The sequence below is a fragment of the Thiofractor thiocamini genome, assembly GCF_055384375.1.
On sequence record NZ_AP042389.1, the window covers coordinates 1,787,818 to 1,903,160 of the forward strand.

99 protein-coding genes, 8 tRNA genes, 3 rRNA genes and 3 pseudogenes (2 of these 113 only partly in view) are annotated in these 115,343 nt (G+C 36.4%); 62 read left to right on the top strand and 51 right to left on the bottom strand.

Annotation, left to right across the window (positions count from 1 at the left end):
* The 10 genes from ACZ47B_RS09095 to ACZ47B_RS09140 all read left to right on the top strand — a co-directional run.
* Positions 1–659, top strand: a 16S ribosomal RNA gene (locus ACZ47B_RS09095) (it extends 852 nt beyond the left edge of the window).
* Between the two features lie 96 nt (positions 660–755).
* Positions 756–832, top strand: a tRNA-Ile gene (locus ACZ47B_RS09100).
* Positions 833–1,009: 177 nt separating this feature from the next.
* Positions 1,010–1,085, top strand: a tRNA-Ala gene (locus ACZ47B_RS09105).
* 252 nt (positions 1,086–1,337) lie between these two features.
* Positions 1,338–4,220, top strand: a 23S ribosomal RNA gene (locus tag ACZ47B_RS09110).
* Between the two features lie 233 nt (positions 4,221–4,453).
* A 5S ribosomal RNA gene (gene rrf / locus ACZ47B_RS09115) occupies positions 4,454–4,570 on the top strand.
* The 16S, 23S and 5S rRNA genes sit together here with 2 tRNA genes alongside, the layout of an rRNA operon.
* 152 nt (positions 4,571–4,722) lie before the next feature.
* Positions 4,723–7,059 carry a molybdopterin-containing oxidoreductase family protein gene (locus tag ACZ47B_RS09120; RefSeq protein ID WP_464894229.1) on the top strand — a complete coding sequence of 779 codons (2,337 nt, stop codon included), beginning with the start codon at positions 4,723–4,725 and terminating at the stop codon, positions 7,057–7,059.
* Entirely contained in the window at positions 7,059–7,637 is a 579-nt protein-coding gene (locus ACZ47B_RS09125; protein ID WP_464894230.1) for a 4Fe-4S dicluster domain-containing protein, read from the top strand. The genes ACZ47B_RS09120 and ACZ47B_RS09125 overlap by 1 nt, the downstream gene beginning before the upstream one ends.
* Positions 7,634–7,993 (top strand): rhodanese-like domain-containing protein, encoded by a 360-nt coding sequence (locus tag ACZ47B_RS09130; protein ID WP_464894231.1) that lies wholly within the window; start codon positions 7,634–7,636, stop codon positions 7,991–7,993. The genes ACZ47B_RS09125 and ACZ47B_RS09130 overlap by 4 nt, the downstream gene beginning before the upstream one ends.
* The gene (locus ACZ47B_RS09135) at positions 7,983–8,198 is read left to right on the top strand and encodes a hypothetical protein (protein WP_464894232.1); all 216 of its coding nucleotides are present in this window, start codon (positions 7,983–7,985) and stop codon (positions 8,196–8,198) included. The genes ACZ47B_RS09130 and ACZ47B_RS09135 overlap by 11 nt, the downstream gene beginning before the upstream one ends.
* Positions 8,194–8,961: an ATP-binding protein gene (locus ACZ47B_RS09140; RefSeq protein ID WP_464895721.1), complete on the top strand. Its 768-nt coding sequence runs from the start codon at positions 8,194–8,196 to the stop codon at positions 8,959–8,961. Before ACZ47B_RS09135 ends, ACZ47B_RS09140 begins: the two co-directional genes overlap by 5 nt.
* Here ACZ47B_RS09140 and miaA read toward each other — a convergent pair.
* Positions 8,936–9,850: a tRNA (adenosine(37)-N6)-dimethylallyltransferase MiaA gene (miaA, locus tag ACZ47B_RS09145; protein WP_464894233.1), complete on the bottom strand. Its 915-nt coding sequence runs from the start codon at positions 9,848–9,850 to the stop codon at positions 8,936–8,938. The two genes, ACZ47B_RS09140 and miaA, sit on opposite strands and share 26 nt — an antisense overlap.
* 71 nt (positions 9,851–9,921) lie before the next feature.
* On the opposite strand from miaA, the gene mqnP reads away from it, so the two are divergent.
* The 4 genes from mqnP to ACZ47B_RS09165 are packed head-to-tail and all read left to right on the top strand — an operon-like array spanning position 9,922 to position 12,532.
* Positions 9,922–10,776 carry a menaquinone biosynthesis prenyltransferase MqnP gene (gene mqnP, locus ACZ47B_RS09150; RefSeq protein WP_464894234.1) on the top strand — a complete coding sequence of 285 codons (855 nt, stop codon included), beginning with the start codon at positions 9,922–9,924 and terminating at the stop codon, positions 10,774–10,776.
* A 23-nt stretch (positions 10,777–10,799) separates the two neighbouring features.
* The gene (locus tag ACZ47B_RS09155) at positions 10,800–11,333 is read left to right on the top strand and encodes a hypothetical protein (protein ID WP_464894235.1); all 534 of its coding nucleotides are present in this window, start codon (positions 10,800–10,802) and stop codon (positions 11,331–11,333) included.
* Entirely contained in the window at positions 11,326–11,820 is a 495-nt protein-coding gene (locus ACZ47B_RS09160; RefSeq protein WP_464894236.1) for a DUF6115 domain-containing protein, read from the top strand. Before ACZ47B_RS09155 ends, ACZ47B_RS09160 begins: the two co-directional genes overlap by 8 nt.
* Positions 11,804–12,532, top strand: coding sequence for a uracil-DNA glycosylase family protein (locus tag ACZ47B_RS09165; protein ID WP_464894237.1), 729 nt, complete (start codon positions 11,804–11,806; stop codon positions 12,530–12,532). Before ACZ47B_RS09160 ends, ACZ47B_RS09165 begins: the two co-directional genes overlap by 17 nt.
* Before the next feature lie 2 nt (positions 12,533–12,534).
* Here ACZ47B_RS09165 and ACZ47B_RS09170 read toward each other — a convergent pair whose 3' ends face one another.
* From ACZ47B_RS09170 to ACZ47B_RS09180, 3 genes and pseudogenes are all read right to left on the bottom strand, one after another.
* Positions 12,535–12,942 carry a CZB domain-containing protein gene (locus ACZ47B_RS09170; protein WP_464895722.1) on the bottom strand — a complete coding sequence of 136 codons (408 nt, stop codon included), beginning with the start codon at positions 12,940–12,942 and terminating at the stop codon, positions 12,535–12,537.
* A 3-nt stretch (positions 12,943–12,945) separates the two neighbouring features.
* Positions 12,946–13,230: pseudogene (locus ACZ47B_RS09175) on the bottom strand (methyl-accepting chemotaxis protein); the annotation flags it as partial.
* 682 nt (positions 13,231–13,912) lie between these two features.
* Entirely contained in the window at positions 13,913–14,416 is a 504-nt protein-coding gene (locus ACZ47B_RS09180) for a PAS domain-containing protein (RefSeq protein ID WP_464894238.1), read from the bottom strand.
* Positions 14,417–14,517: 101 nt separating this feature from the next.
* Here ACZ47B_RS09180 and moaA point away from each other — a divergent pair, with 101 nt between their 5' ends.
* Positions 14,518–15,489, top strand: coding sequence for a GTP 3',8-cyclase MoaA (moaA, locus tag ACZ47B_RS09185; protein WP_464894239.1), 972 nt, complete (start codon positions 14,518–14,520; stop codon positions 15,487–15,489).
* Positions 15,490–15,524: 35 nt separating this feature from the next.
* On the opposite strand, the gene ACZ47B_RS09190 is transcribed toward moaA, so the two are convergent.
* Entirely contained in the window at positions 15,525–16,550 is a 1,026-nt protein-coding gene (locus tag ACZ47B_RS09190) for a cytochrome-c peroxidase (protein ID WP_464894240.1), read from the bottom strand.
* A gap of 210 nt (positions 16,551–16,760) precedes the next feature.
* Between ACZ47B_RS09190 and ACZ47B_RS09195 the strand changes: the two genes are divergently transcribed.
* Together ACZ47B_RS09195 and ACZ47B_RS09200 are read left to right on the top strand one after the other, a co-directional pair.
* Positions 16,761–17,384 (top strand): c-type cytochrome, encoded by a 624-nt coding sequence (locus ACZ47B_RS09195; RefSeq protein ID WP_464894241.1) that lies wholly within the window; start codon positions 16,761–16,763, stop codon positions 17,382–17,384.
* Between the two features lie 15 nt (positions 17,385–17,399).
* Positions 17,400–18,344, top strand: coding sequence for a phospholipase A (locus ACZ47B_RS09200; RefSeq protein WP_464894242.1), 945 nt, complete (start codon positions 17,400–17,402; stop codon positions 18,342–18,344).
* Here the strand turns inward: ACZ47B_RS09200 and ACZ47B_RS09205 are convergent.
* The 17 genes from ACZ47B_RS09205 to ACZ47B_RS09285 all read right to left on the bottom strand — a co-directional run bounded on the left by ACZ47B_RS09205 (position 18,336) and on the right by ACZ47B_RS09285 (position 39,954).
* The gene (locus ACZ47B_RS09205) at positions 18,336–20,735 is read right to left on the bottom strand and encodes a tetratricopeptide repeat protein (RefSeq protein ID WP_464894243.1); all 2,400 of its coding nucleotides are present in this window, start codon (positions 20,733–20,735) and stop codon (positions 18,336–18,338) included. The two genes, ACZ47B_RS09200 and ACZ47B_RS09205, sit on opposite strands and share 9 nt — an antisense overlap.
* Before the next feature lie 46 nt (positions 20,736–20,781).
* Positions 20,782–22,269, bottom strand: coding sequence for an NADH-quinone oxidoreductase subunit NuoN (gene nuoN, locus ACZ47B_RS09210; protein ID WP_464894244.1), 1,488 nt, complete (start codon positions 22,267–22,269; stop codon positions 20,782–20,784).
* Positions 22,269–23,795, bottom strand: a complete 1,527-nt coding sequence (locus ACZ47B_RS09215; protein ID WP_464894245.1) for an NADH-quinone oxidoreductase subunit M — start codon at positions 23,793–23,795, stop codon at positions 22,269–22,271. Before ACZ47B_RS09215 ends, nuoN begins: the two co-directional genes overlap by 1 nt.
* Before the next feature lie 11 nt (positions 23,796–23,806).
* Complete coding sequence (nuoL, locus tag ACZ47B_RS09220) at positions 23,807–25,666, bottom strand: NADH-quinone oxidoreductase subunit L (protein ID WP_464894246.1); 1,860 nt, start codon at positions 25,664–25,666, stop codon at positions 23,807–23,809.
* A 2-nt stretch (positions 25,667–25,668) separates the two neighbouring features.
* Complete coding sequence (nuoK, locus tag ACZ47B_RS09225; RefSeq protein ID WP_464894247.1) at positions 25,669–25,971, bottom strand: NADH-quinone oxidoreductase subunit NuoK; 303 nt, start codon at positions 25,969–25,971, stop codon at positions 25,669–25,671.
* Entirely contained in the window at positions 25,968–26,534 is a 567-nt protein-coding gene (locus ACZ47B_RS09230; protein ID WP_464894248.1) for an NADH-quinone oxidoreductase subunit J, read from the bottom strand. Before ACZ47B_RS09230 ends, nuoK begins: the two co-directional genes overlap by 4 nt.
* Before the next feature lie 9 nt (positions 26,535–26,543).
* A complete protein-coding gene (gene nuoI, locus ACZ47B_RS09235) occupies positions 26,544–27,155 on the bottom strand; it encodes an NADH-quinone oxidoreductase subunit NuoI (protein WP_464894249.1) in 612 nt (203 codons plus the stop codon).
* 10 nt (positions 27,156–27,165) lie between these two features.
* Positions 27,166–28,158 carry an NADH-quinone oxidoreductase subunit NuoH gene (gene nuoH, locus ACZ47B_RS09240; protein WP_464894250.1) on the bottom strand — a complete coding sequence of 331 codons (993 nt, stop codon included), beginning with the start codon at positions 28,156–28,158 and terminating at the stop codon, positions 27,166–27,168.
* 3 nt (positions 28,159–28,161) lie between these two features.
* Entirely contained in the window at positions 28,162–30,594 is a 2,433-nt protein-coding gene (locus ACZ47B_RS09245; protein ID WP_464894251.1) for an NADH-quinone oxidoreductase subunit G, read from the bottom strand.
* Positions 30,591–32,843: a 2Fe-2S iron-sulfur cluster-binding protein gene (locus ACZ47B_RS09250; RefSeq protein ID WP_464894252.1), complete on the bottom strand. Its 2,253-nt coding sequence runs from the start codon at positions 32,841–32,843 to the stop codon at positions 30,591–30,593. Before ACZ47B_RS09250 ends, ACZ47B_RS09245 begins: the two co-directional genes overlap by 4 nt.
* Positions 32,840–34,873, bottom strand: a complete 2,034-nt coding sequence (locus ACZ47B_RS09255; RefSeq protein ID WP_464894253.1) for an FAD-dependent oxidoreductase — start codon at positions 34,871–34,873, stop codon at positions 32,840–32,842. Before ACZ47B_RS09255 ends, ACZ47B_RS09250 begins: the two co-directional genes overlap by 4 nt.
* Positions 34,870–35,103 (bottom strand): NADH-ubiquinone oxidoreductase subunit E family protein, encoded by a 234-nt coding sequence (locus ACZ47B_RS09260; protein ID WP_464894254.1) that lies wholly within the window; start codon positions 35,101–35,103, stop codon positions 34,870–34,872. The genes ACZ47B_RS09255 and ACZ47B_RS09260 overlap by 4 nt, the downstream gene beginning before the upstream one ends.
* 13 nt (positions 35,104–35,116) lie before the next feature.
* Positions 35,117–36,343 (bottom strand): NADH dehydrogenase (quinone) subunit D, encoded by a 1,227-nt coding sequence (gene nuoD, locus ACZ47B_RS09265; protein WP_464894255.1) that lies wholly within the window; start codon positions 36,341–36,343, stop codon positions 35,117–35,119.
* 3 nt (positions 36,344–36,346) lie between these two features.
* The gene (locus ACZ47B_RS09270) at positions 36,347–37,144 is read right to left on the bottom strand and encodes an NADH-quinone oxidoreductase subunit C (RefSeq protein ID WP_464894256.1); all 798 of its coding nucleotides are present in this window, start codon (positions 37,142–37,144) and stop codon (positions 36,347–36,349) included.
* On the bottom strand, positions 37,144–37,653 hold the full coding sequence (locus tag ACZ47B_RS09275; RefSeq protein ID WP_464894257.1) for a NuoB/complex I 20 kDa subunit family protein: 510 nt from the start codon (positions 37,651–37,653) through the stop codon (positions 37,144–37,146). The genes ACZ47B_RS09270 and ACZ47B_RS09275 overlap by 1 nt, the downstream gene beginning before the upstream one ends.
* Complete coding sequence (locus ACZ47B_RS09280; protein WP_464894258.1) at positions 37,635–38,024, bottom strand: NAD(P)H-quinone oxidoreductase subunit 3; 390 nt, start codon at positions 38,022–38,024, stop codon at positions 37,635–37,637. Before ACZ47B_RS09280 ends, ACZ47B_RS09275 begins: the two co-directional genes overlap by 19 nt.
* Before the next feature lie 196 nt (positions 38,025–38,220).
* Complete coding sequence (locus ACZ47B_RS09285; RefSeq protein WP_464894259.1) at positions 38,221–39,954, bottom strand: ATP-binding protein; 1,734 nt, start codon at positions 39,952–39,954, stop codon at positions 38,221–38,223.
* A gap of 96 nt (positions 39,955–40,050) precedes the next feature.
* Between ACZ47B_RS09285 and ACZ47B_RS09290 the strand changes: the two genes are divergently transcribed.
* Both ACZ47B_RS09290 and ACZ47B_RS09295 read left to right on the top strand, forming a co-directional pair.
* Positions 40,051–40,788: an amino acid ABC transporter ATP-binding protein gene (locus tag ACZ47B_RS09290; protein WP_464894260.1), complete on the top strand. Its 738-nt coding sequence runs from the start codon at positions 40,051–40,053 to the stop codon at positions 40,786–40,788.
* A 5-nt stretch (positions 40,789–40,793) separates the two neighbouring features.
* Positions 40,794–41,300, top strand: a complete 507-nt coding sequence (locus tag ACZ47B_RS09295) for a thioredoxin family protein (protein WP_464894261.1) — start codon at positions 40,794–40,796, stop codon at positions 41,298–41,300.
* Between the two features lie 30 nt (positions 41,301–41,330).
* On the opposite strand, the gene soxB is transcribed toward ACZ47B_RS09295, so the two are convergent.
* The 10 genes from soxB to ACZ47B_RS09345 all read right to left on the bottom strand — a co-directional run bounded on the left by soxB (position 41,331) and on the right by ACZ47B_RS09345 (position 49,852).
* A complete protein-coding gene (gene soxB / locus ACZ47B_RS09300; protein WP_464894262.1) occupies positions 41,331–43,106 on the bottom strand; it encodes a thiosulfohydrolase SoxB in 1,776 nt (591 codons plus the stop codon).
* Between the two features lie 8 nt (positions 43,107–43,114).
* Entirely contained in the window at positions 43,115–43,564 is a 450-nt protein-coding gene (locus ACZ47B_RS09305) for a hypothetical protein (RefSeq protein WP_464894263.1), read from the bottom strand.
* 10 nt (positions 43,565–43,574) lie between these two features.
* Positions 43,575–44,477 (bottom strand): sulfur oxidation c-type cytochrome SoxA, encoded by a 903-nt coding sequence (gene soxA / locus ACZ47B_RS09310; RefSeq protein ID WP_464894264.1) that lies wholly within the window; start codon positions 44,475–44,477, stop codon positions 43,575–43,577.
* A 30-nt stretch (positions 44,478–44,507) separates the two neighbouring features.
* Positions 44,508–44,810: a thiosulfate oxidation carrier complex protein SoxZ gene (gene soxZ / locus ACZ47B_RS09315; RefSeq protein ID WP_464894265.1), complete on the bottom strand. Its 303-nt coding sequence runs from the start codon at positions 44,808–44,810 to the stop codon at positions 44,508–44,510.
* Positions 44,811–44,872: 62 nt separating this feature from the next.
* Positions 44,873–45,358 carry a thiosulfate oxidation carrier protein SoxY gene (soxY, locus tag ACZ47B_RS09320; protein WP_464894266.1) on the bottom strand — a complete coding sequence of 162 codons (486 nt, stop codon included), beginning with the start codon at positions 45,356–45,358 and terminating at the stop codon, positions 44,873–44,875.
* 17 nt (positions 45,359–45,375) lie between these two features.
* The gene (gene soxX / locus ACZ47B_RS09325) at positions 45,376–45,729 is read right to left on the bottom strand and encodes a sulfur oxidation c-type cytochrome SoxX (RefSeq protein WP_464894267.1); all 354 of its coding nucleotides are present in this window, start codon (positions 45,727–45,729) and stop codon (positions 45,376–45,378) included.
* Between the two features lie 15 nt (positions 45,730–45,744).
* Positions 45,745–46,836, bottom strand: a complete 1,092-nt coding sequence (locus ACZ47B_RS09330) for a c-type cytochrome (protein ID WP_464894268.1) — start codon at positions 46,834–46,836, stop codon at positions 45,745–45,747.
* Complete coding sequence (gene soxC / locus ACZ47B_RS09335; protein ID WP_464895723.1) at positions 46,817–48,112, bottom strand: sulfite dehydrogenase; 1,296 nt, start codon at positions 48,110–48,112, stop codon at positions 46,817–46,819. The genes ACZ47B_RS09330 and soxC overlap by 20 nt, the downstream gene beginning before the upstream one ends.
* A 501-nt stretch (positions 48,113–48,613) precedes the next feature.
* Positions 48,614–48,688, bottom strand: a tRNA-Glu gene (locus tag ACZ47B_RS09340).
* A 57-nt stretch (positions 48,689–48,745) separates the two neighbouring features.
* Entirely contained in the window at positions 48,746–49,852 is a 1,107-nt protein-coding gene (locus ACZ47B_RS09345; protein WP_464894269.1) for an aminotransferase class I/II-fold pyridoxal phosphate-dependent enzyme, read from the bottom strand.
* Between the two features lie 208 nt (positions 49,853–50,060).
* Here ACZ47B_RS09345 and ACZ47B_RS09350 point away from each other — a divergent pair, with 208 nt between their 5' ends.
* The 10 genes from ACZ47B_RS09350 to ACZ47B_RS09395 all read left to right on the top strand — a co-directional run bounded on the left by ACZ47B_RS09350 (position 50,061) and on the right by ACZ47B_RS09395 (position 63,892).
* Entirely contained in the window at positions 50,061–50,531 is a 471-nt protein-coding gene (locus ACZ47B_RS09350) for a hypothetical protein (protein ID WP_464894270.1), read from the top strand.
* Between the two features lie 5 nt (positions 50,532–50,536).
* Positions 50,537–51,382, top strand: coding sequence for a deoxyribonuclease IV (gene nfo, locus ACZ47B_RS09355; protein ID WP_464894271.1), 846 nt, complete (start codon positions 50,537–50,539; stop codon positions 51,380–51,382).
* Positions 51,383–51,398: 16 nt separating this feature from the next.
* Positions 51,399–52,652 carry an OmpP1/FadL family transporter gene (locus ACZ47B_RS09360; protein WP_464894272.1) on the top strand — a complete coding sequence of 418 codons (1,254 nt, stop codon included), beginning with the start codon at positions 51,399–51,401 and terminating at the stop codon, positions 52,650–52,652.
* Between the two features lie 2 nt (positions 52,653–52,654).
* Complete coding sequence (locus tag ACZ47B_RS09365; RefSeq protein ID WP_464894273.1) at positions 52,655–54,217, top strand: fatty acid--CoA ligase; 1,563 nt, start codon at positions 52,655–52,657, stop codon at positions 54,215–54,217.
* A gap of 146 nt (positions 54,218–54,363) precedes the next feature.
* On the top strand, positions 54,364–57,792 hold the full coding sequence (gene metH / locus ACZ47B_RS09370) for a methionine synthase (RefSeq protein WP_464895724.1): 3,429 nt from the start codon (positions 54,364–54,366) through the stop codon (positions 57,790–57,792).
* A 20-nt stretch (positions 57,793–57,812) separates the two neighbouring features.
* Positions 57,813–59,843: a TonB-dependent receptor gene (locus ACZ47B_RS09375; RefSeq protein ID WP_464894274.1), complete on the top strand. Its 2,031-nt coding sequence runs from the start codon at positions 57,813–57,815 to the stop codon at positions 59,841–59,843.
* On the top strand, positions 59,840–60,430 hold the full coding sequence (locus ACZ47B_RS09380; RefSeq protein ID WP_464894275.1) for a hypothetical protein: 591 nt from the start codon (positions 59,840–59,842) through the stop codon (positions 60,428–60,430). The genes ACZ47B_RS09375 and ACZ47B_RS09380 overlap by 4 nt, the downstream gene beginning before the upstream one ends.
* Complete coding sequence (locus ACZ47B_RS09385; RefSeq protein ID WP_464894276.1) at positions 60,408–60,827, top strand: hypothetical protein; 420 nt, start codon at positions 60,408–60,410, stop codon at positions 60,825–60,827. The genes ACZ47B_RS09380 and ACZ47B_RS09385 overlap by 23 nt, the downstream gene beginning before the upstream one ends.
* Complete coding sequence (locus ACZ47B_RS09390) at positions 60,828–61,550, top strand: DUF445 domain-containing protein (protein WP_464894277.1); 723 nt, start codon at positions 60,828–60,830, stop codon at positions 61,548–61,550. It begins immediately after the preceding gene.
* A complete protein-coding gene (locus tag ACZ47B_RS09395) occupies positions 61,547–63,892 on the top strand; it encodes an HD domain-containing phosphohydrolase (RefSeq protein ID WP_464894278.1) in 2,346 nt (781 codons plus the stop codon). The genes ACZ47B_RS09390 and ACZ47B_RS09395 overlap by 4 nt, the downstream gene beginning before the upstream one ends.
* Before the next feature lie 38 nt (positions 63,893–63,930).
* Here the strand turns inward: ACZ47B_RS09395 and ACZ47B_RS09400 are convergent, their stop codons facing one another.
* The 4 genes from ACZ47B_RS09400 to ACZ47B_RS09415 form a co-directional block, all read right to left on the bottom strand.
* Positions 63,931–64,497, bottom strand: a complete 567-nt coding sequence (locus ACZ47B_RS09400) for a Tll0287-like domain-containing protein (RefSeq protein ID WP_464894279.1) — start codon at positions 64,495–64,497, stop codon at positions 63,931–63,933.
* Positions 64,498–64,603: 106 nt separating this feature from the next.
* Positions 64,604–65,356: a sulfite exporter TauE/SafE family protein gene (locus ACZ47B_RS09405; protein ID WP_464894280.1), complete on the bottom strand. Its 753-nt coding sequence runs from the start codon at positions 65,354–65,356 to the stop codon at positions 64,604–64,606.
* Positions 65,353–65,814 carry a YaiI/YqxD family protein gene (locus ACZ47B_RS09410; protein WP_464894281.1) on the bottom strand — a complete coding sequence of 154 codons (462 nt, stop codon included), beginning with the start codon at positions 65,812–65,814 and terminating at the stop codon, positions 65,353–65,355. Before ACZ47B_RS09410 ends, ACZ47B_RS09405 begins: the two co-directional genes overlap by 4 nt.
* Positions 65,814–66,008, bottom strand: a complete 195-nt coding sequence (locus ACZ47B_RS09415) for a YwbE family protein (protein ID WP_464894282.1) — start codon at positions 66,006–66,008, stop codon at positions 65,814–65,816. Before ACZ47B_RS09415 ends, ACZ47B_RS09410 begins: the two co-directional genes overlap by 1 nt.
* Positions 66,009–66,075: 67 nt before the next feature.
* Between ACZ47B_RS09415 and ACZ47B_RS09420 the strand changes: the two genes are divergently transcribed.
* A complete protein-coding gene (locus ACZ47B_RS09420; protein WP_464894283.1) occupies positions 66,076–67,350 on the top strand; it encodes an NAD(P)/FAD-dependent oxidoreductase in 1,275 nt (424 codons plus the stop codon).
* Here the strand turns inward: ACZ47B_RS09420 and ACZ47B_RS09425 are convergent.
* The 5 genes from ACZ47B_RS09425 to ACZ47B_RS09445 all read right to left on the bottom strand — a co-directional run bounded on the left by ACZ47B_RS09425 (position 67,347) and on the right by ACZ47B_RS09445 (position 68,409).
* Positions 67,347–67,784, bottom strand: coding sequence for a methyltransferase family protein (locus tag ACZ47B_RS09425; RefSeq protein WP_464894284.1), 438 nt, complete (start codon positions 67,782–67,784; stop codon positions 67,347–67,349). The genes ACZ47B_RS09420 and ACZ47B_RS09425 overlap by 4 nt on opposite strands.
* Positions 67,785–67,803: 19 nt before the next feature.
* Positions 67,804–67,891, bottom strand: a tRNA-Ser gene (locus ACZ47B_RS09430).
* 11 nt (positions 67,892–67,902) lie between these two features.
* Positions 67,903–67,977, bottom strand: a tRNA-Cys gene (locus tag ACZ47B_RS09435).
* Positions 67,978–67,992: 15 nt separating this feature from the next.
* Positions 67,993–68,080, bottom strand: a tRNA-Leu gene (locus ACZ47B_RS09440).
* Positions 68,081–68,334: 254 nt separating this feature from the next.
* Positions 68,335–68,409 (bottom strand) — tRNA-Gly (locus ACZ47B_RS09445).
* Between the two features lie 91 nt (positions 68,410–68,500).
* Here ACZ47B_RS09445 and ilvD point away from each other — a divergent pair.
* The 12 genes from ilvD to ACZ47B_RS09505 all read left to right on the top strand — a co-directional run bounded on the left by ilvD (position 68,501) and on the right by ACZ47B_RS09505 (position 83,976).
* The gene (gene ilvD, locus ACZ47B_RS09450) at positions 68,501–70,195 is read left to right on the top strand and encodes a dihydroxy-acid dehydratase (RefSeq protein WP_464894285.1); all 1,695 of its coding nucleotides are present in this window, start codon (positions 68,501–68,503) and stop codon (positions 70,193–70,195) included.
* Positions 70,196–70,837 carry a MarC family protein gene (locus tag ACZ47B_RS09455; protein WP_464894286.1) on the top strand — a complete coding sequence of 214 codons (642 nt, stop codon included), beginning with the start codon at positions 70,196–70,198 and terminating at the stop codon, positions 70,835–70,837.
* Positions 70,834–71,247 (top strand): acyl-CoA thioesterase, encoded by a 414-nt coding sequence (locus tag ACZ47B_RS09460; RefSeq protein WP_464894287.1) that lies wholly within the window; start codon positions 70,834–70,836, stop codon positions 71,245–71,247. Before ACZ47B_RS09455 ends, ACZ47B_RS09460 begins: the two co-directional genes overlap by 4 nt.
* A gap of 45 nt (positions 71,248–71,292) precedes the next feature.
* A complete protein-coding gene (locus ACZ47B_RS09465; RefSeq protein ID WP_464894288.1) occupies positions 71,293–72,924 on the top strand; it encodes a CTP synthase in 1,632 nt (543 codons plus the stop codon).
* Complete coding sequence (gene recJ / locus ACZ47B_RS09470; RefSeq protein WP_464894289.1) at positions 72,917–74,491, top strand: single-stranded-DNA-specific exonuclease RecJ; 1,575 nt, start codon at positions 72,917–72,919, stop codon at positions 74,489–74,491. The genes ACZ47B_RS09465 and recJ overlap by 8 nt, the downstream gene beginning before the upstream one ends.
* 488 nt (positions 74,492–74,979) lie before the next feature.
* On the top strand, positions 74,980–77,379 hold the full coding sequence (locus ACZ47B_RS09475) for a molybdopterin-containing oxidoreductase family protein (RefSeq protein WP_464894290.1): 2,400 nt from the start codon (positions 74,980–74,982) through the stop codon (positions 77,377–77,379).
* Positions 77,380–77,381: 2 nt separating this feature from the next.
* Positions 77,382–77,945, top strand: coding sequence for a 4Fe-4S dicluster domain-containing protein (locus tag ACZ47B_RS09480; RefSeq protein ID WP_464894291.1), 564 nt, complete (start codon positions 77,382–77,384; stop codon positions 77,943–77,945).
* A gap of 10 nt (positions 77,946–77,955) precedes the next feature.
* The gene (gene nrfD, locus ACZ47B_RS09485) at positions 77,956–79,167 is read left to right on the top strand and encodes an NrfD/PsrC family molybdoenzyme membrane anchor subunit (protein WP_464894292.1); all 1,212 of its coding nucleotides are present in this window, start codon (positions 77,956–77,958) and stop codon (positions 79,165–79,167) included.
* Between the two features lie 124 nt (positions 79,168–79,291).
* Positions 79,292–81,658, top strand: coding sequence for a molybdopterin-containing oxidoreductase family protein (locus tag ACZ47B_RS09490; protein WP_464894293.1), 2,367 nt, complete (start codon positions 79,292–79,294; stop codon positions 81,656–81,658).
* Position 81,659: 1 nt separating this feature from the next.
* A complete protein-coding gene (locus ACZ47B_RS09495) occupies positions 81,660–82,319 on the top strand; it encodes a 4Fe-4S dicluster domain-containing protein (RefSeq protein WP_464894294.1) in 660 nt (219 codons plus the stop codon).
* Positions 82,319–83,587, top strand: a complete 1,269-nt coding sequence (locus ACZ47B_RS09500) for a polysulfide reductase NrfD family protein (RefSeq protein ID WP_464894295.1) — start codon at positions 82,319–82,321, stop codon at positions 83,585–83,587. Before ACZ47B_RS09495 ends, ACZ47B_RS09500 begins: the two co-directional genes overlap by 1 nt.
* A gap of 59 nt (positions 83,588–83,646) precedes the next feature.
* A complete protein-coding gene (locus ACZ47B_RS09505) occupies positions 83,647–83,976 on the top strand; it encodes a cytochrome C (protein WP_464894296.1) in 330 nt (109 codons plus the stop codon).
* A gap of 33 nt (positions 83,977–84,009) precedes the next feature.
* On the opposite strand, the gene selB is transcribed toward ACZ47B_RS09505, so the two are convergent.
* The 5 genes from selB to ACZ47B_RS09530 are packed head-to-tail and all read right to left on the bottom strand — an operon-like array spanning position 84,010 to position 90,582.
* Positions 84,010–85,845 (bottom strand): selenocysteine-specific translation elongation factor, encoded by a 1,836-nt coding sequence (selB, locus tag ACZ47B_RS09510; RefSeq protein ID WP_464894297.1) that lies wholly within the window; start codon positions 85,843–85,845, stop codon positions 84,010–84,012.
* A complete protein-coding gene (gene selA / locus ACZ47B_RS09515) occupies positions 85,842–87,182 on the bottom strand; it encodes an L-seryl-tRNA(Sec) selenium transferase (protein WP_464894298.1) in 1,341 nt (446 codons plus the stop codon). Before selA ends, selB begins: the two co-directional genes overlap by 4 nt.
* Positions 87,175–87,873, bottom strand: coding sequence for a response regulator (locus ACZ47B_RS09520; RefSeq protein ID WP_464894299.1), 699 nt, complete (start codon positions 87,871–87,873; stop codon positions 87,175–87,177). The genes selA and ACZ47B_RS09520 overlap by 8 nt, the downstream gene beginning before the upstream one ends.
* A complete protein-coding gene (locus tag ACZ47B_RS09525) occupies positions 87,863–89,473 on the bottom strand; it encodes a sensor histidine kinase (protein ID WP_464894300.1) in 1,611 nt (536 codons plus the stop codon). Before ACZ47B_RS09525 ends, ACZ47B_RS09520 begins: the two co-directional genes overlap by 11 nt.
* Positions 89,470–90,582, bottom strand: coding sequence for an ABC transporter substrate-binding protein (locus tag ACZ47B_RS09530; protein WP_464894301.1), 1,113 nt, complete (start codon positions 90,580–90,582; stop codon positions 89,470–89,472). Before ACZ47B_RS09530 ends, ACZ47B_RS09525 begins: the two co-directional genes overlap by 4 nt.
* Positions 90,583–90,770: 188 nt before the next feature.
* Here ACZ47B_RS09530 and ACZ47B_RS09535 point away from each other — a divergent pair, with 188 nt between their 5' ends.
* From ACZ47B_RS09535 to ACZ47B_RS09630, 20 genes and pseudogenes are all read left to right on the top strand, one after another.
* Positions 90,771–92,453 carry a 4Fe-4S dicluster domain-containing protein gene (locus ACZ47B_RS09535; protein ID WP_464894302.1) on the top strand — a complete coding sequence of 561 codons (1,683 nt, stop codon included), beginning with the start codon at positions 90,771–90,773 and terminating at the stop codon, positions 92,451–92,453.
* Positions 92,453–93,217, top strand: a complete 765-nt coding sequence (locus ACZ47B_RS09540; RefSeq protein WP_464894303.1) for a TorD/DmsD family molecular chaperone — start codon at positions 92,453–92,455, stop codon at positions 93,215–93,217. The genes ACZ47B_RS09535 and ACZ47B_RS09540 overlap by 1 nt, the downstream gene beginning before the upstream one ends.
* Positions 93,218–93,329: 112 nt before the next feature.
* On the top strand, positions 93,330–93,530 hold the full coding sequence (locus ACZ47B_RS09545) for a twin-arginine translocation signal domain-containing protein (RefSeq protein ID WP_464894304.1): 201 nt from the start codon (positions 93,330–93,332) through the stop codon (positions 93,528–93,530).
* A gap of 12 nt (positions 93,531–93,542) precedes the next feature.
* Positions 93,543–96,380 (top strand): molybdopterin-dependent oxidoreductase, encoded by a 2,838-nt coding sequence (locus ACZ47B_RS09550; RefSeq protein WP_464894305.1) that lies wholly within the window; start codon positions 93,543–93,545, stop codon positions 96,378–96,380.
* Between the two features lie 10 nt (positions 96,381–96,390).
* Entirely contained in the window at positions 96,391–96,984 is a 594-nt protein-coding gene (gene fdh3B / locus ACZ47B_RS09555; RefSeq protein ID WP_464894306.1) for a formate dehydrogenase FDH3 subunit beta, read from the top strand.
* Between the two features lie 10 nt (positions 96,985–96,994).
* Complete coding sequence (locus tag ACZ47B_RS09560) at positions 96,995–97,918, top strand: formate dehydrogenase subunit gamma (RefSeq protein ID WP_464894307.1); 924 nt, start codon at positions 96,995–96,997, stop codon at positions 97,916–97,918.
* A gap of 138 nt (positions 97,919–98,056) precedes the next feature.
* Complete coding sequence (gene fdhD / locus ACZ47B_RS09565; protein ID WP_464894308.1) at positions 98,057–98,848, top strand: formate dehydrogenase accessory sulfurtransferase FdhD; 792 nt, start codon at positions 98,057–98,059, stop codon at positions 98,846–98,848.
* The gene (locus tag ACZ47B_RS09570) at positions 98,845–99,570 is read left to right on the top strand and encodes a winged helix-turn-helix domain-containing protein (protein WP_464894309.1); all 726 of its coding nucleotides are present in this window, start codon (positions 98,845–98,847) and stop codon (positions 99,568–99,570) included. The genes fdhD and ACZ47B_RS09570 overlap by 4 nt, the downstream gene beginning before the upstream one ends.
* Complete coding sequence (locus ACZ47B_RS09575; protein WP_464894310.1) at positions 99,567–100,769, top strand: molybdopterin molybdotransferase MoeA; 1,203 nt, start codon at positions 99,567–99,569, stop codon at positions 100,767–100,769. The genes ACZ47B_RS09570 and ACZ47B_RS09575 overlap by 4 nt, the downstream gene beginning before the upstream one ends.
* A gap of 29 nt (positions 100,770–100,798) precedes the next feature.
* Positions 100,799–101,749 carry a tungstate ABC transporter substrate-binding protein WtpA gene (wtpA, locus tag ACZ47B_RS09580; RefSeq protein ID WP_464894311.1) on the top strand — a complete coding sequence of 317 codons (951 nt, stop codon included), beginning with the start codon at positions 100,799–100,801 and terminating at the stop codon, positions 101,747–101,749.
* Positions 101,749–102,735, top strand: a complete 987-nt coding sequence (locus ACZ47B_RS09585) for an ATP-binding cassette domain-containing protein (protein WP_464894312.1) — start codon at positions 101,749–101,751, stop codon at positions 102,733–102,735. Before wtpA ends, ACZ47B_RS09585 begins: the two co-directional genes overlap by 1 nt.
* On the top strand, positions 102,736–103,536 hold the full coding sequence (locus tag ACZ47B_RS09590; RefSeq protein WP_464894313.1) for an ABC transporter permease: 801 nt from the start codon (positions 102,736–102,738) through the stop codon (positions 103,534–103,536).
* A 40-nt stretch (positions 103,537–103,576) separates the two neighbouring features.
* Positions 103,577–103,676: transfer RNA gene (locus ACZ47B_RS09595), tRNA-Sec, on the top strand.
* A gap of 168 nt (positions 103,677–103,844) precedes the next feature.
* Positions 103,845–104,651, top strand: a pseudogene (locus ACZ47B_RS09600) (cache domain-containing protein); the annotation flags it as partial.
* A gap of 768 nt (positions 104,652–105,419) precedes the next feature.
* Positions 105,420–105,866 (top strand): methyl-accepting chemotaxis protein, encoded by a 447-nt coding sequence (locus ACZ47B_RS09605; RefSeq protein WP_464895725.1) that lies wholly within the window; start codon positions 105,420–105,422, stop codon positions 105,864–105,866.
* A 260-nt stretch (positions 105,867–106,126) separates the two neighbouring features.
* Positions 106,127–107,449 carry a double-cubane-cluster-containing anaerobic reductase gene (locus ACZ47B_RS09610; RefSeq protein WP_464894314.1) on the top strand — a complete coding sequence of 441 codons (1,323 nt, stop codon included), beginning with the start codon at positions 106,127–106,129 and terminating at the stop codon, positions 107,447–107,449.
* Between the two features lie 2 nt (positions 107,450–107,451).
* Positions 107,452–108,213, top strand: a complete 762-nt coding sequence (locus ACZ47B_RS09615) for an acyl-CoA dehydratase activase (RefSeq protein WP_464894315.1) — start codon at positions 107,452–107,454, stop codon at positions 108,211–108,213.
* A gap of 12 nt (positions 108,214–108,225) precedes the next feature.
* The gene (gene yedF, locus ACZ47B_RS09620) at positions 108,226–108,816 is read left to right on the top strand and encodes a sulfurtransferase-like selenium metabolism protein YedF (RefSeq protein ID WP_464894316.1); all 591 of its coding nucleotides are present in this window, start codon (positions 108,226–108,228) and stop codon (positions 108,814–108,816) included.
* Between the two features lie 24 nt (positions 108,817–108,840).
* Positions 108,841–109,872 (top strand): selenide, water dikinase SelD, encoded by a 1,032-nt coding sequence (gene selD / locus ACZ47B_RS09625; protein WP_464895726.1) that lies wholly within the window; start codon positions 108,841–108,843, stop codon positions 109,870–109,872.
* Positions 109,872–110,339 (top strand): HAD family hydrolase, encoded by a 468-nt coding sequence (locus ACZ47B_RS09630; protein WP_464894317.1) that lies wholly within the window; start codon positions 109,872–109,874, stop codon positions 110,337–110,339. Before selD ends, ACZ47B_RS09630 begins: the two co-directional genes overlap by 1 nt.
* Positions 110,340–110,359: 20 nt before the next feature.
* On the opposite strand, the gene ACZ47B_RS09635 is transcribed toward ACZ47B_RS09630, so the two are convergent.
* The 5 genes and pseudogenes from ACZ47B_RS09635 to ACZ47B_RS09655 all read right to left on the bottom strand — a co-directional run.
* Positions 110,360–112,834 (bottom strand): EAL domain-containing protein, encoded by a 2,475-nt coding sequence (locus ACZ47B_RS09635; RefSeq protein WP_464894318.1) that lies wholly within the window; start codon positions 112,832–112,834, stop codon positions 110,360–110,362.
* 14 nt (positions 112,835–112,848) lie between these two features.
* Positions 112,849–113,753: pseudogene (locus tag ACZ47B_RS09640) on the bottom strand (cytochrome-c peroxidase).
* Positions 113,754–113,807: 54 nt separating this feature from the next.
* Positions 113,808–114,080: a heavy-metal-associated domain-containing protein gene (locus tag ACZ47B_RS09645; protein ID WP_464894319.1), complete on the bottom strand. Its 273-nt coding sequence runs from the start codon at positions 114,078–114,080 to the stop codon at positions 113,808–113,810.
* Between the two features lie 2 nt (positions 114,081–114,082).
* Complete coding sequence (locus ACZ47B_RS09650) at positions 114,083–114,661, bottom strand: mercuric transporter MerT family protein (protein WP_464894320.1); 579 nt, start codon at positions 114,659–114,661, stop codon at positions 114,083–114,085.
* Positions 114,658–115,343, bottom strand: partial view of a transglutaminase-like domain-containing protein gene (locus ACZ47B_RS09655; protein WP_464894321.1) — the 3' portion only. Its footprint extends 403 nt past the window's final position; the window shows 686 of its 1,089 coding nt (coding positions 404–1,089); its start codon lies off the right edge, out of view; its stop codon occupies positions 114,658–114,660. Before ACZ47B_RS09655 ends, ACZ47B_RS09650 begins: the two co-directional genes overlap by 4 nt.

Sequence of the window (115,343 nt, forward strand, 5' to 3'; positions counted from 1 at the left end):
GCCTGGGGAGTACGGTCGCAAGATTAAAACTCAAAGGAATAGACGGGGACCCGCACAAGCGGTGGAGCATGTGGTTTAATTCGAAGATACGCGAAGAACCTTACCTGGGCTTGACATCCCGAGAATCTCTTGGAAACAAGAGAGTGCTAGTTTACTAGAACTCGGTGACAGGTGCTGCACGGCTGTCGTCAGCTCGTGTCGTGAGATGTTGGGTTAAGTCCCGCAACGAGCGCAACCCTCGTCCTTAGTTACTAACGGTTCGGCCGAGGACTCTAAGGAGACTGCCCTCGCAAGGGGGAGGAAGGTGAGGACGACGTCAAGTCATCATGGCCCTTATGCCCAGGGCGACACACGTGCTACAATGGGGAGGACAAAAAGACGCAATACCGCGAGGTGGAGCAAATCTTTAAACCTTCTCTCAGTTCGGATTGGAGTCTGCAACCCGACTCCATGAAGCTGGAATCGCTAGTAATCGTGAATCAGCCATGTCACGGTGAATACGTTCCCGGGTCTTGTACTCACCGCCCGTCACACCATGGGAGTTGAATTCACCCGAAGCGGGGAAGCCAAACCGGCTACCCTCCACGGTGGGTTTAGCAACTGGGGTGAAGTCGTAACAAGGTAACCGTAGGAGAACCTGCGGTTGGATCACCTCCTTTCTAGAGTATAGGCCGAGTCATTCACTTGACTCGGCGGAAAACCTAAGAAGTCTAAGTTCGCTTGATTGGTTCTCAAAGGTCGACATTTATAAAGAGGGGCGTATAGCTCAGCTGGTTAGAGTGCACCCCTGATAAGGGTGAGGTCCCAGGTTCAAGTCCTGGTACGCCCACCACTTTTCGGTGATATTGCACAAAGCTTGAAAATTTAGTTCAATCACTTACTAATATGTAAGCTCAATCACTAAATTTTAAACCTTTGCACAATCTAACCGAAAATAGCACCAAGCTAACAGCTGAAAGCATAAAGTCAAATAAAAACTTTTTACTTTGAGCTTTTAGCTTTATTATCTGGGGAATTAGCTCAGCTGGGAGAGCGCCTGCCTTGCACGCAGGAGGTCAGCGGTTCGATCCCGCTATTCTCCACCAGTGCATCACTGAAGTCTGATTTAAGTACTTTTATCTAAGTATTTAAATTAGACTTTTTAGTCTAAAGTTATTTAATTTAATATTGTTAATAGTCTAAAAACTTGCTAATTTAGTTTTTTATTTTATTATAAAGAACTAATTATCAAAAGGTATTTTATTGAAACAATTCCGTTTTTAATAAATACTACAATTAAAGCAAAAACAACCAATAATTTTCTTGTTATTTATTTAGCAAGAGAGTTGCGTCTTAGAAGGTAAGTTACTAAGAGCAAATGGTGGATGCCTTGACTGTAAGAGGCGATGAAGGACGTACTAGGCTGCGATAAGCTTCGTGGAGCCGCCAAGAGGCTTTGATACGGAGATTTCCGAATGGGGCAACCCGGCATGGCGCGAGTCATGTCACCCTTTTAGGGAGCGAACCCGGTGAAGTGAAACATCTCAGTAGCCGGAGGAAAAGAAATCAATTGAGATTCCCAAAGTAGCGGCGAGCGAAATGGGATTAGGGCAGTTAGTTTTAGCACATTGGTTAGTAGAACAATCTGGAAAGGTTGGCCATAGAGGGTGATAGTCCCGTATACGAAAACTTTTGTGTGGAACTAAGCTAACGAACGAGTAGGTCGGAACACGTGATATTCTGACTGAACATGGGAGGACCACCTTCCAACCCTAAATACTACTTACAGATCGATAGCGAACAAGTACCGTGAGGGAAAGGTGAAAAGAACCGCAGTGAGCGGAGTGAAATAGAACCTGAAACCATTTGCTTACAATCATTCGGAGCCCTATGATTTATCAGGGTGACGGACTGCCTTTTGCATAATGAGCCTGCGAGTTGTGGTATCTGGCGAGGTTAAGGAAACCCGAAGCCGTAGTGAAAGCGAGCCTTAATAGGGCGTTAAGTCAGATGCTGCAGACCCGAAGCGAAGTGATCTATCCATGGCCAGGTTGAAGCCGGTGTAAGAACCGGTGGAGGACCGAACCGATTGAGGTTGAAAACTCACCGGATGAGCTGTGGATAGGGGTGAAAGGCCAATCAAACTTCGTGATAGCTGGTTCTCTCCGAAATATATTTAGGTATAGCGTCAAGTCGTAGCATAGGGGGGTAGAGCACTGATTGGGCTAGGGCATACACCAATGTACCAAACCCTGTCAAACTCCGAATACCCTATGTGTAATCTTGGCAGTCAGGCGGCGGGTGATAAAATGCGTCGTCGAAAGGGAAACAGCCCAGACTATCAGCTAAGGTCCCAAAGTCTTACTTAAGTGGAAAACGAGGTGAGATTGCTTAGACAACCAGGAGGTTGGCTTAGAAGCAGCCATCCTTTAAAGAAAGCGTAATAGCTCACTGGTCTAGCGATCTTGCACGGAAAATATAACGGGGCTAAAGTAAGCACCGAAGCTATAGGTTTGATATTTATATCAAGCGGTAGGAGAGCGTTCTATTCAGCGTTGAAGGTGTACCGTAAGGAGCGCTGGAGCGGATAGAAGTGAGCATGCAGGCATGAGTAGCGATAAAAGGGGTGAGAATCCCCTTCGCCGAAAACCCAAGGTTTCCTACGCTATGCTCGTCATCGTAGGGTTAGTCGGGTCCTAAGCCGAGTCCGAAAGGGGTAGGCGATGGAAAATCGGTTAATATTCCGATACCGACATATGAGCGCGATGGAGTGACGCTTAGGGCTAAACGAGCCAACTGATGGAATAGTTGGTCGAAGGGTGTAGGATGATACACAGGCAAATCCGTGTATCACAAGTCCGAGACCCGACAGGCACCCGACGCTCTTCGGAGTTGAAGGTGAATCGTTGATGCCGTCGAGCCAAGAAAAACTTCTAAGTTTATCATATGTCGCCCGTACCGTAAACCAACACAGGTGGGTGAGATGAGTATTCTAAGGCGCGTGGAAGAACTCTGGTTAAGGAACTCTGCAAAATAGCACCGTATCTTCGGTATAAGGTGTGCCTTACGGGTGAAGGAGCTTGCCTCCCGAGCCTTATGAGGTTACAACAAAGAGTCCCTCCCGACTGTTTACCAAAAACACAGCACTCTGCTAACTCGTAAGAGGATGTATAGGGTGTGACGCCTGCCCGGTGCCGGAAGGTTAAATGATGGGGTTAGCCGCAAGGCGAAGCTCTTGATTGAAGCCCCGGTAAACGGCGGCCGTAACTATAACGGTCCTAAGGTAGCGAAATTCCTTGTCGGTTAAATACCGACCTGCATGAATGGCGTAACGAGATGGGAGCTGTCTCGACCAGAGATCCAGTGAAATTGTAGTGGAGGTGAAAATTCCTCCTACCCGCGGCAAGACGGAAAGACCCCGTGGACCTTTACTACAGCTTGACACTGCTGTCGGGATAAAGATGTGCAGGATAGGTGGGAGGCTTTGATCACGTGACGCCAGTTGCGTGTGAGCCGTCCTTGAGATACCACTCTTCTTTATTCTGATAGCTAACTCCGTATAGTTATCCTATACGAGGACAATGTCTGGTGGGTAGTTTGACTGGGGCGGTCGCCTCCTAAAAAGTAACGGAGGCTTGCAAAGGTTGGCTCATACCGGTTGGAAATCGGTAGTAGAGTATAAAGGCATAAGCCAGCCTGACTGTGAGACATACACGTCGAGCAGAGACGAAAGTCGGTCTTAGTGATCCGGTGGTTCTGTGTGGAAGGGCCATCGCTCAAAGGATAAAAGGTACCCCGGGGATAACAGGCTGATCTCCCCCAAGAGCTCACATCGACGGGGAGGTTTGGCACCTCGATGTCGGCTCATCGCATCCTGGGGCTGGAGCAGGTCCCAAGGGTATGGCTGTTCGCCATTTAAAGCGGTACGCGAGCTGGGTTCAGAACGTCGTGAGACAGTTCGGTCCCTATCTGCCGTGGGCGCAGGAAGAGTGAGGAGAGTTACCCCTAGTACGAGAGGACCGGGGTGAACGAACCACTGGTGTACCAGTTGTCCTGCCAAGGGCACCGCTGGGTAGCTATGTTCGGATGTGATAACCGCTGAAAGCATCTAAGCGGGAAGCCAACTCCAAGATTACTCTTCCCTGAAGATCCCATGAAGACTACATGGTTGATAGGCTAGGTGTGTAAGCGCAGTAATGCGTTTAGCTGACTAGTACTAATAGATCGTTCGACTTATCTAATAATAAGACGCAACTCTCTTGTTAAGTAAATTAACAAGCAACTGTATAGCTTTAAATGATTTCTTGCCAAGTGGCAAAGCTTTAGTGAGATGAATTTTCATTGTAGCTTGCTTCAAGGAAAAGAAAGATAAAATGATTAGTAAGAAAAAGACTATTGACAATATAAATAACTCAAAAATATAACTCCAATTGAGTTAAAGAAGTGCTTTAAACAAACATTTCTTTAACTCAATTCCGGTGGCTATAGAGAGAGGGAAACGCCCTGTTCCATTTCGAACCAGGAAGCTAAGACTCTCATCGCCGATAATACTGCCCCTTACTGGGGTTGGGAATGTAGGTCGCTGCCGGTTTGAGTTAGAATGCTTAACTTACTTTTTAAACATATTCTTATAAAATTATCAAAAATTTTTCCTATCTAATGTATTAATTGAAATAGTATTGATTATATAGTATAATCTCCACTTAATATGGCTGTAAACCACTGAACAATTGGAGTATATAAATGATCTTAGAAGTTTCTAGAAGAAAATTTTTGCAAGGTAGTATTGCCTTGATGGTTTACGGTTCTGCTTCCAATCTTTTTGCACATAAAAAAAATGGTTTTAAACTCCCGGGGTTTACTACTAAGACTTCTACAAACAAAGCTAAACATATACCATATCTTTGTAATGTCTGCAGAAACAAATGTGCAGGTTTTGCCAGAGTAGAAGATGGTATAGTTACCAAATTAGATCCAAATCCGTACTTCCCAAAAAGCAGAAATATGCTTTGCCCCAAAGGAAACGCAGGCATACAGGCACTTTACGACCCTGACAGGTTAAAATATCCTCTTGTAAGAATCGGCAAAAGAGGTGATGGCAAATATAAAAGAGTAACCTGGGATGAAGCTTTTGAGTTTATAGCCAATAAATTGACAAAAATCATAGATGAAGAAAAAGACAATCGCTCGACCATAGCTTTTTGCAATGGAGAAGGATTTGAAAAAGATGAAATAATCAGATTTTTCAAAGGAAAGATCGGTAGTAGTAACTTTTTGGATGAAGGTTCTATCTGTCTAAATACAAGGCTGGGAGCTTACATACTTACTGTCGGAACAGTTGGAGAGCCTGATGTTGAGGGAAGTGATTACGTTATATTTGCGGCTGCAAATAGACTTGAATCTTTGATCACGCCAGACAGTGTGGAACTTGCAAGAAAAAGAGATGGTAAAATCATTGTTTTAGATCCAAGATATACGGTAAGTGCGGCCAAAGCAGACAAATGGATGCCGATATATCCAGGCAGTGACCTTGCTTTTGTACTGGCTTTAACATACATAGCCATCAAAGAGAAACTTTACAAAGAAGATATCGTTAAAAAACATTTTAAGGATTTCGATGAGTATAAAAAGTTGATACTTGATGAGGGATATACCCCAAAATGGGCTGAAGAAAAAACCGGTATCAAAGCCAATGAGATAGAAAAAATAGCAAAAGAGTTTTTTAGTGCAAAATACCCTCTTTTTTATCCGGGACGTAGAAGCGTGGGAAGCAGGTGCGATTTTCAATATAGAAGAGCCATGGCAATACTAAATGCACTTGCGGGAAGTTTGGATAGGAAAGGCGGGATAATATACGGTAAACATTTAAAAGCACCCTTGGTTGAGATAAATGGACCGCTTTACGATAACGCAAAAGACAGGTTCGATTTAAAAGGAATCGCTTACGGATCTGCAAAAGCCGGTAGCTGGCTTAATTTTAGAGAAATGGTTTTAAATGGTTCGGCTCCTTATCCTGTTAGAGCTATGTTTGTTAGAAAGCACAATATCATGCAAGGTATCCCAAATATCAAAAAAACCAAAAAATTACTTCAAAAGATGGATCTTGTCGTTGTTATAGATACTATGCCAAGTGATACGGCTATGATGGCTGATGTGATACTGCCGGAGTGTACATATCTTGAAAGAGAAGATTTGGTTGTCAGTTTCAATAGACTTGAACCTTCACTTGCTCTTAGGAATCAAGTTGTAAAGCCGTTATATGAGAGTAAACCGCTTCAAGAGATATTAAAAGGACTTGGTAACAAACTAACAAAGCCGCTCTTTGAAGTTAGTAAAAAGTATGATAGCGATCTTCAAGATAGTATAAAAGAATTGGGTGAAAAAAGAGCTTTTAAAGAGGGCGGATATGATCTTAGCGAGGCATATAAAAAGAGTATAGCTCAGAGAAACAGAGAGTTTGTTGTTAGCACTTATGGAGAAAAAGCTTATGAATCTTTAAAGAAAAGAGGGGTATGGTATCCTGAAATGGATAAATATCACAAAGAGATGGAAAACAACTTTTATCAATATTATCCTGAAGAGAAAAAATATCACCATACAGGAGTGGATTATAAAGTAAACTGCAAACTTTCAAAGATGAAAAAATATGGATTGGATGAATTTCCAAGATGGAGGGATGAGTATGATTTTAAAGTTGAAAAAGGAAAATTCAGACTAATAACTGGAAGAACTATCTACAATACTCAAAGTGCCACCGCAAACAATGAAATGCTTAGAGAGATATTTTACTCAAATCATATATGGATAAATGATAAAATCGCAAAAGCGAAAAGTATAAAAACAGGTGATGTTGTTGAAGTCAAAAGCAAAGTAGGCTCCATAAAAATCAAAAGCTATGTAACCAATAAAATCGCTCCCGATGTTGTATTTTTTGCTCATGGATTTGGTATAACTTCACCTGAAATGCATGTAGGTCATGATATCGGTGCAAGTGATAATGAAATCATAGAGGATAAGATGGAAAGAAGTTATGGAGATGCCATAATGAATGAAACAGATGTAGAGATAAGGAAAGCTTGATGCAACTTGCTATGGCGTTTGATTATGAATTGTGTATAAACTGTAGAGCATGTGAAGTAGCATGCAAAGAAGAGAATGGCATCATCAAGGGGGCTGATAAACACAGACTTTGGATAGAGGTACAAAAAACAGGAGGTGATTTTTATACGCTTAGTCAAAACAAAGATGAGTTTCTGCCAAGGCAGTGCAATGAGTGCACCAACGCTTTTTGTGAAGCAGTATGCCCGGTAGATGCCATATACCATGATAAACATGGGGTTGTTATAACTGAAGCGGATAAGTGTATACTCTGTATGAGATGTATCGAAGCATGTCCTTATCATGCCAGATATGTCGACGACAAGAGGAAATTTGCCGACAAGTGTATATTTTGCAGTGATACAAGACTTGCAAGAGGCGAAACCACTACTGCTTGTCAAATTACATGTCCTGCAAAACTTAGATATTTTGGTGATATAGATGATGAAAACAGTGAGATAAGCAAAATTTTAAGAACAAGAGAGTATTTTCAATTTCCCGTTGGAAATAACGGGGTGCATTTGTACTACTTAAAACCGATAAAAAAGGAAAATAGTTGAGAGATATAGAGTGTGTTGATGATAATGAAATAGTAGAACTTCAAAAAGAGGGTGTAAAAATCATAGATATAAGAACAAAATATGAGTGGCAAATGACAGGGATCATAAAAGAGAGCCATATGCTTACTTTTTTTGACGAGAGAGGTGCTTATGATATGGAAAAATGGTTGAAAGAGCTTCAAAAAATCATCAAAGACCAACATGAAAAATTTGTACTTGTGTGTGCTCATGCAAACAGAACGAAGGTAGTGGGTAATTTTCTAAGAGATAAGCTTGGATATGACAATGTCTTGGAGCTCTGTGGTGGTATCGAGTATGGATGGCTTATGAAAGGGAGAAAGACAGTTGCGATATAAGATACTTGTCATACTGGCAAAAATGTGGATAGTTTTTGGTCTTGCCATCATCTTTTTAGGTTTTTTTCAAGCATACAGCGATGGGGGATGGAATGAACTTTGGCAAAAGATATCTTCATTTGATCCAAGAAAGCTGATAGGGTATGCTATTCTTTTGGCACCCGGTTTTGTTTTTTTATGGTGGGCGAAAAAGTATGAAAATTGACTGGTCCAAAACAAAAGCCGCAATATACAGGGCAAAAAAAGATGTTTTAAAGCCTGTAAAAGAAGAAAATATCGATCCGATTGTTCTTGATGATTTAGTAGGTATCGACAAGCAAAAAAAGATGCTATTTGAAAATACACAAAATTTTTTAGATAATAAACCGGCAAACAATGTACTTTTATGGGGAGCAAGAGGATGTGGTAAGTCATCCTTGGTAAAAGCGGTATTTAATCACTTTAAAGAGAACGGGCTTAGGATAATAGAGATAACAAAAGAGGACTTGATAAATCTTTTGGATATCGTTGATGAGATAAGAGAGAGTGAGTATAAGTTTATCATCTTTTGTGATGACTTGAGTTTTGGCGAGGGAGATATATCCTACAGAGCTTTAAAGAGCGTACTTGACGGTTCCATTGAAGTTGCTCCCAAAAATGTGCTTTTGTATGCTACATCAAACAGAAGACATTTAGTACCTGAATATCAAAAAGATAACTTACAAACCAAAGTGGATGACGGAGAACTTCACTATAGTGATAGCGTTGAAGAAAAGATTTCGCTCTCGGATAGATTTGGGCTTTGGATATCTTTTTATCAAGGAGGTCAGCAAGATTTTTTTGATATGGTGGACCACTACTTTAAGGATATCGATATAGATAAGGGTTTATTGCATGATGAAGCCAAAAAGTTCTCTGCTTTAAAAGGGGGAAACAGAAGCGGAAGATGTGCAAAACAGTTTTTTAACTATTTTGCAAATAAGCTTTGATAAGTGGCTTAAGTGTTTTTGGATCTGCTTTTATAACATCCTCAAATTGACTTTTGTTGAATGTGGATTGTCTTTTGGCTAACTGAGCTGTTTTGTTAGTTATCTTCTCTTTGAGTTCTTTAAGGTTTATATATCCGTCAAGATACTCCAAAGACTCTTTTATACCTATAGAGTTCATGGATTTGGGCTCTCTGGTATATTTTTTTTCCAGATACAATATTTCATCGATCAATCCCTCTTTTATCATTTTATCGGTTCTTTTTTCTATCTTCTCTTTTAACTCTTTTCTATCTACTTGTATCTCATAAATTTTGATATCGCTTGCAACGGGACTCTTGGCTTGTTTTTGAAAGTATTTGCTCGGAGGTGTGTTTGTGCTCAGATATATCTCGAGCCACTTTTTTATGCGGTATGAGTCGTTGGACGATATCTTTTGGGCATATTTGATATCTATCGTTTTCATAAGCTCATATCCTTCTTTTGTAGATATATGCTCTATCTTTTTTTTTATCTCCTTGGAGATAGCAGGCTTTGGGGTTATGCCTTCTATGAGTGATTTTAGATAAAAGCTAGTACCGCCTACTATGATAAGATGCTTATCTTGTTCTTTTGCCAAATTTTTAGCTTTCTTGTAGAGGTCAAAAAAGAGTATGGTGTTAAAATGTTCGTCAGGGTATATTTCATCTATCCCCACATGAATGATATCTCCTCTTTCGTTCTTTGTCGGTTTTGCGGAGGCTATATCTATCTCTTTGTAGAGAGAGAGACTATCAAGAGAGAGTATAATGGCATCATGCTCTTTGGCTAACTCCAAAGAGAGAGCCGTTTTGCCTGAAGCCGTAGGGCCAAGTATGGCTACTTCTTTAGTTGTAAATTGAGAATTTTTCATATCTATGTCTTTCTTTAGAGATGCCTTTTATTCTAATGGCAAATTTATCAAAGTTATTGTATCATTTAATTATGAAGAAAATACTAAATGACTTTAATGAACTTGTGATGTTCAAGCACTCTATTTTTTCTTTGCCGTTTATATTTACTTCGATGGTTGTTGCGGCAGATGGATGGTTTGGATGGAGACTTTTTTTTCTTGGACTTTTGGCAGCTCTTAGTGCAAGAAACTTTGCCATGGGGTTTAACCGCTATCTTGATAGAGATATAGATGCTAAAAATCCAAGAACCGCTTCAAGACCTAGTGTAGATGGGAGAATCAGCTCTGATAAGCAGTTGTTGTTTGTCGGTATCAATGCACTTTTGTTTATCGTTGTGGCTTATTTTGTAAACTCTTTGGCTTTTTGGCTCAGCTTTCCCATACTCTTTGTGCTAGGCAGTTACTCATACTTTAAGAGATTTTCTTCGCTGGCTCATATCATTTTGGGTTTATCCTTGGGACTGGCTCCAATTGCCGGAGTTGTTGCGGTAAGTGCAAATATACCTTTATGGTCGCTTTTGCTTTCAACTGGAGTCGTTTTTTGGGTTGCAGGCTTTGATCTTTTATACTCTCTGCAGGATATCGAATTTGATAAAAATGAGGGTTTGCACTCCATTCCATCAATTTATGGAGCAAAATGTACCCTTTTTATATCGAAGATATTTCATGGATTGAGCGTTCTTTTTTGGCTTTTTTTCGTTATGGCTTACGGGGGTGGATTGTTTGCATATCTTGCTATAGTGACATCTGCCGTGATGTTGTATATCGAACACAGGATAGTCGATAGGGATTTTGATAAAATCGATAGAGCTTTTTTTACGATCAACGGATATCTTGGTATAGTATTTTTTGGTTTTATAGTCCTTGATATTTGGACAGGAGTTTAGATGGGTGAATGGGTGGATGAGTGATGAGTGAGAATGTGAGGATAGTTAATGCACCTTTAATCATAGAGTATGAAGAGAGTGACAAAAGATATGACGAATTTAAAAAAGAGTATGACTCTTTAAGTGAATATGAAGAGGATTCCATAGGGCAGTGGCTTAAACTTGCCAAAGCAAAGGGAGATACAAGAGACAGTGATGAAGTGCTTTTGACTTTGATGGTAGAACTTCACAGAAAGATAGATGAATTGACAAGCCTGGTGAAAAATGAAGAGAAAGAGTATCTAAAACTTAAAAATCTTCAAAGAATAGAAGGTATCGGTTATGAGCATTTTAAACTCGAGAAAGAAGTTTTACAAGAAGGTTTGGAGTATTATGGCAGGATCGCAATGCCGGTATTTCCAAAAAGAGAGATACCTCTTTTTTTCAAAGCCGTAGGTAAAGATATGGCTGAAGTTACTTTGATGCATGAAAAAGATATAAAAGATTGGAGTGCCTATGTGGTTGCCAGGGAGAGAGTGATGATAAGAGAGCTTAAAAAGAGGAAAAATAGTGTATGACTATCTGATTTACGGCGCAGTCGGCTTTATAGTTTTTATATTGCTTATCTATATATATACCAAAGATAACGAGGTAAGCAAAAAGTTTTTTTTGTATGAAAAATCCATAGAGGATTTAAATAAAAAGATATATGACTTGGAAAAAAAACTAAATGAAAAAAAAGAGTCATATGACAAGCAGGAAATCAAGGAATATATAGATGAACTTGTGGAGGAAAACTTACAAAAAATTACAGCTTTTGTGCTTTCTTCAAAAAAAGAGCAAGATGCTAAACTAAGTGGTATAAAAGATGAGGTCGCGCAGAAGTTGCAAAATCTTGAAGAGAAGGTAAAAAATTTTACATCTTTGCCCGAGAGCTATCAATCCAATGAGAAAAAGATCATAAATCTCTATCACAAAGGTTTAAGCGTAAGTGAGATAGCTAGAAATCTAAGAATAGGTATAGGGGAAGTTGAGTTGGTATTGAAGATTGAAGGCATTAAGTAGCATACTAGATAGTATAGACATATCGTGGAAAGAGCCTGTGCAAAAGGCACTGCTTGCTTTGGAAGATAATTATCTGCAGTTTTTACTAGAAGACAAAAGCTATTTTCCAGATATCAACAACTTTTTAAATCCATTTAAAACACTGAGTCTAAGTAGAACTAGATACATACTTTTTGGTCAAGACCCTTATCCAAGGCTTGAGAGTGCCATAGGATATGCGTTTATAGATGCAAAGGTAAAAGAGATATTTTCGCAAAATGGACTCTCAAAAGAGGTAAACAGAGCTACCAGTCTTAGAAATTTTATAAAAATGCTTCTTTTATGCGAAAAATTTTTGGATGAAAACGATCTTTCCCAGGATGCCATAGTAAAAATAGAAAAAAAAGATCTTTGTAAGGATATATTCGCTCTAAAGGATAACTTTGAGAAAAACGGAGTGTTGCTTTTAAACATGGCTTTGGTATTTACGGATAAAAAAGAGAGTAGATATCATTTAAGAATGTGGAAACCTTTTATCAAGACACTTTTGAGTGAATTGGACAATAGAAATATAACATTGATACTTTTTGGAAATGCCGCGAAAGAGATAGAAAATCTGGATATTTCAAAAAGTTTTGAAAAGTTGAGGTTCATGCATCCATATAATGTTGATTTTATCAAGGATAAGGAGGTTCATAAGCTCTTTAGACCTATGAACCTTTTAAGAGTTTGATCTTATTCTCTGCTTAGTTTATCAAGTATTTCAAACAGTTTGTCGCTGTTTTCTTCCATTTTGACAAAATTATCATAAAGTGTATCTTTCAATTCCTCTTTCAAACCCTTCTCTTTGATAAGTTCGACATTGGCTATGGCATACTGATGGACGGCTCTATGCGGAGGCTCTATCTCTTTGTATACCGGCATATTTCCATATATCTCTTTTCCCTCACCGTTATACCATTGTCCAAATCTGCAGTGGTTTTGATCTACAAAATTGTTATCTGTCGGATTTTCATTGATGACTGAAGAGTAGACATTGGTTTTATATATGATGTGATCGACTTTTACAAGTGTGGTGAAACTTCTATCTGCTATTAGATTGGCTGATTTTGCCGTATTGTTTGCATTTTCATTGAAATCCAAAAGTGTCTCTTTAAATTCATTTACCGTTTCACCTGAAGTTGTGGCTATCTCATTTATCTCGGTAGCATTTGATTGGATATCGTTTGTCTCTTGTTGAAGAGTTTGAATGGTTATGGCTATCTCGCTTGTTGCTTTTTGGGTTCTCTCAGCCAACTTCCTGACTTCATCCGCAACTACCGCAAAACCTCTTCCGTGTTCTCCTGCTCGTGCAGCTTCTATGGCGGCATTTAGTGCCAAAAGATTGGTTTGGTCCGCTATATCTTTGATAAGACTGACAACCGAGCTAATTTCACTGCTTCTTTCACTAAGAGACCCGATGGCCTCGGTAATATTCATGATAAGCTCTATAAGAGTATTTAATTTGTCTGAGAGTTCATTGGTGGTTTCTAGTGAACTGTTTGACTTTTGTGCCGTTTGTACAGTGATATCCTGGATGCTCTTTACTTCATCTATGAGAGTTGTTATGTCGTTTTGTATGATATGCAGGGATTTTATCATTCCGCCGTTTAATTTGCCAAAACTAGCACCCAATTCACCTCTGAATTTTTCCTTGTTACCAACGATGATACCCTCTACTCCTTTCTCCAGGCTTTGTGCAGAGTAATGGAACAATCCTTTCAAGCCCTGAGGGTATACTTTTCTCCAGGTTTCTCCTTCGCTAGCAGCGCTTACAGCGGTATTGATATCTCTCATATATGCTTCTACTTGATCTAGCAGGTCGTTTACCCCCCATGCTATTTTGCTTAAAGGATCATTTAAGTCTATGCCGGTCACTCTTGGCTCCAAGTTGCCGTTTGCCACTTCTGTTATGACTTTTTGAATTTTTTCTTTTAAATTGCTGTTGTTTGAGCTTGATTTGTTACCAAAAAAACCTGCAAAGAGTCCAAGGTAAGCTATGGAGCTTTGTGCATCTCTAAATAGATAATGAAGCATTGCAAATAAAACAATTCCAAATATAATCTCAACTTTTTTATCCTTGTAAAGATGTGACAAATTCATCATAACTTACTCCTTTTTCTTTTAATAAACTGTTCAAATATTTTTCTGAGGCATCCATCCCACCTCTTGATTCTTCCTGTAAGAGTTTGGCATAAAGTTCTTCTATCGCCGGCAGAGCATTTTCATTGACTTTTCTTCTGACTGAGTAGTAACCTATGATATTGCCGTTGTCATCTATCGATGGTGTTACATTTGCATAAACCCAGTAGTATCCGCCATTTTTTGTTTTGTTCTTTACATAGGCAAAGATTTCTCGCTTATTTTGTATCCTACTCCAGAAAAGTTTGAAAACTATACGGGGCATATCGGGATGCCTTACTACATTGTGAGGCTTTCCAAGTAGTTCACCTTCGGTATAGCCTGCTACTTTCATAAAAATTTGATTGCAGTAGGTTATGCGTCCTTTGAGGTCTGTTTTTGAAACAAGGAAGTCATTGTTGCCAAGTTCTGTACGGTTTGAATTTAGTGTACTCATGGGCATTCTCCTTTTAAATTTGCAGATTATAACAATTTTTAAATAAATAAAATATAAACTTGTGATATACTATTGATATTAAACAAGCGGAGTTATTAGCAATGTTGATAGATGGATTTGGTAGAAGGATAAATTATATAAGAGTATCGGTTACCGAAAGATGTAACTTCAGGTGTCAGTACTGTATGCCTGAGAAGCCTTTTTCATGGGTTCCAAAAGAGAATCTTTTAAGTTTTGAAGAGCTGTTTTTGTTTTTGAAAGTGGGTATCGATGAAGGAGTTGACAAGATACGCATAACCGGCGGAGAGCCACTTTTAAGGTCTGACTTGGATAAATTCATAAAAATGATGAATGACTACAAAAGTGATTTGGATATAGCTATAACTACCAACGGATATCTTTTAAAAGATGTAGCTAAAAAATTAAAAGATGCGGGGTTAAAAAGACTAAACATATCTCTTGATACACTAAAACCAGAAGTTGCCCATAAAATCGCCCAAAAGGATGTCTTGAAAAATGTACTTGAAGGGATAGAGGAGTCTTTGAAAGTGGGTCTTAAAGTAAAGATAAACACAGTTCCTCTAAAGGGTATCAACGATAACGAGATAGTGAAGTTGTTGGAGTACTCAAAAAGCAAAGGTATGCAGATAAGATACATAGAGTATATGGAAAATATCCATGCCAATCAAGATATCAAAGGCTTGTATGGCAAAGAGATCATAGATAAGATAAGAGAAAAATACAATGTTAAAAAGATAGGACGAGAGGGTAATTCACCGGCATTTATGTATGAAATGGAAGATGGGTATAGGTTTGGTATCATAGATCCGCACAAACATGACTTTTGTGAGAGTTGCAATCGTATCAGGCTTACTGCCGAAGGACACATCATCCCCTGCCTATACTTCGATGAAGCTTTGAGCATTGCCGAAGCTGTTAAAAAAGGTGATGTCGAAGCAGCGGCTGAGGTACTTAGAGAAGTTTTGAAAAACAAGCCTGAAAAAAACAGATGGGAAGAAAATCCACCTGCTGATGAAATCTCTGCAAGAGCTTTTTATCAAACAGGTGGATAATTATACTGATAGAGGAAAACTCTATCAGTATAAAATTAATCAATAGGTTTTGGAGTATTATTTGTACTTTCAGGTAGTTGAGGATATGTTATAATAGGTTTTCTTCCCTTAAGAGCCTTAAGAAAAGTTACAATTTTATCAGCGTCACTATCACTAATTTTTATACCCAACTCTACACTTCCCATCTCTTTTACTGCTTCTTTTAGTGACCAAATTTGACCGTTATGAAAATATGGTGCAGTTTCAGTAATATTCCTAAGTGTTGGAACTTTTACCATTTTGTTTTTATTGATTTTTAGAAAATCACCTACATCTCTAAATTTATACTTCGCTGCTACTTCAAATGGAGCCATAGTTCCACCAAGTGCTATACCGTTATGGCAACTTGCACAACCTTTGTCAATAAAAGTTCTTAAACCTTCTTTTTCTTGTTTGTTAAGTGCTTGGGTATATCCGTTTAAAAAATCATCATACCTTGATGGAGTAACAAGTATTTTTTCAAAAAGAGCTATAGTTTGAGTAATTTTTTTAAAATCAATTTTTACATTTTCGCCATAAGCTTTTTTAAATTCCGTTACATAAGCAGGAATTGAGTTAACTTTTTTAGCAATAATTTTTGGATCTCCAGCCATTTCAGGTCCTGCAAGAGTTGGTCCTTGTGCTTGATGAGGTAGGTCAGGGCTTCTGCCATCCCAAAATTGTGCTGTAAAAAATACTGCATTATATACAGTAGGAGAATTTAGATGATGAGGATTTGCTGTCCACTTGTTTCCGATAGCAGCCGAAACACCATCGACTCCACCAAGACCCAAATTATGGCAAGTGTTGCAACTTATAAGCCCACTTTTTGATAGTCTAGGGTCAAAATATAGTTTTTTGCCTAGTTCAATCTTGTAATCAGTCAAAGGGTTTTTTGGATTATCGATTATTTTCAATAAAGCAAATTTACTTTGTGGTATTGGCTTTAAACCAACCTTTTTTGCATCTTGAACCAAACTGCCTTTTGCAAATAATAATGCACTACTTGCAATACCTAAAAGAAATAACTTAGAAACTTTCATTTCTTCTCCTTTGTAATAATTTGTTAAAATAATTATATATTAAAATATATTAAATAAATATTAATATTAATGATAAAATATAATTAATATAAATTAAAATAATGTAATATATATAATGAATGGAAAATCTTTATTATTAAGTGCATATATTCTATTTATGATATAATATTATTAAAGAAATATTTTATATTCTAAATATGGAGGAAAAAAATGAGAAAGGTAGTTTTTTTATTGTTTGTTTCTATGTCTTTGCTTTTTGTAGGATGTAGCAGTAACTCAAAAAAGAGCGAAGAAAAGAGTGTGAGTGAACCTGTAAAACAAGAGAAAGTGGCTAAAGTAGAGCCAAAGAGTGTTGTAAAACCACAGCAAAAAGAAGAGAAAAGTCTGGTGGATAAAACCAAAGAGATGGGAAGCAATGCCGCCAAAACTGTACAGGAGAGCGCAAAAGCTGTTGTGGAAAAAACGACAGAGCTAGCAAAACAAGCACAAAACAGTGAACTTGTTCAAAAAGTGGCACAAAAGACCAAAGAAGGTGTAGCGGCACTTTCGGCGATGGCAAATTCCAAAACCGCTGCTGCGCAGACAGAGCAAAGTAGCAACGCAAAAGAGTTGTTTACAAAATGTGCAGGATGTCATGGCAATAAAGCTCAAAATAAAGCTTTGGGGGTATCTCATGTCATAGCCGGTTGGGATGCCAAAAAAATCGAGAATGCTTTAAATGGTTATAAAGCAGGCACTTATGGCGGCAGTATGAAAAGCATCATGAAGGGTCAGGTATTAATGCTTAAAGAGAGTGATATCAAAGCATTGGCCGAGTATATTTCCAAGCTATAATACCATCTGTAAAGTATGAAAAAACTTTTTCTCTGTTCTATATTTTTTTGTATCGCTTCCTTTGCCTTTACGGTAGAGGAAGCATATAAAAAAGCTCAAACTTTTGAAAAAGAAGGAGATATAAAACAAGCTCTTTACTGGTATAAAAAAGCTGCAGGCATAAAACTGGCTAAACAGCAAGGCTGCAGCGCTCTTCAAAAAAAAGAGTTGCAAATGTATGAAAAAAAGAAAGATATACTTCTTGCCTTCGAACCGTATAAAACAAATTATATTATGCCGGTAACTTATAATTACGTAAAACACAAGGGAAGAAAAAGCACCGAAACGAAATTTCAAATATCAATAAAGAAAAAACTTAGTTCTAATATCTTTGGTTTTAAAAATAGGCTCTACTTTGGATATACACAAAAATCATTTTGGCAGATTTCCGAAAAATCCTCACCTTTTAGAGAGACAAATTATGCTCCGGAGTTTTTTTTGGTCGTCCCTTATCTTGGCGATGCACTGCCTCTTAAAAGATATAAGGTTGGATTGCTTCATCAGTCAAACGGAAGAGGCGGTCTTGTGTCAAGATCTTGGAACAGGGTATATCTGCAAGGCTTTTTTCAATACAAAGATATCTCCATAGTACCAAGAGTTTGGTACAGAATACCAGAGAGAAGAAAAAGATATCCTCTTGATGCAAACGGTGATGACAATCCAGACATTTGGAATTATCTTGGTTATGGGGATTTGAAGATAGCTTTTCCTTACAGAAAACACTTGTTTTCTTTAACATTAAGAGATAATTTGAGGTTCAATCACAACAACAAAGGCTCTATAAAGTTCGACTGGAGCTTTCCTCTTGTAAAAAACAGTTTATATATATATCTACAGGCATTTAGCGGATATGGTGAAAGTCTCATCGACTACAACAAAAGAAACAATAAGATAGGTATAGGATTTGCTATATCAAGGTAGCAATGTCAGGCTTTCTTTGCAAAGCTCTTTCCAACTGTTTTGCTTTTTGATTTTAATGCAGTTTCCAAATGCTTTTTTTGCAGCTTTTTTATCATTTAGTTTTAGTGATAAAGCGCCTATCTCATAGTATATTCTTGATTTGATGGTCGGGTCTTTAACTCTTTTTAGTAAAACTCTCAAAACCTTAACGGCTTTGGAGTTTTTGTTTAGTCTCTTTAGTGAAGTTGTGTATTCAAACTCGATTTGTGGTGAAAAAGGGTAGCTTTTGAACATATTTTGAAGTTTTATGATCTTGTCTGCATATTTTATCATCAAAAGATCATCTGCTCTTTGCTTTGCTAAATCCGTGATCTTTTTGTAAACTTCTATATTTTTAAAGTTGTTTTTAAATTTTTTCTCCAATTCCATGGCAATTTGTAGTGCTTTGTCATACCTTTTCAAACCATATAATGCAAAAAATCGGTAGTATAAACTCTTTTTTAGGTATATTTTTTTATCAAAGGTACTTGCGAGTGTTGCCATATCTTGAGATAAAGGGTAAAGTTTATCAAAAGATCCGGTTTTAAGAAGAGAAGCAGCCTCTACATCAAGCCAAAAAAGTTTTTCCAAAGTCGTTAAGTTTTTTTGAGTGAGTTTTCTTTGGCTAAGCAAAAGAGCTTTTTTATACTTGTATGTTTGAAGATAGCATTTTACCAACTCTTTTTGATCGGTTTTTATAGTCAAATTATACTCCCCGGTATATTTGATCGCCGCTAAGCACTCTTTTTGCTTGAGCGCCAAAACAGCCAAGTGTTGTGCCGCTTCTTTTTTTAGTTTTTTTACGGCTTTTTTATTTTTAAAGTTTACTTCGAGTCTATTTAGCTCATCAAGGGCTTTTTTATATCTTTTTTCTTTTATAAGCACTTTGGCTTTCAAGATAGCGGCCTTTTCATATATGTTGCCTGATTTGTATGTGTTGATCAACTTGTCATAGTAACTCAAAAGCTTTGTACTGTTTGTTTCGTTTATATCAAAAAACATTCCATCTAAACTCTTTTTGACAACATCAGCATAATTGCCGTATTTGTACAATGAGAGGTATTTTTTATAATAATACGAAGCTTTCTTGTAATTTTTCTTTTTTGCGTAGATATCTCCAAGGCTTTTTATGATAAGTTCTTTTAAGTCAGGCTCTCTTTTTAGTTTTGTTAAAAGCTTTTCAAGGATTTCTATAGATAAGTCATTTATGCCGTTTGCGCTTAGAGTGATGGCTAAATCATAAGCTTTTTGATGATCGTTCAAGATAAAATCAGGGTTCGCTTTTATGATCTTATCATAATACTCCCGTGCCTTTTTATACTTCTTGGTTTTTATATATATATCGGCCAGTCTTTTAGCAGCGATAGAAGCGACGTAAATGTCCTTTGTGGAGTAAAGAACGTCTTTGTACAGTTGCATAGCTTTTTGTTTTTGATTTTTTGCGTAAAGACTGTCTGCAAAAGATATGATACCAAGTTTTGTGTATCTGTTTTTAGGATGTTCGGTGATGAGCATATCAAAAAAGTACTTGGCATCACTTTCTTGTCCAAGATTTTGATAAGCTTTTGCTATATAGTATAAAACTTCGGGGATATTTTGATTGGAGGGAAACTGTTTGATCCATTTTTTCCCCAATTTTATGATCTCATCATAGCTTAGATCCTGAGCATTGGGGTTTTCATCTTTTATCTGCAGTAGTTTGTTCAGTGCTTTTATGTGATATAGCATAAAATCATTGACAAATATTGAATTGGGGTAATTTTTCAAAGCTTTTTTGGTTTCAAGTATTACAAAATCGTATCTTTTTCTATCATAGTCGTTTTTTATGGATATATAATCATTGATATCTTTGCTGTCATTTAGATAACTTATGGGAGCCCCGCTAAGATCAAGTGCGCCGATGCTTACAGCCGGCTCTTGCAAAAAATCCACGGGAAAATTTATACCTTTTTCCAAATTGTTATCTTGAAGGAAAATTTTATCCTTGTAAAATATAAAAATCCAGTGATTGGCTTCTTTTATATCTTTGGATTTTAGCACCCTTTCCTTATATAGCGGTTTGTTTATGAGGTAAACTTTGGTTTTGTATCTGGGTTTTAGAGTTATAAGAGTAGAGTTTTTCTCATTGGTTACATAAATATCGACAAATTTGGTTTTTTTAGGGGATATCCGTACTTCATTCTTACCTTCGATATCACAGCCATATTCATAATGATTTATGTCAAGCACCTTTTTTTCACATTTAAAGGGTGTATCGTTTGTGATATGCAATATATAGTAATATCTCTTATCTTCTTTTGTGCTGTTTAATTTTAAAGTTAAAGCGTTTAAATTGATAAGTAGTATGACAAGAGACAGAACAATTTTTTTCATAAGATTATTATATCATTACCTATGGAAAAAATCCATAGGTAATTTTTTAAAATCCGCTGGCAACTACATAAGAACTTATCATTTCCAAGAAAGGCTCTACGGTAAATATGGCAAGTATAGTAACTGCCGCTGAAAAACCGACTATGGTTTTAAGTGCGGTAGATGCATTTTTCATATATGCTATATTTGCTTTTGGATCAGGCTCTTTTAAAAACATAAATACTACCAGTTTAAGATAGTAGTATGCCGCAATGGCACTGTTTAGAACCATGAGTATCGCTAAAAAAGTATTGCCGCTGTTTATGATAGCTCCCAAAAGATAAAGTTTTCCCCAAAACAACGCAAACGGTGGAACACCGGCAAGTGAAAGCATAAATATAGCCATTATGGTGGCCGCAACCGGTTTTATAGTAACCATACCGGCAAATTTTTGATAAGGGTGGTCATATTTGGCTGTAAATTCACTCTTTTTATACCTGCTTATCCAAAGCATTGCAAAAGCACCAAGATTTGTAAAAGTAAACATTATCCAGTATAGAAAAAGTGCATTGTGGGCTGCAGTAGTATCGACAAGTACGGCTGTCATAACAAACCCCGCATGACTTATGGAGCTGTATGCCAACATCCTTTTGACGCTCTCTTGTACCAATGCCATGATATTTGCAAATGTCATGGTGACTATGATGATAACATACAATACATTGTATACCCATTCATTCCCGGCAGTTATGAATATATCAAAAAATCTTAAAGCTACGATAAGACCGGCGATTTTAGGAACTATAGATATATATCCGGCAGTTGCCGCGCTAGCTCCCTCATAAACATCGGGAACCCAAGTATGAAAAGGTATAAAAGAGAGTTTGAAGCCAAGTGCCGCGAACATAAAAGCGATCGCTCCAAGAAGTCCAAGTTGACTGACAATAGAGCCTGAAGCCACTACTTTTGCAATATTGTGAAGTTCTACGCTTCCTGTAACTCCATATATAAGCATAGCCGCAAATACGAAAAATCCGGCAGCCAATGCCCCCATAGTGAAGTATTTGATAGCGGCTTCGAATGATTTTTCAAGGTTATGAAGCGCGATGATGGTATAAAGTGACAAACTCGCAGTCTCAAGCCCTATGAAGATAAGCATAAGGTTATCCGTTGCCACCATAAATTGAAAACCTGCTGTCATAAACAAAAAGAGTGCGAAAAATTCAGGGTGGGAATACTCATGAAATCTTTTTGAAGTTAGTGCCAAAGGTATAAAAAGCATGGAGGCAACAAGTATGATGATTTGTCCTAGTGTTGCGATACCATCGGAGAGAATCATGTCAAACATACCTCTAACAGGTCCGCTGTATCCTATGACGACCCCAAGGTCTATGACAAGCACTAAGATACTGAGCATTACATAAAGGCTTTTTGATAAATTTTTATTGATCAAATCTATACATAGTATGCCCAGTCCTCCCAGTATGACTATGATCATAGGCATGAGGGTGCTAAGATGAAGTGATGATAGGCTGATAGTTATAGTTTGTAACATTATTTTGCCTCCTTAGCTGTTTTAGCCAAAGAGAGTCTCTCTTTAGCCTGTGGAGTTTGAGCTTTTAGCTCCATGAGATTTAACATTTTTTTGACACTGTTATCTATAGGAGTAAGTACGGGTTTTGGATATACACCTAACCATATGACAACCAGCACCAATGGAACTAGTGCCATCAACTCCTTTTTGTTCAAATCTTTTAATTTTTCATTCTCTTTACTTTTTGATTTACCGAAAAATGACTCTCTAAAGAGGTTTAGCATATATATGGCACCCAGTATGATGCCGGTACCGCCAAGAGCGGTCATAACAGGAGAAACTTTGTAAAATCCCACAAGTGATAAAAATTCTCCCACAAAACCCATAGTAAGAGGAAGTCCGACCGATGACATCAAGATAATACCAAATATAGTCGCATATTTTGGCATATATGAAGCAAGTCCGCCAAATTCACTCATGAGTTTTGTATGTCTTCTATCATATATAACTCCAACTAACATAAACAAAGCCCCACTGACTATACCGTGACTTAGCATAAAAAATACAGAACCGGTTATACCTTCGGCATTTAGTGCAAATGTACCAAGTATAATAACACCCATATGAGAAATAGAACTGTAAGCGATTACCTGTTTCATATCCTTTTGTGCAAAGGCTACCATGGCGGTATATATGATCATGATAAGAGCCAAAGTAGCTATAAAAGGTGTAAAGTAAACTGAGGCATCTGGAAAGAGTGGCAAGGAAAATCTGACAAAACCGTATGTTCCCATCTTAAGTAAAACGGCTGCTAGTATAATTGAACCTATTGTTGGTGCTTGACCGTGAGCGTACGGTAGCCATGTATGAAACGGAAACATAGGAACTTTGATGGCAAATCCTATGAAAAATGCTATGAAAAGCATGATCTGTAAATGTACCGGAATGACTAAAAGCTGCCAATCGGTTATGGAAAATGTCCAAATGCCCGTAACGCTGTGGAAGTAATTCGCAAGATACAATATACCAATAAGCATGATAAGAGAACCGGCAAATGTATACAAGAAAAACTTGACTGCTGCATAAACTCTAAGTTTACCACCCCATGCACCTATGATATAAAGCATAGGAACAAGAGATAATTCCCAGAAAAGATAAAATACTATGACATCAAGAGCACTGAAAACTCCTACCATTGTCATCTCAAGAACTAGCAAAGTTATGATAAGGTTTTTTATATCTTTTTCAATATTCAGAGCTATCATCGATATCATGGTCATGAATGTACTGAGTATGATCAAAAACAGAGATATGCCGTCTATACCGATATGATAATTTATGCCATATGTACTGATAAGTGGAAAATACTCTACAAATTGAAAGTTGTTGCCGGCGGTATTGTAGTTAAACCATAAAGCAAGAGAGAGTAAAAATTCTACAGTTGCTATGGATATACCGTAAGCTTTTATACTGTCTTTGCTTAAGATAAAGCCCAAAACCCCTGCAAATAGAGGAAAAAATATAATTAATGATAATAAATGATCCATCAACCGCTCCTTTACTTAGCCGGATAAAATATAACTGCTAAAAGTAATAGCACCAACAGACCAAAGACCATCAGTCTTAGCATATTGGATAAATTACCGCTTTGCATAACTCTTGCTTTATCTCCACTCTTATAAAGCACTCTAGCGATAGCATCGACTGTCATATCTACTATCGCAACATCGATCTTTTGCCATAAAAATGCGGATATCGCAATATATGGCTTGACTATGCATTTATCATAAAATGCAGGTATATAGTACTGATTTGCCAAAAGTTTGTATATCGGATACTCTTCGACTTCTTTACTGAAGCCTCCTGTGGAGTATTTGTAAATGGCATACAGTATGCCGCTTATGGCGATACCTAAAGTTATGACCATCAGTATATAACTCATAAAGTGAGGTTCTATCTCCGGTTCGAATTTTGGTAAAAGTTCTGTAACGAACTCATAAAATCCATGTTCGCTAAAGCCTCCAAAAGTTGCAAAAAGAGCCAAAGGAGCCATAGCCCAAAGCATCAAAGCTCCTGCTTCATGTGGATGAAAGCCGTATCTTTTGTATCTCTCTTTGCCAAAGAAGACAAGCATTATAAGTCTAAAGCTGTAAAATGCGGTCATACCCGCACCTATCCAAAGCATTGCCCAAAGTATATAAGTGTGTTCACTAAAGGCAACTTCTAAAATCTTATCTTTACTGAAAAATCCTGCAAAAGGGTAAATGCCTGAAAGTGCCAGTGAAGCTATGGTCATGATGATCATTGTCCATTTCATTTTGTCACCTAGTCCACCCATTTTTTTGATATTTAGTTCATCATCCATCGCGTGCATGACATTTCCCGCACCCAAAAAGAGCACAGATTTGAAAAACGCGTGAGTCATCAAGTGAAATAGTGCCACCCAGTATGCTCCAAGTCCACCTGCAACGAACATGTATCCAAGCTGAGAGAGGGTTGAATAGGCGATGATCTTTTTAAGATCATTGTGAACCAGTGCCATAGAAGCCGCAAATACGGCTACAAATGCACCAAGGCTTGCTATAAAAAGTCCAACTTCAGGGATCAGAGAAAATACTTGATTGGCTCTAATGACTAAAAATACACCTGCCGTTACCATTGTAGCGGCATGGATAAGAGCTGAAACGGGAGTTGGACCCTCCATCGCATCAGCTAACCAGGTATGAAACGGAAACTGGGCTGATTTACCCATAGCACCGATGAAAAGAAATATTCCTATGAGAGTTAAAGTACCAATGCTAAGTGAACTTGCTTTGGCAAATACCACATCATACTCCAAGCTTCCAAAATTCCAATATATCAAAAAGATACCGATAAGCATACCAAGGTCTGCCACTCTGTTCATGATAAAAGCCTCATTTGCAGCCCAAGATGCACTATCCTTATGATACCAAAATCCTATAAGAAGCCATGAGCAAAGTCCGACACCTTCCCATCCTATAAAAAGTCCCAAGAAATTATCGCTCATTACAAGTATAAGCATGGAAAATACAAACAGTGAAAGATATACAAAAAATCTGTTGAATGATTTGTCATGGTCCATATAACCTATAGAGTAGATATGTATCATGGCTGAAACGAATGTAACGGTTACCATCATGATAACGGACACTTGATCTACTACAAAGCCAAAAGGTACATTTAGCCCTCCGGCACTTATCCAATCCATAAGTTTTACATGATAAGTATGTTCGCTATCAACTTGTGTCAAAAGATAAATCGCACTAAAAGCCGATACCAAAAGCATAAAAGATGCAAAAATACCGGTAATGGTTTTTTTCTCTTTATCTCCAAAAAGTGCCGCAAAGAGTGAGCCTACAAGAGGAGCAAACAGTGTTATATAGATATATTTTTCCATTTTTAACCCTTCATGCTTTGCATACTGTCAAGATCAACAGTAGACTTTCTTTTATACCAGAGAACCAACAGTCCAAGCCCGACTGCTACTTCACTTGCGGCTACCGCGATGATAAAAAATGCGAACATTTGACCCGTCATATCGTGAAATGCTTTTGAAAAAGCCGCAAAGCCTATATTTACCGCATTTAACAGTATCTCTGTTGAGAAAAAAAGCATCAATAAATTTTTTCTTCTTACGATTCCGACCAATCCTATCGCAAAAAGTATAGAACTGACTACCAGATAGTGTGTTAAGGTTATCATTTTGTCACCCCCTCTTCAAATTCACTTTTTGCTTCAAAATCCTGTTTCAAACTCAGGCTTATATCCATCTTCTTACTGACCAGTACGATTCCGGCCACCATGGCAACAAGAAGCATCACGGCAGTCAGTTCAAACGGTACGAGATATTTGGTAAAGAGAACATACCCGACCATTTTAGAGTTTCCTACTCCATCTATCATCGGTGAAGATATAATGATATTTTTGGATACTATAGGTGAAGAGACTATGACAACAAGCAATATCGCAATAGCTATGGAAAAAGAGTAAATCATTCTTTTTGCTTTTATCCTCTCTTTGACATCTTTTGTCGTGTCTATGAAGATCATACCAAAAGCATATACAGCCATTACAGCCCCACTATATACTATGATTTGGACAACCCCTAAAAAATCAGCGTCAAGCAAAAAGAAAAAACCTGATATAAAGATCATACCTCCTGCAAGTGCCGTCATGGAGTAAAGGGCATTTTTACTAAATACTACTATACTAAACAGTGTTATCGTTAAAAACGAAAACAGATAAAATGCTATAATTTCATACATGTTGCATCCTTAATAAGCCAATGGTGTTTTTTTGATAAATTTATCAGCATCTTTACTAGGTGCACCAAATCCCGGAAACTCTTTTTGTTTTCCGGCTTTAAATATCTCTAATGGGGTCAATAGATCCTCCTTCTGTGCAAACTCTGCTCTTTGTTCACTTGCCACTTCATAATTTTCTCCATGTACTATAGCAAGCTCAGGACAAACTTCAGCACAATATCCGCAATATATACATCTTCCAAAATTGATAGTATAATCAAGTACTTCTTTCCTGCTGTTTTTGTCAATCTTTGTATCTATCCTTATACAGTTTGCTATACATATCTTTTCGCAAAGTCCACAGCCTATACATCGGTTCTCTCCACTCTCCAAAAGTCTTTGGAGCCTGTGTACCGCTCTGTATCTTGGAGATATAGGAAGTTTTTCCAATGGATACTTTACGGTGTGGATATTGAACTTTATCATCTCTCTTAAAACTATCCAAAGTCCTACAAAAAGCTCACCTTTGAAAGTTCTTCTACAAACCTGCTTGAACTTATCCCACGGCTTGTGTGCGGGAACTTCGATGTCTAAGTACTTATAACCCTCTTTTACACTTCTGTTTTTAAACTCTTCTAGCATGAATCCTCCTCTATACCAGTACAAAACCGGTTATAAGTATATTTAGCAGTGCTATTGGCATAAGCACTTTCCAGCAAAACCACATCAACTGATCCGGTCTTATATGTGGCCAGGCGGCTCTTACCCAAAGAAAAGCAAATATGAAAAATGATATCTTAAGCAGTATCGCAATTGCTCCCGGGATAAAGCCCCAAGGGTTGAAACCTCCTAAGAATAGTATGGAAACTAAAAACGATATGGTAAACATATTGGCATATTCGCCGATGAAGAAAAGACCCCATCTCATTCCACTGTACTCCGTTGCATAGCCTGAGACGATTTCAGCTTCATGCTCCATCAAATCAAAAGGAGTTCTATTTGTTTCGGCATAACCACTTATCAAAAACAGAACAAATGCTACAGGTTGTTTCCATATAAGCCAATCTGTAAAACCGCCTGCTTGGTAATTGTTTATATCTATAAGCGAAAGTGAGCCGACAAGCATCAAAGGCGCAAGCGCAGAAAGCCCTGTAACTACTTCAAATGAAAGAAGTTGTATAACAGTCCTAGCCGCTCCTATAAGCCCCCATTTGTTAGATGAACTCATACCGGCCAAGAGTGGTCCGTACATTCCAACGCCCATAACACCTATAATAAATAAAATACCTACATCGATATCCGATACTATCGGGTGAACCGTATAGCCAAATATGGTAAACTCCGGTAGTATGGGAAGTGCCGAAAGTGCTGTAAAAGCCGCAGTTGCCGAAATAACCGGAGCTATTATGAATATAGGTCTTACAACATTTTGGGGGATTATATCCTCTTTTGTAAAAAGTTTTATACCATCGGCTATGATTTGTAAAACTCCATATGGTCCGACATGAGTCGGCCCCAATCTTCTTTGCATAAAGGCAAGAATTTTTCTTTCTACATAAGTGGTAAAACCCGCACCTGCCGAGAAAATTGTCAGGATGACAATGATCTTAACAAGAGTTTCTATAATATATCCTGTATCACTCATCTCTTACACCTTTTTAAGATTGACTTTTGCATATCTGTACCCGCCTTTAAAAATCCCACTGACATCCAACTTTTCATCAAATGTCGGAAGATATGGAATGTTACCTGTAATTTTATTGTCAAGTTTGATTTTTGTCATCAAACTTACATTTTCATTTGTAATTTCAACTTCATCATTTTCATTTAAATTGAATTTATCCATAAATTCTTTGGAAGCAAATAGCGCACCTTCACTCTTTAGCTGTTTTGCTTTGTTTGTAAATCTACTAAATTGCAAAACCGGCTCACACCTGTAAACCACAACCCCGTCAAAACTCTCTATCTCATCGATCTCTTCAGGGACTCTTAACTTTGTTCTTCTTGGTTTATTGTTGAGCATATAACCTCTGTGTTCATTGCCTGCATTGTCAAAATAGTTTGGCAAATCATCAAAATCAACTTCTTTAAAACCTTTTGATGCAGGCAACTCTTTTGTATACTCTATCGTATACTCTTTTTTTAGTCCCAATTCATTGGCTATATCGTTTAGGATATAACCGCCATAAGCAACAGCCGCATTTGTAGGAACTACTCTTTTATCAATGTTAACAAATGTTCCCTCTTGCTGATTTAATGCCGGCATATCAAGATCCCCATCACCTAAGGCACTTAAAGTAAAATCACCTTTTACATTGTATCCTATGCTGTATTCTCCCTCTTTGTCATCCAAATCACATATCAAACTAACACCCAAAGAGTTTGTTTGAGGAGGGATGATAACTACTTCAAAATCACCATATTTCTCAAGAAGCCCAGCTAAAAGTGCTATATTTTTTGCTCTTTTATGAGTGTAGAGGTCTTCGCCGAGGATGAGAGAGAATTTATCTTTTTTTGCAAGAAATTTATCTAACTTTGTATTAAAATCATCAGGTAAGCCTATGATGTCATAAAGTTTGTTTTTTACGATCTCAGCCTCTTCTTCTATCTCTTCTTTGGTTTCTATCTCTTCGTCATTTACCGTTTCTTTTTTGATAATCGTTTTTTTCTCAATAATTTTTTCGATCGTTTTAAAACTGTTTAAGATATCAACCGTTTCTTTTGGCAATTCTTCTTTGTTCCCAAAAAGGTCTAGCAGAAGATATAGTATAGCTTCCTCGCTGCCTATTTTGTTTTCAATTTGCATGATATTTTTTGCATATCCTTGAACGACAGGGTCTCCTACAGGATGAAAGTAAATACCGGCTCCTTTGTTCATGGTTAGAGCATTATTGAAAGCAAAGCCCACATTTGGTGAGTCTGTTTTTATAGCACTTCCGACACTTATGACAAAATTACTTGATTTTATCTTTTTCAAATCTCCTTGATAAAGTGTATGACCACTCTCTTTGGAAAATTCATCCAAAAACTCTTTATACGCCTTTGCTTGAGGGTTTATAAGTTTATAACCCAATTTTTCCTTTAATTTTTGAAGAATCAAAGCTTCTTCGTTTGTTATAAAAGAGTCAAATTTTATAGTGTCGGCTTTTTTAAAGGCTTCAAGTGCCTTGTTAAAAGCCTCTTTATCTTTTTTAACTTCAAGGTTGGCAAAATCAAAGCCAAATCTTGCTGCACCGTTTATCTTTTGATAGTGAAACTCATTGGTTACACGAAAGATTTTTTTCTCAGGTTTGTCAATGCTTTCGTGTCTTACTTCATAAAATATTTGTGCACAGTCACTGCTGTGAGGATTAGATGCCGGTATTCTTTCAAGCTCCCAGGCGTTTGAATTGTATTTGAAGTCACTGCTTACAAGTGCGCCCACAGGGCATACGCTGATACACTCTCCGCAAAATGTACAATCCAACTCTTCACCACTGACTGTACCTATAAGAGATTTTTGCAGTTTGTTCCACATAGCGTACGCATCTTTTGGCATACTCTCTTTGTATCCTTTATCAAGTGCATCCCCGCCTCTTTTTACAGTTTTTAATGCACTGTCACCTATCATATCTTTACAAACAGTTACACATCTTTCACAAACTATACATAAAGATGGATCATAATTTATCAAGCCCCATTTTTTAGGGCTTCTATCGCAGTCAGCTATGGCATAGCTTTGGGAGTCAACCTGCATGTACAATGTATTGTTTTGAAGTTCACACTCTCCGCTTTGGTCACAAACACCACACTGTAAAGGATGGTTTATGTCATACACTTCCATGATAGCACGTCTCTCTTTGGCTATTTCATCATTGTCCGTGATAACTTCCATGCCATCTTTGGCTTTTGCGTTGCAGGAGTAGACTCTTTTGCCATCTGCTTCGACAAGACAAAGCCTGCATGCAAGTGTAGGAGAACACTCACTTAAGTAGCAAAGAGCGGGTATATATATCCCGTTTCTTCTAGCGATATTCAAAAGAAATTCACCCTCTTTGGCTTGACACTCTTTGCCGTTGATATTTACTGTTATGTCACTCATTGTTCACTTCCATCGCTACTTATTTTTACCCTAAAGTATCTATACTTTGAGAGCAGTTCGTCATTGTGCAATATCGAATCAAACAGTGAAACTTCACCTACGGTTCCTTTAAAGTTTTTATTTGATTTGAATTTTCTTTTTATTTTTACGCCACCCAAGTCAAGCTCTACTTCACTTCCGCCTTTTACTTTGGCTGCTACGGAGAATTGAGATGAGCCCTGTAAAAACTGTTTTTCTTCAAGGGGTTTGCAAAGAGCGGTAAATTCGTTGAATTGGTGAACCGGCTCACACCTGTAAACCACAACCCCGTCAAAACTCTCTATCTCATCGATCTCTTCAGGGACTCTTAACTTTGTTCTTCTTGGTTTATTGTTGAGCATATAACCTCTGTGTTCATTGCCTGCATTGTCAAAATAGTTTGGCAAATCATCAAAATCAACTTCTTTAAAACCTTTTGATGCAGGCAACTCTTTTGTATACTCTATCGTATACTCTTTTTTTAGTCCCAATTCATTGGCTATATCGTTTAGGATATAACCGCCATAAGCAACAGCCGCATTTGTAGGAACTACTCTTTTATCAATGTTAACAAATGTTCCCTCTTGCTGATTTAATGCCGGCATATCAAGATCCCCATCACCTAAGGCACTTAAAGTAAAATCACCTTTTACATTGTATCCTATGCTGTATTCTCCCTCTTTGTCATCCAAATCACATATCAAACTAACACCCAAAGAGTTTGTTTGAGGAGGGATGATAACTACTTCAAAATCACCATATTTCTCAAGAAGCCCAGCTAAAAGTGCTATATTTTTTGCTCTTTTATGAGTGTAGAGGTCTTCGCCGAGGATGAGAGTTTTTTTATCTAAGACATCAGCTGATTTTGCGATGGATTCTATCTCTTCTTCACCGACATTCGTTTCGGCGCATATATATCCTTCATCCAATTCATCAAAATACTCTTTAAGCTCATTTGGGATATTTTTACCATCTAACAGAGCCTTTGCCAAAATCGATAAAACTCCCTCTTCACTTCCAACTTCATATCTTATAGAATTACTTATGATATCTTTTAAAACAAAGTCTTCTATCGGGTGCATATCTATGACTTTGGCACCTTTTCTTTTTAAAGCTTCACTAACATGAAATCTTACCATTGGGTTATCAGTCGATAGTTTTGTGCCTATGGATATGATAAGATCACTTGATGAGATACTTTTTAAATCTCCACTGTAGAGCTTATGACCACTGTCGCCTGAAAAATCTTCTAAAAATTTCTGATACTCTTTGTTGCCGTGACTGATGAGTCTGTATCCAAATTTCTCTTTTAGTTTTTGAAGGATGAGAGCTTCTTCATTGGTTATAATCCCACTAAATTTTATAGTATCAGCTTTTTTAAAAGCCTCTATCGCTTTATCAAAAGAGCTTTTATCTTTTTTAACACTTGTGTTGGCAAAATCAAATCCAAATCTACCTGCACCGCAAAGCGATGCAAACTCTTGTTCATTTACAACTCTTGTAATGATCTTTTCAGGTTCATCTATACTCTTGTGTCTTACATCGTAATATAAAAAGCATCCACTACTACAGTGTGAGCAACTTGCAGGTATCTTTGTGTTTTCCCAGGCATTAGCTTTGTATTTGAACTCATTTGATATCATAGCACCTACCGGGCAAACACTTATGCATTCCCCGCACTGTATGCACTTACCCATATCATTATCTATAGTTGAATTGTATCCGTTTGGTCTGATGTAAAGAGCTTGAGTTCCTACTATCTCATTACAAACAGTTACACATCTTTCACAAAGTATGCAAAGATATGGATCATATCCAAGTATTTTCCACTTTTTACCTTTTCTTTTTTGCTCTTTTGCACTGAATTCTTGTGAGCTGACACCAAACTCCAAAGTTTTGTTTTGAAGTTCACATTCACCACTTTTATCACATACTCCACACTCAAGCGGATGATTGACATCATAAAGTTTCATGATATTTTGTCTATGAGTGAAAAGTTCTGGCGAATTTGTGTGTACAACTATCCCATCAACCGCTTTTTCCTGGCAGCTAAGTATAAAACCTTCAACTCCCTCCACTTCAACTGAGCACATTCTACAGCTTGCTATGGGATTTGTTTTGCTAAGATAACACATAGTCGGTATATATATGCCGTTTCTTCTGGCAACTTGCAAAATCGTTTCACCCTGTTTCGCTTCAAGCTTTACTCCGTCAATGGTGATATGTATCATGCTTCACCCCCGGATAGCTCTTTGTTTTCTACTGCTACCATAGCTATGTAGTAGCATCTCATACATCTCTCGGCTTCATTTATAGCTTCTTGTGTCGTTAAGCCAAAATTTACCTCTTTTTGGGAATGTTTTCTTATGTCAACATCGAGTTTTTGGCTGACTTCTCTTTTAACTCCCGGCATCCAACCTGTAATTTTTTCATTTTTATTGTAAACTCTCAGTTTTCTCAAGTGATCTTCCATGATCTCTTTATCGCTCAACTTTACTTCACCGGTTTTTAAATATCTAAGCATAACCGAAGCGGCTCTTTTTGCCTGACCGACGGCATTTACTATGGTCATTGGACCATATTCGCAGTCACCTGCGGCAAAGATACCTTTTTTATTTGTCATATAGGTATTGTTAAAAGTTTTAAATGTATTCCAACTTGTTAGTGACAAATCCCATTCTTTTGGAACAAAGTCCATATTGGCATCTTGTGAAACGGCAGGTATGAGATAATCACATTCTATAAAGTAGTCTTCACCTTCTATGTGATTTAGGCTTGGTCTGCCTCCGTTTGGATCGGGTACCAGTTCAAATTTGTTTATCTTTAATTTTTGAAGATTATCATCTTCATCCGTTATGATCTCTTCGACCGCAGAGTAAAATTTAAACTCTACTCCTTCTTCTATGGCTTCATGATACTCTTCATAGCTTGTATTGTTTATGATGGTTTTTTCATCTCTTCTGTAAAGGAGGATAACCTTTTTGGCATTTGCTCTTATGGCACATCTTACAACATCCATAGAAGTAAAGCCACCACCTACACAAACTACGGTTTTGCCACTAAGATCAACTTCTTCTCCTATGCCCCATTTTACATTTAGGTTGATTTGATCCAAAAATTTTATAGCAGGCCAGTACCCCTTTATCTCGGGTCTTTCATTTTTTGCTCTTATCTTTTTTGATATTCTTGTGCCGGTTGCAATTAAAATAGCATCATAATCTTGCTCAAACTGTTTTATCATTTCGACGGTTACTTTTGTGTTTAGTATAAAATTTACCCCAAGAGCTTTTACGGCTTCTATATCTTTGTGGTATCTCTCATATGGCATTCTATACTCTGGAACTCCTACGGCTACTTCACCTCCAAGAACAGGAAGCTCTTCATATACATCACACTCTACGCCGCCAAGGGCGAGATAGTACGCTCCGGTAAGTCCTGCAGGTCCTGCGCCTATGATGGCAACTTTTTTACCTATAGGCTTTGCTTTTTTGGTCGGATATACAAAATCAAGTCCATGATCACTCTCGTAATCAGCACCTATCCTTTTAAGCTCCATGATTGCAATAGGTTCGTCAAGATTTGCTCTTCTGCAGGCATCTTCGCAAGGATGAGGACAAACTCTGCCACAAGTGTGAGCCAAAGGCATGGTTTGTTTGGTAGCTTTCAAAGAATCGACAAATCTAATATCCCTAACTCCCTCGATATAACCTGGTATATCTACATGACTGGGACACATATCAGTACAAGGCGCGGTTACATCGGCTACATAATTGATATCATCTTGGTGATATTCGCAAGATGGCTTTTTGTTGTTAATCAAATCCAAAAAAACATCTTCAAAATATGTCATGATGTCCAAAATCGGAGTAGGTACAGTCTTTCCTATTTCACATTTGCTGGTATTTTGCATGGTGGAGCTGACTTCTCTTAAGTGCTCCAAATCACTCATCTCGCCTTCGCCTCTTGCGATTTTATCCAGCAAGTCATAAAGGATTCTACCGCCCCATCGTCCCGGGGCACATCTGCCGCATGCTTCGCTGTATACTTGATATTGTGCGGCATATTTCATAGCCAGTTTTACAACATCCACATCTTCCTTGAAAAGCACAAGTCCATCCCAGCCTATAAAAGCTTTTGTATCATTATCCACTCTGTGAAATTCAGGAAAATAAAAAGATGATCTTTGCCACTCATCTTTTGGTTTGTTGCGGTTGTCTATGATTTCTCTTTGCCAGGTGGAGAAATAAACTAAACTTTTCAAGCCGCTTTCCTTTTGACCACGATAGTCCAGTCTGCTTCATTGAACTTGAGTGAATTCATAAGTTCATGACCGTTTTCTTTTACGATGTCGGCACTCTTTTGCACAGGAGAAAAATCACCTATTTCAAAAAGAAATATACCTACTTCTTCAGGTTTTAAGTCTGTTTCTATAAGTTCAATCATTCTATCATAAAAATTATCTTTTAAAGGTCTTAAATCATATCGTTTCATTTATAAATCTCCTTTATCTATCAATCTCGCCGAAGACGATATTGAGATTTCCTATGATTGCTGTAACATCAGCTATATAGTGACCTACCAATAACTCTTGAAGTATGCTGGTATGCCAAAAACTTGGAGCTCTTACTTTTAGTCTATATGGATAAGGATCACCCGCAGAGTTTATATAAAATCCAAGCTCTCCTTTTGGAGATTCGGTTGCTGCGTATACTTCTCCTTTTGGAGGCCTCATGCCCTGAGTAACCAGAACGAAATGTTGCATTAAAGAGTAGTTTTGAGTCATGATCTGCTCTTTTGGAGCTGATATATACTGTGGAGCATGAGCCATGACTTCCGGCTCGGTATCACTATACATATCAACCAACTGCCTAAGTATTCTAACGCTTTGCCTCATCTCTTCCATATAAAGTTTGTATCTTCCGTAACTATCACATCTATCACTGTATGGAACATCAAAATCCAATTCATCATAAAGTTCATAAGGTTCTTCTTTTCTGATATCCCACTGAACGCCACTTCCTCTTAGAACGATACCGGAGCATCCCCAGCTTATGGCATCTTCTTTGGAAATCACTCCAACATTCTCAAGCCTCATTTTCCAAATCCTGTTTTGATCCAAAAGGCCTTCATAATCAGCTATATTTTTATGCATTTGGCTAAGATAGACACTTAATTTATCAAGCCACCCATTTGGCAAATCAAGAGGAACACCACCGATTCTTACAGAAGAGTGTGTAAGTCTTGCTCCACAATAATCCTCCATCAAATCCATAGCGAACTCTCTTTCTCTAAAACAGTATAGAAATACCGTCATAGCGCCCACATCAAGTGCATGAGTTGCCAGCCAGAAAAGATGTGAAATGATCCTGTTTAATTCAAGAAGCATCGTTCTTATGACTTTTGCACGCCTTGGGACTTCAAGACCTATGAGCCTTTCAACTGCCAAAGCATAACCATAATTGTTGGAAGTTGCGGCTATATAATCCATCCTGTCTGTTGTCGGCAAAAATTCATTGTATATCATGTTTTCAGCCATCTTTTCCATGCCTCTATGAAGGTATCCGATGTCGGGGATGGCTTTTTTGACCTGCTCTCCGTCAAGCTCCAGTATAAGTCTTAACTGACCGTGAGCTGAAGGGTGTTGAGGTCCAAAATTGACAACCATTGTGTTGTCAACTCTATCAAAGTTCAAGTTCTCGAAAAACGGTTTTAGTCTATTTGCCTGTTGCATGGTTTACCTTCTTGTATTTAAAACTTTGGATTTATCTTTTTTGAATTCATCTATAAAAAATACCCCATCTTCTTCTTGGTAGTCCTGGGTAGTTCTCTCTTCACTTGGTTTGGCACCATATGGTACTTCATGATAAATTCTTACAAAGTTTTTGGTATCTTTTCTGTCAACTTTTGCAGGATCTCTCTGCTCAGGTCCTATGATATCTCTGTATTCTTTACCAAAAATTTTATCCACTTCATACCATGATGCCGCTTCGTCGCCCTGTAGAGGATAAGTTTTTCTAAGCGGATGTCCATGCCAGTCATCAGGCATGATAAGTCTTTTTAGGTTGTAGTGGTTGTTTACATTGACACCCATAAGATCAAACATTTCTCTCTCAGCCCAATCTGCACTTTTAAATATAGTATATATGCTTTCAATAGCACTTTGCTCTTTTATACGACATTTAACTCTGAGTCTTTTTCTTTTTTTCATAGATAAGAGTTGATAAAATATCTCGAATTCTCCGTTTTGGGCAAGATAGTCGTTTGCACTCATTTCACTTAAAAAAGTATAATCAAGTTCATCTTTTAAAAACGAAAGAACCTGCTTGTTGTCTTCGGGTTTGATGATAAGAACAAGCTGCCCTCTTTGTATATAAGCTTCTTTTATCTTGAAATGCTTTTTTAACTCTTTATAATCTTTCGAGAAAATTTCATCAGAATTTACATCCTCTTTGGGAATGCTGGGAACCACATAAAATCTGTCATTGTAGTAAGCTTTTTTTTGAACGTTTTTTCTGTTTTTATACTCTCTCATCATATCAACCTTTTAGGTTTTTGTTTTTGAAAAGCACTCTCTTTTCTTATCTGTTTTTGAAGCATCATAACGGCATACTGCAAAGTTTCCGGTCTTGGAGCGCATCCTGGAAGGTATATATCAACCGGTATAACCCTGTCAACACCCTGAACGGTTGCGTAAGTATTGAACATGCCTCCTGTATTGGCGCAGCTTCCCATGCTTATCACCCACTTTGGCTCGGCCATTTGATCATATAGTCTTCTAGTGAATTCAGCATGCTTTTTTGTAAGAGTTCCGGCTATGATCATTACCTCGGCTTGTCTGGGACTTGCTCTAAAGATAGTACCGAATCTATCGAAGTCATATCTGCTCGCTCCGCTTGCCATCATCTCGATAGCACAACAGGCAAGACCGTAGGTCAAAGCCCATAAAGAGTTACTTCTTCCCCATTGAACAAGTTTATCAACTGTCGTCAAGGCGATGGGAAGACCGCTTTCTTGAAGATAGTTTACTTTATGCTGTGCCATTCTAATGCTCCTTTTTTCCAAGCGTAAACAAAACCGATCGCCAATAGTAGTATAAATGAAATCATTTCAACAAAACCGAACATTCCAAGAACTTTAAAGTCGATAGCCCATGGAAACATAAATATAATCTCCACATCAAAAAGTATAAACAAAAGTGCAAAAAGATAAAACTGGACCGATATCCTGTTTGGCTGTTTCGTGACTTTTGGTCCGCATTCGTAAATGGTTAGTTTTAATTTTTCCGTATCAAGTCTTGCCAGCTTTCTACTTGCCCATCTTGCTAGAACTGTCGTAGCAAAAAATGCAACAGAACTTAAAGCCAAGAAAACAAATGCCCCAAAATAGGGATGGGCAAAATTCATATGACTCATAATATAACCCCTTTACTTAAGTATATAAAATAATTACTGCATAATAATACTATATAAAAATAAAAATTAATCTTATTTCATATAAAAAAATGATAGTTATAGAAAAATACTATATGATAATTGTAACATATGGTAACATTAAAGAAAAAATAAAAAGGTATGTCATAAAAAATGTTACAAATAGAAACAAATAGTGCTACAAAACAAATCCCATAGATTTTTCTTCGCCGAATGTTCCCTTTATCTCTCTGTCTATCATATTTTTAAACTCGTTCATTGTGAAAATAGGCTCTTCTTTCACGGCGACATTGAGTGCGGTATTTTTTATGATAACTTTTATCTGACCACCGGTAAGCGGGTATTTTGCCAACTCTTCTATGGAAAAATTCTCTTCATAAACGGCATTTTCCGGTAGATAATTTCTAAAAAGAAGCACTCTTTGTGAAAAATCAGGCTTTTTAAATTCTATTTTGTAGTCAAACCTTCGTGAAAATGCAGGATCGATATTTTCTAGTAGATTGGTAGTCGCTATCAAGATACCGTTAAAATTCTCGATCTGTTCTAAAAATATATTTTGCATTTGGTTGTGCATTTTATCGGTACTGTGGAGGCTTGTGCTTGTTCTGCTACTTAAAAACTGGTCTGCTTCATTTAGAAGTAGCACAGGTGAACTTTTAGTCTTGTGGGAGAGATCGTAGTATGTATCAAATATCTTTCTTACATTTTTTTCACTTTCACCTACATATTGGGATAGGATTTTAGAACAGTCGAAGTTCAAAACACTTTTTTTTAGTGATTTTGAAAGAGAAAGTGCCGTCATGGTTTTACCAGTGCCGGGAGGTCCATAAAAGATGATCTTTGAGCTAACCCCTCTTTTCCTGTCCACTATACCCCACTCTTTTAGTCTTGAGAGGACTTTTCTATCCATTCTTTTTAAAAGATTGTTTAGTATCTTTGCCGTTTTTGGATGTAAAACTACATCGTCAAGTGTGGTTTTCGGCTCGATCAGTTCGAAGATATCCTGCTCTTTTATAAGGGTATTTAGCTTGATTCTTTTGGCTTTTTTATCCTTGGTCGGTCTTATGATCTTTTGTATGACTTCTTCTGAGATATAAAAACTTCTTGTAACACCTCCGAAAGCCGTTAGCATTTCATCAAAATCGACCAAAGAGTTTTCTATGAGTTTTGAGCCTTCTTCCAAAAGAGCTCTGTTTTTTATCTTTTCATACTCATTTTGGCTTATCAGATCTATGAGTGTATTCATGTCCCTTAAAGTCTCTATGTCGGAGCTGTACTCTTCTTTCAAAAGAGCTAAAAAAATGATTTTTTCTTTTTCGTTGAGCTCATTTTCCAAAGCGATCTCTTCTATGGTCAAGTCACATTCACTTTTTAGTATCTTTTTATTTATCTTCTCTTCAAAGAGTGCCAAATTTTGTTTTAGAACCGCGATATTTGGTGATTCTTCTTTGAAACTGTTTCTTAGGTTGGATAGTTTTTGATATAGCTCTATCCTGGTAAATTGGTCTTTTAAGTATTCAAGATGGTCGGCGTACGGTTCTTCGGTAGGTAAGATGACTTCCGGGTCACTGCTTTCTAGAAGTTTTAAAAAGTTACTGCTTAGTGATATACTCGAATGTAAAAGTTCCAAATTTGATAAATCCTTATTTTTTTGGTTTAGCAGAGTATTTCTTGTAAGCCATCCCGATTCAAGTAAATTTTTTATGATATGTATCTTTTTGATATGCATATAGCTTTTTGGGGTATAGATCTCTTTTAGTAGAGATGATACCGTAATCTCTTCATTTCCTTCGATATACTTGTGTGTCAAGTTTTTTAATATACGGGCTTCTTCAAGTGAGCATTTCAGTTGAGAAAATATGGTAGAATTTTCAATATCGCTGTTTTCCAAAAAGTTTATCAAGTTTTCCAATAAATGTCCTGACCCCGAATTTTACAAAATTCGGGCTAATATAATTTTAACTGTTATTATAATACAATTATCCTAAATTATCTATTTGGAGATATTATGGACTATATGATTGAGATGGAAGGGGTCAATAAATTTTACGGCTCGTTTCAAGCCTTGAAAGATATAAATTTTAAGGTTAAAAAAGGCGAAGTTGTAGTCATTTGCGGACCAAGCGGCAGTGGAAAATCAACTCTTATAAGATGTATCAACAAGCTTGAAGATATAGATGAAGGCAAGATCGTTGTTGACGGTATCAATCTCGATGAAAAAAAAGTAAATGTAAACAAAATAAGAGAAGAGGCAGGGATGGTGTTTCAGCATTTCAACCTTTTTCCACATCTTAGCATCATTGAAAATATCATGATAGCACCTATGAAAGTTAGAAAAGTACCTAAAGAGGAAGCCCAAAAGTTTGCTATGGAACTGCTTGAAAGAGTAAAGATACCACATCAGGCAAACAAGTATCCAAGTGAACTAAGCGGTGGACAAAAACAAAGGGTCGCAATAGCCAGAACTTTGGCGATGAAGCCTAAAATCATACTTTTTGATGAGCCGACAAGTGCACTTGATCCTGAAATGATAGGTGAAGTCTTGGATGTTATGAAAGAATTGGCAAGGGAAAATTATACAGTAGTTTGTGTTACTCATGAGATGGGTTTTGCAAAAGAGGTAAGTGATAGGATAGTATTTATGGATCACGGCATAATAGTCGAAGAAGATGACCCACATGCGTTTTTCAATCATCCCAAAACAGATCGTGCAAAACAGTTTTTAAGCGAGATATTGCATCATTGAGCGCCATGAGAAAATTGATTAAAACTATATTCCTTATCATGCTCTCCTTTCAGATATCATACGCTATGGAACTTCCCTCTTGGGTGGAGAAGAAAAGTACAGATATAAATACTTTGGTTAAAAAAGCTGCCAATGGGCATAAAACAGTTATGCTCTTTTTTGATCTTGAGGATTGCCCGTGGTGTGCTAAGATGATAAAAAACAATTTTAGCGGCGGTGAGTTGACTGAAAAAACTAAAAAGAATTTTCTTGTTGTCCACATATCAAACGATGGGGACAGGATAGTGCATTATAAAAATTTTGTAGGCAGTGAGAGTGATTTTAAAGATAAGATGGATGTATATTTTTCACCTACTATGATATTTTTAGATAAAAAAGGAAATGTTATAGGAAAATTTGAGGGGTACAGAAACCCGGATAAGTATAAAACCATACTTTCTTATATATTGAGCGGTGCGTATAAAAAGATGAAATATATAGAATATCTAAATGAGTTTGAATTTGACAACTAAGGCTTTACTTCCTTAGTTGTCAAATGTTTCTTAAGCACAGTTCGTTATGCCTGGGTTTCCTTTGACTCCTATGATATCCGGAGTATCTACTTTAAAACCTTTGTCAATGTGTTTTACATTTTTAAGATAAGTTTCAACTGTTTCCCAAACAGGCTCTCCCGGAGATTTGGAACCAACCGTTGACCAGCCTGCAACTTTGTATTTTTTGCTGGCTTCTATCTTTTGGCCGTTGGTTAAGTGAAGATCGCTTATCCTGTGACCTATGGTCTTGGCTGGATCGATCTTGTATGACAATCCACCTGTTCTTACCATGTCACCACCTTGTTGATAGTATGGATCTTTGTTGAAAAGATTGTCCGCAACATCTTCAAGTATGGCTTTTATGGTTTTTCCATCCATCTCTCTTAGATATGTTTCAGGATATGTCATAGCCGTTTGAGTGGAAAGATCGTCAAACGTTATAGTTTGACCAGGGATTATGCTTGTACCCCACCTAAATCCCGGACTCAGTGAAACATCAGCGCCTTTTACATCTCTAAGAGCATCACAAATGATTTGATCCCAGCTTCCGTTGAAATTTCCTCTTCTGTAAAGTGTTGTATCAGTAGTCGCAATAGGTCTCATAAGCTCTATAAGATAAGGCTTTCTAACATCATCTATGTATTTTGCCATATCTTTGTCCGGTTCAACCAAATCAGAGAAAATAGGAAGCAGGGTAAATCTAAAATCATCTATTTTTCCATTTTTAATATCAAGATCTAAAACACTGACAAATTTGCCGTTACTTCCTGCGTTACATACATAAGTGACACCTTTTGCATTTTTAACAGGATAAGCTTCAGGAACACCATCATGAGTGTGTCCACCCATTATGAAGTCAATGCCGGTTACTCTGCTTGCCATTTTTTTATCAACATCATATCCATTGTGTGACAGGACTATGATAGCATCTGGTTTCTCTTTTTTCTTGATTTGATTAACAAACTCTTGCATACTTTCATCATTTATACCAAATGTCCAATCAGGGATAAATCTCTGAGGATTTGCTATGGCAGTATAAGGAAAAGCTTGACCTATAACAGCTACTCTTGCATTGCCAAGTTTTTTGATAGTGTAAGGCTTAAAAGCTAATCCACTATCTTCATCATACGCAGGAGCTCCATCAAACAAAGCATCCTCTTTTACATGTACATTTTGGGCTATAAATTCACCTTTGAATTTTTTTATATTTTCCAAAACCTCTTTTTCAGTATATGTAAATTCCCAGTGACCTACCATGACATCTACTCCGAGTTTATTGCAGGCACCTACCATGTCTTGACCTCTTGTTTTAAGTGCTGTCCAACTTCCCTGCCAAGTATCTCCACCATCCATAAGAAGTGTTTTATCTTTGTCAAAGTTATTTCTTAAAAATTTAACAACAGTGGCAAGCTCTGCAAAACCACCCATTTTACCCATAACTTCCGCATGTTTAGCAAAGTTGATGCAGGTAAAAGCATACTCAAGTCTTGGGTCATTTTTGATACCATAATACTTTAAAAACTCTTTTCCTACTATATGAGGAGGTTTTCCATAGTTTCCATAAAGCCCTATATTTACACTCGGCTCTCTAAAATATACAGGTTTTAGCTGAGCATGAGAGTCGGTTATATGCAAGAGTCTTGCGTTTCCAAAGCTTTTTAATTTATAGTAGTCTTTTAAATTGTTGTTTTGAGTTATTCTTGTATGAGAGTTTGCAAATACAGGGGCAGCACCAAGTACTGCCATCATATAGATAAACTCTCTTCTTCCCATATTATTTCTCATTGTCATCCTTAGTATTTAAACCCGTCACCAGGAATCGCAAGTCTGTAAGTATTGGCTGCTTCTTCATGCTCTTGTACCGCTCTTATGGCAAATGTACAAGCTCTCCATGCCGCTTTTAAAGTAGGCATTTTTTTAACCGCAGGCTTACCTTTCTTTTTATAGTGAAGAGTAGTTACTTTGCTGCCGGCTTTTATAGCAGCTTCAGTATCTTTTATATATGCACTATTTGTAACACCGAGTCTTTTAAACTCAACTTGCTCTTTAACGGCAATAGGATTGTATTTTTTCGCCAAATCTATCAAAGATTGAAGAGAGTTGGTGTTCGGATTGCAAACCTTTGCGACATCAAGCTTCATTACACCATTGCTCATAGGAGCCGGTGAATTGCTTGTAGCACAGCCTGCGAAAAAAAGCAGTGCTGCAGACGAGGCTATTGAAATTTTTAATATTTTTTTCATTATCTATCCTTTATCTTCTAACATCAGGACCATCAACAGGTAGTCCGTTTGACATATATGCCATAAAATACAACATTTCAGCTGTCCACTGGCTATCAGGCTTGTGTGGGTTTTCACCCTGATTTTTCTCACAGCCTTTTATCCTTCTCTCAAGTGTTCCAAGACCTGTCCATTTCATTCTGTAAACCGGGAAATGGGTTGTTGCGCCAAGAAGTGGTGAAAGATACTCTAGTCTTACTCTTTGACCTGAGCCTTGGACGTGGCAACTTGCACAAGATAGTTTTAAGTATCCTCTTTGAGAATAATACTCTTTCTTGCCTCTTTCATAAGCCTCGGCAGCAGCTTTTGAGTTTATTTTTATATTGACTTTTTTGCCTGCTTCTCTTGATTGGTCTGCAAAATATGCTTCTAACTGTGTAATTTTACCTTTTGTCCATTTAAAAGGTTTTTGACCCGCAGCTTTAAGACAACTGTTTATAGCACCTGTTAAACTTACGACTTTACCTTTGGCATCATCAAACATAGGATAATTTCCTGCTATAGCAGGATCAGGAAAGCATTTTTTTATAGCCGCATTGGAGTTATATATTTCTTCTCCCGCATCAATATCATCCAAGAAAGGAGCCATTTCCATCATATCGTCATGCTGTTCTTTTCCAGTCTTGTTGTATGCATATGCGCCAAGTCTGAAGTCATTTATATTTGTAACCGGATTTAAAATATTTTTTAACTCATCAGTTGTTGCATATGGGAAAAACTTTGCTCTGTTTGCCAAAGGATTTGAGAACTTTTTCGTCATATAATCTCTTAAAGCCATTCTATCTTTTTCAGCTTGAGCATTAAAGCTGGATGCACTCAGTGCAATTGCTAAAAATGCTGAAAGACTCAAAGCTTTTATCGTTGTCTTTATCATAATTTCTCCTTCATTGTTTAACTAAAACAGTTATCTTATTTTAGCTGTGGTTGTAACACTGTCTCCACTCAAGTCTTTTGCGGTTATCTCTATCTTGTCATCCTTTTTAGCTCCTTTGAATTGGAACTTTATATAAGGATTTTTTGATAAAAACTGACTTGTGCTTACCTCATATACTGTTTCACCGTTTACTTTTGCAACTATATATGTTATAAAGTTTGCTTTCTTGTGTTTTTTCTTGGCTTGATCATAACTAAGCATAGGGTGCTTCATCATGGCTTTTACAGTTACGATTCCATTTTTTTCTTTTGCTTTTATTCTTATTTTTTTCATTCTTTTTTTCCTTTTCCTTTTCTATTTTATTTTAATATGTTCTAAATGTGGATTTGAGCGTATCAACCGCCACAGCCACCGATTGTAACTTTGACTAATTTTTTAGTTTTGTATAGTTTACCATCAGCTTTGGCAACAACTGTTACATATCCTGTTTTTTGCATTTTTATTCTTATAGAATAGTTAGGAATAGAGTTTTTATGTACATCAAAAACAGCAACTGTTGCTTCAGGATTAGAGCTTTGAAATACTGCTATTTGAGTGGCAGGCAGCTTAGTTTTAAAAGATATAGGTATCACTGCACCATTCTCGGCAATGTCCGGAGCTTTTAGGCTTATCTTGCCTTCTGTTGCTTCATTCGTGCCAAAAAGTTGCTTGATAGCTTCATCTGTACCTTTCATAGAAGGTTCTTTTGATTTTTGATCATTTTTTACAGTCCAAGCTTTTGGTTTTGTTTTTCTGAAATCCTCTGCCAGTATCATTTGTGGCGCCACTGCCGCTGCTACAAGTAGTGTAGCTCCTGTTTTAAAAAAACTTCTTCTTTGCATTATTATTTCTCCTTGATTTATTTTATTGTTTTAAGATAAGCAACAACTGCTTTTATATCATCAGGTTGTAAAACACCGTTCAAGCCAAAAGGCGGCATAGCTGAAATCGGATTGGTGGCATTTGGATTGTATATCTTGTCATAAAGATATTTATCCGGATAATTTGCCAATCCTACAAGCTTTGGACCCAAGTCGCCAGGGTTATTGATGTTTTTACCATTAACCGCGTGGCAAGCTAAACAGTTACCTAATTTTTTTGTATTGAAAATCTTTTCACCCTTTTTGATTAGGGCATCATTTGCAGCAAAACTACTAACTGTAACCAAACTTCCTATAATGGAAGCTAACAGTAATGTTTTGGTAAACTTCATTTTATCTCCTTTGTTTTATTTGCTTTCTTTGACCATATAATCAACGATTGCCTTGATTTGGTCATTGCTTAGACTTGGATTTCCACCCTTTGGAGGCATACCATTTTTACCATTAATGGCATTTTGATATACATTATCCATGCCCTCTTTTATCACTGAAGCCCAAGCTTTTTTATCCCCTACCACCGGGGCACCAACAACAGGATTGCCATGACATGCTTTGCAAGTTGCTTCATACATTTTTTGAGCTTTTGTCTTTACACCTTTTTCTTTCTTGGGCTTTGGAAGATCTCTAACTTCACTAAGAGCAGGGTGAAAATCGTGCAATTCATTTTTAATATGAACGACTTTCGCTTCAGGACAATTATGCATACATCTTGTGCCTTTTCCGTAGTTCTCAGGATTACTTAAAAATTTCTTTATGATCTCAGAACTATTTTTAGCATCAACATTTGGATAAAATCCGTTTCTGTTTGGCATTTTGATTTTTAAAAATTTCTTCTTATCAAGCACATAGTCATCATCAAGCTCTTGCCCATCTATAGTTATATCATTTAATGATAAAAGATAAGCTGTCAGTGCATATACTTGATCGTTGCTCAAACTTGTTGGATGATTAAAAGGCATTGCACTTTTTATATACCAAAAGAGTGTAGATGCATAAGGCCAGTAGCTTCCTATGGTTCTTATAGGAGGCTCGTCTCCATTTTCAGGATGAACAAGTTGATTTTTAAGTGTACCTTGTCCTCCTACTAAAGTAGGATAACCTTTTCCACCCATTCCCATATCTCCATGGCACATAGCACATTTTTCGTCATAAAGGTCACTACCTTCTTCCACTGATCCTTTACCGTCCGGTAAGCCCGCACCATCTGGCATTACTTCTATCTTCCAAGCAGCTATCTCTTTTTTAGTTGGTTTTCTTCCATATTTAATTTTTCCAATTTTTTGAGTATTTACTCTGTATTCAGTATATTTTCCATTTTTTACAGGATATATTACCGCGCCATCTATATTTTTTTCTACTTTTGCCATAACTCCGGTTGCTAAAAGTGATGAGGCAATAGTAAAACTTAACATATATTTTTTAGCTTCTAATGTGAACATTGTTAACCTCCCCATTTGATTTTACTTCCCAGGTAACTATGGCATTTCTGTGATATACCGCTTCAACACCCATTTTTTTAACTTCTTGGTCAATTGTCGGCTGAGTGTTGCCGCTATCATCTGTTGCTCTACTTGCAAGCAGGATTGGCTTTCCGTCCCATTTATACAAGAAGCTAAATCTCGTCCAGGATTTTGGCAAAACCAGTCCTTTTAAGTTTGCTTCAGTCCAATTTCTTCCGCCGTCAAATGTAATATCTACATGAGTTATAGTGCCTTGACCACTCCAAGCCAAACCCTCTATCTCTACGATATCACCTTTTTTAAGATCAGTCCAAGGTTTTTCAGGACATGGACTTGTGATTACTGAATTTACTTCCATTGGAAAAAAGAACTGTATAGCTTTGCCACTTGGAGTTAGCATGGTATATTTTGAAGTTTCCTCTTTTGCGTGGAAGGGCTTGTCGCTAAGCTCAAGTCGTCTAAGCCACTTGACATTCAAGTTTCCTTCCCACCCCGGAACCAAAAGTCTTACCGGGTAGCCCTGTTCAGGTCTCAAAGCCTCTCCATTTTGGGCATAGACAAACATGGCATCATCAAGTAGTTTTTCTATAGGAATGGTTCTTCCCATATGAGATGAGTCAGAACCCTCAGCCAATGCCCACTTGGCAGTCGGTTTTACTCCTACCTCTTTTAGTATGGTTGATACCTTTACCCCTGTCCACTCTGCGCTACTCATCATCCCCTTCATAAACTGCAAAGAGTTAAACTGAGGTCCTCTCCAGCCGGTTGAACCGTTAGCGGGACACTCTATGAAGTGAATCCTTGATTCTCTTGGAAATCTTTTTAGCTCATCAAGAGTTAAAACTATCGGATTTTCTACAAGACCGTGTATCATAAGTCTATATTTGTTTGGATCTACTTGAGCAACACCTGCGTGCGATCTATCAAAGAAAAGACCGTTTGGTGTAATGATGCCGTAAAGATCTTGTATAGGACACATAGCAACTGAAGCATAAAAGTCTCCCGAAGAAAGTAGTTCTGTAGTTCTTCTTACAACATTATGTTCATAAGGTGAAGGCATACCATAAGGAACTTCATTGGTAGGAGCACCAAGTTTTTGCCCCCATTTTGGCTCTTTTAATATACAATCTTCATCTGCTTTTAGGCCAACTGGCATGAGGGTGCTTGCTGCAACTACACTTGCTGAATATGCAAAACTTTTTTTAAAAAATTCTCTTCTACCGTTTGATTGGACTTTTGTGTTAGTTTCAATCATACTGTTATCTAAAGAGTTAACTTTATCTTCATTTTTCTTCAAATGAAACCTCCTTCTGTTTTTTTATCAAGTGAAAAGAGTATATTATAAGATTTCATAATATGTCAAGTAAAATATAAAAATAATTAATTCTAATATAAAAAAGTTATGGAATTGTTACACTACGTAACATCACAAATAAGAAAAATTAATATAAGAAATTAAAATATTTATAAAAAATTATTATATTATACTATATAATTATAATTTTTATAAATCATAATTATATATGAAAGATTTTAAATCAGTTTTTTTAGAGGCAAGAAGGCAGCAATGGAAAATAGTTCTTTGATCAAGAAAAAGGTTGCATTATGACTTGTGGGCTATATGGTTTTTTTAAAGATACCCATATAATACAGTTGTAGGAGAAAAAACAATAGTCCATAAATAATAATTAAGCATATAAGTGTTATTCTGAATCTTCTCAGGTTTGTTAACTATATCTCAAATATGGAAGTCAAATGGTGACCCCTACGAGACTCGAACTCGTGTTACCGGCGTGAGAGGCCGGTGTCCTAACCGCTAGACGAAGGGGCCACAGTCTGTTTAGGAGTATATTTTTGGTTAGGGATTGGAATTATACAAAAAAAATTCTTAGAGATAACTTTTTATCCTCTTAACGCCTTCTCTCATATGCTCTATGTCTCTTGTGTAAGCAAATCTTATATATCTGTTTGTTTGGTTATCTCCAAAGTCTATGCCGGGAGTTGTGGCGACATGTATATCGTTTAACATTTTTTTACAAAACTCATAACTATCATTTGAGTACCTTGATATATCTGCCCAAAGATAAAATGCACCCTCTGGTTTTGCATCTATGTGGAATATATCTTTTAACTCATTGTACAGATAATCTCTTCTTCTTTTAAATTGATCTCTTGTATTTTTTAAATACTCCTCGTCAAAAGCTTCAAGTGCGGCGTACTGGCTAAGAGTAGGAGCTGAGATGAAAAGATTTTGCGCTATGATTTCAGCATTTCTTACCTGATTTTTTGGGACTATCAGCCATCCGAGTCTGAGTCCGGGCATACAGTAGTATTTGGAAAATCCATTTATAACAAAAACATTCTCTCCAAATTCCAAAGCACTATGGGCTTCATCTTCATAAGTGAGTCCATGGTATAGCTCATCTGAGATAAAGTTGATACCTTTTTGGTCACAATACTCTACCAAATCTTTTAAATTGTCCTTAATGTATATATTTCCGGTAGGATTTGCGGGAGATGATATCTGAAGAGCGTTTATGTCTTTTTTCTTTATGTCATCAACCCTTAGCTGATACTCGTTGTATAAACCTATGTCAAAAGTAACGGGTTTTATATCCAGCAGATATGCAAAATTTTTGTAGCAAGGATAGGATGGGTCGCTAAAACCGAGCTTTCCGCCATGTTTTAAAGCGATAGAGTAAGCAACCAAAAAAGCCCCGCTGGTACCTGGAGTTAAAAGTATCCTTGAAGGGTCTATATCAATATCATAATTTTTTTTATACTGATTGGCTATCTTGCACCTAAGTTCATATATGCCGAAACTTTCAGTATATGAGAAGAGATTTTTATCGACTGCACTTTTTAATGCTTCTTTGACTTTGCTTGAAGGAGGGATATCAGGCTGCCCGACTTCAAAATGTATGGTATCTTCATACTTTGCAGCGTCTCTAACTATATCCATCACGATAAAAGAGTTCATATTTTTACAAATCATAAAAGGATTATACTATATTTGATATAATATGAAAATTAGGATTTAGAACGGCACTGACCGAATAAAACTTTTACACTCATTCTCAAAATTGCATCCTGCAATTTCTCCGAGGCTAAAATTTGGATTTGCATCCTTGCAAATCCTTTTAAATTTTAGAACCGTTAGAAAGTTTTATTTGGTCAGTGCCGTTGGAACTTAGGATTTGGATTTGAGAAAAATTGCAGTAGTTATTTCTATCTTATTGTTTGCGGGATGTGCCATAAAAAGAGATATACAGAAATCTCAAAGTTATGTCGTAGCTATTAAGATGAAAAATATAGTTTTTAACGATACCGGTTTTTTAAAATATGGAAAAAATTTTACCGAGCTTCAACTTTTTGATTTGGCAAATCTTGTTATGGATCTTAAGATTGATAACAATATATGCCTAAATTCACACTGCTTTGGCAAAGAGGAATTTAACAGAAGGTTTTTAAGCATCTCCTATCCGAAAGATTTACTTGAAAAAGTACTTCGTAAAAAACCAATTTTTGAGAAGATGGGATACAGAAAAACTAAAAGCGGATTTTCACAAATCATCAAAAGAAAAAATCTTTATATAAAGTATATTATCAGCAGTGATAAGTTATACTTTAAGGATTTTTCACATCATATACTCATAAAATTAAAAAGGATATAGATAAAATGAAATATGTCGGAGCCCATGTGAGCGCAAGCGGGGGAGTTTTTAACGCTCCTTTGAACGCCATGAAGATCGGAGCGAAAGCTTTTGCTCTTTTTACAAAAAACCAAAGACAGTGGGCGGCAAAGCCGTATGATGAAAAAACCATAGAGAAATTTAAAACAAATCTTGAAATCTCTGGCATACAGCCTAAACATGTCCTTCCCCATGATAGTTACCTTATCAATTTGGGACATCCTGATCCTGCCAAAAGAGAGAAATCACTGACAGCTTTCATAGATGAGGTAAAAAGGTGTGAACTTCTAGGACTAACAAAACTAAACTTTCATCCAGGAAGCCATCTTAAACTCATAAGCGAAGAAGAGTGCCTTGATTTTATCATAGAATCCTTGAGCAGTGCGGCAAATCAAACTAACAGTGTTAGTTTTGTTATAGAAAATACCGCGGGCCAGGGAAGTAACCTCGGATACAAGTTTGAGCATTTAGCATACATTATAAACGGCATGGAAGATAAAAGCAGAGTAGGGGTTTGCATAGATACTTGTCACATGTTTACCGCAGGATATGACATAAGAACCAAAGAGGCTTATGATAAAACTTGGGAAGAGTTCGATAGAATCATAGGATTTGAGTACTTGCAGGGAATGCACCTAAATGACTCCAAGCCGGATCTTGGAAGCAGGGTCGATAGACACCACAGTCTTGGTGAGGGAAAGATAGGGCTTGATGCTTTTAAATTTATCATGAACGATGAGAGGATGGATGACATACCTTTGATACTTGAAACGATAGATGAGAGTATCTGGGGTAAAGAGATAAAACTACTTTACAGTATGATAGAAAAATAACACACAAGGAGAAAGTATGAATGTGAGTATAAAAAGAGTTGTGCTTATAAGCACGTGTGCTGCTACATTATCCTTCGCGGCAGGCTACAAGATACCTGAGCAGTCACTAACAAGTGTGGCTCTTAGTGCGGCATATGTAGCAAATGCAAACGGAGCTGATGCGAGCTACTACAACCCGGCAAACATGGTTTGGAATGATGATGAAAATTTGCTTGAAATGGGCTTGACATATATCAATCTTCCTAGGATAGAATATGATGGAACAGTCAGTGGAACCGCTGCGGATGCAAAGTCAAAAAATCAACAGTTTTTACTTCCTACTTTACATATAAGCTCCAAGGCATATGGAAAGTTTAGATACGGATTTAGTATAACAGCTCCGGGCGGTCTTTCAAAAAGATGGCAAGACCCTGCCCAAAAAGCAAGTGCGGAAGAGTTTACATTGAAAGTCATAGAGTTCAATCCAACGATGGCATACAAGGTAAATGATAAGTTTGCCGTGGGTGGAGGAGTCAGACTTGTTTATAGCAGTGGTATAGTAAAGGCTTCAAAACCTCCTTTTTATGAAGAGGATATGAACGGGGATGACTTTTCTGTAGGGTATAATGTTGCCATGTCATATAGACCGGTTGATTCGATCAAGCTGGCTTCGACATACAGATCAAAAGTAAATCTAAGTGAATCCGGAAGTGCAAAAGGATATATAAACAGGTATCTTTTGACTGGAAATCCAGCTGATTTGGGAACACTGATACCATACAATTCAAATGCAAGCGTAGCTATTCCTCTTCCTGCAACATTGGATATAGCAGCTTCATATACATACAAAAAAACTACAGTAGAGTTTGTGTATGAGAGAGTTTATTGGTCAAAGTACAAGAAATTGGACTTTAACTTCGCTGATCCTATTGCCGAAGCTGTACTTGGTCAACCAAAAGATAAAAATTGGGAAGATACAAATACATATAGGATAGGAGTGACTCATCAATATAGTGATAAATTAAAACTAATGGCAGGATTTGCCATCGATAATACTCCAATTCCTTCAAAAACTCTTGGATTTGAACTACCTGATGCCGATGCCAAGCTTTATTCGGTTGGATTTGAGTACAAGTACAGTAAAAAAGTGAGCATAGGTATGAGTTATCTGTATGATGATAAGGAAACTAGAACCATTAGCGCATCGGACGGTAATATAAATGGTATATCAGGAACCTTTAAAGATATTTCAGCCCACTTGGTAACAGTAGGATTTAAATACAGGTTTTGAAAATGAGTGAAAGCAAATACAACAATTTTTATGAAATGGTCAAGGAAAATGCCAAAAATTTTCCTAAAAAACCTATACTTTTTATAGACAAAAGAAAGATAGGCAGTCTAAGACTGAAACAAAAAGTGGATACATTTTCCAGGTTTTTGGAGTTTAGCGGTATCAAAAACGGTGATAAGGTCGCTTTGATCGTTGAAAATTCCGAAGAGTTTGTTGTCTCATTTTTTGCCATATCGAAGATAGGTGCCATTGTGGTGCCTGTCAATACTTTTTTAAAAAAAGATGAGTACGAGTATATACTAAACGACTGCGAAGCAAAACTGCTTGTAAGTTCCCCTAAATTTGCCAAAGAAACTTCGGGACTTTTAGAGACTACACAAGTGCAAAAGATCGTCTGGACCGGCAAATACGACAAACTTGACGAGAGAAATTACAGTTTTGTAGAAATCGCAGAAAGTCTTGAGACTCATGAGCAGCTTAGCACCCCTCCGACACTAAATGATACTGCTTGTATAGTTTATACTTCAGGAACCACCGGTAAGCCAAAAGGTGCTATGCTAAGTTATAAAAACATCTTTTCAAATTTGGTAGCTATCAATAAAATCATTCACTTGACCCCAAAAGACAGATTTGTTGTATATCTTCCTATGTTTCACTCTTTTACACTGACAACTACCGTGCTTTTACCATTTTATACGGCTTCAAGTATAGTTATCGTAAAGTCCATATTTCCGTTTTCAAATGTTCTGAAACAGGTTCTTTTAAAAAGAGTTACGATTTTCTTAGGCATACCCACAGTTTATAATGCACTTATAAAAGCTAAGATACCATGGTACTTTATGTGGTTCAACAAGATAAGGGTCTTTGTAAGTGGAGGGGCTGCACTAAATGAAAAAGTTTTACAAGATTTCAAAGTAAAATTTCCAAAAGCCAAACTGCTTGAAGGGTATGGTTTAAGCGAATGTTCACCGGTGGTTGCAGTCAACAGACTTGAGCTTCAAAAACCTCTTTCAGTCGGACCGGCACTTCCCGGATATGAAGTGAAAGCGGTAGATGAAGAGATGGTGGAAGTTCCAAAAGGTGAAGTAGGAGAGCTTATAGTAAAAGGCGATTGCGTCATGCAGGGATATTTTAAAAGAGAGGATGCCACCAAAGAGACTATAGTTAACGGATGGCTAAAAACCGGTGATCTTGTAAGTATAGATGAAGACGGTTATATCTTTATAAAAGATAGAAAAAAAGACCTTATCATTTCAAAAGGTATCAATATCTACCCAAGAGAGATAGAAGAGCTTTTATATCAACTTGAAGAGGTTGATGCTGCAGCGGTCATAGGAAAAAGAGATGAGTTGACTTCCGATGAGGTACCTGTAGCTTTCATAGTTTTAAAAGATGAGTTCAAGGGTGCACTCGATGAAAACAGTGTAAAAAAATACTTAAAAAATCATCTTGCCAATTTTAAAATACCAAGAAATGTCTATTTTGTAGATGAACTACCAAAAAATGCCACTGGAAAAGTTTTAAAAAGAGTTTTAAAAGATATGGTAAGAGAAGGCAAGATATAAAAAATAATCCTCAAGAGGTGCTTGCAGCACCTCTTAACTTCCTCTTATACTTCCATATGTTATAATATTGTCTATTACAATATTAGGCAATTATCTTGAAAATCAAAGATTTAATCAAAAAGAGATTTCTTATACTTGACGGTGCTATGGGTACTCAGATACAAGCTCTTGATATACCAAAAGAGGTATGGGGCAAAAATGAGGGGTGCAATGAGTACTTAAATGAAGTTTACGATGAGGGAATATACAAAATCCACAAAGCTTATGCAAAAGCCGGAGCCGATATCATCAAGACCAATACTTTTGGTGCACTGCCATGGGTTTTGGATGATTATGGGCTTGGTGATAAAACTTATGAGCTTGCCAAAAAGGGAGCCCAGTTAGTTAAAAAAGCATGTTTGGAGTATGAAACAAAAGAGAAACCCAAGTTTGTAGCCGCATCTTTAGGACCTGGAACAAAGCTACCGTCTTTGGGGCATATAACTTACGATGAAATGTATGAGGGTTATAAAGTATCGGTTCGCGGTCTCATAGATGGCGGAGCAAACCTGTTTTTGATAGAAACCGCTCAGGATCCTTTGCAGATAAAAGCTTGCATACATGCCATAGAAGATGTCCAAAAAGAAAAAGATACAAAACTTCCCATCATGGTTTCAGTTACGATTGAACTAAGTGGAACTATGCTCATAGGAACGGATGCTGTCACAATAGCCACCATACTTGAACCGTTTGATATACTCTCTCTTGGCTTTAACTGCGGAACAGGACCTGAGCAGGTAAAAAAACATCTCTTGACTTTGAGCGAAGTATGGGATAAACCTATAAGCATACATGCCAATGCCGGACTTCCTCAAAATAGAGGCGGATATACATACTATCCGATGGGTCCGGTGGAGTTTAGTGATATCCAAGAGAGCTTTAGTCAAATCCCGGGAGTTGCTTTGATGGGTGGGTGTTGTGGAACTACTCCTCAACATATATGGGAACTATCCAAAAGAATGGAGGGCAAAAAGCCACTACCTCCAAAAGGGAGTCAGCCAAAGTCCATAGCATCGCTTTTTGAAACAAGAGCCTTAAAACAAGAGCCCGCTCCTTTTTTGATAGGTGAGAGAAGTAATGCAACCGGATCTAAAGCCTTTAGGGAATTACTTTTAAAAGAGGATTATGAGGGAACTTTATCTGTCGCACAACAGCAAGTAAGATATGGAGCTCACGGCATAGATGTAAGTGTCGGATTTGCAGGACGCGATGAAAGCAAAGATATGAAAGAGGTTGTTAGCAGATACTCTCAAAAGATAACCTTACCACTGATGCCAGATACTACTCAAGTCGATGCACTTGAAGTCGCTCTTAAACTGATAGGCGGAAAGCCCATCATAAACTCGGTAAACCTTGAAGACGGTATAGAAAAGTTCGATAAGGTTTGCTCTTTAGCAAAAAGATTTGGATGTTCGCTCGTGTGTTTAACCATAGATGAAAAAGGTATGGCAAAAACAAAAGAGCAAAAGATTGAAATTGCCCAGAGGATTTATGAGTTAGCTACTAAAAAGCATGGTATTAGTTCAAGTGATTTGGTATTTGATCTTTTGACTTTTACAGTCGGTAGTGGTGATGAAGAGTATTTTACAGCTGCCATAGAGACGATAGAGGCTATAAGGGAGTTTGCAAAAAGGCATCCTGAAGTCGGCTTTGTTTTGGGAGTTTCAAACATATCTTTTGGTTTGGCTAAACATGCAAGAGAGTATCTAAACTCCGTATTTTTGCACCACTGCGTAAAAGCGGGACTTTCAATGGCGATAGTAAATGTAAAGAGCATTATCCCGCTTCATAAAATGAGTGAGGAAGAGATAAAAGTTTGTGAGGATTTGCTTTTTAACAAAAGAGACGAGGGAGATCCACTTTTTAAATTTATAGAGTTTTTTTCCGAAGTAAAAGAGACAAACAAAGATGAAGAGGACGCGGAGTATAAAAAACTAAGTGATGAAGAGAAGCTAAAAAAACTACTCATCGACGGTGATAAAGAGAGAATGATGCCTCTTTTGGAAGTTGTCAAAGATAGGATCGAGCCCCAAAAGATAGTAAATGAGATACTTATAGATGCCATGAAAGTGGTAGGTGAGCTTTTTGGAAGCGGTCAAATGCAACTTCCTTTTGTTTTGCAATCGGCTGAAGTGATGAAAGCAGCTGTTGACTACCTAAACCCATACTTGCCAAAGGTAGAAAAAGAGAGTGAAACTACACTTGTGCTTGGAACCGTTAAAGGTGATGTGCATGATGTGGGCAAAAACCTGGTTGATATAATCCTTTCAAACAATGGATATAAAGTTATAAATCTTGGCATAAAAGTTGATATAGATGACTTTATAAAAGCGCATGATGAGCACAATGCAAATGCCATAGGCATGAGTGGGCTTTTGGTGAAGTCGACTTCGGTTATGAAAGAAAATCTTGAAGTTTTAAAACAAAAAGATATAAAAGTTCCCATCTTGCTAGGAGGTGCGGCACTGACTGATAAATTTGTAGAAGAGTTTTGCAGACCTGTTTATGATGGGGCTATATTTTACTGTAAGGATGCTTTTGAAGGTATAGAGGCTATGAGCAGGATCGAAAAAGGAGATATGAATACAACTTTTAAAAGCATCAAAAAAGATGAAGAAGTAAAACCAAAAAAAGAGAAAAAAGAGTTACCTCCAATACCTCCTTATAATGAGATAGCGATGCCAAGCCGAGATATCAAGATCCCGACTCCTCCGTTTTGGGGTAGAAGAGTGCTTGAAACCGATGTAAGAGAAATGGCTTTTAAGTGGATAAATCACAAGATGCTATTTACCAGGGCTTGGGGATATACCAATAAGGGAAAAACGAAAGAAGAGAAGCAAAGACAAAGAGATGAAGAGCTTTGGCCACTATACGAGAGAGTAAAAAGAGATATAGAAAAACTCGATCTTTTTAAACCGACTTTGATATATGGGTACTATCCGGTTCGTGGATATGAGGATGATATATACTTTTTTGATGAGAGCGAGGGGTATTTTAGTGACAAAGAGGTAAACCGTGAGCCTCTTGAAGAGATAAAAAACAGAGCCAAAAAAGTTTTGCATTTGCCAAGGCAGATAAAAAAACCATATAGATGTCTTAGTGATTATCTATCGCCTGATAGGCATGATGTGTTGGCTTTGACTTGTGTAAGCGCCGGTGAAAAATTTAGCGAGTATGAGCAAGAACTCTTTAAAAAAGGAAGTTATAAAGAGTATCATTTGATCCATGGTATAAGCGTAGAACTTGCCGAAGCTTTGGCTGAGGTTATACATAAACAGATAAGACTTGAACTTGGTATCGCTAAAAATGAGGGACATACCTTAAGAGATGTAAAGATGTCAGCTTATCAAGGGTGTAGATACTCTTTTGGATATCCCGCTTGTCCAAACTTGGCAGACAATAAGCTCATTTTTGATCTTTTAAAGCCGGAAGAGTTTGGTATAACTTTAAGTGAAACATACCAAATGCATCCGGAACAAACTACTTCCGCTATGGTATTTCACCACAAAGAGGCATACTACTTTAATGTAAATTAATTTCACAAAAAGGAGAAGATTTGAAGAGTCCAAAAGGTTTTGGAAAGAAGTATTTTTCATTGGCTGCGATACTGGCTTTTAGTGCCGGGGCTGTCATGGCTTCGGGTACTCAAAGTGTAGTCGACAATCAAAATAACTCTTTTCATAAAAAGATAGGAAAGGATAGTGATGAAACGGATGAACCTATCATCATATCAAAAAAGGTTGAAGTAAAAGAGGTCGATGCGACATTTGCATCTGAAGTTTATACACAAAAAGATATCAAAAACTCCCACTCCAAAGATTTATACGATTTTATCAATTCACAAACATCACTCAATATCTCATCATCATACGGTAACAGTTTCGCTCCCAGGATAGATATGAGAGGATACGGTATAGGTGACGGATATGAAAATATAGTAGTTACGGTAAACGGTAGGAGACTTAATAACATTGATATGTCCCCGCAACTTTTATCATCCATCCCTATTGATAGTATAAAAAGGATCGAAATCCTAAAAGGTAACGGTTCGGTTGAGTATGGAGATGGGGCAAACGCCGGAGTTATCAATATCATTACAAAAGATTTCAAGGGAGTTTCTTTTGGCAGTTATATGGGGACTCATGGCCTTGTTCACGTGAGTAGTAATTTTGGAGTAAATTTATCTAAAAAAGTTTTAATTGAAGGTTTTATCGATCACACCAAGAGTGACGGCGATAAAATCATCTCTACTGATGGCACAAAAGATAAAAGCAAAAACGATAATAAAGGTTTCAAGATAACTTACAAGCCTACAGATAAATTGACACTATATATAGGTAAAACATTTTCCAATCTTGATATAAATTATGCAAATGCTTTGACTTTATCTCAGTTTGAGTTGGATCCAAAAACTGTGCCAGCACCCTCATGGGGAACGAAATATACGAGACAAAAGTACGATACATCCGTTTTGAGCGGAGGATTTAAATATAAAATAGATAAAAGATACTCCATAGAGGCAAAAGCGAACAAAGAAAAAAAATCTTCCGATTATTTAGGTATCGGAAGCGGATATGAAAATAAAAACAATTATACATATGATAGTTATAACACAAAGCTGAATTATCAAAACAGTTTTGTCAAAGCTGTGATAGGAGTACAAAAGTTTGACGGGGAGAGAAAAGGGACAAACGATACCACAAAAGACAATCTGGGCTTTTATATAAGGTCTGTTTTTTCATACAAGAGTTACCATCTATCTCTTGGGGCAAGGAGTGAAAAAGTAAAGTATGAGTTTAAAAACAGTACTTCGGATTTGAGCCATGATGACAGCCTGCAAGCCTATGAGATAGGTATCAATAAAAAGCTAGGGCATTATTCATCACTTTTTGCTAACTATAACCGCTCTTTTGAGTCACCGAATATAGATAGACTTTTTACTTACAATTTTTCTACATTTGTGTATGAATTTAACGGTTTTATCAAGCCTATGAAAGTAAACAATTATAATCTTGGATATACATATACAGGCTATCCAAACAAGTTGAAACTTACATTTTTTTATGCCGATGTCAAAGATGAGATATATTTTAATGCTTTGCCTTGGCCAGGAAGCAATACCAATCTAGACAAAACAAGAAAGTACGGTTTTGAATTGGAGGATAAGTACAATATCCACTACAATCTTTTTACAAAACTAAACTACTCTTTTGTCGATACCAAGATAAGAAAAAACAGCTCCAACCCTGCCATAGAAGGCAATGAAATCCCGGGAGTTCCCAAGCACAATATAAAAATAACACTAGGTTACAGACCGGATTATAAAACTACTCTTCTTTTAACCCATATTTATCGTTCTAAAGCTTACGCTATGAGTGATTTTGATAAAAGTTACGGGAAAATGAAGAGTTACAATTCAACAAATCTCACTTTAAGCTACAAGGTCAAAAGATTCAATCTTTTTGCAAAAATCAACAATGTGTTCGATAAGAAAAATGCACTTTTTGCAGACAACGGTTCGGCACTCGGAGTTTATCCGACAAATTATGAAAGAACATTTTTGTTTGGTGTGAGTGTAAAATTTTGATAAATTACAGATATTATCTTTGGTATAAATTTTTTAATTCTTTATTCTTGGGTTTGACTGTAGGGAGTATATTTGTTCTGTATACTCCCCTTGAGCCTTCCATATACTCACTTGGCGGTATAGCTTTGGCTCTTGGTATGCTTTTGATCGCTAAATTTTATGAAAAGATCATGAACATAAAAGATTTTTTTTATATAACTCTTTTTGTGGAGTTGACGGTTTTGGCTTTTGTCACCTCGTTTTTGGTGCTAAATTACTCATACAAAACCGCACTGATAGTTTATATAGGATATCAGATCACATTTGTTTTTGGAAGTTATCTTGTGAGGATGGAGACGATAGCTCTTAAAAAAACCATACTCTTGTCATTTGCCGATGTTGCCAAACAAAAAGGATATCTTGTCGGATTGGTAGCATCATATCTTTTTTATAAAATTCTTGAATATTTTGGTATAATAGACAAACAGATACAGGTATATGATCTATATGTCATCGCCTTTTTACTTCAAATGCTGATACTGTTTTTAGTTGTGAAGTCTTTTGTTTTTAAAAAAAGGATTGGATATGCAAAGCGAGGAGTTTTATAGGCAATACAGCGGTTTGCTTCGCTACTATGATTATAACTTTGATAGATATGGTGTAAACTTCAGTACATCATTGGTGAAACTTAACACCGAGCTTGTTTTGGTTGATATTGACTTCGATGCTATCATTAGATATTCGGACAAACATATAAAAATCGATGAGATTTACCATTTTTTCATTTTTTTAAAAACAGACATAAATGCAGCTTTTCAAGCCCTGATGGAGCTTGAAAAAAATATTATTTCCAAATATGATCTATACCATATCGATAGGATTTTTAAAGCCTCTGTAGTCAGCAAAGAAAAAGACAGGGATATAAAAGAGATGATACGTATATGCTTTGAACTTATAAATGAGTGCAAAAAAAATCAAAATATCTTAACGGAGGATGATTTGTAAATGAAGATAGACAAAGTTTTTTTTATAAACTTTTTTTCTCTCACGTTGGTAGCAGTCTCTTTTTTTATACCCGCTCAATTTAAAGACTATCTTTACTATGCCGGACTTTTTGCATTTTCAGGTGCTATCACAAATCAGCTTGCCATACATATGCTTTTTGAAAAAGTCCCCTTTCTTTATGGTTCCGGTATCATTGCTTTGAAGTTTGAAGCATTTAAAAAATCCATCAAAGATCTCATAATGAACGAGTTTTTTACAAAAGAACAGCTAGATATGTTTTTTGCCAAAGAAGAGAGTAAGCTCGATCTAACCCCGGTTATAGAAAATACTGATTTTACTCCGGCTTATGAAGCATTGAAGCAGAGCGTGATGGAGTCAAACTTTGGAGGAATGCTTTCTATGTTCGGTGGAGAAAAAGCTATAGAGCCTTTAAGGGAAGTTTTTATAAAAAAGCTAAAAAACTCCATACTTTTGATAACGAGTTCAGACACTTTCAATGAAATGCTGCAAAATACCCTGACAAGTTCCTCTATAAGTAGTGACCTGATAGTAAAAATAGAGAAAATCGTTGACTCCAGGCTTGAAGAGTTGACACCCGTCATGGTAAAAGATATCATTAAAAATATGATAAAAGAGTATCTAAGTTGGCTTGTTTTTTGGGGTGGGATATTTGGAGGTATCATAGGCTTGGTTTCTGTTGGATTAAGCAGGCTTTGGCAATGACTGGCATAAAGATACTGGGTGCCAGTGGAAGTGTCGGCAAGAACGAATACACTACATGTATACAAGTAACGAGACATACTCTTATAGATGCCGGAAATATTATGCATGCATTGGGTGAAAATGCAAAAGATATAAACTCCATATTTCTTTCTCACTCTCATTTGGATCATGTGATAGACAGTGCTTATTTGATAGATAATACTCTCTCTTTTAGAAAAGAGCCCATAAAGATATACGCACTTAAAGAAACTATAGATACGATAAAAAAACATATATTCAACTGGGATATTTGGCCGGATTTCAGCAAGATTGACTTGCCGCTTTCCGGTGTGCCCTCAGTTTGTTTTATCCCCATAGAGTTTGGTAAAAGCTATGAAGTGGAAGATGACATATTCCTTATTCCATTTCCATCAAATCATACCGTACCATGCAGCGGATATATCATCAGATCGAAAAAAGGCTCCATACTTTTTACGGCCGATACTTATACAAATCCAAAACTGTGGGAGGCTCTAAACAAAGACCGGGACATAAAAGCGTTACTGATAGATGTATCTTTTCCCGGCAGGATGAAAGATATAGCCAAAGAGAGTAAGCATTTAACTCCCTTGCTTTTAAAAGAGGAGTTAAAACAATTAAAAAGAGATGACTTAAACATATATATAAATCATTTAAAACCCATGTTCAAAAATGAGATCATCACCGAGTTGGCTCAAATGAAATTTGAAAAAAATATCATAAATCACGATGATATCATTTCCTATGATAAAGGAAAAAGATATAGATCAAACGAAAATGAAATACTCAAAATTGAAAAACTCAAAAAAGTCGGCATAGCGCTGTCTGCCGAAAGTAGTCTTGATACTCTTTTGGAAATGATAGTAGAAGAAGCTAAAGGTATCACAAATGCCGATGGCGGAACGCTTTATCTAAAGGATAAGAACAAGTTGGATTTTACTGTTGTGCAGACTGATTCTTTAGGTATCAAGATGGGAGGGAAATCTTCCCCGGTGCAATGGCCGTCTTTGGAGTTGTACATCGATGGTAGACCAAACAAAAAACTAGTAGCGGTTACTTGTGCACTTGATGGAAGAGTTATAAACATACCTGATGTTTACAAGGTAAAAAACTTTGACTTTGAAGGGACGAAAGCTTTTGATAAAAAAACCGGTTATAGATCCAGATCTATGCTTGTACTTCCGCTTAAGGATCATGAAGATAATGTCATCGGCGTATTGCAACTGATCAATAAAATAAACAGACTTGAAGGAAAAGTGGAATCTTTCAATAAAGAAGATGAAGAGATAGCTCTATCTTTGTCGTCTCAGGCTGCTATAGCCATATCGAACAATCTGCTCATACAAGATCTTGAAAAACTTGTAGAAGCGTTTTTAAAAAGTATCATATATGCCATAAGCAAAAAATCAAAACATACAGCCGGTCATATAAAACGTATGGTTGAGATAAGCATGATGATATCCAAAGGTATAAACCAGGACAAAACCGTTTTTAAAAATGTAAATTTCGATAAAAACGAGCTCAAGCAGATAAAGCTATCTGCACTTGTGCACGATATAGGAAAGTTATCGATTCCCGAATACATCATAGACAAATCAAAAAAACTTGAAGGCATATATGACGGCATAGACAGTATCAAGCTAAGAATCGAGGTGATAAAAAAAGAGTTGGAAATTTTAGCCTTAAAGGGGGATGTGAAACCTAAAGAGGCTAAAAAAGAGCAAGAAAAACTAGACAGATATTTTGAGGTTATATCTTCATGCAATAGTGCATATGGATATACCGATGATGATACCGTAAATTTACTGCAAGAGATGGCAAATAAAACTTACCGTATCAATGGTTCGATATATACCGTACTTACAAAAAAAGAAGCCAAATATTTAAGTATAAAAAGAGGTACCCTAAGTGAAGAAGAGAGAGATATTATCAATTCTCATGCAAAAATAACACTGGATATATTGGAAAGATTGAAATTTCCCAAAAAGTATAAAGATATCCCGCAAATCGCCGGTAATCATCATGAAAAACTTAACGGTAAAGGGTACCCAAGAGGCTTAAAGGATGAGGAGATATCTTTTGAGTCAAGGATCCTTGCAATTGCCGATATATTTGAAGCTTTGACCGCCAGCGACAGACCGTACAAAAAAGCAAATCCTCTTTCCCTGGCGATGAAAATCCTGTACAATATGGCAAAAGATGGTGAATTGGATAAGGAGCTGGTTAAGTTTTTTTACAATTCCGGCTTATATATGGAGTATGCCAAAAAACTACTGCCAAAAAGCAGTATCGATGAAGTCGATATAAGCTTTGATGATTTGTAGTCGGAAAAAGGATATGCTTTTTTCCGACTTTTTGGAATTTATTTGACTATATCAGCTACAAAAGCTCCTCTAAGATCACCCACTTTGTAACCTATTGCTTCATCATTAGGATATTTTTCTTTTATAGTTTTATATGCATCTTTATTTCTGTGTTTTGCATCCCCGTGACATACCAAACATTTTTTGGCCACGAAAATGGGTTTGTAAACTTTATAGTGGTTGTTTGAAATTTTTTCAACTATGAGCTTTGGAAGTTTCTTGCCTTCTTTTACTTTTGTTTCAAGATTTTTAAGCATGTTGATCTCATCTTTGGATGAAGGATAATTGTTTTTATTTCTAACTTTTAGAGAAATTCTCTTTACGGAAATTCCTTGAGGGTATGTGCCATTTACCTTTTTTGTGAGGGCTTTTGCGCTTTTGTAACAAAAATATGCCGTACTTTGAGGACCGTGTGCCTTCATATTTTTTACAACTTCACCTTTTAGTGTCTTGCCCAATTTCATAATAGCCTGTTTTGCTTCCATTTTTATCTCTTTTTGTGTTGTCGCATACACAGATAAAGATAGAAGCAAAAGAGAACAAATTATCCCTGTTAGTTTTTTCATTTCATCTCCTTATAAATTTTATTTTATAATATAATGATACTCTATGTTGTATTACTGCTTAAGATAATAAAAATAGTAATTCGTCAAATAAAGGATAAATTAAGTCCTATTTGAAATATGGCGATATGATAGAAACTATAGAAGTTAAAACAAGAAGGCTCATTACTATCTTTTTCAACTTTTTATGATCCAAAAAATTGCCGAGTTTAACACCAAGAAGAGTTCCAAGTACGACTACCGGAGTAAAAGACAGCCCCACTATAAAATAATCCAACAACTCTTTTCCAAAGTTATAGTATAAAAGCGCCAGCAAAAACGGAGAAGCTATAAAAAAAAGTGCACTTAAAAATGCTCTTATCTCCAAAGCACTCCATCTATGAGCCATTACCCAAAGTATCACCGGTGGACCACCCATGGAAATCATACCTAGAAATATCCCGCTGGATAAAAAAGAAACGACTGTCCAAAACCATCCCACTTTTTCTTTTGGTTCTACTTTAAAAAGTGACTGCAAAGCTACTATCAAAAGTATGACAACTCCAACAACCTGCTTTATATCGTTTTTGTCGAAACTGTTTATAAGTGTCAAAAGATAAATGCCAAGCGGTAGCCCGATATATCTAAAAAGTGTACCTATGGCAACCTCTTTCCATTTTACATAAGTTCTAAGTTTGTATGTGGAAGTGAGCGACTGCATGAAGATGGGTATGGAGGTAACGGTAATCGCCTGAGGTAAAGACAATCCACTCCATATAAGAAGTGGAATTGCAAAGATATTGAAAGCGAAACCTACCGCTCCTTGTATGGTACTACATATAAAAAGAATAACTCCTATAAGAGAGACAAGGGTTATGCTCACCTTTTTTCCTCTTTTTGGAGTTTTGTTAAAAAGTTATTGAAAGTAGTTGCAAAGTTATGAACATCTTTTTTATCAAAGGGGGCTGGACCTTTTGTTTTTTCTCCGCTGTCTCTTATCTCTTGCATAAGATTTCTGATAGCAAGGGCTGATTTTATATTTTCTTTATTATATAAAATGCCTCTATGATCTATAGCATAAGCTCCCTTTGATACGACTCTGTCAGCCAAAGGAATATCCGAAGTGATCACTATATTATTTTTTTCAGCCAACTCCACTATATGATGATCTGCTTCGTCTATGCCTTTGTCAACTACTACATCTGAGATCAAAGATGATTTGCCGATACTAATCTTTTTATTGGATATGACATATGTTTTTAAATGCAATCTTTCTATACTTTTTAAAAGTATGGGTTTTAAAAGATTTGGCAAAGCGTCACCATCTATAAAAAGTGTCATTATGCTATGATCTCCTTGATTCTGCCTACTTGGCCGTTTGTAAGCTTTACTTTTATGCCGTGAGGATGGGTTGGGGAGTTTGTCAATATCTTTTCTACCGTCCCTTCGTTCAAGTGACCGCTTCTTTGGTCTTTTTTTAAAACTATTTTTACTCTTGACCCCGGTTTTATGTTTGCTCTTTGTCGATTGCTCATCTGTTTCCTTTGTGAAAGTATAAGTATAGTATAATTTGTATTATTTTTAAAATAGATAAGGTATAAAATGAAAAATTTTAAAAAATCATACGATGTCATTATCATTGGTTCCGGTCCGGCTGGGCTTGGGGCAGCTTTCAAGATAGCCGAAAACTCCAAAAAAAGTGTTCTTCTTTTAGAGAAAAAGAGCATCAGCTCCGGCGGCCTTAGAAACGACTGTAAACAAAACTATACATATCCGGTGGGCTTTCCCCTCGAGCACTGGGACAAAGAGAGAGCTGAAATACTTTTGGATGAGGTTAAAAAACATTTAAATCCGAAAATCCAAAAGAGAAATGATATACAAAAGTATATAAAAAGAGCCAAAAAGATAGGAGTCGAGATACTCTCCATAGAACAAGCCCATGTCGGAACGGATAAATCATCCAAACTCATTCATTCCCTCATAGAAAAACTAAAAAATCTTGGAGTTGAGGTCGGATTGAAAACAGAGGTGAAAAGCATTAAAAAAGATGAAAAAAAGATAGTTTTGGAAAATGGTGAAGAGATATCGTTTGATGATTTGGTGATAGCGCCGGGCAGAGCTGATTATGACTGGCTTCAAGAACAGATGAGGATACTTGATGTTGATTTTGTAGACAATATAGTGGATATCGGTATAAGAGTGGAAACAAAAGAGGAGTATTATCCTATAGTAAAAGACTATTACGATCCAAAGATCCTTTTTCCAAATAAAGTTAGAACATTTTGCACCAACTCGGGCTGCGCTCATATAGTAAGAGAGAAGTATGAGGGATATTACTCTGTCAATGGGCACTCCTTATCAAGCGAAAACAAACCAAACGGCTTGGTAAATTTTGCTATGCTAAAGACCATAAGACTGACTGAACCGGTAGTAAGCGGTCAGCAGTTTGGAAAGATTCTAGGACAAATGGTCATGCAACTTAGCGGCGGTTCGGTCATTATGCAAAGAGTAGGGGATTTCAGGCTTGGATCAAGAAGTAAAAAAGAGACTTTTAACAGTGACTTGTATGATTTTGAACCGACACTAAAAAGTGCGATAGCCGCTGATTTGTCTTTAAGCATGCCGGCAAAAATCCTAAGAGATATATGGAAATCTTTAAAAATGTTGGATACTATCATACCCGGGGTCTTGCACCCTTCAACCATACTTTACTATCCTGAGATAAAAACATATGCAAACAAACCAAAATTCATAGATGATAATTTTCAAGTCAAAAAGGGATACTATATCATAGGAGACGGGGCCGGTACAAGCAGAGGTATAACAGCCGCATGGGCATCAGGTATAAGAGCAGCAAACGGAATACTAAAAGTTTAAAACAGAAAGGGAATGAACATTTTTGTATGTTTTATGTACTCATTGTAGTCAGGGTGGTTTTTAAGCCATAGATTTTCTTCTCTTTTGGCTTTTAAAAAAACTACCAAAAGAAGAGATATATAAAGAGTTATATTGGTTATATTTAAATCATATATAACTGCCGCAAACATCATAATGATAACCGAAAGATACATAGGATGTCTTATATATCTGTAAAGCCCGTGAGTTACCAATGCTGCTTCATCTTTTATCTCTGAAATGATATTGAAATTGCCAAGGCCATTGTTGAAAACCGCATATACCCCTATGATAAGTCCTATTAGAAAAATGGTAAAAGGTAATGCCATATACAGATATTTATAATTTACATATAAAATTATAGCCATCAGGGAATATTGAAAAATAGCAAGTATATAAGAGTAAAATTTTCCCATCATATATCTTTGAAAGTAGTGGCCGGGAGAGGGGGATTCGAACCCCCGGAGGTGTTACCCTCACCGGTTTTCAAGACCGGCACATTCAACCGCTCTGACATCTCCCGACAGTAGTAAATGGAGGCGACACCCGGATTCGAACCGGGGATCAGAGCTTTGCAGGCTCCTGCCTTAGCCACTTGGCTATGTCGCCCTGATAACCAAAAAGTGGTGCCCGGGGCCGGACTTGAACCGGCACGGTCGCAATGACCGAGGGATTTTAAGTCCCTTGTGTCTACCAATTCCACCACCCGGGCAAAAAACCGTTAAGAAAACGACAACTGCTTGTCGTTTTTAGGTTTTTTGGACATTTTTGTTATGTAAGTCCTATTTTACTTGTTAAAATAGTGACGAACATCAAAAATGTCTGGGTACCTTGAAGTAAATTTGAGCTTCAGCCAAATTTACGGTTACATTTTGGAACAAAATGGTATAAAATCAAAAAGCTTTATAACACCAAAACCTATATCAAGGTAAATCTTCCAAGAGATAACTATATGTTTTTATCAGATGGAGCGGGAAACGAGGTTCGAACTCGCGACCCCAACCTTGGCAAGGTTGTGCTCTACCACTGAGCTATTCCCGCAAAAAAGAGATGAAATTATATCCAAAAAAAAGCCAAAAGTAAAGCAATATTAGCTATAATCACCAAAAATATTTTTTATAAGGAATTACCCATGAGAAGTGATGAAGTAAAAAAAGGGTATCAAAGAGCACCCCACAGAAGTCTTTTTAGAGCAACCGGATTGAAAGATGAAGATTTTGACAAACCATTTATAGGTCTTGCAAACTCTTTTATAGAGATAATCCCGGGACACTTTTTTCTTGATAAGTATGCAAAAATCATAAAAGATGAGATAAGAAAAAACGGATGTGTTCCGTTTGAGTTCAATACTATAGGAGTTGACGATGGTATAGCGATGGGACATGACGGCATGCTTTACTCTCTTCCAAGCCGTGAAATCATAGCAAACTCTGTAGAAACTGTTATGAATGCACACAAACTTGATGCTATGATATGTATGCCGAACTGTGACAAGATAACCCCGGGAATGGTTATGGGAGCTTTAAGGGTAAACGTTCCAACCGTTTTTGTTACCGGAGGTCCTATGAAAGCCGGAACTTTGGATGACGGAACATCCATAGACTTGGCTACTGTTTTTGAAGGAGTGGGACAGCTTGAAGCCGGTGAGATAAGTGAAGAGAAGTTGGTAGAACTTGAGTGTGCGGCATGTCCAAGTGGAGGAAGTTGCAGCGGTATGTTCACGGCTAACAGTATGAATACTTTGTTAGAAGCCATGGGAGTTGCTTTAAAGGGCAACGGGACTATTTTGGCTTTAACTCCTGAGAGAGAAGAGCTCTTGAGAAAAGCGGCAAGAAGGATATGTGAAATAGCAAAATCAAAAGAGCTAATTAAGAAGTTTAAATTTAAAAACATACTAAATGAAAAAGCGGTAAATAACGCATTTGCCGTTGATATGGCTATGGGCGGAAGCACTAACACCGTTTTGCATATGTTAGCGATAGCCAGAGAAGCGGGAGTTGATTTCAACCTTGCCAATATAAATGAAATGAGTAAGAAAGTCTCTCATATAGCAAAAATTTCTCCATCACTCTCAACTGTTCATATGGAAGATATAAATAGTGCAGGTGGTGTTAGTGCCGTTATGAAAGAGATAACAAAAAGAGGTAACGATGTGCTTGCACTTGATAACTTAACAATAGAAGGCGAAACCATAGGAGAGAGGATAGAAAAATCTGAGATAACAGATACAAATATCATACATATGATAGACAATCCATACAGCGAAGTAGGAGGTCTTGCTATACTTTATGGAAACCTTGCACTTGAGGGAGCGGTCATAAAAACTGCAGGAGTAATTCCTAGTATGAGAAAATACAGTGGAACTGCCGTATGTTTTGACTCCCAAGACGAAGCGATAGAAGGCATAACCGGAGGCAAAGTAAAAGCCGGCGATGTTGTAGTTATCAGATATGAAGGACCAAAAGGCGGACCCGGTATGCAAGAGATGCTAAGTCCTACTTCTCTTATCATGGGGATGGGACTTGGAGAAAAAGTAGCTTTGATAACAGACGGAAGATTTAGTGGGGCAACACACGGTGCAAGTGTAGGGCATGTTTCCCCTGAAGCGGCTGAAGGTGGGGTGATAGGACTTTTAAAAGACGGAGATATCATAGACATAGATGTAGATGAGCATATACTTAGTGTTAGACTAAGTGATGAGGAGCTTGAAAAAAGAAGGGTAGAATTTGTGCCAAAACCAAGAAAGATAAACAGTCCTTGGCTTAAACAGTACAGAATCCTTGTAACTAACGCTGCTCACGGTGCGGTATTGAAGACCGAGTTGTAAATGGAAAATTTTTTCAATTTGCTTTTAGCTGAATCTGTAGCTATATTTGCCATTCTAGATCCCATAGGAGTGAGCGCGATGCTACCCTCACTCCTGCATGAAAATATCACCAAGCAAGAGATAAGAAGAGTAGCTTTTATGGCAACTCTAACTGCTGTGACAGCTTTTTTTATTGTTCTTTTAAGCGGAGACTTCGTACTAAAACTTTTTGACATAGATATTAATTCGCTTAAAGCCATGGGTGGGGTTGTTCTTTTGTTGATGGCGGTAAATATGGTAAATGGTCAGAGCAAGAAAAAGTCACACCATTCTAAAGAGGAAGAGGACGAGGCAAAAGAGCATGAAAACTTAGCAGTCATTCCTATAGGCATACCTATCATATTCGGTCCGGGACTTTTTGCGACTATCATAGTTTACAAGTCTCAAGCAATAAATCTACAAGATGTGTTTTCTTTGGTTTTTGCTTTTTTGATAAATGCTTTTATAGTTTACTTAACTCTTAGAAACTCTATATACATCAAAAAGGTAGTGGGAATTACAGGAGAGAGGATAGTAACTAGACTTATGGGGCTTATAACCGGAGCGATAGCTATACAGTTCATGGTAAGCGGTGTTGTGGAAATAGCAAAGAAGTATATATGAGTATAACAAAAATTTTTTACTATGATGTAAAAGTGACTGAAAACGAGATAGATTTTAACAATCACTTAAATAACTTTTACTATGTAAAGTGGATGCAAGAAAGCGGTATCGAACACTCCAAAGCCAATGGCATTACGCTAAAAACTTATGAAAGATTGGGGGCTACCTGGTTTGCAAAGTCCCACTACATAGAGTACAAAGCTCCAGCGTATCTTGGCGATGAGATAAGAGTCAAAACCTGGATAAGCGAGATAGGAAAGATAAAATCAAAAAGAAAATATGAATTTTACAGGAAAAGCGATGATAAACTGCTTGCAATCGCAGAAACATTGTGGGTTTTTGTAGATATAAAAAGCGGAAGACCGACTCCTATAAAAAATGAGATAAAAAACAGTTTCATAGCTACTTAAATGTTTTTAAGTTATAATTTCATAACAATTTCTTCGAGGTAAAAAATGTCAAACAATCAAACAAAATATATCTTTGTAACGGGTGGAGTGTTAAGCTCTCTTGGAAAAGGGATAGCAAGTGCGAGTATAGCGACTTTGTTAAAGCATTCCGGATTTAAGGTATCTATTTTAAAAATGGATCCATATATCAATGTAGATCCGGGCACTATGAGCCCCCTAGAGCATGGCGAAGTTTTTGTAACGGCTGATGGAGCTGAGACTGATCTTGACCTTGGGCATTATGAGAGATTTTTGGATGTAAATCTTTCAAGATACAACAACTTTACAACAGGTCAAGTTTACTCTACCGTCATAGAAAAAGAAAGACGAGGGGATTATCTTGGAAAAACCATACAAGTCATACCCCATATAGTAAATGAGATAAAAGAGAGGATCGTAAAAGCTGGGGAAAAAGAGGATATACTCATAGTAGAGATAGGAGGAACAGTAGGAGATATAGAGGGGCTTCCTTTCCTTGAGGCTATTAGAGAATTAAAAAGAGATGTTGGAAAGAAAAACGCCATTTTTGTTCATCTTACACTTGTGCCTTACTTAAAAGCTGCGGGTGAACTTAAAACAAAACCTACCCAGCACAGTGTCCAAGAGCTTAGAAGGATAGGTATCACTCCACATGTGGTTATATGCAGAACCGAGCATACCATACCAAAAGCAATGAAAGAGAAAATCGCATCTTCGTGTGATGTCGAGAAAAATTCCGTTATCGAGGCGATCGATTCAAAAAGTATATATAAAGTCCCTTTAAATTTTTTAAGTGAAGGTATACTAGAACCCATATCCGAGTACCTTGATCTTGGAGTTTTGAAACCCGATATGAAAAAATGGGACTCTTTGGTAAAAAGAGTCATAGCACCGACAAAAAAAACCAAGATAGCATTTGTAGGAAAGTATCTTGATTTAAAAGAAGCATACAAATCTTTAACTGAAGCATTTGTGCATTGTGGTGCAAATCTAAACACAAGAGTTGAACTTCTATGGGTTGACAGTGAAGATTTGGAAAAAGGGAAAAACTTTGAACTCTTAGAAGAGGCAAACGGCATACTTGTAGCAGGCGGCTTTGGTGAGAGAGGTATAAAAGGAAAGATGAAAGCCATCGAGTATGCAAGAGTTAACAAGGTACCTTATCTTGGCATTTGTCTTGGTATGCAACTTGCTCTCATAGAGTTTGCAAGAAATGTTTTAAACCTTGAAGATGCAAACTCTGTTGAATTTGATAAGAATTGCAAAAACCCTATAGTTTATCTTATAGATGAATTCATAGATAGTAGCGGAAACAAACAGTTAAGAACTCACACTAGTCCACTTGGCGGCACTATGAGGCTTGGAGCTTATGAATGTGATATCAAAGAGGGAACCTTGCTCTCTCAAGCTTATGGCGGAAAGAAAAAAGTATATGAAAGACACAGACACAGATACGAAGCGAATCCTCTTTATAAAGAGGCTTATGAAAAAGAAGGGCTTATAGTTAGCGGTGAGAGCAAAGGGCTAATAGAAGTGGTCGAGCTACAAGATCATCCATGGTTTATGGGTGTGCAGTTTCATCCTGAATTTACTTCAAGACTGCAAAAACCAAACAGAGTGATACTTGCATTTGTGGAAGCAACACTGAAAAATGTCTGATTTGTTAAGCAAAGAGGATATTAAAAACATACTTCAAGAGAGATTTAAAGATGATAAATATACCACTTTATCATCTTTGCCATCTCCATTTCTGTTTAAAGATATCAAAAAAGCTACCAAAAGAGTTGTAAAAGCCATAGAGAGTGATGAAAAGATAACCATAGTAGGTGATTATGATGTAGATGGAGTTATATCCTCGTTTATCATCAGTGATTTTTTGGAGCGGTTTGTTTCAAATGTTGAAGTTATCATACCAAACAGGTTTGATGACGGGTATGGTGTAAGCAAAGATATCATCGACAGAGTCACTTCAAAATTGGTTATAACGGTAGATAACGGTATATCTGCTACCCAGGCAGCTGATGCCTGCAAAGAAAAGGGCATTGACCTTATCATCACAGACCACCATACCGTTCCAAACAAAACCCCGGAAGCTTATGCCGTCATAGATCCCAAACAGAAGGATTGCAATTTTCCTTTTAAGGAGATATGCGGGGCTCAAGTTGCATGGTATTTTGTGGCGGCTATAAAAAACGAGATGAAAGCAGAGTTTGATTTGATGGAATACATCGATCTTTTGAGTATCGCTATCATAGCGGACATGATGGAACTTAGAGAGTTTAACAGAGTGCTTGTAAAAAGAGGGCTTAAAGAGATAAACTCTTCAAAAAGAGCGGCAATTCTCGCTATAAAAGAGCAGTTTCAAAAGGATAATTTTGTCAGCGAAGATATCTCCTATCTTTTATCACCTTTGCTAAACAGTGCCGGAAGATTAGATAGTGCTCTCAAGGCATACAACTTTTTAAAAAGCGAAACATTGAGTGATGCTAGAAGCCATCTTTTGGAAATCATATCTTTGAACGAGAAAAGAAAAGAGATAGAAAAAGAGCTTTTTGAAATATCGCTTGCTATGGTAAAGGATGATGACAGTATCATAGTGGTTTGGGGAGAAGGGTGGCATGAGGGAGTCATAGGTATAGTTGCGGCAAGACTCGCAAGAAGGTTTAAAAAACCTTCTATCGTATTTAGCATAACTGACGGCATAGCAAAAGGAAGTGCAAGAAGTATAGCTGAAGTTGATATACTCTCTTTGATAGAGTCAGCCAAAGAAATGATACTAAAACATGGAGGGCACAAAGGTGCGGCAGGACTTAGCCTGAAAGAAGAAAATCTTTATGAATTCAAGAGTGTTCTTGAAAATGCTGCCAAAAATATATCAGAAGATCTTTTTGAGCCCAAAAAAGAGATACTAGGAGAGATAGATCCCAAGACAATAGACTTTGAACTGCTCGATATACTTGAAAGTTTTGAGCCATACGGTCAGAACAATCCAAAACCCCACTTTATCATAAAAAATGCTATAGTTAAAAAAGCAAGGATTTTAGGCAAAGAGCAAAATCACCAAAAACTCATCCTTGAATCAAAAAATACGATTTTGGAATCAATTGATTTTAATTTTTCAAAAAAAGCTTCTATAGGCTCAAGGATAGATACGATTTTTACTATCTCAAAAAATAGCTACAGGGGATACATTACTCCACAACTACTTATCGAAGAAATAATATAAGATTATAATAATTATAAAACTAAACTATATCATACTTTCGATTAAATTACTTATTTTTAAAATCATTATAAGTCTATTCTATAATTTTTATATAAAATTGTTACATTTTGTAATAAATTTATAAATATTTTTTAATTTTATTATAATATTTGAGCATAATCAATGATATAAAATCTTTCTTAGGATAAAATCTGTCAGTTAATAACTAACCTTACACATCTTATATAGTTCTTGACAAAACAATAAGGCGTTATATGCAAGGCAGATTTTTGAAAGCCTAGCCGTAGTTAAGGTGAGAAAATGCGAGCGTTGGCAGATAATGCCTTATTGTCTTGCCCTTTGGGTGCTTTTTGCAACACTCCCTTACGGCGTTAGAAAGTTTCAAGTTATAGGAAGTAGCTCTTCAACTTTCTGCCTTGTAATGAAATGTTGCTAAAAACATCAAGGACTATATAAGATGTGTAAGGTTAGTTAATTAAGGAGGTATTATGGAAGTAGAAATTTCAAGAAGAAGATTTTTACAAGGAAGTGTCGCACTGACCATAATAGGTGGGACTGCTTTTAGCGCTTCTTCTCTCCTGTCAGCTGAAGAAGAGAAGAAGGAGCTAAAAGTAACCACGAAAACAGGATTGGGAAAAGCTGATAATATCCCCTTTCTGTGCGGTATGTGCGTAAACAAATGTGCCGGTTTTGCCAGAGTTGAACTGGAGGGAAAATATAAAGGTATGGTTACAAAACTTAATCCAAACCCCTACTTTCCAAAATCAAGAAATATGCTTTGTCCTAGAGGAAATGCCGGTATCCAAACGCTTTATGATCCCGACAGACTCAAATATCCCCTTATAAGGATAGGAGAAAGAGGAGACGGGAAGTATAAAAGAGTAAGTTGGGAAGAAGCTTATGATGCTATACTCCATGGAACTGATAAATTTAAAGGACTACTTCAAATCCTTGATGAAGAGAAAGATAATCGCTCAACTATCGGATACTGCAATGGTGAGGGTCTTTCAAAAGAGGAGTTTGAAGTTTTGATGGGTCAAAAGATAGGAACTCCAAACTATGTTGATGAGATAAGCATATGCCTTGAGACAACTCTTGGAGGATATTTTGCTACGATAGGAACTTATGGAGAAGCTGATCTCAACAATGCTGACTATCTCATCATAGCTGGAGCCAACAGAGCTGAAGCTATCATCACTCCTGATACAATGGATCTTTTCAAAAGAAGTCAGGGAAGAGGACTTAAGACTATAGTTTTAGATCCAAGATTTACAAACACTGCAGCAAAAGCGGATAGATGGTATGCGATAAATCCCGGAACTGACTTGGCTTTTGTTCTTGCTATGACATATGTTGTATTTAATGAAAATCTTTATAATAAATCATTTCTTGATAAACATGCTAACGGTTGGATGGATTACAAAAAACATGTATTATCAAAAGGATATACTCCAGAGTGGGCAGAGAAATTGACAAATATCCCTGCAAGTGAGATATATAAAACTGCAAGAGAGTTTATGAAGGCAAGGAGCCCTATATATTATCAAGGAAGAAGAAGTGTATTTAGTAAAAATGATTTCCAACTAAGAAGAGCTATGGCTATCTTTCAAGCATTAAGTGGAAATCTTGATAAAAAAGGTGGTATCATATATGGCAAAAAACTTACTCTTCCAAAAGAGGAAGTAAATGCTCCTATGTATGCCCAGGCTCAACCAAGATTTGATAAAGAGGGTATAGCTATATTTACTGAAAAGACCGGTTCTTGGATAGTTTTTAGAAATATGATCTTAGAAGGTAAAAACCCATATCCCGTTAGAGCTATGTTTATGAGAAAACATAATCCTATGAGTGGCGTTCCAAACACCACAAAAACAGAGCAATTTTTAAGAAAGATGGATTTAAATGTCATGATAGACATACTTCCAAGTGATACTACGATGTTTTGTGATGTAATTTTGCCTGAAGCATCATACTTAGAGAGAACCTCACCTGTTGCAAGTTACGGAAGTTTAGAGCCGGCAATCGTTCAAAGAAAAGCCGCTATAAAACCTCTCTATGAGTCAAAAGTACCTGAGCAAATCTTTAAAGAGTTAGCCGAAAAACTATCAAAACCTCTTTGGAAAAATACTTTAAAATATGATGAAGATGTTCAGGATGATACAAAAGGCATGAAACCCGAAGAGCTTGAGCAGTACTACAAAGAAAACGGCTTTGATCTTGCTGATGCTTGGGAAAAACCTTTTGAAGAGTCAAATAAAGAGAGAGTTGTAAAAGCATTTGGTGAAAAAGCTTGGGAAATTCTTGAAGAGAAAGGTGTTTATTATCCAAATATAGAAAAATACCACAAACAGTTAAATCCAAATGAATATGAGTATTATCCAGAAGGTAAGAAAAATTATAGCACAATGGGTAATAAACTTAAAGTTGTAGTAAACTTTAAAAATCTTGCCAAAAAGGGAGTAGATCCTATGCCGACTTGGCATGATGATATGGCATTTAAGGTACCTGAGGGTAAGTTTAGATTGGTAACCGGAAGACATGCCCAATTCACTCAAAGCGGAACAACAAACAATATGATGCTTAGAGATTTGATACCTACCAACTACGTATGGATAAATAAAAGAGTTGCTAAAGAGAAAGGTATCAAGTTCGGTGATATGGTAGAGGTTAGCTCAAAAGTAGGAAAAATACACTTAAAAGCATACCCTACAGAAAAAATAGCACCAAACCAAACTTTTATGCTTCATGGTTTTGGCGGTATGAGCAAGGGGATGGAAATGGCTTACGGAAATGGTGGTAATGATGCAATGATCATCGAAGATACTATTGAACCGGTATATGGTGCAGCAGCAATGCACACAACCAATGTAGAGATAAGGAAGGTGTAATTATGGCTAATTATGGTATGGCATTAGATTATAAAAACTGTATAAATTGTAAAGCTTGTGAAGTAGCTTGCAAAGAAGAAAACGGGGTTCAGCTCGGAGCCGACAAATATCGTATATGGGTTGGAGTCAAAGAAGTAGAAGGAGAGTGGCCAAATATCAACATAGCATCAAGTGTATTTGAACCTAGCCAGTGCCAGCATTGTGAAAATGCCCCTTGTCAGGAAGTTTGTCCTACACAAGCAACTCATTACGCCGAGGGTGGTATAGTTATGGTAGATGCAAATAAGTGCATATTGTGTAGCTACTGTATGGAAGCTTGTCCTTATGATGCGAGATATGTAAATGATGAAACTATGACAGTAGATAAATGTACATTTTGCAGTGATACAAGACTTGCAAGAGGTGAAACTACTACTGCTTGTCAGGCAACCTGTCCTACCAAAGTAAGAACATTTGGAGATTTGGATGATCCTAACAGTGAGATAAGTCAACTTCTTAGTCATAGAGAACACTTTACTCTTAAAACCCATCTTGGCACTAAGCCAAAGCTTTTTTATTTGATATGAGGAGACGGATATGTTTGCATTAGCAGAAAAAGGTATGAAGCAGATAGAGAAATTTATCCCTATGAGGCATACCGATATAAGAGAATTGATGAATTTTAAAAAGACACCTCTAAATTTACTGGTTGCATTTACTACATTGGTGTTTTTGGTACTTTTTGTTGTCGGAGTAAGTAATTATCTAATTCACGGACACCATGCCTATGGAGTAACTAGAGAGCATCCCTGGGGGCTTATGATAGCGATGTATATATTTTTCGTTGTTAGTTCAACCGGGCTTTGTATCATGTCCGCAATTGGGCATGTTTTTGAAGTGAAAGTTCTTGAACCATTTGCAAAAAGAGCGATACATGGAGCATTGGTAACACTTTTAAGCGGTTTTGTTGTTATACTTCTTGAGATAGGACACCCTATTACTATGATGATCTACAATACCATAAGTCCAGGATTTACTTCTGCTATATGGGGTATGGGAGTTTTATACTCTTTATATCTTGTATTTATAGCCATAGAGTTTTTCTTTTTACTTAGGCACGACCACAAATGGGCGAAAAGATTTGGTATATTTGGTCTTGTAGTCGGAGTTGCGGCACACTCTAACCTTGGTGCGGTATTTGGTTTTTTGGTTGGAAGACCGATGGCTAACGGTATATACTATCCGCTTTATTTCATACTTTCAGCTATGGTGACAGGTTGTTATCTGATATTTTTGATGTATGGATTTAAATATAAACTGAATTTTCCTGAAGAGATGCAAAAGACTTTAGTAGCAACAGCAAAGATACTTGGTCTTTTGCTAGCTATACTTCTTTTCTTTGAAATTTGGAGAATGTTGACTTTGATTTATGGTGGAGTGCCTGAAAGAGCGGAAACTGCGCTTCATGCACTCAAATCAGCTCCATTTTTAGTCGGTGAGATATTTTTGGGTATAGTCTTACCGTTTCTTATCATACTTTTTAGTAACGCAAGAGCTATAAAAGCTATGGTATTTGCATCTTTTACGGGTATGATAGGTATATTTTTCATGAGATATGACTTAGTGCATGAGACTCAGGCATTTCCTATGCAGACATTGAAGATTAGAGAGTATCAGCTTCCGCCTTCATTTGTCGAGTATTTCCCAAGTACTACTGAAATCTTCATAGCATTGGGTGCTATAGGTATAGCTATAACACTTTATTATATAGGTGATAAGATACTTTATCTTGAAACCGATCCTGACTAAAAAAGATATATAAGAGCTGATTATATCGGCTCTTATATCTTCTGAATTATCATTCACAACATTAAAATAATCTTTATGTTTATAGGAGTATAATGCTTCCATAATTTTATAATAAGGATGACCTATGGAAGTAGAAATCTCCAGAAGAAGGTTTTTGCAAGGAAGTGTCGCTTTGAGTATAGTCGGGGGGACGGCTATGTTTTCAGATCAGCTGCTGTCAAGTAGCAATGAAACGAAAGATGCTTCTAGAGTAAAAACTGAAAATGTTCCCTTTTTGTGTGGTATGTGCGTAAACAAATGTGCCGGTTTTGCACATGTGCAAAACGGTATCGTTACCAAATTAAATCCTAGCCCGTTTTTTCCAAAATCAAGAAATATGCTTTGTCCTAGAGGAAATGCGGGTATACATACGCTTTATGATCCTGACAGACTCAAATATCCCCTTATAAGGATAGGAGAGAGAGGTGATGGAAAGTACAAGAGAGTAAGTTGGGAAGAAGCTTACGATGCCATACTTCACGGAACAGATAAATTCAAAGGAATACTCCAAATCCTAGATGAAGAAAAAGATAACCGTTCAACCATAGGATATTGTAACGGAGAAGGTCTTTCAAAAGAGGGCTTTGAAGTTCTTATGGGTCAAAAGATAGGAACCCCCAACTATGTTGATGAGATAAGCATCTGTTTGGAGACGACTCTTGCTGGATACTTTAACACTATAGGGGCTTATGGAGAAGCAGATGTAAGCAATGCTGACTATCTCATCATAGCAGGAGCAAACAGAGCTGAGGCTATCATCACTCCTGATACCATGGATATGTTTAAAAGAAATAGAGGCAGAGGCTTGAAAATGATTTGTTTGGATCCTAGATTTACCAACACCGCAGCCAATTCTGACAGATGGTATGGTATAAATCCGGGAACCGATCTCGCTTTTGTTTTGGCTATGACTTATGTAGCTTTTAATGAAAACCTTCACAATAAAGCTTTTCTTGATAAATATGCTGTTGGTTGGATGGATTATAAAAATCATGTATTGTCAAAAGGCTACACTCCAGAGTGGGCAGAAAAGATAACAGGCATAAAAGCAAAAGAGATATATAAAACCGCAAGAGAATTTATGACTGCCGAACATCCTATATATTATCAAGGTAGAAGAAGTGTATTTGCCAAGAATGATTTTCAGCTACGAAGGGCCATGGCTATCTTGCAAGGTTTAACAGGCAATCTCGATAAAAAAGGCGGTATAATATATGGCAAAAAGCTTACTCTTCCGGCTGAAGATGTAAATGCTCCTATGTATGCCCAGGTTCAGCCGAGATTTGATACAAAAGTTGTAAAAATTCCGGCAGACAAAACCGGCTCTTGGATACTCTTTAGAAATATGATCTTAGAAGGTAAAAACCCATATCCCGTTAGAGCTATGTTTATGAGAAAACATAATCCTATGAGTGGCGTTCCAAATACCACCAAAACAGAGCAATTTTTAAGAAAGATGGACTTGAATGTCATGATAGACATACTTCCGAGTGATACTACGATGTTCTGCGATGTTATACTTCCTGAAGCGTCATACTTGGAGAGAACTTCACCGGTAACCAGTTTTGGATTTTTAGAGCCTGCCATAGCATTAAGAAAAGCAGCCATAAAGCCTTTGTATGAAACAAAGACTCCTGAAGTCATCTATAAAGAGTTAGCTGAAAAACTTTCCAAACCTCTTTGGAAAAATACTTTAAAATATGATGAAGACGTTCAAGATGATACAAAAGGCATGAAACCTGAAGAACTTGAAAAATACTACAAGGAAAATGGATTTGATCTTGCTGATGCATGGGAAAAACCGGTAGAAGAAGCAAATAAAGAGAGAGTTGTAAAAGCTTTTGGAGAAGAAGCATGGAAAATACTTGATGAAAGAGGTGTTTACTATCCAAACATTGATAAATACCATAAACAGTTAAATCCAAATGAATATGAGTATTATCCTGATGATAAGAAAAACTATACCACAAAAGGCGACAAATTAAAAGTTGTAGTAAACTTTAAAAATCTTGCCAAAAAGGGAGTAGATCCTATGCCTACTTGGCATGATGATATGGCATTTGTTGTACCGGATGGTAAGTTTAGACTTGTTACCGGAAGACATGCACAGTTTACCCAAAGTGGCACTACAAATAATATAATGCTAAGAGATTTGATACCTACAAACTATCTTTGGATAAACAGTGAAGTGGCAAAACAAAAAGGTATCAAGTTTGGAGATAAATTGGAAGTTAAAAGCAGTATAGGAAAAGTCTTTATTAAAGCTTATCCTACTCCTAGGATTGCAAAAAATCAAATCTTTATGCTCCATGGATTTGGTGGAACTAGCAAAGAGATGGAGTTCGCATACGGGCATGGTGCAAATGATGCAAGAATTATAGAAGATAAGACGGAACCTGTATATGGAGCTGCCGTTATGCATGAAACTGATGTTGAAGTAAGGAAGGTGTGATATGAATTATGCAATGGCATTAGACTATCAAAACTGTATAAACTGCAAAGCTTGTGAAGTAGCTTGCAAAGAGCAAAACAATGTCCAACTTGGAGCAGATAAACAAAGGATTTGGGTAGGTCAAAGTGAAAAAATTATATTTAACAATTTGTTTGTAAATTTTTATCCGTCCCAATGCAACCACTGCATAGACGCACCTTGTGTTGAAGTTTGTCCGACAGGGGCAAGCCATTTTGCCGAGGGCGGACTTGTGTTGGTCGATCATAAAAAATGTATCTTGTGTAAAGGGTGTATGGAGGCTTGTCCGTATGATGCCAGGTATGTAAATGATGAGATCGTTGCGGTAGACAAGTGTACTTTTTGTTACGATACAAGGATATCAAAAGGTGAAAATACAACTGCATGCCAAGCAACCTGTCCAACAAAAGTGAGACTGTTTGGAGATCTTGATGATGAGAGTGGAGACTTGGTAAAGCTTCTTAAAACAAGAAAGTTCTTTATACTAAAACAGGATGAAAAAACTGTACCTAAACTGTTTTACCTAGTACCCGAAGATGATAGCGAGTATGCAATGCAGTCTATAGGCCATGACACAAAATTCTATACTTGGGATGAAATGAAACCCATCATAGATGCGGCAAAAGCAAGAAGGAGAAAGTAATGGAAAAGATAGTTATTGCAGGTGTTGAAATCAATAAAGTCTCTATAAAAGAACTTTTGTTTAACAAGACTATGATAATCGCATACATACTTCTTGCTATAGGTATATACGGTATTTATGAAGTCATTCAGATGAGATATTTTCTTGTCGGCGCTACGGCACGTGATGCGGGAATGCATTTGGGAAACCACGATATTGTAGCTGCTATGAAAAATGCAATATATGGCGAAGGCGGAGAAGTAAAGAGAGAAGCACCATGGTCACTATATATCGTAAATTATATGTATATGATATATACAGGCAGTGGAGTTATATTTTTAGTGGCACTCGATGAGATATTTAACTTGCAAATAGTGAAAAAGACCGCTGCCGGATTTTTAACTATAGGTATATCTATGGTTATAGGAGGGTTGTTTACGATTCTTGTGGATTTGAACTCTCTACATATGCTTTGGATGCTAAGATCACCAAATTTTGGTGCGGGTATGTGGCAAATGTTACCTCTTTACATGGTTTATATACCTTTTGTACTGTTTGAGATATACTTGCTTATAACAAAAAAAGTCGAATGGGCAAAAAGGATATCTTTTGTTATATTGGTATTGTCGGTTTTGCTGGATATCGCAGAGTATTATATCCAGGCAAACTTGTTTAGTATGAACCAAGCAAGACATTTATGGACAACTTATCCTGTGTTGCCACTTTATTTTATAGTTTCATCTTATGTGGCTGCCATAGGGGTAATGGGGATATATTCGTTTTTTGTATATAGAAAATCACTTGGAAGCGAGTATCACTCTTTGATAGAAGTTATCAGAAAAATGGCTTTGGTTTGTATAACCATACTCGCTGTATATGAGGCTTCAGCATATCTGTTCATAGATAAAGAGTGGGGCTTTTTGATACTTTTTGGACCATTTAAGTATCTGTTTTTCGGCGGATATATATTTTTGGCCATGACTATACCTTACTTGTTGATGCTAAGAGAGAGCAAAAACAGTTTGACGATAATCGCTTCTGTGTTTATCATCATAGGAACATATCTTGGAAGGTATATATTTGTTTACGGCGGAAACGCATATCCTATGAGCAATAGGTTCGGTACAGGTTTTGAAAAGTATGGGATGTATGAACAGATAAAAGATTTTATCTATTATCCCCCGGAGATGAATGAAGTACTGGTAGTAATCGGATCATTGGGTGTAGTGTTGGCAGTGTATATGATAATCGACAAATTATTTTCGGTTTCAAAGATAAGAGAGCACTGATTTCACGATTTTTACACGAAAAATATGTTATAATATAATAAATTTTATAAGGAGAATATATGAAGAAATTGTTAGGAGCTATTTTTATAGCAGTATTGGGTTTGAGTTTTGTAAGTACTTCTGCTTTCGCAGATGCCGCTAAGGGTCAAAAGCTTTATGTCAAAAAGCTAAAAAGAGCCTGTAAGAAAAGTGGAATTGCAAATGGTGGTGTTTTGGCAAAAAAACATACTCAGGATGAGTGGAAAGCTTTGGAAGATTCAGGCAAATTAAGTGATGAGATAAAGAAATTTTGTCCAAAATCAAAATCACTCAAAAAAAGATACCTAAAAGATATATATGATTTCTTGTATAACTTTGCAAGCGACAGCGGTAACGTTCCTTCTTGCTAAATAAAAAATTATCACTTAGTATCCTTTTGGATGCTAAGTGATAAGATACCTTCTGTTTTCCACTTTTTTTATCTCATCGAATTTATCAAGATATTCTAGATATCCTATAAGGTATTTTCTGCTTAAATTTATCTTCGCTTTAAAATTTATTATATCTATATAGCCTTCATTTTGTATGATCTCTTTTTGCAAAGCAACTATCTTGGATAAATTGGTATATGTTATGAAAAGATTATGAGAGATTCTAACTACTTTTTTGTTTGAAGTAAGTTTTTTTAATATCTTATCTCCTAGTTTTCTATCGATATCGAGCCTGTCATATAGATTGTAGGGTGCAGTCGGGGCAAAACCTTCATTTCCAAGTATGTCATAAACTCTTTTTTCAAGTTCTTTTTGCATATCGACCTTGCCAATATCCGCTCTTTTATATATATTTTGTTCGATTTGCAGATAACCGACTTTTACAAAGTCGTCAAGTGTATCTTTGATAAACGAATGGCTTGCCCATTTTATCCTTAAGTTAAGTGATGAGGGAGAAAGCATGGCGTATGGATTTTTTTCATATATGTTTTTTATCTTCTTGCTTAGCGTATCTTTAGTTTCCATAGGATAAACAACGAGCTCTTTTTCATCAACAAATACATTCTCTAGTCTCTTGGCGATTTGCAAAACTTCTTCGTGGCTTTTACCAAACCTCTGCATGGAAGAAACCAGACCGAAGCCCTTTTTGTGATTTTGCACAAAAAGAGAAAAGGCTTTTTCATAATCTTTTTCAAAAAGAGCTAGCAGTATAGGGGCTTTTTTGGATTTTTTTATCGGATCATTTAATGGATCCAAAACTATGCCTCCACCAAGAACCGAGCCGTTCAAAAGAAGTATGAAACTGTCTCCATGCATCAGGTACATTTTTTCACTAAAGCTGATCTTTGCAAGCTGCGGGTCATTTTTGCCATTATCATAAAGGTGTATTTTTGCATTTACCTGTTTGGCTCCGCTTATAAAACGTACAGTTGTATTGTGTTTGATCTCTTTGGAAAATGAGTTTTTTATAGAGGCTTCTATGGCATTGAAGCCTCTAAAGAATCCTTTTGTCGTTAAAAGATAGCCTTTTTTTAGTTTTCCGTGAGGAATGTTTAGATTGAGTGCGGCTCGCTGATGTTTTTTGGCGATTTGGACATTTTGGGAGTGAACTTGGATATTTTTTACAGTTACTTCAAGTTGCAGTTCGCTTATCATAACTTTTTTACCTGTTTCTATGGAGCCGTTTAGCACTGTTCCGGTCACTACCTCTCCAAATCCTTTTACGCTAAAAACCCTATCTATATAGTATCTAAAGAAGTTTTCTATCTTCTCATCTCTTTTTATGTCTAAATGAAAAAGGAATTCTTTTAACTCATCTACGCTTTTTTTATCATATATAGAAGTTTTTTTGATATCCACCAAGTTTATTTTGGGATATCTTTTAAGTAACTCTTCTATCTCCTGTTCTCTTTTTGTTAAAGTTTTTTCATCAGTAAGATCACTTTTTGTGATGACAAAAAGTATATCTTTAACTCCTAAAAGATTCAATACTTCCAGATGCTCTACGGTTTGGGGCATGATGCCTTCATTGGCAGCTATTACAAACATGGACAAATCAAATCCAAAAGCTCCGCTTATCATATTTTTCAAAAGTTTTTCATGACCCGGTACATCTATAAAGGCTATATTGGTATCACCTTTTTGCATATTTGAAAAACTAAGATCTATGGTTATACCACGCTTTTTTTCTTCCTCGAGTTCATCACCGTTATACCCTGAAAGAGCTTCTATGAGTGCTGTTTTTCCATGGTCAATGTGTCCGGCTGTTCCGATGATTGTGTATTTCATTTTGCAAATACTGTATTTATGATATGAACGATTTTATTATCGAGATTTGGCATGATACTTCTAAAGTCTATCAAAAACTTTTCATCTTCTATTCTTCCTATTAACCCCTCTTTTCTAAACTTTTTCTCCAACTCTTTCGCATCGCCTTTAAAAGCCAGAGCAATTGTAGGAAATTTTCTATTTGGCAAAGTACCGCCTCCCATGTAGGTATAACTCTTATATATTTCACAAGTATCCTCTTTTATACTATCTTTTACTACTTTGGCTCTTCTTTTTAATTCATCTATACCCGTAAAAAGCATTTTTAATGTCGGTATTTTATCATACTCTTTGAACATATACGCTCTTATATTTTCCTGTAAAATGGCAAGAGTGATTTTATCAACTCTTAGCATTCTAAGAAGCTGGTTTTTTTTCAGTTTTTCTATGTATTTTTTCTTGCCTATGATGATACCGGCTTGTACGCTGCCAAAAAGTTTATCTCCGCTAAAACTAACTAAAGATGGATCATTTGAGAGTATCTTTTTTATCGGAGGCTCTTTAGTGCTTAGGCTGTAGGGAAGTTCCGGTATGTAAGCACTTCCCAGGTCATAATAATCCAAAAGATCATGTTCTTTTGCCAATTTGCTAATCTCATCAAATTTTACCTCTTCGCTAAAGCCTACTATATCGAAGTTGGACTTATGTACTTTCATGAGGATTGAGCTATCTTGCGTTATAGCATTTTCATAATCTTTCAGCTTTGTTTTGTTGGTAGTTCCGACTTCTTTTAAAATCGCTCCGCTCTCTTTCATAACCTCCGGCACTCTGAAGCTTCCCCCGATTTCTACAAGTTCTCCTCGTGAAACTATAACTTCTTTATTTTTTGCAAAGGTATTGAGTATCAAAAATACCGCACTTGCATTGTTGTTGACCACAAGTGCATCTTCCACACCAAGCAGTGTTTGCAAATCTTTTACTATATGTGTGTACCTTTCACCTCTCATGCCGTTTATGTCATCATATTCCAGATTTGAATATCCACATATGATATCTTTGGCTCTATCTACGGCTTCTGAGGAGATGGGGCTTCTCCCCATATTGGTGTGTATGATGATGCCGGTTGCGTTTATAAGAGGCTTCAATGATAAAGCAGCAGTTTTATGATATGACATTTTTACATTTTTTATAAGATCTAAAATGTTGATATCGTTTACATTGCCTTTTTTTATCATATCTCTTAATTTTTCTATCTCTTTTCTTGCCGTTACGGTGAGCAACTCTTTGTTCAGTCCTTCAAATTCGTTACGAGATACAAAAGTATCTATTTTTGGTATTTTTTTAAATATCTCATTCATCATCCGCTCCAAAATCCAAACTATCAAGCCTGTTTTCATTGACAAAGTATCTGCTTCTTTGAAGCTTTGTCAGTATCCCTTTTTCGGTAAGTGTTTTAAATATCTTTACAAGAGTCGGTTTACTGATATCGAGATTTTGCATGATATGTATATATGAAAAATCAAAAATATTGTCACTGTCGATATTGTTGAAAATAAACCTGACAACTTCTATCTGCTTGCTGTCACAGATAAGAGAAATGGTTTTGATGATATTATATGATTTTTTTATCTCCCTGTTTTGTTTTATAGGCAGTACCGTATCGTGGATAGTGTTTAAAAGCTCTTTGATATTCACAGGTTTTATGATATAGTTTTCCACTTTTAACTTTATGGATTCAAGCAGGTAGTTTGTATCGGTATATGCCGTAGTGAGGATTACTGGAGTATTGATATCGTATTCGTCTCTTAGCTTTTTTATAAAATCTATCCCGTTGTCATTTTCTAAAAGTATGTCTGATACTATGACATCGACTTTGTTTGTCTTTAAGATGTCCAAAGCATCTTTGGTGTTTGTTGCGGGATATATCTTTTTTACGAAATCTTCAAGTATATCAGAACTGTTTTTTAGCAGATTCTTATCATCTTCTATGTAAAGGATATTGAACTCTTTTAGTATTTCAAGATCTCTTTTTGGATTTTTATCGCTCATTTTTCATTTCCTTGTTGTTCAATGGTATTTTTATCTCAAACATAGCGCAATCATACATTTTTTTAGATCCGAGTTTATGCTTGATGTTTTCATATTTTATAGTTCCTTGCAAATGTTTCTCCACTATCTGCTTTGACATATACAGACCCACCCCTGTACCGGAGGATTTATGTTTTGTCGTGAAATATGGCTCAAATATCTTGTTCTTTATCGATTCTGGTATGCCGCCCCCATTGTCTATGATGCTTATTATAGCAAATCCTTTACTTTTTTTGGAAATGATAAATATCTTTTTATTATCGATTTCATTTTTGGAAAGTGCATCTTCTGAGTTTTTGATGATATTTAAAAATACATGTGAAAGCTCGTTGAAGTAACTGTACAAAAGCATATCCTTATCCGCAAGCATATATACTTCTATGCCTTTTTTTTCCAAAAGGTATTTTGTGAGCTCTAATGAATGTTCAATACACTCTTTGATGGTAAAGTATCTTTTTGTCTTGTCAGGGTTGAAAAAATTTCTAAAGTCATCTATGGTTGCAGACATATTTTCGGCTATTTTCAGACCGTCGTTTACTTTTTCCTCTATGAACTCATCTGTTAGTTTTCCAACCATGTTTTTAGTTTGGAAGCTTTGAATGATAAGCGAAAGACTTCCAAGGGGCTGTCTCCACTGGTGAGCTATGTTTTGAAGCATTTCGCCAAGACTTGCAAGCTTTGCCTGCTGAAACATTATCCTATCTTTTTTCCTGTTGTTCTCAACCTCTTTTTGAACTCTGATTTCCAAATTCTTGTTTAATTTTTGCAACTCTTTTGTTTTTTCGTTTACTTTTTCCTCCAATGAATTATGTAGCTCTTTGAAGTTGTCCATGATAAATATAGAGGATAATATACTCACTATAAATATCACTACTATAAAAAGCAAAGATATACCGAATGTAAAATAAAAAACTTTGGAAGTACGTCTTTTTTCCAACGCAGCCTTTTTAAGATCAAAATTGATGAGATTTGTCAGATAGATATTTGAAAGCCCTATGTTTAGATATAGTTTTTTAAGCAGCACTCTTGCCTCTTCGGTTTTTCCCTCTTTTTTTAAAAGCAAGATATTATTTATATCTTTATCTATCTCTTTCATCTTTTTATTGATATTTTTTAACATACTGTTTTGCAGGATTTGGAAGTTTTCATGACCATCATTTTTAAGCAGATATTTTTTTACGATATCGGCAAAAAAATAAAAAAAAGGTTTTTGCTCATTTTCCAGGCTGTCGTTGAACTTTGTCCAGTTTTTTTTGATGATTTGCTTCGCAAGAGATATAACCTCCTTTGCCTGAGGGTATTTGATGATATTTTGTTGAAGATCAAAAAGAGTGTCGTATACATTTACTTTATAAAGGTCCTTTATCTCTTCAAGTTGTACTAGGGGAACGGTCCTTTTTTTATAAAGTGTATCAAAGTCATATTTTAAAGAAAAAAGAGAGAGTTCAGCCAACATCATGATACTGAGCATGCCTCCTGCGATCAAAAATATAAGAAAATTCGTTTTGTTTTGAAAAGAGATCTTGTTAAGTAGTTTTGATATCTTTTTGAATCGTTTCATTTTAGCTCTATGAACTTTTTATCTTTGTATTCAAAGAGAAAAACCCTTCCGAACAGTTTTTTCTCTTTATATTTTTTTGAAAGTATCCGTAAGTTTTTTAAAAATTTTTCTCTTGAGATACTGTTTTTGATACTCTTTAGGGCTTCCACGCTTATCTTTGCATCAAGATATGATTCCAGTGAGACAAAACCGTATTTGATACCGGGATATTTTAGTTTCAGTATTTTTCTATACTCTTTTACTATCGGAAGAGACAAGTCGTTATATGAAGGTACCGTTTGTGAAAAGATCATATTTGATGTTTTATAGTTTAATTCATGTACGAGTTCATCGGCATTTACAAAAGAGATATTGCAAAAGATCGTACCCCCTTTTTTATCCATCTGCCTGTATCTCTTGACAAAAAGCGCTACAGGCTTGTAAGCTCCTACCATGACTATAGCTTGCGGTTTTGATGAGTATATATCATAAAGTGCCTGGGTGACTGATAGTGTATTTCTTCTGTAGGTGCCTTCTGAGATCAGTGAAAGACCTCTTTTTCTCAACGATTTTATGGCAGCGACATATCCATCATCCCCATAGTCATCGTTTTGATAGAAAATCGCTATTTTGTTTAAATGCTTTTTATAATACAAATATCCCACTATCTTTTCTATTTCGTCTGCATATGAACTTCTAAAGTTGACAAAGTTGTCTCTTTTTGGTTTTCTTAAAAATGAAGCTCCGGAAAACGGTGCTATAAAAGGTATATCACTTTCACTGATGATGGGCATGATAGCTTTTATGGTAGGGGTTCCCACAAAACCAAACAGTGCAAATACCTTATCTTTCTTAAGAAGTTTGTTTAAGTTTTCCAAAGTGAGCTCAGGTTCATATTTGTCATCGTAGGAGATAAATTCTATCTTTTTATCACCAAGGAGTTTTTTTTCGTTTGCATATGAAAAGTAAGCCATCGCCCCCTCTTTGACAGAAAGACCTAGTTGTTTATTGATGCCTCCAAGGGGCAAGGATGAGCCAAATTTTATATCTTTGTGTACAGTGCTTTGTTCTTTGTAATATAAAAAACCAACCAATATAAAAAGGATAAATAAAACTAACAACTTTTTCATGTTTTTATCTTACCCATACTATTTTAAAAAATCCCTTAATAACATAAAAGTAAACTATATTTTAATAAGAGTATATTTATCCTATTAGTATTAATTGATAAAAGTAAAAAATATTTTACCAATTAAGTTAAGATAAAGCCATTTAGTTTTATAATTATTTCAAAACAATTTTAAAAAAGGCGTGCAAAATGAATGAATATGTTTATTATAGCCCCGAAAAATTAGACTTTCCACTAAATGAAAATATAAAAATCATTGATGATCCGCAAAAAGTAAATGAAACTTGTATAATATCAAACTCAAAAGAAGTTGAAGCGGAAGTTTATGCGCCGGAAATTAACTTTTACATCAAAAATACCCAAGATACGATCCCCGACATGATAAAAAATATCGAAAAACTATATGAGATAAGAAGTATCAAACTTGACTATGCAACTGACTTTGAAAATGAAAAAGAGATAGGTGAAAAGCTGTTGCTTGTAGGTCAAAAAGAGGAACTTCTTCAAATAGAGGAATTTTTAAGTGATGATTTTGATCTCTATTTTGCCGGAAGTGAATCCGTATCCAAGATAGAAGGAACCATTGGAGAGTTGAAGGTATATCTACAGAGAAACGGAAAAACCACTCCTTTATCGGTAGATCAAATGATATGGTTTAACGCACCAAAGTTTGCATTTAAACAAAACGGAGTCTTTGATCCTGTAAAAGACGGATTTGAGAATGTCATAGAAAAAGTAAGACAAAACAGAAAGCATTTCATTTATAAAAAAGCTGTCAATTATAACCCTGATATTTGTCAATATAAAGGAAGAACATTAAAAGAAGGAGGAGATATCTGTGGAGATTGTGCCGATATCTGTCCTACCAACGCAATATTGAAAATAGATGAAAAAAAAGAGTTGAAATTCAGTGATGAGGATTGTGAGACATGTGGAGGTTGTATCAGTGTTTGCCCCTCAGGCGCACTTGACCTTGCGGCAACTCCAAGAGAGTATGTATATGAAGCGAGCAATCTTTTAAAAGATTACAAGATACTTGTGATTCCTGAAGTTATGGATATAGAGAATCTAGAAGTAAAGCTTCCTCCGAAAGTTTTACCTTTGGTCGTAGGAGGCAGAAAATTTTTACATGAAGCTCATTTTCTCTCTTTGTTCCAGCAAAGCGGAGCCCAGGTAGTTTTCTATACGGATTTTCTCTCAAAAGGAAGCAATGCCGCTCTTGAGATGGTAAACGATATCTCAAAAAGAGCATACGGGGTGGATGCCGTCTTGGTAGCTATGAGTAAAAATGAACTCTCTGAAAGTCTGCAAGTTGCCAAATTCATTGAGGGCAGCAGATACTCCATAAATGAGCTGGGATTGAAAAAAAGAGAGATATTTGCAGCTAGACTATCTTTTTTAGTGGGAGATAAAGACTTAGGCATATATAAAAATAAAAATGAATATATCCATTATGGCAAAGTCATCATAAATGAAGATAACTGCACACTCTGTTTAAGTTGTGTGGGAGCATGCAATGTAAAAGCTTTGACTGCTCATCCTGAGGATAATTCACTTAGGTTTAACGCATCAATTTGTACTGATTGTACATATTGCGAAGTTGTTTGTCCTGAGAGTGATTGTATAAGTGTAGTTAGAGATAGTTTTGAGCTTAGACCTGAGAGTTTTAAGCAGGTGATCATGGCTAAAGATGAATTGTTTAAATGTGTGGAGTGTGGTAAAGAGTTCGCTCCAAAAAAAGCGGTTATGAAAATCGCTGAGATGATGACGCCTATGTTCGGTGGAGATGAAGCAAAGATAAGAACTCTTTACTGTTGTGAAAGCTGTAAACCAAAAGTGATGCTAAAAGCCCAAATAGAAGGAAAAAAATAATGAACAAAGATGAAAAAAAAGCTATAGACAATGCCAGAGCCGTCTACTATGGACTGTTTAGTTCCCTGTTCGCTTTTGTGCAGGTTGAAAACAGGTTTGAAGGTGTTAAGGAAACCATAGAGCTTCTTTTGAAAAATCCGATTGATGAAAACTCCAAAAAAGCACTTTCAAATATGCTCTCTATCATCAACACCGTCGGTTTGAAAATGCTAGAAAGCGAATATGACGGTATATTTTATGACTTAAGTAGTGATCCTGTCCCTACAACGGCATCATTTTATGAAGAAGAGAGGGATGACGGCAAAAAAAGAGCCATAATGGTTGATTATGTTTTACAGTCAAGATACAGAAGAGATGATGAAAAATACAGTGATTTGGAAGATGATATAGGCTTCATACTCTCTTTTATGCAAAAATTGGTACAAGATGAAGCAGCCGGAGATGAAAAATCTTCATTTTTGGAAAGAGAAGTCTTTAGAAATGTTTTAAATGAATTCGTAGATGAATTCATAGAAAATGTCTATATGCATGAAAATTCTGCATTTTATCAAGAAGTCGCACTTTTGCTTAAAGTCTTCATAGAGTTTGAAAGAGTATATCTGGGCATCAATAAACCAAAAGAAAAAATCAAATCAACAAAAGAAAAAGAAGTCTTCATATCGGATGCCGAAGCCAAAAGAAGACTTGAAAACAAAAGAAAAAAATCACAGGATATCGTTGAGTGCGTATTGGAAGAAGGCGGTGATGTGGAGGAGGAAGTTTAAAATAATTAAAAATTAAAAATTAAAAATGAAAAATTGGGGATAGCGGATACTTTTGTGGAAGTATTCGTTATCTCTAATTGGCATTGAGATAAATTTGTATAAAGGAGTAAAGATGCAAAGCAAAAGAAGAGAATTTTTGAAGAAAGCTCTTGTTGGCTCTGCTGCGGTTGCTACGGCAAGTGCGGCTTTGGCAAACGAACGGCCTTCAAAAGTTCAAGGTTCAAACGGCGTTGTAGTCGGATACTCTCCAAAAAAAGAGATTCTTTATAAAAAGACATCTCATTGGAGAGAGTACTATAGTGTAGCATCTTAAAGGAGGTAAGGTATGAGTAAAGATATGTTAGATAAACTGTCTTTGCGTACCGGAAGAAGATCTTTTCTCAAAATGGCGGCACTAGGAAGTGCAGCTGTAGGAACAACTTTGGTTGCAGGCAGCAATGCCGTTAGAAATGCGACTGAAGAAGAGGTTAAAGATCCATATCCGGGCTCAAAGCTGGTAAAAACCGTTTGTACGACATGTTCAGTAGGCTGTGGTATCATAGCTGAAGTACAAAACGGTGTTTGGGTAAGACAAGAAGTAGCGCAGGAACATCCTTTTTCACAAGGGGGTCACTGTTCAAAAGGTATTGACTCTATTGACACTGTAAAAAGTGCAAAAAGAGTTAAGCATCCGCTTAAAAAAGTAAACGGTAAATGGCAACGCATCAGCTGGGATCAGGCTATCAACGAGATAGGTGATAAAATGCTTCAGCTTAGAAAAGAGAGTCCTGATACAGCGATGTTTTTAGGCTCGGCCAAGATAAGTACGGAGCAATCCTACTACTTTAGAAAATTTGCCGCAATGTGGGGTACGAACAATATAGATCACCAAGCTAGAATTTGACATAGTGCAACAGTCGCCGGTGTGGCGAATACATGGGGTTATGGCGCTATGACAAACCACCTTGGAGATATCCAAAATGCTAAGTCCATTATCATTTTCGGAGCAAACCCTGCGGTTAACCATCCTGTTGGTTTTAAAAACTTTCTAAAAGCAAAAGAGCACAACAATGCTCAACTTATAGTTGTAGATCCAAGATATACCAAAACTGCCGCTAAAGCTGATATGTATGCCCATATAAGACCGGGAACGGATATACCGTTCATGTATGGAATGCTTCATATCATTTTCAAAAACGGCTGGGAAGATAAAGACTTTATCAAAAATAGAGTCTATGGAATGGATGAAGTTATAAAAGAGGCAAAAAAATGGACTCCCGCAAAAGTAGCGGATGTAACCGGAGTGCCTGAGGAAATACTTTATCAAATCACAAGAGCATTTGCTACAAGAAAACCGGGAACTCTTATCTGGGCTATGGGACTAACTCAGCACAGTATCGGTTCATCCAACACTAGAATGGCCCCGATCCTTCAGTTGGCACTTGGCAATATGGGAAGAGCCGGAGGCGGATGTAATATCCTAAGAGGTCATGACAATGTTCAAGGCGCAACCGATATGTGTTGTCTTTCTCACTCACTTCCTGGATACTATGGCTTAAGTGACGGTTCTTGGAAATATTTTGCAAAACAGTGGGGAGTTGATTATAACTGGATTAAAGGAAGGTTCAAATCCAAAAAATGGATGAATACCAAAGGTTTTACACTTGCAAGATGGTATGAAGGTGTTATCAAAGAAGATCCTATACATACAAGTGCTCCTATAAAAGCCCTTTGGGTTCAAGGAAACGGTATAACTTCCATAGCCAGACAAGCAAGCGTACAACAAGCACTCGATAAGCTCGAACTTATAGTTGTTGCTGAACCGTTTGCAAATGAAGCTGCTATACTTACAAATAAAAAAGACGGAGTTTATATCCTCCCGACTGCTACTCAGTTTGAAGGTGAAGGCACAGTAACAGCTACTAACAGATCCGCTCAACTTAGAAGTAAAGTTGTAGATCCGATGTATGAGAGTAAAACGGATGAAGAGATAATGTTCGCTTTTGCTAAAAAATTCGGATTTTTCAATGAGTTTGTAGCCGGAATGAAATTAAGAGCCGACAAAAAACACGGCAAGCTCGTAAAAGCGAAAGATAGTTACTCTTGGCCAAAAGATGCCATAAATGAGATAGCTAGAACCATTAAAACGATCGGACTTACCGGCTGGACATATGACAGAATAAAAAAACATCAACAAAACTGGCATATGTTCAACCCGGTTACAATCGCCGGTATGGGGCCTATGAAAGGCGAGTATTATGGGCTTCCATGGCCATGTTGGACAACCAAACACAGTGGTAGCCCTATACTTTATGATACCAACTTGAGTGTAAATCAAGGTGGTATGGGCTTTAGAAACAGATTTGGTCTAGTTCATGACGGCGTAAGCCAATTGGCGGGTGATGGAGCAACCATCAAAGGAGCAAAAGTACAAGGAGGATATCCTGAGCTTAATAAAGACAATATAGAAAAAGTTCTTGGAATCAAGCTCACTCCTGCTCAAAAAGCCGCAATGGGTAAAAACTGGAAAGTGGATATCAGTGATGAGATAGCTGAACTTGCTCTAAAAGCAGGTGTTGCACCTTACGGTAATGCAAAAGCAAGAGCCATAGTATGGACATTCCCTGACAAGATACCAATGCACAGAGAACCGCTTCATACTCCAAGATTTGACTTGACCAAGAAGTATCCAACATATAAAGATAAAACAAATCAATACAGAGTTGATACAAGATATGCTTCCGTTCAAAAGAAAGATTGGTCAAAAGAGTTCCCTCTCAATCTTGTTACAGGAAGGCTTGTTACTCACAGTGGTGCCGGTCTTATAGAGAGAAGCTCCAAGTATCTTACCAAGCATAACCCTGAAATGTTCTGCGATATCAATCCTAACTTAGCAATGAAACATGGTATCAAAGACGGCGATATGATGTGGGTACACTCACCTGAGGGTACGAAGATAAAAGTAAGAGCAAGATTTACTTACTCGGTAAGTGAAGACAGGATATTCTTGCCATTCCACTGGGCTGGAGTAATGCAGGGTGTTGATTTGAGTAAAAATTATCCAGAGGGCACCAAGCCTTACAGTATAGGCGAAGCAGCCAATACTGTCACAAACTACGGATATGATATCATTACTCAAATCCCTGAAACAAAAGCCGGCTTATGCCGCATAGAGAAAGCGTAGGGGGTGTGAAATGGCTAGAATGAAATTTTACTGCGATGAAGGCAGATGTATAGAGTGTAACGGATGTACTGTTGCCTGCGAAGAGGGCAATGAGCTTCCGGTGGGTATCAGTAGAAGAAAAGTTGTAACAGTCAACGAAGGAATAGAGGGAGAAGAGTACAGTGTTTCAGTAGCATGTATGCACTGTACCGACGCACCTTGTGAGCAAGTATGTCCGGTTGACTGCTTTTATATAAGAGCTGACGGTATAGTTCTACATGATAAAGAAAAGTGTATAGGCTGCGGATACTGCTTGTATGCATGTCCGTTCGGTGCTCCTCAATTTCCAAGAGACGGTGCTTTTGGAACAAGAGGCGTTATGGATAAGTGTACTATGTGTGCCGGCGGTCCTGAGCCTACAAACTCTATAAAAGAGAGAGAGCTTTACGGTCAAAACAGGATTGCTGAGGGTAAAGTACCTATGTGTGCTGCTGTTTGCTCAACAAATGCTCTTGTAGTAGGTGACGCGACTGAAGTTGCGGATGTCTATAGAAAAAGAGTGTTTTCAAGAGGAAAAGGTGTAGTTGGTGTACCATATGGCTGGAGTACAGCTTATAAAGGTTAAAGGATTACCTATGAAAAAGTTTATATTATTTCTCTTTGGTGCAGTTTTACTTAATGCCAGAGAATTCATAGGTAAAGTACCGTTGGTTGAAAATGCCAAACAGGTTCACTTTTCGGGGAGTCATTTAAACTCCCCACAACTTTTGCATAATATTTTGTATTATCAAAATTGGGGTGAACTTTTTACATATTTGCAAGTCCACTGGTTTAGACTGCTTTTTGGCAGTATAGCCATCGGAGTTATATTGGTGTTTATTTTACACTATTTGATTATAGGCCCAAAGAAATTTTCTCATGAGGGAAAAAAATTTTATATATTTTCTCTTTTTAAGAGAGTGATACATTGGATAGCCGCCATTGCTTTTGTCATCATTGTTCCAACAGGATTTATGATGATATACGGAAAGTATCTTGGCGGAGGAGATCTGGTACTGTTTGCCAGATACCTTCATGATATAGGAGGTGTACTGTTTTTATTGGCGGTAATTCCTATGTTCTTGATGTGGCTTATACCTATGCTCCCGTCATTTGACGACATAAAGTGGCTTTTCATAGCCGGTGGATATTTGACAAAAAAGAAAGTGGAGGTGCCCGCGGGTGAATTTAACGCAGGTCAAAAAATGTGGTTTTGGCTTGCAACGGTTGGTGGATTTGTTATGATCGTAAGCGGTGCTGTTATGTACTTTCAGGATTTTGATATAGCTTTTGTAAATAGCTTGGGTCTTGATCAGATAGATATAAACAGGATCGCAGTTATCGTTCATAACTTTCTTGGAATGGCTGTAGCAGCTCTGTTTATAACGCATCTTTATATGTCCATATTTGCTATCAAAGGATCACTAGATAGCATGATAAGTGGATATAAAAGTGAGGATGAGTTGAAGTATTTGCACAGTTCGTTTTATAAAAAACTTATGAAAAAAGAGAAAAAATAAGTTTATAGTTTCGTGCCGTCTTTATGATACCTCCTTAACTAAAAGAGGCGGCACGGACTATTTTTTTATATTAAAATATGCTAAAATAGCATATTTATATTGTCTCAATGCCAAAGAAGTAAATATATAGGAAATATGATGGAGCCGATTTTTTTAACGGAAGTAACCAAGATAAAAGATGGGAAGAAGTTCAAAGTAGAAGACAGTGTCATAAAAGAAGTTAAGATTGATATCATTATCAATGAAAAAAAGATAGTTTCCATGATGGCAGTGCCGATGGATATAAAAGAGTTGGTTGTGGGGTATATCATAGGAGAAAATATCGTACAAAAAACAGATGATATATATGATATGCAAATTAAAACGGAAGATGAAAAAAACTATGAAGTATATGTAAAAGCCAAAACAGATGAAAAAAGCATGAAAAAACTAAACAGTGAAGGCGTGATAGTCAGCGGATGCGGTAAAGCCGAGAGTACACACATATCACCCAAATCCATAGATGCAAAAGTCCTGACCACGGAATTTTCCATAAAAGCTGACTTGCTGTTTGATGAAATGCAGACATTTTATGGACAATGCCCCCTTTATGAACAAACAGGATGCGTACATACCGCTAAAATCTATATAAATGAAGATACCTACTTCATTGGAGAGGACATAGCTCAGCACAATACTATAGATAAAGCCGTAGGAAAAGCTCTGATGGCAGGATATGATATAACAAATTCATTTTTGATGGTAAGCGGGAGACTGAGTTCTGAAATGGTGGCAAAAGCCGTGGTACATCAGGTACCTATACTTGCTTCAAGAACGGCATCAACTTGCCGAGGAGTAATGATAGCTGAAAAATTCGGTCTTACATTGATAGGTTTTGTAAGAGGAAAAAGTATGAATATCTATAGAAATCCGGGGAGGATAGTGCTATGAGATTGGAAGATGCTATAAAAGATACATTAAACAGTGAAGGAAAGTTGACATGCGCGGATGCGTACAAAGTATCAGCCAAAACCAAAATACCTATAGGGGACGTGGGGAAAAAAGCAAAAGATATGGGTATAAGGATAACCGACTGTGGACTGGGACAGTTCGGTAAGCTTGAAAAAGGTGAATATTCAAAAATAGTATACGATAGACTCAAACCTTACTTGAATGAAGACAATAAAGTCATATGTAAAGTCGCAAGGGATACTGCAAAAGGTGTTGGACTTAAAACAGTAAGAGGCACTTTGGAAGTAAAAAATATAGATGTCACCTACTGTGAACTTGGTTGCTTTAAAGAGAAAAAGAGAACGAGACTTTATGTAAAAACAAAAACATGGATGGAAAATCAAAGAAAAGAGTTGCTTTTTGGCAAGGGAAAAACCGAAATACTACTTGAGATAGAAAGAACAGGCTCTATTGCAAAAGCAGCGGAAAATCTTGAAATGAATTATAAAAAAGCCTGGTCTCATATAAAATTGCTTCAACAAAATCTCGATGATGTTTTAGTGATCACGCAAAAAGGCAACGGTGAAAACAGTGGGACAAAGCTAACCCCAAAAGCCACAGAATATATAACCAAGTATAAACAGCTACAAAGAGAGATAGAAGAGTTCGCCAATGAAAGATTTAAAGAACTGTTTTTAAAACCAAGAGGAGGTAAGGATTGAAAAAATTAGGTGTTTTGTCATACAAAGAGGCCTTAGTAAAGGCACTAAAAAATGCTAACAAAGAGTTATCAGGCGAAATAACTTTCTTGGCTAACTCACTAGATAGAGTTTTGGCTGAAGATATAATAGTCAAAAAAAATGTTCCTTCATTTAACAATTCCGCACTTGACGGCTTTGCTTTTAGACATGAAGATATAGGAAATGAGTTAAAAATCGTATCTACTATATACGCAGGCGACGAACCAAAAGAGATGTTAAAGGCAAACGAGTGTTATAAGATAATGACAGGAGCAAAAGTTCCAGGCGACGCTGATACTATTGTAGCTATAGAGGATTGTTTGGAAGTAAATGAAGCTTATATAAAAGTACCGACTTCCATAAAAAAAGGAAATGCCTTAAGGCTAAAAGGTGAAGAGCTTAAAAAAGGTGAATTGCTTTTTCAAAAAGGTGAGAGGATAACTTCATCTGTTATTGCCCTTTTGGCAGCCCAAGGGATACCGACACTAAAAGTATATAAAAATATATCCATAGCGGTTGCATCTACGGGCAATGAACTAAAAGAGCCATGGGAAGAAGCAAGTGAAGATGAGATATACAATGCAAACTCTTCAGCTATCATCGCACTTTTGAAAGAGTATGGGTTTAAGCCTGATTATGTTGGACTTATTCCGGATGATTTGGATAAGACGGTTGAATTTATATCTAAATTAAAAAGTTATGATGTGATTATCACAACAGGTGGTATCAGTATGGGAGATGCTGACTTTTTGGAAGAGGCATTTTTGAAAAACGGTTTAAAAGAGTTTTTTCATGGAGTCAACATAAAGCCCGGTCGCCCTACCATGATGGGAAAAATGGATAAAACATTTGTGATGGCGATGCCCGGCAATCCTCTAACAACTATGTTAAATGTGATGGTGCTTTCAATATCGGTGCTTTTAAAACTTCAAGGGGATAGGAACTATAACTTAAAAAGCATAAAAGCTATCAACAAAAAGCAGTTTAAATTTAGACCAAACAGGACAAATATAGTTCTTGGAAAAGTAGAAAATGGTGATTTTACAGTAACAAGAGACAACAAAATAGGCTCAGGTATGCTTTTGCCTCTTTTTGAAAGCAATGCTTTGATGATAACAAAAGAAGGCATTAGCGAAGTTAGAGAAGGTGATGAGGTAGAAGTTTTTTTAATTAAAAATTAGTAATGAAAAATGAAAAATGAGGGTGAGAAATGAAAAAGATAATTTTAATTTTTAGTTTGTTTGTGATGTTTGGATTTGCCAAAGAGAAGATAGTGGTGTTTCATGCGGGGAGTTTGAGTGTTCCTTTTGGTGCGATGGAGAAAGCTTTTGAAAAAAAATATCCTATGTATGATGTGGTCAGAGAAGCCGCGGGAAGCAGGGCATGTGCCAGGAAGATAACAGATATAGGTAAACCTGCCGATGTGATGGCAAGTGCGGCATATAAGGTTATAGACAATCTTTTGATACCTGATTTTGCAAAGTTTGATGCACATTTTGCAACAAATGAAATGGTGATAGCATATACTGATAAATCAAAGTACGCAAACGAGATAAATCAAAATAACTGGACGGATATCCTTTTGAAAAAAGGCGTAAAAGTAGGTCATTCCAATCCAAACCTTGATCCTTGCGGATATAGAAGTATGCTTGTAACAAAATTGGCTGAAATTTACTATAAAAAACCCGGTTTTTTCAAAAAACTTTTTGGATACGGACAAAGTTATCAAAATGGTGAAGAAAAAAAAGACAAAGTGATAGTGAGACCAAAAGAGACTGATCTTTTAGGACTTTTGGAAGCCGGTGCTTATGATTATCTATATATCTATAAGTCGGTTGCCGTTCAACATGGTTTAAAGTATATAAACTTACCTCCACAAATTAGTTTAAAAAGTAAAAAATACGCTGATTATTATAAACAGGTTGGTTTTAAAGTTACCGGTAAAAAGCCTGGAGCATGGATAGTTAAAAAAGGGGCCCCTATGATATACGGTATAACCATAGTTCAAAACAGCAAACATAACCTACCAAGAAACAAAGAGGGTGCAGTGAAATTTGTCGAATTTGTCTTAAGCAAAGAGGGACAAAAGATAATGCTAGAAAACGGACAAGGTGTGATAAATCCACCCGTTATAACCGGTGACAAGAGTATACTCAAGTAATGCTGAGAGTAAAAAATCTTTTTTTAAAAGAGGGGAATTTTACTCTTGGGGAGATCTCCTTTGAAGTTGATACCAACTCATACTTTGTAATTCTTGGAAAAACCGGAAGCGGAAAAACGATGCTACTTGAGTCAATTGCCGGTTTGAAAAAGGGTATGAAAGGTAATATCTATTGTAACTTTGATGAGGTAACAGACCTTGTTCCTGAAAAGCGGAATTTTGGTTTTGTTTATCAAGATTTTATGCTTTTCCCTAATATGAATGTAGAACAAAATATCAAATACAGCGCGAGATATAAAAAGATAGAAAATTCAGAGGAACTTTTTGAAGATTTGGTCGGTTTTTTGCATATCAAAGAGTTGTTAAAAAGAGACGTGAAGCATTTAAGCGGCGGAGAAAAACAAAGAGTTGCCATAGCTAGAGCCATTTACTCAAGGCCGAAACTTTTACTTCTTGATGAGCCTTTGAGTGCAGTCGATCCTACTTTTAGAAGTTCTATAATGAAAATGTTAAAAGATATAACCTCAAGGTACAATATCACCGTTATACATGTAACACACAATTTTAAAGAAGCATCGTTTTTGGCCGATAGGATCGCAGTGATGCTCGATGGAAAAATTTTACAAATAGGAAAAGCAAACGATGTTTTAAATAGACCAAAAAGTATAGAAGTTGCTAAATTCCTCGGGTTTAAAAATATCTTCAAAGGTTCATTCTTTGATTTTGAAGACGAAAGAAAGGATAAATACTATAGTGTCGATCCAAACAGGATACTTTTTTCTTATAAAAAAAGTGATAAAGATTTTTGCTATAAAAGTAAGATTGAAAATGTACTTGATATAACGGATCATTACAAAGTTTTTGCAAAAGTCAAGAAAAGGGTTGTCTTTGCAAAAGTTCCCAAAAATATGTTTGACAGGCTTGAACTTGAAGAGGGAAAAGAGTGTATGCTTTGCATAGATGAAAAAGATATACGGGTTATTTGAATGAGAAATGTAAAATTAAAAATTAAAAATTTTAGGGATAAGTGGTTTTTACTACTCTTTGTATTTTTAGGTTCTTTGATCATTTTGTTTTTAACCATTCCTTTAGTGAAGCTTTTTAGTAGTGTCGGCTTGATGGGGATGAGTAAAAGCATAGTAGAACCTGAGGTTTACAGGAGTATATTGTTAACCTTGAGAGTTGCGTTTTATGGAGTTCTTTTTGTTATGATAACGGGTATCCCTTTGGCATATCTGCTTTCAAAGTATGAATTTTTTGGAAAATCTTTCCTTGAATCGCTTTTGGATATCCCGGTCATGGTTCCGCACACGGCAGCCGGTATAGCTCTTTTGATAGCATACGGCAGTGGGTATATGCAAAGATTTTTAGCTTTTTTTCACCTTGATTTTATAGATGCGACGACCGGTATTATGAGTGCCATGATGTTTTTATCAGCTCCATTTTTGATAAACGGTGCAAAAGAGGGTTTTAGAAAGATTGATAAAAGATATGAGAATGTGGCAAGGACATTGGGAGCTAGTAGATTTGAAGCATTTTTTACCATAGTTTTACCCATGGCAAAAAGTGATATCATAAACGGGGCATTAATGATGTGGAGTAGGGCTTTAGGGGAGTTTGGTGCTGTTGTTATCATAGCATATCACCCTATGGTAGCACCGGTTTTGATATATGACAGATTTAACAATTATGGCTTAAAGTTTTCAGCTCCCGTTGCAGCCGATATGATAGTGATATCCGTCATGATATTTTTAAGTATCAGAGTACTGAACAATAGGCTAAAGTAAAGAAAAATTAACTTTTTTATTGTATAATTTCATAAACTTTGGGGGGTATGTGATCCTGGTGGACACCGCGGGCTTCAAACCCGTCTGTTCGTGCTGGTGTCAGTCGCGAAGGGAGGTTCGATTCCTCCACCCTCTCGCCATAAAAATTTAAAGGAAAGAAAATGTTTTCCAATTTATCAATTAGAAAAAAAATTTTATTTTTAACTATGGGTAGTGTTGTGTTGATTTCATTATTATATCTTGGATTGACAGTATTTAGCATCAAGAGTATTACAAGCACGAATGCACAGATATCTAAAAAAACTATAATGGATATCAAGAAATCTGAACTTAAAAATAAGATTACTATAGTTGATCATATTTTACAAACATACTATGAAAGAGCAAATCCCAAAAAAATGGAGGAAGTTGTAAAAGGGTCGTTATATAAACATTCATCTCAACTTTTCAACCTTTTAAATGCAATTTATAATCAAAATAAAGATGTAATGCCTCAAAACGAGCTTCAAGATAAGTTAAAGAATATAGTAAAACACTCCTTGTATGGAAAAAGCGGCTACTTTTGGATAAATGATATGAATTATAAGATGGTAATGCATCCGATAAAACCTCAGTTTGACGGGAAAGTATTTGTCAATACCCCAAAAGTTCCTTTTGTAGAACTTGGTGTAAATGCTATCAAAAAGAGTAAAAATGGCGAAGCAATCATAAAATATAAATTTTACAACAAAGTAACAAATAGATATGAATTTAAAGTATCTTTGGTAAAACTTTTTAAACCGTACAATTGGGTCATAGGGACAGGAGCATATCTAAGTGATGTTACTCCAATGTTAAAAAAAGAAGCTTTGGAAAATATAAAAAATATAAGATATGGAAAAAGCGGCTACTTTTGGATAAATGATATGAATTATAAGATGGTAATGCATCCGATAAAACCTCAGTTTGACGGGAAGGTATTTGTCAATACTCCAAAAGTTCCTTTTGTAGAACTTGGTGTAAATGCTCTAAAGAAAAGTGGAAAAGATTTTGCATATATAAGATATACATTTTATAATCCTAAATCAAAAAAATATGAAGAAAAATTATCTATTGTAAAGTTGTTTAAACCTTGGGGATGGGTCATAGGAACAGGTGTATATCTAAAGGATGTGAAATCTGTATTGCATAACTTTGATGATAATGCTTCATCGCAGTTATATAGTTCGATAGTAACAATTTTGGTTTTTATGTTGATTATATTTATATTTGTGGGATTATTAACAAAAATATTATCAACAAGATATATCATAAATCCTCTTGATAAGATAAGAGATGGTTTAGATAGCTTCTTTAAGTACTTAAAAAGGGAACAAAATAGTGTAGAGCATATAAATTTACAATCAAATGATGAGATAGGTTTTATCGCAAATGAAATCAATGAAAGTATATCTCATGTAAAAGAGTATGCAGATGAGGAGATAAGATTGATAGATGAGATAAAAAAAGTTGCCCAAGATGTACAATCAGGGAAATTGGATACAGCTATCTCTCTAAATTCTAACAACAAAGATCTTCAAAATTTGAGAGATACTTTTAATGATATGATAAACATACTCAAAAAAAATATAGGAAAAGATTTAATCAACATACAAAAAATACTTGAAAAATTTGCAAAATATGATTTTACCAATGAGATAGATAATCCTTCAGGAGAGCTTGAAAAACTTATCAATTTACTAAGAAATGTAATAGTTGATATGTTAAAAGTCAATAAAAACAACTCTATCGAGCTCAATAATTTAAAAGAGCAGTTAAATAACTATATAGCCAAACTTGATGATTCTATGGCAGAAGAGAGTAATGTAGTGATCAAGATAAATGATCTTATAGAAAAATCAAGAATGGGGCTTAATGAATCTGTAGAGCAATCAAGTGAGGTTTCCAAGCAGGCAAATGATATAAAAAATGTTGTATCTGTTATACAAGATATAGCTGATCAGACTAATCTTTTGGCTTTAAATGCCGCGATAGAGGCTGCAAGAGCAGGAGAGCATGGAAGAGGATTTGCGGTAGTTGCGGATGAAGTAAGAAAATTAGCAGAGAGAACTCAAAAATCTCTTGCTGAGATAGATGCAAATATTTCAACATTAACCCAGTCTGTCAATGAAATAGTAACTTCCATAGAAGATAGAGGAAGCGAGATGAATGACATAGGAGAAACTATGGAGGAGATTAAAGAGATAGAAACATCAAATACAACAGTTTCTCAAGAAATAACAAAATTATCAAAGATGCTTGAGGAAATTTCCATAAAGATAAATGAAGAAGTTTCAAAAAAGAAATTTTAGCATAAGTATATCAAGCAATTTTTATATAGTGCCATAATTTTAGAGAAAATTAGAAAATTCTAAAATTATGGCTTATCTCTATAAATTCTACAGATAAAAGTAAAGTAATTTTTACTTTTATTTAAACAAAAAAGATGTACAATTTCAAATATGCTGTAACAGCCTAAGGTTTAGGCACACATGAATAAGGCATTTTCTACAATTTTCTCTACTTATTCAACTGCTTTTTTTCTACAGCAAATAATTTTTGAAGGATTATTATGAGTGCAGGTAAATATGATGATTTACTGAAAAGTTTGGATATAGATATCCCTCGCCACGAAAAACTTTTGAATGCGGTAGGAGAGATGTTTGTATCGGAGTTTTTATCTCAAGAAAATAGACCAAAGGGTATGGAGTATTTTGACTGGTTTATGAGTGAGATACATGGTGAAAGAATTGCCGAAATAAACAGACTAAAAGAGCAGAAAAAACCTGCTGTCGGAACTTTTTGTATCTTTGTGCCTGAAGAGATAGTAGTTGGAGCGGGAGGAACTTGTTATGGTCTTTGCGGCGGAGCAAATATGACTATACCTGAAGCCGAAACGGAACTTCCAAGAAATATTTGTCCTCTTATCAAGTCTGCATTTGGTTTTAAACTACAACGAACTTGTCCATATACTCAATCAGCTGATTTTATATATGGTGAAACTACTTGTGAAGCTAAAAAGAAGACTTGGGAGATACTTGACAAGCATCATCCTGTGCATGTTATGAGTATACCACATATGAAAAGAGATAAGGACTTAAATATGTGGCAAGGTGAGATAGTGGAGTTTAAAGAGCATATAGAAGAGGTGATTGGGAGGAAGTTAACCCTTGATGAGATAAAAGATGGTGTTAGAATCATCAATGAAAAAAGATCTGCTCTTTTAAGACTTGATAAATTAAGAGGAATGTATCCCGAGGTTATACCTATCAGTGGGAAAGATGCTCTTTTGATAACTCAGATAAGCTTTATGGATGATCCTGTGAGATTTACAAAAAAATTAAATGAACTTTGTGATGAGTTAGAACAAAGGATAAGAGATAAAACAAGTGTATGCAAGGAAGATACACCAAGACTTATGGTGCTTGGAACACCTTTTGCCTTGCCAAACTGGAAACTTCATAGTAGTGTTGAGAGTTGTGGCGGAGTTATCATCAATGAAGAGTCATGCATAGGGCATAGATACTACAAAGACAATATAGATATAAGCAATGTGGATAGTGAAGAAAAAATGATGGAAAAATTGATGCAAAGATACTCTAAGGTTGATTGTGCCTGCTTTACTCCTAATGTTCCAAGAGTTGAAAAAATCTTAAAGATGTATAAGGATAGGCAAGCTGATGGAGTTATATACTATACTCTCTCGTTTTGCCATACTTACAATGTTGAATCACACTTAGTCTTGGAAGCTTTGGAAAAAGAGGGGATACCTTGTTTGAAGATAGAGTCTGATTACTCAAGCGAAGATATGGGGCAGATAAAAACAAGGGTAGAGGCATTTTTAGAAAGCATATCTTTTAAGAAAAAAGCAAGAAAATTTAAAGGGATAGATTAGATATGTACTGGGGTGTTGATGTAGGCTCAACTTATACAAAGATAACCGGTATAGATGAAAATGCTAACATTGTAGATAGCAGTGTCATACCGACTATCATAGACCAAGATGAGATTGTAGCAGAGTTTTTAAAAGATAAAGATGTGCAGATGCTTGTAGCTACCGGTTATGGCAGGCATATGATAGAAGAAAAGTTTTCCTGCCCTGTTATAAGCGAGATAAAGGCTCATGCAAAAGGAGCATATTTTTTCAGTAAAGATGCAGATCTTGTTATAGACTTGGGAGGACAGGATAGTAAAGTTATAAAACTTGACGGTAGCGGAGGTTTTGTTGACTTTAGGATGAATGACAAATGTGCAGCGGGAACAGGAAAATTTTTGGAGATTGCGGCAAACAGGATGGGGCTTGATATGCAGACTTTTTCACAATTGGGCTTTAAAGCTGACAAAGAGCTTGAGATATCAAGTATGTGTGCGGTTTTTGCAGAATCTGAAGTGATTTCTCTTATGGCAAAAAAAGAGAGCGCGGCAAATATATGCTATGGAATCCACTCCTCTATAGCTTCAAGGCTCTCTTCGATGGCTAAAAGATTTGCCACAAAGAGTAACTATATATTTTTTAGCGGAGGCGGTGCTTTAAATCCTTTTTTAAGACACCTGCTCTCGCAAAAGTTGGAAAAAGAGATACTTGTTTCTGATAAACCTCAACTTATGGGTTCTATCGGTGCCGCATTGGCTGGATATGAAATATGTCAAGAAATTTAACAGGAGAAAGATATGAAGATAGATTGTTGTGATTTAGCTTGCCCTGAGCCGGTTTTAAGAACAAAAAAAGCTTTGGAAGAGCTTGAGGATGACTCTATACTTGAAGTTTTGGTAAATTCTATCTCAAGTATAGAAAATATAAAAAGATTTGCCTCAAAGCAAGGATATGAAAGCAGAGTAGAAGAAAAGGAAGATGGTAAAAGTATAGTAACTATCATAAAAGGGTATGAGTGTGCTATAATACCAAAAAAAGAGGAAGATTTTTTAAATAAAACCGTTTTTGTCAAGAGTGATAAGATAGGAGCAGGAGAACTTGGTAAAACTTTGATGAAAAGTTTTTTAAAGACTATATTGGAGTTTAAAGTACTTCCTAAAAATATAGTTTTTGTAAACGAAGGAGTTTTTTTAACTACAAAAGAGGAAAATTTAGATCTTATTAAGAGTTTAAAAGAACTAGAAAAAAGAGGGGTAAATATCTACAGTTGTGGGCTTTGTCTCAATTTTTACAAGATTGCCGCAAATGATCTTAAAGTAGGTGAAGTAGGCAATGCTTATGACAGTGTTGATATGCTTTTAAACAGTGAATCGGTAACATTAGGATAGAGTTGGAGGATATATATGAGAAAGATGGATAACAGTTACAAACTAACAAAGTATGTTCAAGCAGCAGGTTGAGCAGCCAAATTGGCTCCGGAGGAGCTAACTCATGCTATTGGCAGTTTAACTTGCGATAATGAAAATTTACTAACAAAACTTGACTGCAATGAAGATGCGGCTGTTTTTAAACTTGATGAAGATAAAGCGATAGTTCAAACGGTTGATATCATAACCCCAGTAGTTGATGATCCTTACTATTTTGGGCAAATTGCAGCGGCTAACTCACTTAGTGATGTGTTTGCTATGGGTGCGAAAGTTTTAACAGCTATGAATGTAGTGGGATTTGACGGATGCAATCATACAGCAGAAGTTTTAAATCTCATGTTAGAGGGTGCAAAAAGCAAACTTAATGAGTGTGGTGGGGCACTGGTTGGAGGACACACCATAAAAACTCCTGAGATGCTTTACGGACTTAGTGTAACCGGCATGGTTCATCCAAGTAAGATTTATCATAATAACACTCTAAGAGAAGGCGATGTTATAGTGCTAACAAAACCGTTAGGACTTGGCATACTTACAACCGCACTAAAAGCTGACATGATAGATGATAAAATGATAAATCATATAACAAGTTTGTTAGCACAGTTAAATTATAAAGCTTCAAAAGTTATGCAAAAGTTTGATGTAAGTGCCTGTACAGATGTAACCGGCTTTGGACTTTTGGGGCATATGCTTGAGATGACTTCAGATGAAACCGGCATAAAAGTTTTTAGAGACAAAGTACCTACTATCGACGGTGCTTTGGATTTGGCAGATATGGGCATCATCCCCGGTGGAACATATGCTAACAAAAACTATGTAAGTAAAAAAGTTGATTTTGCAAAGGAAAAAGATAGTGATATACTTCTTTTTGATGCTCAAACATCAGGTGGACTTTTGATAGCAGTTAGTGAAAATGAAGCCGATATGTTAGTAGGTGCATTAAAAGATGAGGGGTATATTTACAGTGCCGTTATAGGCGAAGTTATCCAAAGAGATGGAAAGCCGTTGAAGGTAGTATAATGATAGTAGATATACCCAATTTTAAAAAGATGGAGATAAAAAATATAGTTTTTGACTACAATGGTACTTTAGCAAAAGATGGCTATATGTCAGTCAAAACTGAAGAATTGCTTTATGAAATTTGTGAAAAATTCAATGTTTTTGTTATAACCGCAGATACATTTGGTACCGTTAAAGAACAGTTGAAGGATTTTGATATAGAAGTCAAAGTACTATTGAGCAGTGACCATACAAAAGAAAAAGCTGAGTTTATAAATATCTTGGGAAGAGACATAACAGCAGCCTTTGGAAATGGTAACAATGACAAGCAAATGCTTGAAGATGCTATTATCGCCATATCTGTCATGGGAGATGAGGGATGCTCCAAAGATGCACTTTTATCAAGTGATATCATTTGTAAAGATATAAATGAAGCAATGGAGCTTTTTTTGTTTCCAAAGAGATTGGTTGCTACTTTAAGAAGATAAAAATATCCTTTAAAGTTACCTCAAGAATATTCGCCAAATTTTTTTATCAACTCTTCTTTTGTAAGAGGTTTACTGAAGTAGTAGCCTTGTCCGTAGCCTATACCCATAATGCTAAGAGCTATATCTTGCTCTTCGCTTTCGATGCCTTCGGCAACGGTATGGTATCCGAAGTTGTCACTTATGGATTTGATAGTTTTTATCATTCCCCTTTCTTTGTCACCTTTGAACATTATATTTATAAAACTTTTATCTATCTTTATATTGTCTATAGGTAGCTTTATAAGATAATTTAGTGATGAGTATCCTGTGCCAAAATCATCAAGACAGATTTGAAGACCTGATTCTTTGATATTTTTTAGTATTGTTATATTATCTTCTATATTTCTCATTACCGCTGTTTCAGTTATCTCTATAGCCATATCATTTGGTATGATTTCTTCTTGATACATAATTTTTTCAAAATCTTCTATAATTTTTGGATTGTTTAACTGTGCTACAGATACATTGACTGACATATTTATTAAGTCGGACAAATTGTTTTTTAACTCTTTGTAATCTTTGCAGCTTTGAGAAAAGACAAACAACCCTATATCATATATGATACCCATATTTTCAGCGATCGGTATAAAAACATCAGGTGGTATATTGCCAAGCTTTTTACTTTCCCATCTTAAAAGTGCTTCAAGTCCAAGGATCTTTTTGGATTTAAGTGAATATTTTGGCTGATAAACCACATAAAATTCATCGTTAATCAGTGCATTTGAAAGTTCTTGTTCTATGTTGATCTGTTTTTGCAACTCTTGCGAAAAGTTTTCACTGTAAAATTTATATCCGTTTTTTCCACTCATTTTGGAAGTATACATGGCTATGTCGGCATTTTTAAGGATAGTTTGAAAGTCTTTTCCATCTTCAGGATATATGGATATACCCATACTCGCACTTGTGCTTATCTTGTGATTTTGCACGGTGATGGGTTCTTTTATCAGTTTCATCACCCGTTTTGCTACATGGTAAATATTTTCTTTTGTAACATTTTTTGTGATTATTATGACAAGCTCATCTCCCCCAAATCTATATATGCTGTCTTTGTTGTCAAGATTGTGTATGAGTCTTTTGCCAAGATACTTCAAAAGCAAGTCCCCTATGTCATGACCTAAAGTGTCATTGATAACTTTGAAATTATCTAGATCCAAAAACAGTAGAGCTATCTTTGTATCGTCTTGTTTGGCTTTTTCGATGTACTGTGTTATCTCATACTCCATCGCCCGTCTATTTTTCAATGATGTAAGCTGATCGTGTGTTGCAAGAAAAGCAACTCTTTTTTCCTGCTCTATATAGTCTGTTATATTTAGTTTTATAGCAAGGTATCCTATGAGTTTTTTGCCTTGATACATCGGTGTTATAGAAGCTTTTTCATAAAATATTTTTCCGTTTTTGTCTTTATTTATAAATTCACCACTCCATTTTTGACCGCTATCAAGTTTTTGGTTCATTTCATCATAAAATTCCTGTGGAAGTAGCCCTGATTTTAAAATCCTTGGGTTTTGTCCTAAAACTTCTTCTTTTGTATAGCCGGTATTTTTTATAAAAGCATCATTTATATATGTTATATTTCTATCTTTATCTGTCATTACTACAGTGTTGTCCGAGTTTTCAACCGCATATATAAACGAGATAAGTTTTTTTGTATTTCTTAAAAACATAGTGTATTTGTATGCAAAAAGTATGAGCAATACAAGTGCTATCACAAGAAGGATAATGATATCTGTTTTCAAACTTTTTAGATAATCTTTGAAGAAACCGTTTATAAAATAGTTAACTTTTTTTAGATTTGTTTTTAAGTTGATAGATTTTAACTCTTTACCTATAGAATTTATAGTAAATATGTGCAAAGTTGTGATTTTTATATTGCTACATATAAACTTTATCTCTTTTGGAGCATTTTTACAAGAACTATCTAGAATCTTCAAATCTTTATCTATATTTTGTTTATCGAGATTTATGCCTATAAAAAGCTTAGCGAGATTGAAAGTCGCCTCCTGGATATATCCATATCTGTTTGAGTTTAGATTTGCAACCGAGTCAAATATATACATCATCGAACTTACAGTTGTGGCATTGTATGATTTGTATCTCTCGAGTAGTTCCAGTTTTTTATGGAATTTTTTATCTAGTTTGTCAAGTGCGGTTATAACAGCAGAGTCTTTTAAAAAAAGTTCTTCATTTTCCAGTGTAGATAGTTTTTTTTCAAACTCTTTTTCAAGATTTGTTATTTTATCATAATTTACCAGTGTCAATTTTTTTGATAAAAAGAGATTGAAATTGTTGTTTATGATATAGAGTCTGTTTGTTGTCTTTATGTATTTATTGTATATGCTGAAAGTATTTTCTATTTGTATTGATTTATAAAAAAGTATGCTGACAAAAAATATAAGTATAAAAAAGAGTATGATGCCGGGCTCTTTTATATATGTTTTTAATTCATCGATTTTCACCCGCTATCCCTTTTTTACTGTTTCGGTAATTTTCCGGTTAAAGAAGTTAAAAATGCAACTATCTTATCTATATCACTCTGTTTTGCTTCTTTGCCTAGTTGGTAGTTGAGCATAAATTTGACTACATCATTTAAGTTCTTATATCTTCCATCATGCAGATAAGGTGAAGTCATAGTGATGTTTCTTAGAGTCGGTACTTTAAAAAAGTATTTATCAAGTTTGTTGTGAGTTACTTCGTATCTTCCTAAACTTTTACTTTTTGCCTGCTTGAAAACTCCAAATCTTGCATAGAGATTGCCTCCTATATTGATACCGTTGTGACAAGAGATGCACCCTTTGCTTTTAAAAAGCTCGTATCCCTCTTTTTGTATCTTTGAGATGGCATTTTTGTCGCCTCTTAAGTATCTATCAAACGGTGCATTTGGAGTAATGAGGGTTTTTCATACTCTGCTATGGCATTAGCAATATTTGCTTTTGTTATTCCGTCTTTGTAAATGCTATCAAACTCTTTTTTGTATGGACTTTTTTTGAGAATTTTTACAAGATTGGCAAAAGTGTTACCCATCTCTACAGGATTTTCTATGGGGTCCTCTGCTTGCTCTTGCAAGTCTTTGGCTCTTCCGTTCCAAAACTGGGCTATATTGTATCTTGCGTTGAAAACTGTCGGAGAGTTTATGTTTCCCATTTGTCCATTGATACCTATGGAAAATTGTCTGTTGTCATCTCCCCCGTTACTTAATATGTGACAATTTACACAAGCCACAGTACCGTTCTTGGATAGTATAGGATCAAAAAAGAGTTTTTTGCCAAGAGATACTTTTTGTGGATCGACATCATTGACTTTTAGAGGGACGGGGGTTATATCACCTGCAACTAAAAAAGATAATATACAAGTTAGTAAGATATATTTTTTTAACATATTCATATAACTCCCCTTGCTTATAGCAATTATATAGGAAATTATATCGTATTTTTACTTGATATTCATAATCTTTCCACTGTACCCGGCTTTTTTTACAGCAATTAAAAGTATCTTTTTAGAGACTTTTGTGTCATCAAAAATTACCGTGGCTTTTTGAGTATTCAGTCTTACTTTTGCTTTGATGACACCATTTGTTTTTTTAAGGCTCTTTTTTATCGCAGTAGTACACAGTGGACAAGTCATACCCTCTATCTTTATGATAGCGGTTTTTGTCTGTGCAAATATAGCTGATAAAAGTATCAATACCAATACAATCTTTTTCATAATTACTCCAATATATAACCTATCCAGTATGGATATGTGGTAAAAAATAGAACGAACAAAGTTCCAAGTATCAAGTAAAGTTTATAGTTTTTACAAAGCGTGGTTGCGCAAAAGAGTTGATTTCTCTTCTTTTTTAAGTAATCATACCATAGATACGCTATCAAGCTGACAGCAAAGATGGAAAAGTATATATGATACGGTGCAAAAACTTGTAAAAATGTTAGTGAACCCATACTAACACCAAATAACAAAAACAAAAGCGGAGCCAAACAGCAGGTACTTGCAAGTATAGCTGATATAGCCGAACCTATGATGATAGTATAAAACTTTTTATCACTCTTATCTTCTATCTGGCACTCATAACCTTTTACTAACGATATAACAGTTAGCTCTTTTGTTTTAGTTTTAATTTCAAAGTATATACCTTGGGACTTTGCAAATCTTTTTACATTTTCTATGCTTGAGAGTGAGTTTAGCTCTACTTCAACTATCCCCTCATCCCCTATATCTTCCAAAGCCTGCTTTGTTAGCAAGACAGGCTTTGGACAAGCGAGATTTTTACAGTCGATCTTTTTTATCATAACTCTTGTGAAGTTATATTGTAGCTAAACTCATGTGGCATATAGTAGTTTAAAACTTCATCATTGACTTCAGCATAAGGATAGCCAAGCATATTTAACGGATATTGAGTGGGTTTTGGGCAAAGAACAAAGTCTCTTGCCCAGTTGAATCCAACCCAATTCATTTCCCAAGAGTACAGATACTTCTCTTTTAGATTTTGAACCCTTGGATCATCATATTTTAAGTTTTCAACAAGTTCAAGTTTTGTTATATCAGCCGGATCTGAAGGTATCCAGCCGATTCCCGGTATAAAGTATTCGGCTCTACAGTGCTGCCAGGTTGATATGTTTGCAAAGCCGTTTTTATCTGCTTTTCCAAGAGCTTTTGAAAAGTGAGATAGCCCAAGCCTTATGCCAAAAACTTCGCGTGATGGGATACCGGCTGATCTTAAAAGAGCGACAAACAAGGAGCTTATATCGGTACACTTTCCGCCAAAATACCCGCTATCCATCATCTTGCCTGCATTTCCTATGCCACAACCTATAACTTTAGGGTCTCTAAAAGTCACCTTTGTAACCCAATCATATATAGCTTTTACTCTTTCAAATCTATCACTTATACCGTTAGTCAACTCTTTTGCTTTTTTAGCTATCTTTCCATCGGTTGGTATATGATAAGTCGGTTTTAAAAACAGCTTTACAC

What these genes read in the sequence shown, in the direction of transcription:
- ACZ47B_RS09290 (WP_464894260.1), top strand. Translation starts at nt 40,051, where the DNA reads ATGGACTATATGATTGAGATGGAAGGGGTCAATAAATTTTACGGCTCG.
- wtpA (WP_464894311.1), top strand. Translation starts at nt 100,799, where the DNA reads ATGAAAAAGATAATTTTAATTTTTAGTTTGTTTGTGATGTTTGGATTT.
- nuoK (WP_464894247.1), bottom strand. Translation starts at nt 25,971, where the DNA reads ATGATAACCTTAACACACTATCTGGTAGTCAGTTCTATACTTTTTGCG.
- ACZ47B_RS09230 (WP_464894248.1), bottom strand. Translation starts at nt 26,534, where the DNA reads ATGTATGAAATTATAGCATTTTATCTGTTTTCGTTTTTAACGATAACA.
- soxC (WP_464895723.1), bottom strand. Translation starts at nt 48,112, where the DNA reads ATGATTGAAACTAACACAAAAGTCCAATCAAACGGTAGAAGAGAATTT.
- ACZ47B_RS09125 (WP_464894230.1), top strand. Translation starts at nt 7,059, where the DNA reads ATGCAACTTGCTATGGCGTTTGATTATGAATTGTGTATAAACTGTAGA.
- ACZ47B_RS09260 (WP_464894254.1), bottom strand. Translation starts at nt 35,103, where the DNA reads ATGAAACGATATGATTTAAGACCTTTAAAAGATAATTTTTATGATAGA.
- ACZ47B_RS09400 (WP_464894279.1), bottom strand. Translation starts at nt 64,497, where the DNA reads ATGAAAAAACTAACAGGGATAATTTGTTCTCTTTTGCTTCTATCTTTA.
- ACZ47B_RS09610 (WP_464894314.1), top strand. Translation starts at nt 106,127, where the DNA reads ATGAGTGCAGGTAAATATGATGATTTACTGAAAAGTTTGGATATAGAT.
- ACZ47B_RS09505 (WP_464894296.1), top strand. Translation starts at nt 83,647, where the DNA reads ATGAAGAAATTGTTAGGAGCTATTTTTATAGCAGTATTGGGTTTGAGT.
- ACZ47B_RS09500 (WP_464894295.1), top strand. Translation starts at nt 82,319, where the DNA reads ATGGAAAAGATAGTTATTGCAGGTGTTGAAATCAATAAAGTCTCTATA.
- ACZ47B_RS09455 (WP_464894286.1), top strand. Translation starts at nt 70,196, where the DNA reads ATGGAAAATTTTTTCAATTTGCTTTTAGCTGAATCTGTAGCTATATTT.
- nuoD (WP_464894255.1), bottom strand. Translation starts at nt 36,343, where the DNA reads ATGCAACAGGCAAATAGACTAAAACCGTTTTTCGAGAACTTGAACTTT.
- ACZ47B_RS09390 (WP_464894277.1), top strand. Translation starts at nt 60,828, where the DNA reads ATGAAGATAGACAAAGTTTTTTTTATAAACTTTTTTTCTCTCACGTTG.
- miaA (WP_464894233.1), bottom strand. Translation starts at nt 9,850, where the DNA reads ATGAAAAATTCTCAATTTACAACTAAAGAAGTAGCCATACTTGGCCCT.
- selA (WP_464894298.1), bottom strand. Translation starts at nt 87,182, where the DNA reads ATGAATGAGATATTTAAAAAAATACCAAAAATAGATACTTTTGTATCT.
- ACZ47B_RS09345 (WP_464894269.1), bottom strand. Translation starts at nt 49,852, where the DNA reads ATGATTTGTAAAAATATGAACTCTTTTATCGTGATGGATATAGTTAGA.
- ACZ47B_RS09545 (WP_464894304.1), top strand. Translation starts at nt 93,330, where the DNA reads ATGCAAAGCAAAAGAAGAGAATTTTTGAAGAAAGCTCTTGTTGGCTCT.
- ACZ47B_RS09360 (WP_464894272.1), top strand. Translation starts at nt 51,399, where the DNA reads ATGAATGTGAGTATAAAAAGAGTTGTGCTTATAAGCACGTGTGCTGCT.
- nuoI (WP_464894249.1), bottom strand. Translation starts at nt 27,155, where the DNA reads ATGCTAGAAGAGTTTAAAAACAGAAGTGTAAAAGAGGGTTATAAGTAC.
- ACZ47B_RS09530 (WP_464894301.1), bottom strand. Translation starts at nt 90,582, where the DNA reads ATGAAAAAGTTGTTAGTTTTATTTATCCTTTTTATATTGGTTGGTTTT.
- nuoH (WP_464894250.1), bottom strand. Translation starts at nt 28,158, where the DNA reads ATGAGTGATACAGGATATATTATAGAAACTCTTGTTAAGATCATTGTC.
- ACZ47B_RS09295 (WP_464894261.1), top strand. Translation starts at nt 40,794, where the DNA reads ATGAGAAAATTGATTAAAACTATATTCCTTATCATGCTCTCCTTTCAG.
- ACZ47B_RS09585 (WP_464894312.1), top strand. Translation starts at nt 101,749, where the DNA reads ATGCTGAGAGTAAAAAATCTTTTTTTAAAAGAGGGGAATTTTACTCTT.
- ACZ47B_RS09540 (WP_464894303.1), top strand. Translation starts at nt 92,453, where the DNA reads ATGAACAAAGATGAAAAAAAAGCTATAGACAATGCCAGAGCCGTCTAC.
- ACZ47B_RS09520 (WP_464894299.1), bottom strand. Translation starts at nt 87,873, where the DNA reads ATGAGCGATAAAAATCCAAAAAGAGATCTTGAAATACTAAAAGAGTTC.
- ACZ47B_RS09215 (WP_464894245.1), bottom strand. Translation starts at nt 23,795, where the DNA reads ATGGATCATTTATTATCATTAATTATATTTTTTCCTCTATTTGCAGGG.
- ACZ47B_RS09280 (WP_464894258.1), bottom strand. Translation starts at nt 38,024, where the DNA reads ATGAGTCATATGAATTTTGCCCATCCCTATTTTGGGGCATTTGTTTTC.
- ACZ47B_RS09645 (WP_464894319.1), bottom strand. Translation starts at nt 114,080, where the DNA reads ATGAAAAAGATTGTATTGGTATTGATACTTTTATCAGCTATATTTGCA.
- ACZ47B_RS09410 (WP_464894281.1), bottom strand. Translation starts at nt 65,814, where the DNA reads ATGACACTTTTTATAGATGGTGACGCTTTGCCAAATCTTTTAAAACCC.
- nuoL (WP_464894246.1), bottom strand. Translation starts at nt 25,666, where the DNA reads ATGGAAAAATATATCTATATAACACTGTTTGCTCCTCTTGTAGGCTCA.
- ACZ47B_RS09630 (WP_464894317.1), top strand. Translation starts at nt 109,872, where the DNA reads ATGATAGTAGATATACCCAATTTTAAAAAGATGGAGATAAAAAATATA.
- ACZ47B_RS09465 (WP_464894288.1), top strand. Translation starts at nt 71,293, where the DNA reads ATGTCAAACAATCAAACAAAATATATCTTTGTAACGGGTGGAGTGTTA.
- soxA (WP_464894264.1), bottom strand. Translation starts at nt 44,477, where the DNA reads ATGATAAAGACAACGATAAAAGCTTTGAGTCTTTCAGCATTTTTAGCA.
- fdh3B (WP_464894306.1), top strand. Translation starts at nt 96,391, where the DNA reads ATGGCTAGAATGAAATTTTACTGCGATGAAGGCAGATGTATAGAGTGT.
- ACZ47B_RS09570 (WP_464894309.1), top strand. Translation starts at nt 98,845, where the DNA reads ATGAGATTGGAAGATGCTATAAAAGATACATTAAACAGTGAAGGAAAG.
- yedF (WP_464894316.1), top strand. Translation starts at nt 108,226, where the DNA reads ATGAAGATAGATTGTTGTGATTTAGCTTGCCCTGAGCCGGTTTTAAGA.
- ACZ47B_RS09590 (WP_464894313.1), top strand. Translation starts at nt 102,736, where the DNA reads ATGAGAAATGTAAAATTAAAAATTAAAAATTTTAGGGATAAGTGGTTT.
- ACZ47B_RS09330 (WP_464894268.1), bottom strand. Translation starts at nt 46,836, where the DNA reads ATGTTCACATTAGAAGCTAAAAAATATATGTTAAGTTTTACTATTGCC.
- ACZ47B_RS09365 (WP_464894273.1), top strand. Translation starts at nt 52,655, where the DNA reads ATGAGTGAAAGCAAATACAACAATTTTTATGAAATGGTCAAGGAAAAT.
- ACZ47B_RS09275 (WP_464894257.1), bottom strand. Translation starts at nt 37,653, where the DNA reads ATGGCACAGCATAAAGTAAACTATCTTCAAGAAAGCGGTCTTCCCATC.
- ACZ47B_RS09650 (WP_464894320.1), bottom strand. Translation starts at nt 114,661, where the DNA reads ATGATAAAAAAGATCGACTGTAAAAATCTCGCTTGTCCAAAGCCTGTC.
- ACZ47B_RS09245 (WP_464894251.1), bottom strand. Translation starts at nt 30,594, where the DNA reads ATGAGTGACATAACAGTAAATATCAACGGCAAAGAGTGTCAAGCCAAA.
- ACZ47B_RS09560 (WP_464894307.1), top strand. Translation starts at nt 96,995, where the DNA reads ATGAAAAAGTTTATATTATTTCTCTTTGGTGCAGTTTTACTTAATGCC.
- soxX (WP_464894267.1), bottom strand. Translation starts at nt 45,729, where the DNA reads ATGAAGTTTACCAAAACATTACTGTTAGCTTCCATTATAGGAAGTTTG.
- ACZ47B_RS09250 (WP_464894252.1), bottom strand. Translation starts at nt 32,843, where the DNA reads ATGATACATATCACCATTGACGGAGTAAAGCTTGAAGCGAAACAGGGT.
- ACZ47B_RS09395 (WP_464894278.1), top strand. Translation starts at nt 61,547, where the DNA reads ATGACTGGCATAAAGATACTGGGTGCCAGTGGAAGTGTCGGCAAGAAC.
- ACZ47B_RS09205 (WP_464894243.1), bottom strand. Translation starts at nt 20,735, where the DNA reads ATGAAAAAAATTGTTCTGTCTCTTGTCATACTACTTATCAATTTAAAC.
- nrfD (WP_464894292.1), top strand. Translation starts at nt 77,956, where the DNA reads ATGTTTGCATTAGCAGAAAAAGGTATGAAGCAGATAGAGAAATTTATC.
- recJ (WP_464894289.1), top strand. Translation starts at nt 72,917, where the DNA reads ATGTCTGATTTGTTAAGCAAAGAGGATATTAAAAACATACTTCAAGAG.
- metH (WP_464895724.1), top strand. Translation starts at nt 54,364, where the DNA reads ATGGGTACTCAGATACAAGCTCTTGATATACCAAAAGAGGTATGGGGC.
- fdhD (WP_464894308.1), top strand. Translation starts at nt 98,057, where the DNA reads ATGGAGCCGATTTTTTTAACGGAAGTAACCAAGATAAAAGATGGGAAG.
- ACZ47B_RS09420 (WP_464894283.1), top strand. Translation starts at nt 66,076, where the DNA reads ATGAAAAATTTTAAAAAATCATACGATGTCATTATCATTGGTTCCGGT.
- soxB (WP_464894262.1), bottom strand. Translation starts at nt 43,106, where the DNA reads ATGAGAAATAATATGGGAAGAAGAGAGTTTATCTATATGATGGCAGTA.
- ACZ47B_RS09425 (WP_464894284.1), bottom strand. Translation starts at nt 67,784, where the DNA reads ATGGGAAAATTTTACTCTTATATACTTGCTATTTTTCAATATTCCCTG.
- ACZ47B_RS09180 (WP_464894238.1), bottom strand. Translation starts at nt 14,416, where the DNA reads ATGAGTACACTAAATTCAAACCGTACAGAACTTGGCAACAATGACTTC.
- ACZ47B_RS09615 (WP_464894315.1), top strand. Translation starts at nt 107,452, where the DNA reads ATGTACTGGGGTGTTGATGTAGGCTCAACTTATACAAAGATAACCGGT.
- nfo (WP_464894271.1), top strand. Translation starts at nt 50,537, where the DNA reads ATGAAATATGTCGGAGCCCATGTGAGCGCAAGCGGGGGAGTTTTTAAC.
- ACZ47B_RS09415 (WP_464894282.1), bottom strand. Translation starts at nt 66,008, where the DNA reads ATGAGCAATCGACAAAGAGCAAACATAAAACCGGGGTCAAGAGTAAAA.
- ACZ47B_RS09495 (WP_464894294.1), top strand. Translation starts at nt 81,660, where the DNA reads ATGAATTATGCAATGGCATTAGACTATCAAAACTGTATAAACTGCAAA.
- ACZ47B_RS09535 (WP_464894302.1), top strand. Translation starts at nt 90,771, where the DNA reads ATGAATGAATATGTTTATTATAGCCCCGAAAAATTAGACTTTCCACTA.
- ACZ47B_RS09120 (WP_464894229.1), top strand. Translation starts at nt 4,723, where the DNA reads ATGATCTTAGAAGTTTCTAGAAGAAAATTTTTGCAAGGTAGTATTGCC.
- soxZ (WP_464894265.1), bottom strand. Translation starts at nt 44,810, where the DNA reads ATGAAAAAAATAAGAATAAAAGCAAAAGAAAAAAATGGAATCGTAACT.
- ACZ47B_RS09385 (WP_464894276.1), top strand. Translation starts at nt 60,408, where the DNA reads ATGCAAAGCGAGGAGTTTTATAGGCAATACAGCGGTTTGCTTCGCTAC.
- ACZ47B_RS09605 (WP_464895725.1), top strand. Translation starts at nt 105,420, where the DNA reads ATGGGGCTTAATGAATCTGTAGAGCAATCAAGTGAGGTTTCCAAGCAG.
- ACZ47B_RS09480 (WP_464894291.1), top strand. Translation starts at nt 77,382, where the DNA reads ATGGCTAATTATGGTATGGCATTAGATTATAAAAACTGTATAAATTGT.
- ACZ47B_RS09195 (WP_464894241.1), top strand. Translation starts at nt 16,761, where the DNA reads ATGAGAAAGGTAGTTTTTTTATTGTTTGTTTCTATGTCTTTGCTTTTT.
- mqnP (WP_464894234.1), top strand. Translation starts at nt 9,922, where the DNA reads ATGAAGAAAATACTAAATGACTTTAATGAACTTGTGATGTTCAAGCAC.
- soxY (WP_464894266.1), bottom strand. Translation starts at nt 45,358, where the DNA reads ATGCAAAGAAGAAGTTTTTTTAAAACAGGAGCTACACTACTTGTAGCA.
- ACZ47B_RS09270 (WP_464894256.1), bottom strand. Translation starts at nt 37,144, where the DNA reads ATGAGAGAGTATAAAAACAGAAAAAACGTTCAAAAAAAAGCTTACTAC.
- ilvD (WP_464894285.1), top strand. Translation starts at nt 68,501, where the DNA reads ATGAGAAGTGATGAAGTAAAAAAAGGGTATCAAAGAGCACCCCACAGA.
- ACZ47B_RS09305 (WP_464894263.1), bottom strand. Translation starts at nt 43,564, where the DNA reads ATGAAAAAAATATTAAAAATTTCAATAGCCTCGTCTGCAGCACTGCTT.
- nuoN (WP_464894244.1), bottom strand. Translation starts at nt 22,269, where the DNA reads ATGTTACAAACTATAACTATCAGCCTATCATCACTTCATCTTAGCACC.
- ACZ47B_RS09475 (WP_464894290.1), top strand. Translation starts at nt 74,980, where the DNA reads ATGGAAGTAGAAATTTCAAGAAGAAGATTTTTACAAGGAAGTGTCGCA.
- selB (WP_464894297.1), bottom strand. Translation starts at nt 85,845, where the DNA reads ATGAAATACACAATCATCGGAACAGCCGGACACATTGACCATGGAAAA.
- ACZ47B_RS09525 (WP_464894300.1), bottom strand. Translation starts at nt 89,473, where the DNA reads ATGAAACGATTCAAAAAGATATCAAAACTACTTAACAAGATCTCTTTT.
- moaA (WP_464894239.1), top strand. Translation starts at nt 14,518, where the DNA reads ATGTTGATAGATGGATTTGGTAGAAGGATAAATTATATAAGAGTATCG.
- ACZ47B_RS09155 (WP_464894235.1), top strand. Translation starts at nt 10,800, where the DNA reads ATGAGTGAGAATGTGAGGATAGTTAATGCACCTTTAATCATAGAGTAT.
- ACZ47B_RS09200 (WP_464894242.1), top strand. Translation starts at nt 17,400, where the DNA reads ATGAAAAAACTTTTTCTCTGTTCTATATTTTTTTGTATCGCTTCCTTT.
- ACZ47B_RS09490 (WP_464894293.1), top strand. Translation starts at nt 79,292, where the DNA reads ATGGAAGTAGAAATCTCCAGAAGAAGGTTTTTGCAAGGAAGTGTCGCT.
- ACZ47B_RS09460 (WP_464894287.1), top strand. Translation starts at nt 70,834, where the DNA reads ATGAGTATAACAAAAATTTTTTACTATGATGTAAAAGTGACTGAAAAC.
- ACZ47B_RS09190 (WP_464894240.1), bottom strand. Translation starts at nt 16,550, where the DNA reads ATGAAAGTTTCTAAGTTATTTCTTTTAGGTATTGCAAGTAGTGCATTA.